This window comes from Rhodoluna sp. (assembly GCF_049276775.1).
In the GTDB taxonomy this organism is placed as follows: Bacteria; Actinomycetota; Actinomycetes; order Actinomycetales; family Microbacteriaceae; genus Rhodoluna.
In genome coordinates this window covers 1-87,154 of record NZ_JBASXC010000028.1, presented here as the reverse complement: position 1 = coordinate 87,154, position 87,154 = coordinate 1, and the positions used below count along the sequence as shown (strand labels likewise).

The 87,154-nt window shown below is 52.0% G+C and carries 81 protein-coding genes, 4 tRNA genes and 2 pseudogenes; 63 read left to right on the top strand and 24 right to left on the bottom strand.

Features of this window, described 5'->3' with window-relative positions; genetic code table 11:
* The 7 genes from WAO31_RS02695 to WAO31_RS02665 all read left to right on the top strand — a co-directional run.
* Window positions 1–285, top strand: a 285-nt coding sequence (locus WAO31_RS02695; protein WP_509589935.1) for a hypothetical protein, incomplete at its 5' end; no start/stop codon positions are given.
* An 87-nt stretch (window positions 286–372) separates the two neighbouring features.
* A complete protein-coding gene (locus tag WAO31_RS02690) occupies window positions 373–636 on the top strand; it encodes a helix-hairpin-helix domain-containing protein (RefSeq protein WP_509589932.1) in 264 nt (87 codons plus the stop codon).
* Between the two features lie 101 nt (window positions 637–737).
* Entirely contained in the window at window positions 738–1,766 is a 1,029-nt protein-coding gene (locus WAO31_RS02685) for a 3-isopropylmalate dehydrogenase (protein WP_509589929.1), read from the top strand.
* 9 nt (window positions 1,767–1,775) lie between these two features.
* Window positions 1,776–2,867: a branched-chain amino acid aminotransferase gene (locus tag WAO31_RS02680; protein WP_509589926.1), complete on the top strand. Its 1,092-nt coding sequence runs from the start codon at window positions 1,776–1,778 to the stop codon at window positions 2,865–2,867.
* Complete coding sequence (locus tag WAO31_RS02675) at window positions 2,864–3,619, top strand: fumarylacetoacetate hydrolase family protein (RefSeq protein WP_509589923.1); 756 nt, start codon at window positions 2,864–2,866, stop codon at window positions 3,617–3,619. The genes WAO31_RS02680 and WAO31_RS02675 overlap by 4 nt, the downstream gene beginning before the upstream one ends.
* Before the next feature lie 66 nt (window positions 3,620–3,685).
* Complete coding sequence (gene gltX, locus WAO31_RS02670) at window positions 3,686–5,191, top strand: glutamate--tRNA ligase (RefSeq protein ID WP_509589920.1); 1,506 nt, start codon at window positions 3,686–3,688, stop codon at window positions 5,189–5,191.
* Window positions 5,192–5,241: 50 nt separating this feature from the next.
* A tRNA-Gln gene (locus tag WAO31_RS02665) sits at window positions 5,242–5,313 on the top strand.
* A gap of 4 nt (window positions 5,314–5,317) precedes the next feature.
* Here the strand turns inward: WAO31_RS02665 and WAO31_RS02660 are convergent.
* Window positions 5,318–5,953 (bottom strand): MBL fold metallo-hydrolase, encoded by a 636-nt coding sequence (locus tag WAO31_RS02660; RefSeq protein ID WP_509589918.1) that lies wholly within the window; start codon window positions 5,951–5,953, stop codon window positions 5,318–5,320.
* Between the two features lie 133 nt (window positions 5,954–6,086).
* On the opposite strand from WAO31_RS02660, the gene WAO31_RS02655 reads away from it, so the two are divergent.
* Window positions 6,087–6,998: a diacylglycerol/lipid kinase family protein gene (locus tag WAO31_RS02655; RefSeq protein ID WP_509589915.1), complete on the top strand. Its 912-nt coding sequence runs from the start codon at window positions 6,087–6,089 to the stop codon at window positions 6,996–6,998.
* A 42-nt stretch (window positions 6,999–7,040) separates the two neighbouring features.
* A tRNA-Glu gene (locus WAO31_RS02650) sits at window positions 7,041–7,113 on the top strand.
* A gap of 51 nt (window positions 7,114–7,164) precedes the next feature.
* Here the strand turns inward: WAO31_RS02650 and WAO31_RS02645 are convergent.
* Window positions 7,165–8,442, bottom strand: a complete 1,278-nt coding sequence (locus WAO31_RS02645) for an MFS transporter (protein WP_509589913.1) — start codon at window positions 8,440–8,442, stop codon at window positions 7,165–7,167.
* Between the two features lie 65 nt (window positions 8,443–8,507).
* Here WAO31_RS02645 and leuC point away from each other — a divergent pair, with 65 nt between their 5' ends.
* Genes leuC through WAO31_RS02615 form a run of 6 tightly spaced genes read left to right on the top strand, consistent with a single transcriptional unit; the run spans window position 8,508 to window position 14,733 of the window.
* The gene (gene leuC / locus WAO31_RS02640; RefSeq protein WP_509589911.1) at window positions 8,508–9,935 is read left to right on the top strand and encodes a 3-isopropylmalate dehydratase large subunit; all 1,428 of its coding nucleotides are present in this window, start codon (window positions 8,508–8,510) and stop codon (window positions 9,933–9,935) included.
* Complete coding sequence (leuD, locus tag WAO31_RS02635; RefSeq protein ID WP_509589908.1) at window positions 9,936–10,538, top strand: 3-isopropylmalate dehydratase small subunit; 603 nt, start codon at window positions 9,936–9,938, stop codon at window positions 10,536–10,538.
* A gap of 1 nt (window position 10,539) precedes the next feature.
* Window positions 10,540–11,853, top strand: coding sequence for a UDP-N-acetylglucosamine 1-carboxyvinyltransferase (murA, locus tag WAO31_RS02630; RefSeq protein ID WP_509589906.1), 1,314 nt, complete (start codon window positions 10,540–10,542; stop codon window positions 11,851–11,853).
* A gap of 29 nt (window positions 11,854–11,882) precedes the next feature.
* On the top strand, window positions 11,883–12,656 hold the full coding sequence (locus tag WAO31_RS02625; protein ID WP_509589904.1) for a lysophospholipid acyltransferase family protein: 774 nt from the start codon (window positions 11,883–11,885) through the stop codon (window positions 12,654–12,656).
* Entirely contained in the window at window positions 12,653–13,651 is a 999-nt protein-coding gene (locus tag WAO31_RS02620) for an NAD(P)H-dependent glycerol-3-phosphate dehydrogenase (protein ID WP_509589901.1), read from the top strand. Before WAO31_RS02625 ends, WAO31_RS02620 begins: the two co-directional genes overlap by 4 nt.
* Entirely contained in the window at window positions 13,651–14,733 is a 1,083-nt protein-coding gene (locus WAO31_RS02615; protein WP_509589899.1) for a D-alanine--D-alanine ligase family protein, read from the top strand. Before WAO31_RS02620 ends, WAO31_RS02615 begins: the two co-directional genes overlap by 1 nt.
* Here WAO31_RS02615 and WAO31_RS02610 read toward each other — a convergent pair.
* Entirely contained in the window at window positions 14,730–15,188 is a 459-nt protein-coding gene (locus WAO31_RS02610) for a DUF3515 family protein (protein WP_509589896.1), read from the bottom strand. The two genes, WAO31_RS02615 and WAO31_RS02610, sit on opposite strands and share 4 nt — an antisense overlap.
* Window positions 15,189–15,212: 24 nt before the next feature.
* Between WAO31_RS02610 and WAO31_RS02605 the strand changes: the two genes are divergently transcribed.
* On the top strand, window positions 15,213–16,187 hold the full coding sequence (locus WAO31_RS02605; RefSeq protein WP_509589894.1) for a thiamine-phosphate kinase: 975 nt from the start codon (window positions 15,213–15,215) through the stop codon (window positions 16,185–16,187).
* Between the two features lie 7 nt (window positions 16,188–16,194).
* Here WAO31_RS02605 and dapD read toward each other — a convergent pair whose 3' ends face one another.
* Entirely contained in the window at window positions 16,195–17,136 is a 942-nt protein-coding gene (gene dapD / locus WAO31_RS02600) for a 2,3,4,5-tetrahydropyridine-2,6-dicarboxylate N-succinyltransferase (protein ID WP_509589891.1), read from the bottom strand.
* 40 nt (window positions 17,137–17,176) lie between these two features.
* Between dapD and dapE the strand changes: the two genes are divergently transcribed.
* Both dapE and WAO31_RS02590 read left to right on the top strand, forming a co-directional pair.
* The gene (gene dapE / locus WAO31_RS02595) at window positions 17,177–18,253 is read left to right on the top strand and encodes a succinyl-diaminopimelate desuccinylase (RefSeq protein ID WP_509589888.1); all 1,077 of its coding nucleotides are present in this window, start codon (window positions 17,177–17,179) and stop codon (window positions 18,251–18,253) included.
* Between the two features lie 44 nt (window positions 18,254–18,297).
* Window positions 18,298–18,477 (top strand): DUF3117 domain-containing protein, encoded by a 180-nt coding sequence (locus tag WAO31_RS02590; protein WP_509589885.1) that lies wholly within the window; start codon window positions 18,298–18,300, stop codon window positions 18,475–18,477.
* Here the strand turns inward: WAO31_RS02590 and WAO31_RS02585 are convergent.
* The gene (locus WAO31_RS02585) at window positions 18,461–19,102 is read right to left on the bottom strand and encodes an O-methyltransferase (RefSeq protein ID WP_509589883.1); all 642 of its coding nucleotides are present in this window, start codon (window positions 19,100–19,102) and stop codon (window positions 18,461–18,463) included. The genes WAO31_RS02590 and WAO31_RS02585 overlap by 17 nt on opposite strands.
* A gap of 78 nt (window positions 19,103–19,180) precedes the next feature.
* Here WAO31_RS02585 and WAO31_RS02580 point away from each other — a divergent pair, with 78 nt between their 5' ends.
* Window positions 19,181–19,525 (top strand): twin-arginine translocase TatA/TatE family subunit, encoded by a 345-nt coding sequence (locus tag WAO31_RS02580; RefSeq protein WP_509589880.1) that lies wholly within the window; start codon window positions 19,181–19,183, stop codon window positions 19,523–19,525.
* A gap of 16 nt (window positions 19,526–19,541) precedes the next feature.
* On the opposite strand, the gene WAO31_RS02575 is transcribed toward WAO31_RS02580, so the two are convergent.
* Together WAO31_RS02575 and WAO31_RS02570 are read right to left on the bottom strand one after the other, a co-directional pair.
* Complete coding sequence (locus tag WAO31_RS02575; protein WP_509589878.1) at window positions 19,542–21,056, bottom strand: succinic semialdehyde dehydrogenase; 1,515 nt, start codon at window positions 21,054–21,056, stop codon at window positions 19,542–19,544.
* Window positions 21,057–21,080: 24 nt separating this feature from the next.
* Entirely contained in the window at window positions 21,081–22,190 is a 1,110-nt protein-coding gene (locus WAO31_RS02570; RefSeq protein WP_509589875.1) for a P-loop NTPase, read from the bottom strand.
* Between the two features lie 44 nt (window positions 22,191–22,234).
* Here WAO31_RS02570 and WAO31_RS02565 point away from each other — a divergent pair, with 44 nt between their 5' ends.
* Window positions 22,235–22,741, top strand: a complete 507-nt coding sequence (locus tag WAO31_RS02565; protein WP_509589872.1) for a YflT domain-containing protein — start codon at window positions 22,235–22,237, stop codon at window positions 22,739–22,741.
* On the opposite strand, the gene WAO31_RS02560 is transcribed toward WAO31_RS02565, so the two are convergent.
* Window positions 22,738–24,117, bottom strand: a complete 1,380-nt coding sequence (locus WAO31_RS02560; protein ID WP_509589869.1) for an aminopeptidase P family protein — start codon at window positions 24,115–24,117, stop codon at window positions 22,738–22,740. The two genes, WAO31_RS02565 and WAO31_RS02560, sit on opposite strands and share 4 nt — an antisense overlap.
* A 75-nt stretch (window positions 24,118–24,192) precedes the next feature.
* Here WAO31_RS02560 and WAO31_RS02555 point away from each other — a divergent pair, with 75 nt between their 5' ends.
* Window positions 24,193–25,077, top strand: coding sequence for a PHP domain-containing protein (locus tag WAO31_RS02555; protein ID WP_509589866.1), 885 nt, complete (start codon window positions 24,193–24,195; stop codon window positions 25,075–25,077).
* On the opposite strand, the gene WAO31_RS02550 is transcribed toward WAO31_RS02555, so the two are convergent.
* Entirely contained in the window at window positions 25,074–26,462 is a 1,389-nt protein-coding gene (locus tag WAO31_RS02550; RefSeq protein ID WP_509589863.1) for a DEAD/DEAH box helicase, read from the bottom strand. The genes WAO31_RS02555 and WAO31_RS02550 overlap by 4 nt on opposite strands.
* Before the next feature lie 64 nt (window positions 26,463–26,526).
* On the opposite strand from WAO31_RS02550, the gene WAO31_RS02545 reads away from it, so the two are divergent.
* On the top strand, window positions 26,527–27,300 hold the full coding sequence (locus WAO31_RS02545) for a ferritin-like fold-containing protein (RefSeq protein ID WP_509589860.1): 774 nt from the start codon (window positions 26,527–26,529) through the stop codon (window positions 27,298–27,300).
* Here the strand turns inward: WAO31_RS02545 and WAO31_RS02540 are convergent.
* On the bottom strand, window positions 27,290–27,574 hold the full coding sequence (locus tag WAO31_RS02540) for a hypothetical protein (RefSeq protein WP_509589857.1): 285 nt from the start codon (window positions 27,572–27,574) through the stop codon (window positions 27,290–27,292). The genes WAO31_RS02545 and WAO31_RS02540 overlap by 11 nt on opposite strands.
* Window positions 27,574–27,798, bottom strand: coding sequence for a DUF3107 domain-containing protein (locus tag WAO31_RS02535; RefSeq protein WP_509589854.1), 225 nt, complete (start codon window positions 27,796–27,798; stop codon window positions 27,574–27,576). Before WAO31_RS02535 ends, WAO31_RS02540 begins: the two co-directional genes overlap by 1 nt.
* Before the next feature lie 82 nt (window positions 27,799–27,880).
* Between WAO31_RS02535 and WAO31_RS02530 the strand changes: the two genes are divergently transcribed.
* Window positions 27,881–31,000 carry a PD-(D/E)XK nuclease family protein gene (locus tag WAO31_RS02530; RefSeq protein ID WP_509589851.1) on the top strand — a complete coding sequence of 1,040 codons (3,120 nt, stop codon included), beginning with the start codon at window positions 27,881–27,883 and terminating at the stop codon, window positions 30,998–31,000.
* Window positions 30,990–34,124, top strand: coding sequence for an ATP-dependent helicase (locus WAO31_RS02525; protein WP_509589848.1), 3,135 nt, complete (start codon window positions 30,990–30,992; stop codon window positions 34,122–34,124). Before WAO31_RS02530 ends, WAO31_RS02525 begins: the two co-directional genes overlap by 11 nt.
* Here WAO31_RS02525 and WAO31_RS02520 read toward each other — a convergent pair.
* Window positions 34,121–35,137: a phosphotransferase gene (locus WAO31_RS02520; protein ID WP_509589846.1), complete on the bottom strand. Its 1,017-nt coding sequence runs from the start codon at window positions 35,135–35,137 to the stop codon at window positions 34,121–34,123. The genes WAO31_RS02525 and WAO31_RS02520 overlap by 4 nt on opposite strands.
* Window positions 35,138–35,194: 57 nt before the next feature.
* Between WAO31_RS02520 and nudC the strand changes: the two genes are divergently transcribed.
* Both nudC and WAO31_RS02510 read left to right on the top strand, forming a co-directional pair.
* Window positions 35,195–36,148, top strand: coding sequence for an NAD(+) diphosphatase (nudC, locus tag WAO31_RS02515; RefSeq protein WP_509589844.1), 954 nt, complete (start codon window positions 35,195–35,197; stop codon window positions 36,146–36,148).
* Window positions 36,138–37,826, top strand: a complete 1,689-nt coding sequence (locus WAO31_RS02510; RefSeq protein WP_509589843.1) for an ATP-dependent helicase — start codon at window positions 36,138–36,140, stop codon at window positions 37,824–37,826. Before nudC ends, WAO31_RS02510 begins: the two co-directional genes overlap by 11 nt.
* On the opposite strand, the gene WAO31_RS02505 is transcribed toward WAO31_RS02510, so the two are convergent.
* A complete protein-coding gene (locus tag WAO31_RS02505; RefSeq protein ID WP_509589840.1) occupies window positions 37,815–39,107 on the bottom strand; it encodes a zinc-dependent metalloprotease in 1,293 nt (430 codons plus the stop codon). The two genes, WAO31_RS02510 and WAO31_RS02505, sit on opposite strands and share 12 nt — an antisense overlap.
* A 169-nt stretch (window positions 39,108–39,276) precedes the next feature.
* Here WAO31_RS02505 and WAO31_RS02500 point away from each other — a divergent pair, with 169 nt between their 5' ends.
* The 6 genes from WAO31_RS02500 to WAO31_RS02475 all read left to right on the top strand — a co-directional run bounded on the left by WAO31_RS02500 (window position 39,277) and on the right by WAO31_RS02475 (window position 46,078).
* Window positions 39,277–40,368, top strand: a complete 1,092-nt coding sequence (locus WAO31_RS02500; protein ID WP_509589837.1) for a YlbL family protein — start codon at window positions 39,277–39,279, stop codon at window positions 40,366–40,368.
* 14 nt (window positions 40,369–40,382) lie between these two features.
* On the top strand, window positions 40,383–43,262 hold the full coding sequence (locus tag WAO31_RS02495; protein WP_509589834.1) for a UPF0182 family membrane protein: 2,880 nt from the start codon (window positions 40,383–40,385) through the stop codon (window positions 43,260–43,262).
* 45 nt (window positions 43,263–43,307) lie between these two features.
* A tRNA-Met gene (locus WAO31_RS02490) sits at window positions 43,308–43,384 on the top strand.
* Between the two features lie 88 nt (window positions 43,385–43,472).
* Entirely contained in the window at window positions 43,473–44,459 is a 987-nt protein-coding gene (locus WAO31_RS02485; RefSeq protein WP_509589831.1) for a hypothetical protein, read from the top strand.
* Window positions 44,460–44,558: 99 nt separating this feature from the next.
* Window positions 44,559–45,797 carry a S1C family serine protease gene (locus tag WAO31_RS02480; protein WP_509589828.1) on the top strand — a complete coding sequence of 413 codons (1,239 nt, stop codon included), beginning with the start codon at window positions 44,559–44,561 and terminating at the stop codon, window positions 45,795–45,797.
* Between the two features lie 14 nt (window positions 45,798–45,811).
* Window positions 45,812–46,078, top strand: coding sequence for a DUF3039 domain-containing protein (locus tag WAO31_RS02475; RefSeq protein ID WP_509589826.1), 267 nt, complete (start codon window positions 45,812–45,814; stop codon window positions 46,076–46,078).
* Here WAO31_RS02475 and WAO31_RS02470 read toward each other — a convergent pair.
* A complete protein-coding gene (locus WAO31_RS02470) occupies window positions 46,075–47,376 on the bottom strand; it encodes a nicotinate phosphoribosyltransferase (RefSeq protein WP_509589823.1) in 1,302 nt (433 codons plus the stop codon). The genes WAO31_RS02475 and WAO31_RS02470 overlap by 4 nt on opposite strands.
* Before the next feature lie 41 nt (window positions 47,377–47,417).
* Here WAO31_RS02470 and murI point away from each other — a divergent pair, with 41 nt between their 5' ends.
* From murI to rdgB, 3 genes are read left to right on the top strand one after another with little or no spacing between them, the layout of a single operon-like run.
* Complete coding sequence (gene murI, locus WAO31_RS02465; protein ID WP_509589820.1) at window positions 47,418–48,230, top strand: glutamate racemase; 813 nt, start codon at window positions 47,418–47,420, stop codon at window positions 48,228–48,230.
* 18 nt (window positions 48,231–48,248) lie between these two features.
* A complete protein-coding gene (rph, locus tag WAO31_RS02460; RefSeq protein WP_509589818.1) occupies window positions 48,249–48,983 on the top strand; it encodes a ribonuclease PH in 735 nt (244 codons plus the stop codon).
* 1 nt (window position 48,984) lies between these two features.
* Entirely contained in the window at window positions 48,985–49,560 is a 576-nt protein-coding gene (gene rdgB / locus WAO31_RS02455; protein WP_509589815.1) for an RdgB/HAM1 family non-canonical purine NTP pyrophosphatase, read from the top strand.
* Here the strand turns inward: rdgB and WAO31_RS02450 are convergent.
* Window positions 49,549–49,620, bottom strand: a tRNA-Arg gene (locus WAO31_RS02450). The genes rdgB and WAO31_RS02450 overlap by 12 nt on opposite strands.
* 141 nt (window positions 49,621–49,761) lie before the next feature.
* Between WAO31_RS02450 and argS the strand changes: the two genes are divergently transcribed.
* From argS to WAO31_RS02350, 20 genes and pseudogenes are all read left to right on the top strand, one after another.
* Window positions 49,762–51,420, top strand: a complete 1,659-nt coding sequence (gene argS, locus WAO31_RS02445) for an arginine--tRNA ligase (RefSeq protein WP_509589944.1) — start codon at window positions 49,762–49,764, stop codon at window positions 51,418–51,420.
* 2 nt (window positions 51,421–51,422) lie between these two features.
* Window positions 51,423–52,829, top strand: a complete 1,407-nt coding sequence (lysA, locus tag WAO31_RS02440; protein WP_509589812.1) for a diaminopimelate decarboxylase — start codon at window positions 51,423–51,425, stop codon at window positions 52,827–52,829.
* Between the two features lie 34 nt (window positions 52,830–52,863).
* Window positions 52,864–54,171: a homoserine dehydrogenase gene (locus tag WAO31_RS02435; RefSeq protein WP_509589941.1), complete on the top strand. Its 1,308-nt coding sequence runs from the start codon at window positions 52,864–52,866 to the stop codon at window positions 54,169–54,171.
* A 51-nt stretch (window positions 54,172–54,222) separates the two neighbouring features.
* Complete coding sequence (thrC, locus tag WAO31_RS02430; RefSeq protein WP_509589809.1) at window positions 54,223–55,314, top strand: threonine synthase; 1,092 nt, start codon at window positions 54,223–54,225, stop codon at window positions 55,312–55,314.
* A gap of 3 nt (window positions 55,315–55,317) precedes the next feature.
* The gene (gene thrB, locus WAO31_RS02425) at window positions 55,318–56,253 is read left to right on the top strand and encodes a homoserine kinase (RefSeq protein ID WP_509589807.1); all 936 of its coding nucleotides are present in this window, start codon (window positions 55,318–55,320) and stop codon (window positions 56,251–56,253) included.
* A 409-nt stretch (window positions 56,254–56,662) separates the two neighbouring features.
* Window positions 56,663–57,907: pseudogene (rho, locus tag WAO31_RS02420) on the top strand (transcription termination factor Rho); the annotation flags it as partial.
* Window positions 57,907–58,983, top strand: coding sequence for a peptide chain release factor 1 (prfA, locus tag WAO31_RS02415; protein ID WP_509589804.1), 1,077 nt, complete (start codon window positions 57,907–57,909; stop codon window positions 58,981–58,983). The pseudogene rho and the gene prfA, both read left to right, overlap by 1 nt.
* A 1-nt stretch (window position 58,984) precedes the next feature.
* Window positions 58,985–59,836: a peptide chain release factor N(5)-glutamine methyltransferase gene (gene prmC / locus WAO31_RS02410; protein WP_509589801.1), complete on the top strand. Its 852-nt coding sequence runs from the start codon at window positions 58,985–58,987 to the stop codon at window positions 59,834–59,836.
* A 28-nt stretch (window positions 59,837–59,864) separates the two neighbouring features.
* On the top strand, window positions 59,865–60,551 hold the full coding sequence (locus tag WAO31_RS02405) for an L-threonylcarbamoyladenylate synthase (RefSeq protein ID WP_509589798.1): 687 nt from the start codon (window positions 59,865–59,867) through the stop codon (window positions 60,549–60,551).
* Window positions 60,552–60,554: 3 nt separating this feature from the next.
* On the top strand, window positions 60,555–61,664 hold the full coding sequence (locus tag WAO31_RS02400; RefSeq protein ID WP_509589796.1) for a glycosyltransferase family 4 protein: 1,110 nt from the start codon (window positions 60,555–60,557) through the stop codon (window positions 61,662–61,664).
* A complete protein-coding gene (locus tag WAO31_RS02395; protein ID WP_509589793.1) occupies window positions 61,661–62,071 on the top strand; it encodes a Cg1360 family ATP-synthase-associated protein in 411 nt (136 codons plus the stop codon). The genes WAO31_RS02400 and WAO31_RS02395 overlap by 4 nt, the downstream gene beginning before the upstream one ends.
* A 108-nt stretch (window positions 62,072–62,179) precedes the next feature.
* Window positions 62,180–63,004: a F0F1 ATP synthase subunit A gene (gene atpB, locus WAO31_RS02390; protein ID WP_509589791.1), complete on the top strand. Its 825-nt coding sequence runs from the start codon at window positions 62,180–62,182 to the stop codon at window positions 63,002–63,004.
* Between the two features lie 47 nt (window positions 63,005–63,051).
* On the top strand, window positions 63,052–63,282 hold the full coding sequence (gene atpE / locus WAO31_RS02385) for an ATP synthase F0 subunit C (protein ID WP_509589788.1): 231 nt from the start codon (window positions 63,052–63,054) through the stop codon (window positions 63,280–63,282).
* 19 nt (window positions 63,283–63,301) lie between these two features.
* Entirely contained in the window at window positions 63,302–63,850 is a 549-nt protein-coding gene (locus tag WAO31_RS02380) for a F0F1 ATP synthase subunit B (RefSeq protein WP_509589786.1), read from the top strand.
* 5 nt (window positions 63,851–63,855) lie between these two features.
* The gene (locus tag WAO31_RS02375) at window positions 63,856–64,659 is read left to right on the top strand and encodes a F0F1 ATP synthase subunit delta (protein WP_509589783.1); all 804 of its coding nucleotides are present in this window, start codon (window positions 63,856–63,858) and stop codon (window positions 64,657–64,659) included.
* 44 nt (window positions 64,660–64,703) lie between these two features.
* The gene (atpA, locus tag WAO31_RS02370; protein ID WP_509589780.1) at window positions 64,704–66,341 is read left to right on the top strand and encodes a F0F1 ATP synthase subunit alpha; all 1,638 of its coding nucleotides are present in this window, start codon (window positions 64,704–64,706) and stop codon (window positions 66,339–66,341) included.
* Window positions 66,342–66,383: 42 nt separating this feature from the next.
* Window positions 66,384–67,292, top strand: a complete 909-nt coding sequence (locus tag WAO31_RS02365) for a F0F1 ATP synthase subunit gamma (RefSeq protein ID WP_509589777.1) — start codon at window positions 66,384–66,386, stop codon at window positions 67,290–67,292.
* 15 nt (window positions 67,293–67,307) lie between these two features.
* Window positions 67,308–68,756, top strand: coding sequence for a F0F1 ATP synthase subunit beta (gene atpD, locus WAO31_RS02360; protein WP_509589774.1), 1,449 nt, complete (start codon window positions 67,308–67,310; stop codon window positions 68,754–68,756).
* Window positions 68,757–68,758: 2 nt separating this feature from the next.
* A complete protein-coding gene (locus WAO31_RS02355; RefSeq protein ID WP_509589772.1) occupies window positions 68,759–69,025 on the top strand; it encodes a F0F1 ATP synthase subunit epsilon in 267 nt (88 codons plus the stop codon).
* A gap of 36 nt (window positions 69,026–69,061) precedes the next feature.
* The gene (locus WAO31_RS02350) at window positions 69,062–69,799 is read left to right on the top strand and encodes a YaaA family protein (protein WP_509589769.1); all 738 of its coding nucleotides are present in this window, start codon (window positions 69,062–69,064) and stop codon (window positions 69,797–69,799) included.
* Here WAO31_RS02350 and WAO31_RS02345 read toward each other — a convergent pair.
* The 6 genes from WAO31_RS02345 to WAO31_RS02320 form a co-directional block, all read right to left on the bottom strand.
* A complete protein-coding gene (locus WAO31_RS02345) occupies window positions 69,782–71,143 on the bottom strand; it encodes a hypothetical protein (protein ID WP_509589767.1) in 1,362 nt (453 codons plus the stop codon). The two genes, WAO31_RS02350 and WAO31_RS02345, sit on opposite strands and share 18 nt — an antisense overlap.
* 33 nt (window positions 71,144–71,176) lie before the next feature.
* A complete protein-coding gene (locus tag WAO31_RS02340; RefSeq protein WP_509589765.1) occupies window positions 71,177–71,656 on the bottom strand; it encodes an RNA polymerase sigma factor in 480 nt (159 codons plus the stop codon).
* 10 nt (window positions 71,657–71,666) lie between these two features.
* The gene (locus tag WAO31_RS02335) at window positions 71,667–72,254 is read right to left on the bottom strand and encodes a DNA-3-methyladenine glycosylase I (protein ID WP_509589762.1); all 588 of its coding nucleotides are present in this window, start codon (window positions 72,252–72,254) and stop codon (window positions 71,667–71,669) included.
* Window positions 72,251–72,730 (bottom strand): methylated-DNA--[protein]-cysteine S-methyltransferase, encoded by a 480-nt coding sequence (locus WAO31_RS02330; RefSeq protein ID WP_509589759.1) that lies wholly within the window; start codon window positions 72,728–72,730, stop codon window positions 72,251–72,253. The genes WAO31_RS02335 and WAO31_RS02330 overlap by 4 nt, the downstream gene beginning before the upstream one ends.
* Before the next feature lie 102 nt (window positions 72,731–72,832).
* Entirely contained in the window at window positions 72,833–74,185 is a 1,353-nt protein-coding gene (locus WAO31_RS02325; RefSeq protein WP_509589938.1) for an aspartate aminotransferase family protein, read from the bottom strand.
* A gap of 178 nt (window positions 74,186–74,363) precedes the next feature.
* Window positions 74,364–74,837 (bottom strand): Lrp/AsnC family transcriptional regulator, encoded by a 474-nt coding sequence (locus tag WAO31_RS02320; protein ID WP_509589756.1) that lies wholly within the window; start codon window positions 74,835–74,837, stop codon window positions 74,364–74,366.
* Window positions 74,838–75,012: 175 nt separating this feature from the next.
* On the opposite strand from WAO31_RS02320, the gene WAO31_RS02315 reads away from it, so the two are divergent.
* Entirely contained in the window at window positions 75,013–76,449 is a 1,437-nt protein-coding gene (locus WAO31_RS02315) for a gamma-aminobutyraldehyde dehydrogenase (RefSeq protein ID WP_509589754.1), read from the top strand.
* A gap of 58 nt (window positions 76,450–76,507) precedes the next feature.
* Window positions 76,508–77,362, top strand: a pseudogene (locus tag WAO31_RS02310) (FtsK/SpoIIIE domain-containing protein); the annotation flags it as partial.
* A gap of 175 nt (window positions 77,363–77,537) precedes the next feature.
* On the opposite strand, the gene ald reads toward WAO31_RS02310, so the two are convergent.
* Window positions 77,538–78,653 carry an alanine dehydrogenase gene (ald, locus tag WAO31_RS02305; RefSeq protein WP_509589751.1) on the bottom strand — a complete coding sequence of 372 codons (1,116 nt, stop codon included), beginning with the start codon at window positions 78,651–78,653 and terminating at the stop codon, window positions 77,538–77,540.
* Window positions 78,654–78,899: 246 nt separating this feature from the next.
* Between ald and WAO31_RS02300 the strand changes: the two genes are divergently transcribed.
* Genes WAO31_RS02300 through WAO31_RS02285 form a run of 4 tightly spaced genes read left to right on the top strand, consistent with a single transcriptional unit; the run spans window position 78,900 to window position 82,999 of the window.
* A complete protein-coding gene (locus WAO31_RS02300) occupies window positions 78,900–80,156 on the top strand; it encodes an ABC transporter substrate-binding protein (RefSeq protein ID WP_509589749.1) in 1,257 nt (418 codons plus the stop codon).
* Window positions 80,157–81,287 (top strand): ABC transporter ATP-binding protein, encoded by a 1,131-nt coding sequence (locus WAO31_RS02295; RefSeq protein ID WP_509589747.1) that lies wholly within the window; start codon window positions 80,157–80,159, stop codon window positions 81,285–81,287.
* Window positions 81,288–81,290: 3 nt separating this feature from the next.
* A complete protein-coding gene (locus WAO31_RS02290; RefSeq protein ID WP_509589744.1) occupies window positions 81,291–82,199 on the top strand; it encodes an ABC transporter permease in 909 nt (302 codons plus the stop codon).
* On the top strand, window positions 82,196–82,999 hold the full coding sequence (locus tag WAO31_RS02285) for an ABC transporter permease (RefSeq protein ID WP_509589741.1): 804 nt from the start codon (window positions 82,196–82,198) through the stop codon (window positions 82,997–82,999). Before WAO31_RS02290 ends, WAO31_RS02285 begins: the two co-directional genes overlap by 4 nt.
* Here WAO31_RS02285 and WAO31_RS02280 read toward each other — a convergent pair.
* Window positions 82,996–84,354 carry a transaminase gene (locus WAO31_RS02280; protein WP_509589738.1) on the bottom strand — a complete coding sequence of 453 codons (1,359 nt, stop codon included), beginning with the start codon at window positions 84,352–84,354 and terminating at the stop codon, window positions 82,996–82,998. The two genes, WAO31_RS02285 and WAO31_RS02280, sit on opposite strands and share 4 nt — an antisense overlap.
* An 18-nt stretch (window positions 84,355–84,372) precedes the next feature.
* Window positions 84,373–85,707: a 4-aminobutyrate--2-oxoglutarate transaminase gene (gabT, locus tag WAO31_RS02275; protein WP_509589736.1), complete on the bottom strand. Its 1,335-nt coding sequence runs from the start codon at window positions 85,705–85,707 to the stop codon at window positions 84,373–84,375.
* Between the two features lie 55 nt (window positions 85,708–85,762).
* Between gabT and dxr the strand changes: the two genes are divergently transcribed.
* A complete protein-coding gene (gene dxr / locus WAO31_RS02270; protein ID WP_509589733.1) occupies window positions 85,763–86,854 on the top strand; it encodes a 1-deoxy-D-xylulose-5-phosphate reductoisomerase in 1,092 nt (363 codons plus the stop codon).
* Window positions 86,855–86,915: 61 nt separating this feature from the next.
* Window positions 86,916–87,154, top strand: a 239-nt coding sequence (locus WAO31_RS02265) for a site-2 protease family protein (protein WP_509589730.1), incomplete at its 3' end; no start/stop codon positions are given.

The window sequence follows — 87,154 nt, the reverse complement described above, 5'->3', positions numbered from 1 at the left end:
TCTTTTCAGGGACCTATTCGCAATTTATGTATACTGGGCCGCATGAGCGAATGGAACTACACGAAATGCAGTAAGCCTTTCGAATCGGAAGCGGATGCGGTTGATTACATGAAATCAAAAGACTTGGCTGGCCTCGTATTAAAAAGAGACATCGGCTATTCGGCGGTATGCCCAACCTATCCTGATGGTTTCTACCCGGATGCCATTTTGATTTCAGAAATTGAGAATTCAAAGGCAGAGCTCGACAAATCCCGTAAGTCACTGCCTGCGACCAACTGTTGCTGACTAACCTTTAGAACTAATCTCCAAGTCCACCAAAAGGTAACAGTGGTTTGCAAAGTCCTCCGCTAATGGCTCCATAGACTTACTGGTATGGCAAAGCCTTCTAAGAACCCGAAGCCACTTGCCCCGAGCCCCGAAGACCCCGCTAGCTACGACGCCTTCGACACTCACTGGCGAGCCATTGGACTTTCGGCGCCGGCTAGGAGAGCCTTAGTTGATGCCAAGCTCTATAAGGTCTCGGACCTTAGAAAACTGACCGAGTCAGAGCTCTCAACTCTCGGGGGATTGAGTAAGTCAGCGGTTGCCCGGCTCAAAGTGATTATGCACGGCAAGAGAATCTCTTTTAGGCCCTGATTCTTTGGGGCCCAGTACAAGCCAGTAAAGTTGAGGTTCTGCCTCTTTATAGGGTGTATTGGTAGCTGTATAAGAGGTATCAAGAGTTTTTGGAGAAGTAATTGGCTAAGACCGTGAAGCTGGGGGTAATCCCAGGAGATGGCATCGGACCTGAGGTCACGATTCACGCCGTTCGCGCCCTGGAGCTTGCAGCTCCAGATGTTACCTTCATAAAGACCGAGTATGACTTTGGCGCTAAGCGCTATAACGCAACCGGTGAGGCACTAACCGAGGCTGATCTAGAGGACCTAGCTAAAGAAGATGTTCTTTTGCTTGGGGCTATTGGAGACCCAAGCGTTCCATCTGGGATTTTGGAGCGAGGATTCTTGCTGAAGCTACGCTTTGGCTTTGATCACTTCGTGAACCTGCGTCCAACAAAGCTCCTTCCGGGTGTTATGTCTCCTTTGGCTAACCCCGGAGAAATCGACTTTGTTGTGGTTCGTGAGGGCACCGAAGGTCTATACCTTGGTCAAGGCGAGGTCACCAACAAAGGAACTGCTGAAGAAACTGCAACCGAGTACTCGATCAACACAGCCTCAGGCGTTGAGCGGATTATTCGCTACGCCTTTGAGTTAGCTTCCACCCGCGCTCGCAAGAAGCTGACCCTGGTTCACAAACACAACGTTTTGGTTAGGGCCGGAAGCCTGTATCAGGACACCGTGAACCGGGTTGCCAAGGAATACCCCGGGGTTTCCCACGATTACCTGCATATTGACGCAGCGACCATATTTATGGTCACCGACCCTGCTCGCTTTGATGTGATTGTGACCGATAATCTATTTGGAGACATCATTACTGACCTGGCCGCCGCCATAAGCGGCGGCATCGGGTTAGCTGCAAGTGGAAACATAAACCCAACGGGGAAGTTCCCATCGATGTTTGAGCCGGTACACGGATCCGCTCCCGATATTGCAGGCCAAAACAAGGCCAACCCAACCGCAGCCATTCAATCGGCTGCAATGCTTGCCCGTCACATCGGGGAAGTCGAAGCTGCTGACCGGCTAGAAGCCGCAATAGCAACTGCACTGGCCAATGGTCAGTCGGGTAAATCAACCACTGAGATTGCTGACGCAATCTTCGAGAATCTTTAGAGGAAAATCATGAGCTTGAGCTTTAAGGTCACCAGGAATCAGAATCCGCTTCCTGATGCCGAGCGCGAGGCGATTATCGCCAACCCGACTTTTGGAACACACTTCACCGACCACCAGGTGGTTGTGGTGTGGGAAAAAGACAAGGGCTGGCACTCGGCTGAAGTGATTCCTTACGGCCCCATTCTGATGGACCCGTCCAACGCCGTGCTGCACTACGGACAGGAAATCTTTGAGGGAATCAAGGGCTACCGCCACGACGACGGATCAATCTGGACCTTTAGACCAAAGATGAACGCCGAGCGCATTCGAAGAAGCGCTAAGCGCATGGCCCTGCCTGAGCTTCCTGAGGAAATCTTCATTGAATCCCTGAAGCAGCTAATTGCGGTTGACGGTGCTTGGGTTCCAAAGCCAGAAAACGAAAAGACTTTGTACTTTAGACCTTTTGAGATAGCTTCCGAGAACTTCCTAGGTGTTCGCGCGGCTCACCGCGCGGAGTACCGGGTTATTGCATCTCCAGTTGGACCCTATTTCACCGGCGGAGTAAAGCCGGTATCGATCTGGATTGCTTTGGACTCAGCTCGCGCCGGTAAGCACGGCACCGGTGAAGCCAAGACCGGTGGCAACTACGCAGCTTCTTTGCTGGCTCAAGACGAGGGCTACTCCAACGGCTGCTCGCAGGTTATGTTCTTGGATGCTGAGAGTGCAACATACATTGAAGAGCTTGGCGGCATGAACCTGTTTTTTGTCTATAAAGACGGTCACGTTGTGACACCGGAACTGGATGGAACAATCCTTCGCGGTATCACTAGGGATTCGATCATTACTTTGTTGACCGATCGGGGCCACGAGGTTCAGCAAAGAAAAGTAACCCTCGATGAGATCCGCAAGGGATTCTCCTCGGGGGAAATCACCGAGATCTTTGCTTGTGGAACTGCTGCAGTTATAACACCGGTTGGATTACTAAAATCTCGCGAAGAAGAAATCGGCTCTGCAGATACTGAGCCTGGGCGACTGACTGTTTCGCTTCGTGAGGAGCTAACCGGCATTCAGTATGGCCGGCTAGAAGATAAGCACGGCTGGATGCACAGGCTCTCCGCGTGAAGGTAGCAAGATTCTCAAATGGTGCTGAACCCAGGTACGGAATAGTCGATGGGCCTGAACTTGTCGTTCTAAAAGGTCACCCGCTGGCGGTTGGCTTTGACACCACAGGGGAGCGTATTCCGCTAAAGGAAGTAAAGCTTTTGGCTCCGACGATTCCATCAAAGGTAATCTGCATCGGTAAAAACTTTGCTGAGCACGCTGCCGAAATTGGGGAAGACATAACTATTGAACCGCTGATCTTCTTCAAGCCCTCGAGCTCGATAATTGGTCACGGAGACGCAATTGTTTTGCCGCCGCAGTCTAGCCAGGTTGAGCTGGAGGCTGAGCTAACCGTGGTGATTGGAAAACTTGCCAAGAATGTTTCTGAGAAAGACGCCCTGGACTATGTCTTTGGATACACCATCGCTAATGATGTGACTGCAAGAGATCTTCAGTTCACAGATGGCCAGTGGGCCAGGTCCAAAGCGTTTGATACCTTTTGCCCACTGGGCCCCTGGATTGAAACCGAGTTTCTACCCGAAGAACAAGTGGTTGAATCGCGCATCAATGGAGAGGTAAAGCAGCACTCCTCGATAACAAAGATGACTCACAACATTCGAACGATCGTTTCTCACACTTCAAAGAACATGACTCTACTGCCCGGGGACATCATCCTGACCGGCTCTCCGGCTGGAATCAGCGTGATTAGCTCGGGAGATTTGGTTGAGTGCGAAGTTGAGGGCATTGGCACTCTTGCAAACACCGTGGCCTAGGTATTTTTTTGGCCTGTGCACAAAGATCGCTTCAGTGTCTCAATCGCCTTCTAGACTTATCTCATAATGACAAGCCAAATCACAGCTCCTTTCTCAACCGCGACCGGTAAAGATGTTCGGGTGCGCTTTTGCCCGAGCCCAACTGGAACTCCGCACGTTGGTTTGGTTCGAACAGCACTTTTTAACTGGGCCTACGCCCGTCACACCGGTGGAACCTTTATCTTCCGTATCGAAGATACCGACCAGGAAAGAGACTCCGAGGAAAGCTACCAGCAGATCATCGAGGCTCTGAATTGGCTGGGGCTGGACTGGGACGAAGGTATTGACGTTGGTGGACCTAACGAACCGTATCGCCAGTCGCAGCGGATGGAAATTTACAAAGAGGCAATAGACAAGCTCAAAGCCGCAGGACACCTATATGAAAGCTTCCTAACCGGAGAAGAAATCGATGCCAGGAACGAAGCTGCTGGGCGAGCTAAACAGATTGGATACGACAATTCAGAGCGTGATTTAGATCAAGCCCAGAAAGATAAGTACTTGGCTGAAGGAAGAACGCCAGCACTTAGGCTTCGGGTGCCGGATTCCGAGATTAGCTTTACCGACCTAGTTCGAGGAGAGATTACCTTTCCGGCCGCTTCTTTTCCAGACTTTGTTGTGGTTCGCCCAAACGGTCAGCCGCTCTACACACTTGTAAACCCAGTCGATGATGCCCTGATGGGAGTAACCCACGTGCTTCGGGGCGAAGACTTACTTTCTTCAACCCCGCGCCAAATCGCGCTCTATAACGCGATGGTTCAAGCTGGAATTACAACCTTTATTCCACAGTTCGGTCACCTGCCTTACGTGATGGGAGAGGGCAATAAGAAGCTTTCAAAGCGTGACCCGGAGAGCAATCTATTTCACCACCGCGACCGCGGCTTTATCCCTGAGGGACTCCTGAACTATCTAGCCCTTCTGGGCTGGGGACTAAGCGCAGATCAGGACATCTTCTCGCTTGAGGAGATGGCCAAGGCGTTTGATGTCAAGGATGTGAACCCAAACCCCGCAAGGTTTGATCTGAAAAAAGCGGACTCGATCAACGCAAGCCACATCAGGACGCTTTCCCTTGAAGATTTCACGAAGCGGCTAATTCCATACCTGCAAAAAGATGCAGTTTTGTCCTCTCCAGTAAAACCTGAGGAGCTTGAGATTCTTACCAAGGCAGCGCCCCTCATTCAAGAACGAATCACCGTGCTCGGGGAAGCAACCGGCATGCTGAGCTTTTTGTTTGTTGATTCTTCCAAGATTGAAATCCAAGACGATGCCAAGAAGGGTCTTCCTGAAAACGCCAAGGAAATCGCAAGGGCATCAATTGCCGCACTGACCGCAGTGGATGATTTCTCTACAGAGACAATTCAAACTTTGCTCAACAAGGTTCTAATTGAAGAGATGGGCGAAAAGCCAAAGAATGCATTCGGACCGCTTCGCACAGCGATCTCGGGCCGGCGAGTTTCACCGCCGCTATTTGAGTCGATGGAAATTCTGGGTAAAGCGCAAACGCTGGCTCGACTAGAGCTGTTTGCCGGTAGCTAGCCGAAGAAGCTAAGATTGGAGGCTGGACCAAGGTCCAGCAAAAAATACCTTGGGGTATGGTGTAATTGGCAACACGGATGATTCTGGTTCATTTGTTCTTGGTTCGAGTCCAGGTACCCCAGCAAGTTAGATTTCTAGGCTGTCGCCATCCAATAGATATGTAAAGCTCCCACCGTTTTCCTCCGTGACCTGTTTCACGCGGGCATTATTTAGATCGTGGCCCCGCTCAGAGAGTAGGGAATTGTGGGTTGCGAAGCTTTTTTCTGGTCTAACCGCTGCAATGAAATCCATTACGTCGCCGATTTTGAGCCAGGGTGCGCTGGTTGGGCAAGCTAAGACCTTGACCTTTTTTTCCGGAGTTGTGTAGCTATCTCCTGGGTAATAAAGAGTGTCGTTGACCATGACCGCGGTGTTTTGAATCAGGGGGATGGATTTGTGAATTATCTGGTGCATATCCCCAAAGAATTCAAAGCTAAAGCCCTCAACTTCGTAGAAATCACCGTGATACACAGTTGTGACCGGAAGTGAGGAAAGTTTGCCTGCCACCTCGCTAGTCCCAAAAATCTTCATGCCTGGGTTATGTGCCAGCAGGCCGGCAGCTTGTGTCTCGAAGCAGTGATCGTCGTGGGCGTGGGTTATTACCAGGGCCACTACATCTTTGGTCGCTGAGACGTCTTCGGTAAAAAAGCCGGGGTCGATGAAAGCCTTTTTACCTAGATGTTCAAGTTCTAGGCAGGCGTGAGAGTGTTTTGTTAGCTTCATGGCTTAAAGTCTAGCTAGTGGTAAAAACCAAGACTTCGACACCGTCTTTCACAACAAGACCGAGCCGATAACTCGGTGCTATTGTTCCAAGAAATGAGCGAGGGGCAAAATTGCCCCAAGGAGAAGTAAGGTTTTGTCTTTGAGACTCGGGGTTGCAGTGAATCCTGTTGCCGGTGGCGGCAGGGGGAACGGTGTTGGCGAAGAGGTCCTAAAACTTCTGGAAGCGACTGGCCACCAGGTCATCAACCTTTCTGCTGAGAGCATGATTTCAGCACGGGATCGAATTGAAAACGCAATTTATCGCGGAGCGATAGATGCCGTCGTTCTTGTTGGTGGCGACGGTATGGCACACCTCGGGGCTAATGTTTGTGCCGGGAAGAACATTCCGATGGCCCTGATTCCCGCCGGAACCGGAAACGATGCGGCCGCAGTATTTGGAATGCCAATAGCTGACACCGGAGCCTGTGTTGAGTTGATCTTAGAAAACCTGTCAACCCATAAGTCAATTGACGCCATAAAGATCACTCACGGAATCAAATCCACCTGGGCCATAGGCTCAGCGTCAGCTGGTTTTGATGCCCTGGCTGCTGCCAGGGCTAATTCAATCAGTTGGCCTAAGGGTCCGATGCGTTATTACGTGGCTATGTTGCTTGAACTTGCCAAGTTCAAGCCAATCAAATATCAGAGCGTAATTGATGGCAATTCACGGGATTTTGAAGCAATGCTGTGCGTGGTTAGTAACACCGGAGTCTTCGGTGGAGGAATGCTAATTGTTCCAGATGCTTCATTAACGGATGGATTGCTAGATGTGATTTTAGTGAAGAAAATGAGCCGGCTGAAGTTTGTTGCCATCTTCCCCAAGGTCTATAAAGGAACCCACGTGACCGATAAAGATGTTGAGATTCTAAGAGCAACAAACATTTCAATTACCGCAAGTGGTATGCCTATCTACTCAGACGGTGAATACGTTGGTCAAGCGCCGTTTTATGCAGAGGTTGTGCCCGGAGCGTTGAAGGTAATTGCCCCCGCCATCAAAGGGGTCTAGTTAGTCATTGGTAGGTGTGGCATAATGGCAAGGTTGCTATACGGCCCCATCGTTTAGCGGCCTAGGACACTGCCCTCTCACGGCAGCGGCGCGGGTTCGAATCCCGCTGGGGTCACAAAATTCGCTCTCGATGACAAAATCTCGGGAGCGAATTTCTCTTTAAGGTTTATTCGTGGACTGGAAGATTTTCGATACTTACGGTCTTTGCTAGCTGTGCTCGGTAGTTTGCCACCAGCATCGAAGAAATCACGATAACAGTCACCGGCACCAAGGCAATCAGGTTCAAGCCGGTAAATAGGAATAGCGCAACAAAGGTTCCAGCGATTGCTCCACCGATTGCTCCCGATAGGTTCATCAGGGAATCGCTGAGGCCCTGAACATTTGTCTTTTGATCAACCGGAACGCTAACTGCTAAGAGTGCCGATCCAGAAACTGTTGCGGCTGACCAGCCGAGCCCGAGAAGAAACAGGCCAAAGGTGACCAAGTGCTGCTCCTCGGAGCCCAGGCCTGCGATAAGCAGTGCTGCTACAAAAATAAGCTGGCCGGTCAATACGGTTTTGACCGGGCCTATTTTGTCGCTCAGGATTCCAAACAGCGGGGCAAAGGCATACATGCCCAAGATGTGTAGCGAGATAACAAAGCCCACCACTGTCAAAGAGCCTCCGTGGCTTGTGACGTGAACCGGAGTCATACTCATGACAGAAACCATGACCATGTGGGATAGAGAGATGGTGATCATCGCGTAGGCGGCAACCGGGTACTTTTTGAGGGTCGAAAAAGCGCTTGCCAGCGAGACTTTGGGCTTGGTCTGAAGGCTATCGGCTGCAATTTGCTTGGCAACCAATAATGGGTCGGGCCTTAGGCCAAACCAAAACACTGTCGTTGCCATCACCTGGGCTGCGATTGTGAAAACGAAAGGCCCGGTAAGTTCTGGGAGACCAAGGAATCTTCCGACTATTTCACCCGGGCCAAAAAGATTCGGTCCGGTGACTGCTCCGATTGTGGTCGCCCAAACAACAAGAGACAGATCCTTGCCAACTTTTTTACCGGTTGGAATATCGGTTGCCGCAAACCGAGCCTGCAGTCCGGCTGCTGAACCGGCACCCAGGAGAAAAAGAGAAACAAGAAGCAGTGGAAAAAATCTAATTTCGGCAGCAACTATCACAAGGGTTGCACCCGAGATGGCAAGCGATGCTCCGAGAGCAAGAGCTATTCTTCTGCCTCTTGCGAATGCGAGCCTAGCAAGCGGTATAGCCCATACTGCTGCTCCGAGAGTGGAAAATGTGGCAGCAGCACCGGACCACGCAACGGTTCCAGACAGGTCTGCTGCTAAGAGTGCTCCAATAGAGAGTGTTGATCCGAGGCCGAAGCCTCCAAGTATTTGGCCCAGGGCTAGGGTTCTAACCGTTCTTTTCTGCAGGAATTCAAGGCCTAAATCATTCACCTGCCCAATCTACTCCTTGATTGGTAAACTATAGATTCAGCAAATTTGAGGTGTCAAAAAAGCTAATGTCGACAAAATCTAAGCCACTAACACTGGCTGAAAAACTCTGGGCCAGCCACTTGGTAGCCGAGGGTAAAGACGGCGCACCCGACCTTTTGTACATTGATCTTCACCTAGTTCACGAGGTAACCAGCCCTCAGGCCTTCGATGGTCTTCGCCTCGCTGGTCGTAAAGTTCGTCGGCCGGATCTAACTATCGCTACCGAAGATCACAACACTCCGACCATCAACATCGATAAGCCAATTGCTGACCTAACCTCAAGAACCCAGATCGAGGCACTGCGTAAAAACGCTGCCGAGTTTGGTATTCGACTTCATTCACTGGGAGACAAAAACCAGGGCATTGTTCACGTGGTTGGTCCACAGCTTGGTCTCACCATGCCTGGCATCACTGTGGTGTGTGGCGATTCACACACCTCGACCCACGGAGCCTTCGGGGCCCTGGCAATGGGCATTGGAACCAGTGAAGTTGAGCACGTGCTTGCAACCCAGACCCTGCCGCTGAAATCTTTCAAGACCATGGCCATAAACGTTGAGGGAACGCTGCGCCCGGGGGTCACCGCCAAGGACATCATCTTGGCCGTAATCGCCAAGATCTCAACCGGCGGAGGCCAGGGCTATGTTTTGGAATACCGCGGAAGCGCTATTCGCTCGCTTTCTATGGAAGGCCGTATGACGATTTGCAACATGTCGATTGAGGCAGGAGCTCGGGCCGGAATGGTTGCACCGGATGAGATCACCTTCGCTTACCTGAAGGATCGTCCGCACGCCCCTCAGGGCGAGGACTGGGATAAGGCCCTCGAGTACTGGAAGACACTTCCAACCGATGAGGGAGCGGTGTTTGACGCCGAGGTATTTTTAGACGCCGACCAGCTTGACCCGTTTGTCACCTGGGGTACTAACCCCGGTCAAGGTGTTTCACTTCTGGACTCTGTTCCAGACCCGGCGGATATAGAGGATCCAAACGAGCGAGCTGCTGCCGAGCGAGCTTTGGAATATATGGATCTCAAAGCCGGAACTCCGATGAAGGAAATTGCAGTACAAACCGTTTTCCTAGGTTCTTGCACCAATTCCCGTATCGAAGATCTCCGTGCGGCGGCTGCGATCATCAAGGGCCAGAAAAAAGCCGAGGGTGTTCGCATGATGGTCGTTCCTGGTTCTCAGAAGGTTCGCCTGCAGGCAGAGCAAGAGGGTATCGACAAGATATTCAAGGAGTTCGGTGCCGAGTGGAGATTTGCAGGATGTTCGATGTGTTTGGGTATGAACCCAGATCAGCTGGCCGTTGGCGAGCGGGCCGCATCGACTTCAAACAGAAACTTTGAAGGACGCCAGGGTAAGGGTGCAAGAACCCACCTTGTGTCACCTCTGGTTGCAGCCGCTACCGCAATTCGTGGAACGCTGTCTTCTCCAGCCGATCTGGAGGTTTTGGTCTAAGTGGAAAAAGTAGAGAAGTTTTCTGGAGTTGCCGTTCCACTCAAGCGCTCCAACGTAGACACCGATCAGATCATTCCAGCCGTTTATCTAAAGCGAATTACCAAGACCGGTTTCGAAGATGCGCTATTTGCATCTTGGAAGCAGGACCCGGAATTTGTTTTGAACCAGCCGGTTTTCGCAAACGGCGAGGTGCTAATTGCGGGACCTGATTTTGGAACTGGCTCATCGAGAGAGCACGCCGTCTGGGCACTCAAAGACTGGGGCTTCAAGGCTGTCTTCTCGGCCAAGTTTGCGGATATCTTTCGCGGCAACTCAGGAAAGCAGGGATTCATAACCGGAGTTATCACCGAGGAAGAAACAAAAGCCTTTTGGGATTTGATTGATTCCAATCCTGGAGTGTCGGCAACGGTGGATTTACCAAACCAGACCGTTTCTATTGGCGAGCTAACGGCCAGTTTTGAAATTGACCCGTACACGAAGTGGCGATTGATGGAGGGCCTAGACGACATCGGTCTTACTCTCCGTGATGAACCAGCCATCACCGCCTTTGAATCAAGCCGTGAGTCCTGGAGACCTAAGACCCTTCCAGCCAAGGGGATCTAGTTTGAGTCAGATTGTAGTAAACGGCGGAAAGCCGCTAGTTGGTCGCGTGGACCTCAAGGGTGCAAAAAACCTTGTCACTAAGGCGATGGTTGCAGCCCTTCTGGCGGATAGCCCCTCTATCTTGAAGGACGTCCCAAAGATCAGTGACGTCGAGGTTGTATCGAGACTTCTCGAACTGCATGGCGTAACAATTGATTTTGATGACTCTGGTGTCATGCAGTTGGACCCCAGGGGAGTTAAGCAAGCCCGAATGGTAGACATCGACGCCCACGCAGGATCTTCCAGAATTCCAATTTTGTTTTGTGGACCGCTGCTTCATCAGCTCGGGGAAGCCTTTATCCCGGACCTGGGCGGCTGTCACATCGGAGACCGTCCGGTTGATTTTCACCTCGATGTTCTTCGAAACTTCGGGGCAATCATTGAAAAAAGCCCGAACGGCACCAGGCTAAGCGCCCCGAACGGCCTGCACGGAGCCAAGGTTACACTTCCCTATCCGAGCGTTGGAGCCACCGAGCAGGTGCTACTCACCTCGGTTAGAGCTCGCGGAATCACCGAGCTATCGGGTGCGGCAATTGAACCAGAGATCATGGACCTCATCGCCATCTTACAAAAAATGGGCGCAATCATCTCGGTTGACACCGATCGAGTTATTCGCATTGAGGGAGTTGAATCTCTAAAGGGCTATACCCACCGAGCCTTATTTGATCGCAACGAAGCAGCCTCTTGGGCCGCGGCAGCGCTAACCACCAAGGGAAACATTTTTGTTGGCGGCGCCAAGCAACTTGAAATGACAACTTTTCTAAACGTCTTTAGAAAAGTTGGCGGAGCCTTTGACATAGAAGATGACGGCATACGCTTTTACCAACAAGGTGAAGATCTTCACCCGGTGGTAATTGAGACCGATGTCCACCCTGGATTTATGACCGACTGGCAGCAGCCCTTAGTCGTTGCACTTACCCAGGCCAAGGGTCTATCAATTGTGCACGAGACTGTTTATGAAAACCGTTTTGGTTTCACCGATGCTCTTGTGAAGATGGGCGCACAGATTCAGATTTACCGTGAGTGCTTGGGCGGGAACCCTTGCCGCTTCGGTCAGAGAAACTTCTATCACTCGGCGGTTATCTCGGGAGCTACCCCTTTGACCGGTGCTGACATCGAGGTTCCGGATCTGCGCGGTGGCTTTAGCCACATGGTGGCAGCTCTTGCCGCCAAGGGTGTGTCGAACGTGGGGAATGTCCAGTTGATTTCCAGGGGCTACGAGCACTTCCTGGACAAGCTAGGTAATCTCGGGGCCGACTTTAGCTATTCTGAGTAGTCATGGCTAGCCAACCAAAAGCAATTCCGATGCCAAAAATCACCTCCAGGGAGATGACCTTGGCGGTTCGGATAGTTGCTGGAATTCTCGCTCCGCTTGTGCGTTTGCTATTCAAGGTTGAAGTCCAGGGTCTAGAAAAACTTCCAAAGTCTGGCGCTTACATTCTTGCCCCGAATCATGCCACGAACATCGATGCCCTAGCAGTTGCCTACTTTATTTACATCAAGACCAAAAGAGCCCCGCACTTTTTGACCAAGGAAAGATTGTTCCGTATTCCCCTTGTTGGACCAATACTTTTGGCCGCAGGTCAGATACCGGTTTTTAGAACCGGTGGTCAAAGAAACGATGACTCGCTTCGAGTGGCTCACGCCTATCTTCAGGCTGGGCACTCGGTCTGTGTGTTTCCGGAAGGAACCCTAACTCGCGATCCAGATTCTTGGCCGATGCGCGGTAAGACTGGAGCGGTGAGACTCGCGTTGGATAGCGGTGTCCCGGTTTACCCGGTCGGACAGTGGGGAAGCGAGAAGATCATGGCTCGGTACTCCAGTAAGTTTCGCCCAGGCTTCTGGAAGAAAGTTTCGTTTCTAGTCGGAGATGAGATTGACTTGAATCAGTTCCGGAAACCAAACCCACAGCCATCGGAAGTTTTAGAGGCAACCGAAGTTGTAATGAACGCCATCACCAAATTAGTTGAGCAGCTAAGGGGAGAAAAGGCGCCAGCGCTTCGCTGGGATCCGGTAGCAGCAGGCCAGGCAACAACTGGAAACTTCATAAAAAAAGCCAAGAAGGGCGAAATCAATTGAGCAAGGTTGCGGTAATCGGGGCGGGAAGCTGGGGAACAACCTTCGCCAAAGTTCTAGCCGATGGCGGATCAGAGGTTTCGCTTTGGGCAAGAAGAGCCGAGCTCGCAGATGAAATCAATCTGTCCCACCGAAATGGTGACTACTTACCGGGTGTGAACCTACCAGTAGGAATAACTGCCTCAGCCGACATCACTGAAGTCTTACAAGGCGCAACTCAGGTTTATCTCTCTGTTCCATCGCAGTCACTTCGGGCAAACCTTGCAGATTGGGGTCACCTCATCCCTAAGGATGCAATGGTTGTTTCTCTGATGAAGGGTGTCGAAAAAGATACTGGCCTTCGCATGAGCCAGGTAATTGCTGAAGCCGGAATCGACCCAGAAAAAATCGTTGTGGTGTCGGGTCCAAACCTGGCCCTCGAGATTGCCGATGAGCAGCCCGCGGCATCGGTTGCCGCCTCCAGTTCACTTGAATCCGCAAAGCTGGTCGCAGCTGCCTCGAGCAACTCATACTTCACGACTTTTACTAACACCGATGTGATTGGCACCGAGTTCGGCGGAATCTTAAAGAACTTGATTGCCGTTGCAATCGGTATTGTCAACGGTGTTGGCTACGGTCAAAACACCAAGGCCTCAATCATGACCCGTGGGGTCTCTGAGATTTCCAGATTTGCGGTGGCCTTCGGGGCAAAGCCAAAGACAATGGTCGGTCTTGCTGGTCTCGGTGACCTGATTGCCACCAGTGAGTCACCGCTTTCTAGAAACCATAAGGCCGGAGAAATGCTCGGCAAGGGCTACTCGAAACGTGAAGTCCTAGCAAGGCTTTCCCAGACTGCCGAGGGTCTGGCATCGGTTTCCACAATCCTCGAGCTTGCTCGCGACAAGGGCATCAGCATGCCAATTGTTGAGCAGGTGGAGCTTGTGATTGAGGGCAAGATGAGTCCCAAGGACATCGCTCCTCACCTAACCCACGAGACCGAAGAGCCCCAGGGCGAGTAATGAGCAAGAAAATACGTGTCGCAGTTTTGCTGGGTGGAAAATCCAACGAGCACTCGATTTCTGTAGCTTCCGCCGGCGGAGTGATGGGCGCGCTTGACACTACAAAGTTTGAATTGCTTCCAATTGGAATCACGAAAAAGGGCGAGTTTGTTCCATTCGATGAGGACCCAAAGAAGCTTGGCTTATCCGAGGGCCTTCAAGAAGTAAATTTCACCGGCGAGACAATCAGCTTTAGCCAAGATGGCTCCAGGGAGATTTTTCTAACCGATGCCAAGGGCGACAAATCAAGCCTTGGAAAAGTTGATGTTGTGTTTCCGGTGCTTCACGGACCCTTTGGTGAAGATGGGACTATTCAGGGATTTTTAGAGCTCGCCGGAATTCCTTACGTCGGGAACGGTGTCTTGGCTTCAGCTGTTGCCATGGATAAGCAGTTCAGCAAAACCCTGTTTATTGCCGCCGGTCTCAAAACTCCGGATTTTAGAGTCGTGACTGCAAAGCAGATGGTGAACGACCCAGAGTCCTCCCTTGAGGCATTGAAAGAGCTAAAGCTCCCGGTGTTTGTAAAGCCCGCCAGAGCCGGTTCGTCAGTTGGAATCACCAAGATTAAAAACTTTGATGATCTCGCCGGAGCCGTCGCCGATGCCCTTGATCACGACGACAAGGTGATTGTTGAAGTTGGGGTTTCCGGCAGAGAGATAGAGTGCGGAGTTCTAGAGGGGCGAACCGATGAGCTAGAGAGAGTCTCAATCGCCGGTGAAATCACAGTGACCGGTCGAGAGTTTTACGACTTCGAGGCAAAGTACTTAGATTCTGACTCCGCCAAGCTGACCTGTCCGGCGGAACTATCCGAGCAAGAGCTTGCCGAGATGCAAAGCCTTGCGGTTAGAGCCTTTAGGGCCTTGGGCTGCGCGGGGCTTGCCAGAGTCGACATGTTCTTGACCAAGGATGGCTTTTTGCTGAACGAGATCAACACCATGCCGGGCTTCACTTCGATTTCGATGTTCCCGCGCTGCTGGGCGGAGTCCGGAATGGACTTTCGAGAACTGGTTTCTGAACTTATTGAGCTGGCGTTAGAAAACTAATTCGTTATTTCGGTGCAGCGCTTTGTTGGCTCTAGCACACCAACTGCTCCAGCGAGTTGTTCAAGAACCGTGACTCCCGCAACCTTGTTTGAATCAACGATTACTTCGGTGGCTGGAAAACGGGCGTAGCTTATAAACCTAAAGGTCGGGGCACTTGAGTTATCGATTAGCCAATCGATGTCCGATGCGCTGACGCAGGGAAGCGGTGAGACCTCAACGGGCTCTAAACCGCAGCGCAAGATAACCGCTACCGGTTCTCCCCAAGCGGCGGTGGACTGAGCGTTCACGGTTCTCTTTGGCTGATCGGCGAGGGTGTCTGGGAGCCTGACAATGACTTCTGCACACTCCGGATTGTTAGCATCGGCCGCAGGGTCCAGCACTACGGTTGGAGCACAGCCAGTCAAAAAGGCGAGGCTAAGAGCCGCCGAGGTAAGCAGGAAGTGTTTTTTTCTCATCAAAAATAAGGCTACCTTTGATTTGTGGATGATAAGACCCTGGCAGAGCTTGGCGAAATAGAGAGCCTGAAGCGAACCGTCGCAAGGCTAAAGTCTGCAGAGGCAGCACTGGTTGGATCGGGCGATGACGCTGCGGTGGTTAGCGCCACGGACTCTTTCCTGGTTTCCACCGACACCCTGGTTGAAAATCATGATTTCAAACTCGAGTGGTCGACCGGTTTTGATTTGGGTTTCAAATCGGTCGCGTCTAATTTGGCTGACATAGCTGCCATGGGTGCAAAGCCAACGGTTTTGGTGGTTGCGCTGGTGGTTCCAAAAACCACCAAGATTTCTTGGTTGGAGGACTTTGCCGACGGCCTTCAAGCCGCCTGCGATGCTTTGTCACCAGGAGCGGCCGTTGTCGGGGGAGATCTAGCTTCCGGCGAGCAACTGGTGGTCTCGGTCACCGTACACGGAAGTCTCGAGGGAATGCAACCGGTGCTTCGCTCCGGTGCAAAAGCCGGTGACCTGGTTGCGGTATGTGGGCCGCTTGGAAAAGCCGCCTGCGGACTTGCCCTGCTGCAATTTGGCAAAGAGGATCTGATTCGCTCCTACGATGAATGGGTAAATGCTCAGCTTCGGCCCGAGCCTCCGATTAGTCAGGGACTAGTTGCCAACCAAGCCGGAGCTACCAGCATGCTGGATGTCTCTGACGGTTTGGGAAAAGACCTTTTTAGGATTGCTGTTTCATCGGCTGTTGCTATCGAGATAAATGGCAAGGACTTACTCGGTTTTGAAGCAATGCTAGAACTTCCCGCTCAGTCGCTGGATGTTAGTCCGAGGCAGTGGGTTCTATCTGGCGGTGAGGATCACTCGCTGCTTGCAACATTTCCAGCCTCGGCGGAAATCCCAAGATCTTTCAAGGTGATAGGAAAAGTTTTAGAGTCAGGTCAGCCAGCGGTTTTGCTGGATGGTCAACCGGCTGATTTGTCCGGTTGGGATTCTGTTCTAGGAAGCTAGAGGTTTCTTAGCGGTGCAGGTCGGAATTTAGCACCACACCGGCACCGGAACGAGAGAGCGCCTCAACTCTTCCGGTCATTGAGTTTCTTCTAAACAATAAGTTGGCAACCCCTGAAAGCTCTAGAGCCTTGAGATTTTTTTCGCCTTCGTCAGTAATGAGGGTGAGTTTGGTTCCGGCGGTCACATAAAGGCCAGCCTCAACCACGGTGTCGTCGCCGATTGAGATTCCAATGCCGGAATTTGCGCCAAGCAGCGCACGCTTTCCAATAAAGACTTTTTCTTTACCGCCGCCGGAGAGGGTTCCCATGATGGAGGCTCCGCCTCCGATGTCTGCGCCATCGTCGACGATAACTCCTTGCGAAATTCTTCCCTCGACCATGGAGGCTCCAAGTGTTCCGGCATTGAAGTTCACAAAACCCTCGTGCATCACTGTGGTTCCAGGAGACAGGTGAGCGCCCAACCTTACTCTCGAGGCATCGGCGATGCGCACCTTTTTGGGAGTGACGTAGTCAAGCAATCTTGGGAACTTATCCACCGAGTGGATTGAAACCCCTGCTCTGGTTAGTAGTGGCCTTAGTTGATCTAGATCTTCGAGGGCAATTGAGCCAATTGAGCTAAAGGCAACAATTGGCAAAGCCGGGATTAGGCCCTCTAGGTTAATTGAATTCGGCTTGACTAAAAGGTGTGACAGTAGGTGAAGTCTTAGGTAAGCATCTTCCACTGAAGATACCGGCTGAGTAAGGTCTGACTCGGTTCTAACCACTCCGGTTGTGACAAGCCTTCTCGGGTCTTCACCAACTAGTGCATCCAGCTCTTTCGGAACTACCCACAGCTCGTCGGTCACGGGGGCCGGTCCTAGCTTTGGATCTCTGAACCAAACGTCTAGAACGTTGCCTCTCTGGTCGTAGGTGGCAAGTCCGTGTCCCCAGGCGGATGAAATCTCAGTCATCCCTCAAGATTACAAGCTAGGCTCTTGAACTGTGGCGAGTATGAAACTAAATCTGTCGGGGGACGTAGCTGAGCTAACCCGCGAGCTAGTTGACATCGAGTCCGTATCGGGCAATGAAGCCCAAATCGCCGACGCCATCGAGCAAGCTCTGGCTTCTAGCCCACACCTTTCAATTACCCGCGATGGCAACGCCATCGTGGCTAAAACAAACCTGGGTTTGCCTCAGCAGGTTGTTATTGCGGGTCACATCGACACCGTGCCGGTGGCAGAAAATCTTCCCTCCAAGCTGATGTCCTTTGAACGCGAGCAGGTGATCTGGGGTCGTGGCACTGTGGATATGAAAGCCGGTTTGGCAGTGATGTTGAAGCTGGCCGACGAAATCAAAGAACCGGCCATGGACGTGGTTTGGGTGTTTTACGACCAGGAGGAGATAGAGGCCACCAAAAACGGGCTCGGTCGACTGGTTCGAAATCACCCTGAGCTAATCAAGGGCAACTTCGCTATTTTGTGTGAGCCAACCGCAGCCACCATAGAGGGTGGCTGCAATGGCACCATGAGAATCGAGCTAAGCCTTACAGGAATTAAGGCTCACTCCGCCAGACCCTGGATGGGCTCGAACGCTATTCACAAGCTCGGCGGAGCACTTCAGATCCTAAATGCCTACATGCCCGAGGAAATTGAGGTAGATGGCCTTATTTTCAGGGAAAGTCTGAACGCGGTCATGGTCCAGGGAGGTGTTGCAACAAACGTTATTCCGGATCAAGCCACTCTGACACTGAATTATCGTTTCGCACCTTCAAGAAGTGTTGAAGATGCAACGGGATACTTGAAGAAAATGTTTGCTGATTTTGATTTCAAAGTCGTTGATAGTGCGTCAGGAGCAAGACCGGGTATGAATTCACCGGAAGCTAAGGCTTTTGTTGATGCTGTGCAAGCTCCAGTCAACCCAAAATATGGATGGACAGATGTTGCAAGATTCAGTGAAATGGGCATTCCTGCAGTTAACTACGGTCCAGGAGACCCAAATAAAGCGCATGCTGACGACGAAAACGTGCCAGCTAGCCAGATATACGCCTGTGAAGCGGGATTACGAAAATTTCTTGCTCCAAATCTTTGATAAACTTGAGACCAGAAAAGCTTAAATAATCAAGGAGTCTAGTTATGGCAGCAATGAAGCCACGCACCGGTGATGGCCCCATGGAAGCAGAACGAGAACCACGTGGATTAATCATTCTTCGCGTTCCCCTTGAAGGCGGCGGCCGTTTGGTTGTCTCAGTAAACGAGGACGAAGCTAAGAATCTGCATCAAGTCCTAGAGGGCGTAGTTAAAAAGAAGAAGTAATTTTCTTGCTCGCCATCAGCAAGCCGTCTCCAACCGGAGATAGGGCAGATACAAAATCTTGCTGCCCAGAGAAAAATCTCAAAACATCTCGGTAAATCACCGTCGCGTCATCTCGCATCGCGGGGTCCGGGACCCGATCTCTCCAGAGTGCGTGAGCAATCACCAAAACTCCACCGGGTCTAAGCAGCCTTGAAGCTTGGCTTAGCTGCTCCTCCAGATCGTTCCGGTCGGCATCCAGCAAAACCAGGTCGTAGGCCGCATCGGCCATGTTCGACATAACCTCAACCGCCTTACCTGAAATAACCCGAGTTCTGGTCGGGGCTATTTTGGCCTCCTTAAATGCAAGCCTGGCAGCCACCTGAAATTCAGGCTGGGAGTCTATGGTTGCAAGGACCGAGTCCTCCGATGCACTTAGCATCCAAAGAGCCGAGACGCCGGCACCGGTGCCAGCCTCGACGATGGCCTTGGCACCGAGAGCTGAAGCCAGCAGGGCAAGGTGCGCTCCGGCCGAAGCCGTGATGCACTCAATCCCGAGCTCCTCGGCTCTGGCCCTTGCCTCAATAATCGCTGGGCTCTCCGTGGCAAAGTCTTCCGTGAACTTCCAGCTTGAAATCTTGTCAACCATTTATGTGTCTCTCCTAGTCATAAAAGCCTATTGTCCAGTGGGCAAAATACCCCGCAGCTAAAGAGGTAACCTGAAAGGGTGTTTGGGCTCTCTGGCGAAAAGCTATTAATCCTCGGGTTGATAGCGATTTTTGTGCTGGGCCCGGACAAGCTCCCACACTACGCCAAGCAGCTGGCAAGGCTTGTGAAGTCTCTAAAGCGCATGGCCGAAGGAGCCAAAGGGCAGCTCCAGAACGAACTTGGAGAAAGCGTGGACTGGAAACAGCTCGACCCTCGTCAATATGACCCCAGAAGAATCATCCGCGAGGCGTTAGCAGAGGGTGAACCGGTCAATCCGGTTGCTTCTCTAAATCGCCCGGTTCAACAAACGCAGCCCAAACTCCAAAAAGGTGAGGTTGCCCCTTTTGATTCGGAAGGAACCTAAGCTAAAGCCTTCCCTCTTACTTCATCAGTTTGGCAAGCAGATTCATCATCGGTGCCATCTTGTTGTATTGCCTTGCACGCGACGGGAACTTCAGTAATCCGGTTGAAACTCCAACGGTTCTTGCCTCGGTGAAGCGAAGCAGTCCATACTGGCCGTTTCTTCTTCCAACACCGGACTGCTTCATGCCTCCCATCGGCGAATCAAGGGAAGCCATCGAGGCGCGGTAGCCCTCGTTCACATTCACCGATCCAGCCATGATTTTTGAAGCCACCTGCTTGGCCAACTTGGTTGGGCCAACCACCGAAGCGTTTAGTCCGTACTCGGTGTCGTTAGCCAATACAACGGCTTCATCGATAGTGTCGTAGCCAACCACCGCAATCAGAGGTCCGAAGACCTCCTCGCGGGCTAGCCGCATGTCTTCTTTTATGTTGGTCAAAACTGTGGGCGCGTAAAAGTATGGACCGAGCTCGGGAAGTGCTTTCGCACCTGCCAAGACCTTGGCTCCCTTACCAACTGCGTCAGAGACGAAATCTTGAACTCTAGTTAGCTGGTTGATTCCGGTTAGGGTTCCCATATCCATCGCGAAGTCGTTGCTCTTGCCAACCGTCATCGACGTCACGCGCTCCGCTAGCTCGCGCTCAAATTCCTTCTTGAGGTTATTTGGAACGTAGACGCGCTCGATCGAAACACAAAGTTGCCCTGAGTTTCCAAAAGCTCCGGCGATGGCTTTTTCAGCGGCATCGCCAAGTTTTGCCCCGGGCAAAACAATTAGGGGATTCTTGCCACCGAGTTCTAGTGAATAACCAATGAGTCTCTTGGCAGCTCTCTCGGCTACCAATCTTCCGGTTGCGGTTGAACCGGTGAAGGCAACAAAGTCAACAGAGTCGGTGATGGCGTTGCCAACGGTTGCGCCATCGCCAACCACAATGGTCCAAGCGGATTCTGGAATGCCGGCTTGAACCGCTAGCGATCTTGCGTATAGAGAAACCAGAGCGGTTTGGTTATCGGCTTTTTGGATCACTGCATTTCCTGCGGCCAGTGCTGGAAGCACATCGAGCATCTGAAGGGCAAGTGGGTAATTCCAGGGTGTGATTACACCAACTACACCCACCGGTGAGTACATCACGTAGGACTGGGTCAGGAGTGGAACACCCGCGACAGTTCTCTGGGTCTTTAGAGTCTTGGGAGCCATCTTGGCAAAGTACCTTGCCGAGCCAAGCGATCCTGCGATTTCTTCGAAGGCATGAGCTCTGGATTTACCGGTTTCTAGCTGGAGTAAATCCATCAGGTTGTTCTGGTTTTGAAGCAGCAGGTCATGAAGCCTAGAAAGGGTCTTGGCCCGTTCCTTTACGGGAACATTTGCCCAAGTCGGTGCTGCAAGCCTCGCGTCTGCTACCGCCTTGGCAATTTGGCCAACGCTTAGCTGGGGTAAGTCGTAGATTTTTTTACCCGTTGAGGGGTTCACAATCGTGACCGCCTCGGGGGATGGAGGTAGGTGGGCCAGAAGGGTATCGATGCTTGTTTCGCTCATGTGCCAATTCTACGAAGCAAATACTTACCTGGTACTAAGGGGTAGTCTTCGCCCCGCTAGGTCTCGACCAACACCGGCAATTTTTTGGGCAATCTCCTCGATTGCCGCCGCAGCTAGATCGCTAGATTCATGGCCGAGCAGGGGATTACCGGTATCGGAGCCTTCTCGCAGAGGAATAGAAATAGGTATCTGACCAAGCAGTGGAACTTCCGTCTTGGATAGCTTAGAGAGAGATTTTGCAACTAGCTCGCCACCACCGGAACCAAAAAGCTCAACTCTTTGATTTCCCTGCTGGAGATAGCTCATGTTTTCAATCACTCCAAATATGCCCTGACCGGTTTGAAGGCCAACCGCTCCGCTTCGCTCGGCAACCTCGCTGGCTGAGATCTGAGGGGTTGTGACAACGATTGTTTTGGCGGTTGGAAGCAGCTGACCCAAGGTGATTGCTATGTCTCCCGTGCCGGGGGGCAAGTCAACCAAAAGAATGTCCAGATCACCCCAAAAGACGTCGGATAGAAACTGCTCGATGGCGCGGTGAAGCATGGGGCCTCGCCAAGCAACTGGAGTATTTCCCTCGATGAACATGCCAATCGAGATTACCTTCACACCAAATGCCACGGGGGGAAGAATCAGTTCATCAACCCTGGTTGGTTTCTCGGTTATGCCTAGCTGGCCCGGAATAGAAAAGCCGTAGATGTCGGCATCGATGAGCCCGACCCTTTTACCCGTTGCCGCAAGTGCAACGGCAAGGTTGGCGGTCAGGGTGGATTTACCAACTCCGCCCTTGCCGGAGCCGATGAGGAAGATGTTGGTCAGGGTTTCCCTGTCGAAAGGATTGTGCTTCATTGGTTTGCCGCCACGAAGTTTGATTTTTAGGGCATCTCGCTCGTCCGGCGTCATAACCGAGAGGGTTATGTTGGCGGATTTGATACCTTCAACTTTCTCAACTGCCTGTTTTGATTCACTCTCGATTCTTCGAGAGGCCGGGCAACCGGTGATGGTGAGCTTAATCTCAACCTCGGCAACACCTTCAGGGCTCACCGAAATTTCCCCGACCATGTCAAGGTCTGTGAGTGGAATGCGAAGTTCTGGGTCTATGACCTTCGAAAGGGCTTCGAATATGGACTCTTTCACCCTTCAACTCTAAGGGTTTCAACTTTCGTGCGAGAATGGAGAACATGAGCCCAAAGCAAAACGATTCCTTGGCCCAAGACGCAGCCTCGCTTGCCAGCTTTACTGACTACCAGCAGGCAGTTTCCTACGTTGAGAAACTGATTGAAAATGACTTTCCGGCTAAGTTCGTGTCAATTATCGGGACCGACCTAAAAACAGTCGAGACGATAAAGGGCAAGCTGGGTTACGGTCGGGTCTCGATGTCAGGCGCATTGACAGGCTCGTGGCTTGGAATGTTCTTCGGTCTTATCTTTGGGGTGACCGGAGCCGGAACCGAGCAGGTGCTAATCAATAACGTGCTGGCTGGAATCGTTATCGGTGCCGGTATCGGAATGCTTATCAACATTGTTCGTTTTAGCGTCACCAAAAACCGTAGGGGGTTTGTTTCGGCTCAAACAGTGCTCGCCAAAAAGTATGAGGTTGTTGTTCCCAACGCTCAGGCGAAACTTGCGAAGGAGGCAGCCTCGGCTGCAGGTAGCAAGAGCGTAAAGCCCGCCAAAAAATCTAGTTAGAGGCTTGCCATCCAGGCTTCGATTTCATCCGGGGTTCTGGGAAGGGCTCGAGAAAGATTCTCTACTCCGTCTTTGGTGACCAGGACATCGTCTTCAATGCGAATGCCAATTCCTCTAAATTCTTTGGGGGCAAGTAAATCATCCTCGTGGAAGTAAAGTCCTGGCTCGATGGTGAAGATCATCCCCTCTTGTAGCTCGGCGTCTAGGTACATTTCCTTCCTGGCCTGAGCGCAGTCGTGAACATCGATTCCCAGGTGGTGACTGGTGCCGTGCACCATCCACCTGCGGTGAAATTGTTTTGATGAATCTAGCGATTCCTCTGCAGGCACCGGAAGGATTCCCCACTCGGCACACTTTCTTGCAATAACCTCCATAGCGGCGGCGTGCACCTCACGGAATCTAACTCCCGGCTTGGCAACCCCGAAGGCGGCATCGGCAGCTTCGAGAACTGCAAGGTAGATTTCCTTCTGAGTCTTTGAATACTTCCCCGAGACGGGCAGAGTTCTAGTGATATCCGCTGTGTATAGCGAGTCCATCTCAACGCCTGCGTCAACTAGAACAAGTTCGTCCGGCTTGACTTCGCCGTCGTTCGAAATCCAGTGCAACACGCAGGCATTTCTCCCAGCTGCTGCAATGGTGTCGTAGCCCAAATCATTTCCTTCGAGCCTTGCCCTGGCAAAAAAAGCGGTCTCAATTACTCGCTCACCCTTGGCGATGCCAACGGAGTTAGGGAGCGCTCGGGCAATATCCTCAAAGCCTCGAATGGTTGATGAAACGGCCTGTCTCATCTGGTCAATCTCGTAAGAGTCCTTGACAAGCCTCAGCTCAGAGACGAATTGGGCTAACTGGGTATCTGTCAGATCAATTGTTTCTGCGCCTTCTAAAAACCCCTCAAGTTCGTCGAGGTTTCGAGTCTCAATATCTAGCAGCTCGGATATCTCCTCCAGGGTTGGGCGTTTGCCAACCCAGAATTCACCGATTGCGGAGTTAGCAAAAAACTCATCTGAATCTTTGCCGGCTGTTGGCCGCAGAAATAAGATCTCTTTTGTCGGACTCCTCGAATCAATTACCAAAACAGAGTCGGCAACTGTTCTGGATCCCCAGCCGGTCAGGTGAGAAAACGCCGCGTGCGGGCGATACCGATACTCGGTGTCGTTGGATCTGGTTTTTGGGGCTCCCGCTTCAATAACTAACACCTTGCCCGGAAACTCAGTTGCCAGCGCAAGCCTTCTTCGCTTGGCAAAGGGAGAAACTTTATCGGGCTGAGATTTTGGCGAAGAGTTGGTTGCCCAGCCACTGGAGATGAAATCCAAAAACTCTTGGCTGTGCGGGGTGCGGGATCTTGTTTCTCCCTGGCCCTGATCGCTTGCTGTCATTGAACTATTGTGTCACTGTCAAGCATTGAATTACATGTTGCGTAGTGTTAGGTACAACAGATAAGGGTTTTTCCTATGGTCAAAATCGACCTCCACACTCATTCCACCAGATCAGATGGGCTTGATAGCCCGACCCAGCTAATTCAAAACGCTGCAGCCGCAGATATCTCCGTGATCGCACTTACCGATCACGACACCGTCTCGGGCTGGGATGAAGCAAGGACTGAAGCCAAGAAGCACGGCATCGGATTTGTGCCAGGCATTGAAGTTACTTCCGTTTCGGAGGTTAAAAGAAACGACAAGATCTACCGTCTAAGTGTTCATCTGCTGGCCTACCTGCCAGACCCCGCACACAAAGCCCTCGAGGTAGTTTTGGGAGACACTGTTGAAACTCGCGAGGCAAGGGGTCGTGCAATTGTCGAGAAGCTAGCCGAAAAGATTCCAATCACCTGGGAGATGGTTTTAGATCATTTGGATAAAGGTGCGACCATCGGTCGCCCCGCCATCGCCGACACCCTAGTGACCATGGGGCTAGTACCCGACCGAAGCGCCGCCTTTGACTACTACCTCTCTACCGATGGGCCGTTCTACGTTTCACACTCCGCGGTGTCAACAATCCAAGCCATTGGTCTAATTCGTCAAGCCGGGGGAGTTCCGGTTATCGCGCATCCGCTGAAGGGCATCGGGGAAAAAGCCGATCCCGAAGATCTGCCCACCGCACACTTCGAGGAAATGATTGCTGCCGGTATGCAGGGTGTTGAGGTTTATCATCGGGACGTTCCTGAAGCCGCGAGAAAATGGCTTTTGGAACTTGCTGGCAAGCACAACCTTGTTGTCACCGGCTCCAGTGACTACCACGGTCTAGAAGGTAAGCCCAATCGGTTAGGCGAGAACACAACCTCTCAAGAGATGCTTGATCGAATTATTGAACTGGGAACCGGAACTGAGCCCTCGCTCTAGCTAGGTGCCTGACCGCTTCGGGTGCGGTTTCTGGTTCTGTTTCTAGGCGGCTGCTTGTGCTCTGATTTTCCCTCGTGCGGAACCCTCGGCTTATGAGGTTCGGATTCTTTTTTGTGGTGCTTTGGTCGCTCCGAAGTTCTCGGCTTTGAGCCGGCAGATCTGGAATTCGAGGAGGTCGAGGGCTTGGTGGCAACTTTTGTAGAGGCGCGAATTCTTCCCTTGGTTCCGGCTGGGATGTTTAGGTCCGTGAAAAGGTGCTCGGAGCTCGAGTAGGTTTCCATCGGTTCGGGCTGTCCGAAGGAGAGCTCTCTGTCGATATGGGTCCAACGAGATAAATCATCCCAGTCCACAAAAGTCACGGCAATACCGAGTCTTCCGGCGCGGCCGGTTCTTCCAACCCTGTGCAGGTAGGCCTTCTCGTCTTCGGGAACCGAGTAATTGATGACGTGAGTCACGTCGTCTACGTCAATGCCTCGAGCTGCAACTTCGGTTGCCACCAGAATGTCTTTTTTGCCGGTGCGAAAAGCCGTCATCGATCTCTCTCTGGCTTCCTGGGTCATGTCGCCGTGTAGGGCGCTTGCGTTGAAGCCACGATCGATTAGTTCTTCCGAAAGCTTGCCGGCCTGGCGCTTAGTGCGGCAGAAGATTATTGTCTTGCCTCTTGTTTCGGCTTGCAGAATTCTTCCAACCACTTCATCTTTATCCAGTGAGTGAGCGCGGTAAACAAACTGCTTGATATCGGCCTTGGTGAGTCCCTCGTCCGGATCGTTGACTCGGATGTGAACCGGTTTGTTTTGGTACTTTCTTGCCAATGACACTATGGCTCCGGGCATGGTTGCCGAGAACAGCATGGTCTGACGGTGAGAGGGAGTGTAGGCAAAAAGTTTCTCAACGTCGGGTAAGAACCCCAGGTCCAGCATCTCGTCGGCTTCGTCGAGCACCATGAATTGGATATTTCCAAGGTCCAGTTTTTTCTGCTTCGATAAATCGATTAGTCGACCCGGTGTTCCAACAATGATCTGCGCTCCGGCGTCGATTTCAGCTACCTGGCCCTCGTAGGCCTTGCCACCATAAATGGCGGCAACGGTGGTGGATCGATTGCTTGTGGCTAGCTTTAGATCTTGTGCGACCTGAATTGCTAGCTCTCTGGTTGGAACTACAACCAGGGCTTTTGCACCGTGAGCGGGGTCCAGACCGAGAGACTGGATAAGGGGTAGCCCAAAACCTAGGGTCTTTCCGGTTCCAGTTTTGGCCTGCCCGATGATGTCTTGGCCGGTGAGGGCAAGCGGGATGGATTGTTCCTGGATTGGGAATGGGCTGGTAATTCCTTTGGCCTCTAGGGCCTGCACGATATCGCTGTCGATACCTAGATCTTTGAATGTCAATATGCTCCTATTTATACCTTTCCTACTCTACTTGGGCATCGAATAAGCCGTATATGCTGGAGGGATGTTCGAGTGGCTAAAAGCGTTTCGCAAAAAGGTTGGAAAGTTAGCCCTTCCCGACCGTCAGGAGCGAACTGGAAGAAACCAGGGCAAGGTGGATCTCAAGCCCTACACTCCAGAGCCCAAGATATACCTGGGACAGTTGGCTTACCTTTTGCTTTCAAACTTTGAAATCTTAACCAATGAGTTGAAGTACGCGCCGACCACCGCCTATAAAGCGGAGCTTTCCGAAGCTGCCGCAAAGAGCTTTGAAAAGTACCGAGCGATATCCAAAAAACTATCCGGCCTGGGCTTTGATGTGACGGACTCGATGGATCCATTCGTCGAGCGAATCGATACCTTTCACTCCCGCACCGCCGGTATCGACTGGTATGAGTCGGTAATCAAGATATACCTGGTGTCTGGGCTTCTTGATGATTTCTACCGCAGGCTAGCTTTTGGTTTACCCAAGGAGCTTCGCGAGGATGTCGAAAAGGCACTGTCGGATAAGACCTTTGAGAAATTCGCCAAGCGGGTGCTAGTTGAGGGAATGTCTGGCAACGAAAGCCTCGAGTCAAGACTTGCCCTTTGGGGAAGGAGACTCATGGGAGACGTCTTGCTGGAAGTTCGAGCAGCTTTTGACAATAAGAAGCTGTCCGGTTCGGATAAGAAGTCCACACTCACCCTTGAGCAGGAACGAAAGATAAACCTTGAGTCTTACTCAAAGATTGAGCCGCTGGTCACCGAGATGATCGCCGCTCACTCACTTCGAATGGATGCGGTAGGACTTACCGCGTAGCGGCCAAAGCCTGATTGTCTTCCTTCTCGCGCTTATCGGCAAGCGCCTTTGAGCCAAAGAACATAGCTATCGGCATCGACAGCATCACGATGGTCCAAATCCAACCGTCGACGTAGCTAAAGCCCAACCAGGTAAGAAGTATCCAAATAACGGATCCGGTTGCCAAGCCAATGGCCGGCGGCACCAGAGACCCGTAGCGGTCGGAGGTTATCTTGACGTATGGGGCTACCAGTGCAAGCACCGCGGTATAGAAAACAATGAATAGAAATTCCATTAGGAGATGAAACCAACCCTTCTAGCTTCCTCGGCACCAATCTCTAAGTAGGAAATTCCCTCGGTTGGGACCAAAAAGACGTTACCCTTCGAGTCCGTTAGGTTTAGAAGCTTTGCTCCGGATTCGATGCTTGCCGAAACCTTTGCTTCCAGCTCTTTGGCTGTCTCCGTGATTTCGAAGCTGAGCTCGCGGGCAGAGTGTTTGATACCGATTTTGATTTCCATGACCAACCTTTCTGATACTAGATTACGGCCTTTGGGCAACGCCTAAGACCTAGCTGTCAGTGGCCTTTAGTATCTTTGGAAAATGACCGATCCGCGATTTATCCTCAAGCCGCAATCTGCATCGGTCAAAAGCTTTGAGCTTTCACCCTCCCAGCTAAGTGCGAGCGCCCTGCCCGCCGCCTCGGTCGGAACCATTTTTGGATCACCCGGGTCGGGAAAGACATGTGCCCTGGTTGCCAGGTTTTTACACCTGGTATCTAATGGCATTTCACCGGCTGAAATTATTGTCATTGCCGCCACTCGCGAAAGCGCCAACACATTGCGCGATCAGTTGGCCCTTGAGTATCAAGGTGCCAGCGAGGGACCGCTGGCTAAGACTCTGACCAGCTTGGCGTTTTCAATTTTGGCAAGCGATGCAAAACAAAGAGGTGAGCTTGCGCCGGTCCTGGTAAGCGGTAGCGAGCAGGACCAGATGCTAAAAGAGGTACTGGAAGAAACCGATGGATCTTTGTGGCCTAAAAACTTAGATTCTGGAGTTCGATCACTCACCGGATTTCGCACCGAGCTTCGAGATTTGGTTGCAGCAAGCCTCGAGCACGGCCTAACCCCCTCGAAGCTAGGCGAGCTCGGCAAAGTCCAAAACCTACCCCAGTGGGTAGCAGCCGCCGAGGTATTTGAAAGCTACCTTGCAAAACTTCACATAGAGGGAAGAGCACGTTTTGACTCGGCGTCTTTACTGCGTGAAGCAGCCAATGCCCTTGCTCTGCTCGATGCTCTTCCGCAGTCACTTCTGGGACTCAAGACAATTTTGGTTGACGATGCTCAGGAGCTCACTCCGGCGGCTGCCGAGCTACTGTTTGCCCTAACTAGATTTGGGGCGGGTGTGACCCTGTTTGGTGATCCCGATAGCGCAACACTTGGATTTAGGGTTGCTAACCCGAAGGCCATGAGCGAGCTGAGTGAAAAAATTGCAGCTCGAGCCAAGGTTTCTGTCGAAAGAATATTTCTAGAGCCAACCCATGCTGTTCGCCGCCCCGCAATATCCGCCGCGCTTGCCAAGGTAAGCGCCCAAATACAAGTTGCCAGAGCGGGAAGGCAGCGCAAGGGCCTCACGCCACCAGCTGCACTCTCGCCCGATGGCGAAGGCCTGGTGGTGAAAGTTTTTCGCTCGGAATCCGAAGAATTAAGTTTTGTTGCAGGCCTACTCCGAAAAAGGCACCTATTCGATCAAGTTCCCTGGTCAAAGATGGCGGTAGTTGCAAGAAGTCGTCCGGAACTTGAAAAATTAGCCCTTGGGCTAAGTGGCGAATCGGTCCCGGTTCGAATTGTGGGATCAGCCGCGTCCCTAAAAGACGAGCATGCTTCGGGACAGCTACTTCGCCTGGCTCGGATTTGCCTAGGCGATGAGCCGGTCAGTGCAGAGTTGGCCGTTGAGATACTTACCTCGGAACTGGCCGGATTGGATCAGCTTGGTATCCTGCGACTTCGTCGCTCACTTCGAAAACAATCCGAGGATTTTGAAACCACATCCGATCAACTACTCGAGGAGGCTTTTCAAAACCCGAATTCGCTTTCTCTAATTCGATCCAACGAGGCAAGCGCTGCCGAAAAAATAGTTCGTCTGTTGGCTAGCGTTCGAGAGCTTGGGTTGGAACCTGGAACAACTGCTGAGGCGGTGCTATGGCAGCTGGTAGCTGAAACCAAAATCCTAAAGCGGTGGAGTGAGCTTTCCAGGGGAGTGTCTGAAGTATCCCTTCAGGCCGGTAGAAACCTAGATTCGATACTTAGGCTTTTTGCAGCGGCCGTGAGATACGAAGAACGTAATCCAGGCTCTAGGGCGATTGATTTTATTCAAGATCAGTTAGATCGCGAGATCCCGGAGGATTCGCTTGCCCTAAATAACCGCCAGCAAAATCAGGTCCTGCTTCTTACCCCATCGGGTCTTATCGGACGCCGCTTTGACACCGTTTTGTTGCCCGGTCTTTCTGAAGGAGTGTGGCCAAACCTAAAGCCCAGATCTTCGCTTCTTGGGGCCAATGCTCTGGATGCGCTAATTGCCGGAGAGGTGTCGCTAGCTAGTGAGCTAAAGCAATCCGAACTCACCGGAGAGCTTCGCATGTTCAATAAAGCTTGCGGAGCTGCCTCGGAGCGTTTGGTGTTAACGGCAACTGAAAGCCAGGAGGAGCAGCTCTCTCAATTCTTGCCGCTAGTTTTCGGAACTTATCCTGAAACAGAAACAGCTGTCTATAAAACCCACACCCTGCGGTCACTGGTGGGAAACCTTAGGAGAGAACTTGCAACCGGTAAAGCACAGAACAGTGGTGAGGCAGCTCTTGGGTTGGCAAGGCTTGCAGCAGCTGGAGTTCCGGGGGCGAGTCCTGCGAGCTGGTATGGCTTACTTCCTATTTCGACGACGGAGCCGCTAACCGACTTAGCAACTGAGAGTCTGCAAATAAGACCCTCGCAACTTGAAAACTATTTGAAGTGTCCACTGCACTGGTTTATTGAAACCCACGGCGGATCCTCCGGCTCTTTCTCGGCATCCCTTGGTTCCTTGATTCACGAGGTGCTGGAAGTTTCTGAGAGTTCTGATTTAGCAGAGCTTGAGAAACTAAAGCTCTCTCGATGGAATTCACTTGAGTTTGAAGCGGACTGGCTGGAGGAGCTTGGAAAGCGCCAGGCTGCCCGCATGCTTACAAACCTCGCCAGCTATCTGGGGAAGTTTGAGAAGGCCGGCGGCAAGGTGTTGGGGCGGGAGCAAAACTTTAGTTTCGATGTTGGCAACATCCAGGTTCGAGGTCAGGTGGACCGTATCGAACAGCTTGCTGACGGGAACGTAGTAATTGTTGATCTAAAAACTGGAAAACTTGCCGCTACCGCTGAGGAGACGAAAACCAATCCCCAGCTTGCCCTTTATCAAATGGCGGTACTAGAAGGAGGCTTTGAAAAAGTTGAAGGTCTAAAGCCGGAGGCCTTAGCTGGAGCGAAACTTCTAATTGTTGGTGGAGCCAACTACACAGAGCGCAGTCAAGACCCAATGGATGAAACAAAATCGGCTCGGTTCAAAAAACTCTTGCTGGATTCTTCCGAGGGTATGTCGAGGCAGGTATTTATAGCCCAGCTATCTCAGCACTGCGAGCAAGAGCGAGAATACGGGTCATGCTCCCTTCACCTTACTCCGGCGGTGAGCTATGTCGGATAGACAGGTGTTCAAGTATTCCGCAAGTGAGATATTCAAGGTCATCAAGGACTTTGAATTGGCACCGGAGAAGATTCATGCCATTGAGAACGCTCCGCTTGATTCACCATCCCTGGTTGTCGCCGGAGCTGGTAGCGGTAAGACTGAACTACTCGCGGTTAGAGTGCTTTGGCTAGTTGCCAATGGCTTTGCAAGGCCCGAGCAAATCCTGGGGCTTACCTTCACCAAAAAAGCTGCCACCGAATTATCGAAGCGAATATTTGAGGCCCTGATTAGGCTTCGCGAAAGCTCCTACTGGCCGGAAGATCTTGAATTTGAATTTGTTACACCGACTATTTCCACCTACAACGCCTTTTCGAATCAGATCTTCCGCGATAACTCACTAGCGCTTGGCTACGAGAGTGAGTCGACGCTGCTAAGTGAGGCTTCGGCCTTTCAGTTGGCTAGGGAAGTTTGCGTTAGGTACGGATCCAGTGTTTCTGGAAGCTTAAGTGACCTAGAGCTGAATCTAGATAACCTCGTGCAAAAAGTTCTTGAGCTATCCCAGGCCATGAGTGATAACGGGGCAAGTGCCGAATCCATCCGCGAGCTGGTTGAGCAAACTGCTAACCAAATCGGGTCACTTCCCAAAAAAGCCGGTCAAGAAGTTGACTCGAGATTTGGATACATCGGGGATATGGTGGAGGCACTAAAGCCAACACCGCTGATTGCAGAACTTGCCGAGTTGTTCCAGAACGAGAAAAAGAAGCGCTCGGTGGTTGACTATTCAGATCAGGTAGCCCTCGCCTTTAGGGCCGTGACAGAGATAGATCAGGCTGCTGGTCAAATCAGGGAAAACTTTACCCAGGTACTTCTTGATGAGTATCAAGACACCTCGGTGCTACAAACCAAGCTGCTTTCGACACTGTTTTCAAACGCTTCTGTTTTTGGGGTTGGAGATCCCAACCAGTCGATCTATGGCTGGCGGGGAGCAAGTTCTTCAAACCTTGACCAGTTCGCTCTTGATTTTGGAAGTGCGAAGCACTTTTCACTTCAAACAAGCTGGCGAAACCCAACCAGCGTGCTCGTATTGGCTAACAAGATCTCCGAGCCTCTGGGAACCTTAGCAAGTTATGAAAGACGGCAGGAATTTTCTGAGCGGGTGCTGCCGGTAAAGCTGGTGGCCAAACAGGATGCGATTTCAGGAACTACTGACTTTGTGTTTGAGCAAGACATAGAGCGAGAGGCGGAAAAAGTCGCCAGCTGGCTAAAGCCAGCTGCAGCTTCAGGAAGAAGTTGTGCGGTGCTTATGCGCAAGAGATCTTCGATGGCGCTGTTTGTTGAGAAGTTGCAGCAGCAGGGGATTGAAGTGGAAGTTGTTGGGCTCGGGGGCCTTTTGGAACTTCCCGAAATTGTTGACCTGGTCTCAGCTTTGAAGGTGGTTCAGCGCGCCGATGCAGGAAGTGAACTCATCAGGCTCCTTACGGGAGCCAGGTGGCGCATAGGAATCAAAGATATTGACCGGCTTTTTGTGATTGCCAAAAAGCTCTCAGGACCAAAGCAAGAGGGAGTATTTCGCGAGGAGATCACGATAGTTGAAGCACTGGATGCGGTTCTGAACGAAAAGCTTGAGCTACTTAAGCAGTTCTCCGATGCTTCTTTGGCACGCCTTCGGGAAGCGGCCAGGCTATTTCAGAATCTTCGATCAGCTACCGCTTTGCCACTGACGGACTTTGTAAGGGTTTGTTGCGAAGAGCTTTGGCTCGACATCGAGCTTCGCGCCAACCCGAAGCTTCAAAACCCGATGGCCCAGCTTCAGTCCTTCTATGAAATCGTTGCTGGTTTCGGTACTGGCTCGGCAGCTTCACTACTCGGTCAGTTTCTGAATTGGTTGGACTACGCCGCCAAGAAAGAAAGATTTGAGATCCCTAAGGTGACTCCAGGTGCCGGGGTTGTACAGGTCCTAACTGTGCACGCCGCTAAAGGTCTCGAGTGGGATTACGTTGCGATTCCAAATCTCGTCGAGGATGATTTTCCCTCAAAGCCCAGGTCGACCTCGGGTTGGCTTTCGGGAGCCGAGCTACCGTTTCCGCTTCGCGGGGACGCCAACTCACTTCCGGTTTTTTCTCTCGAGGGTTGTCAAGCCCAGGCCGATGCCAAGGCGGCCGCTGAAAAGTTTAAGTCCGATAACAAGGAGCACCAGCTCCGAGAAGAGTTCAGACTTATTTATGTTGCAATCACGAGGGCCAAGCAAGCTCTGCTTTGCTCCGGTTCTTATTGGAAACCGGCTAACTCGGGAGCTAGAAAACCTTCAAGGTTTTTCACTGAGCTTGCCGATGGCCAATTTGATTTTCCTGAGAAGGAATCTGATGAAAACCCATTGGATCTAACTCCCAGAGCTCAAGCTTGGCCACTTGAGCCAATCGGTGATTCTCACCGTTCTTTAGTTGATCAGGCAGCGGCCTCGGTAGAAGAGGCGGCAGACAAATTTTTAAAAATTTCCGAAGCCGACTTTGCGGGGTCTAGGCTTCACGAAGAAATTGACATACTGCTTCGCGAACAAGACGATCGAATCAGAGCACTGTCCGAGATTGCACTCCCGGTTAGAATCCCAGCTTCTAGGTTCAAAGATTTTGTTGCGGACACAACTGCGCAAGCCGCCAACTACCTGAGGCCGGTTCCTTCGGAGCCATACCGCGCGACTAAGACTGGCACCGCCTTTCACACCTGGGTCGAGGATTTCCTCATCTCTGAGGTTGATAACCAAACCGGTGACATCGAAGATCTCGCCGAGGTGTTCAAAAATTCCAGGTTTAGGGATCTGCCCCGCGAGGACGTTGAGGTTGAAATTAATCTGACCCGAGGGCTAAACACGTTCGTTTGCAAATTGGATGCCGTGTTCAAAGTCGGTGACCGTTTTGAGATAGTCGACTGGAAAACCGGTGCGGCTCCCAAGACCAAGGCGGAGCAGGAGAGCATGGCCCTGCAGCTGGCCCTCTATCGCTTTGCTTACTCGGAGCTTCGATCAATTCCAATCGAAGCGATTGACGTTAGTTTTTATTTCGTTGCCGACGATTTGGAATTGATTCCAGATACTGTCTTGAGCCCGAAAGAGCTAATTGAGTTATGGGACAGGCTGTTTAGTTAAAACAGTTCGTCGTTTTTTGTTTCCGGTGTGCCCGACTGCTCGCCAAGTTTTTGCTGGGCGATGGTGCTTGCAAGAGGAGCCGCGTGCAAGCGCTCGGCTTTGCCCGATTCCACTTCTTCGGTGAGAACTAGCAACATTCCAACGGCATCTTCGATGATTTCTTGGTTGCCGGTTGAATATCCGTGGAGTAGCCACCTGGTTAGCTCAAGCTCGCTATATAGGAGAGCGCGAGGCCAGATGTTGCTGTCGGCTCCGGGTCTTGCTTCGTAGTATCTAGCCATAAGGTTTCTTGAAAGTTCAGGTGCTGCACCTCCAAGGATCCAGGCGAGGTCCTCGGCTGGGTCTGCGATTCGAAGTCCGGACCAGTGCAAGACACCGGAGACTTTTCCATCTAGCTCTAGCATGCTGTGTCCGTTTAGGCTGCCGTGAATAACGGTTGGCTGGTATCTGAACAAGCTGATGTCTTCGAGTGCTGATTCCCAGCGCTGGAGCAGTACCGGAGGGACCTTACCGGTTTGGGCAGCTCGATCCAGTTCTGAAACTCGATACTTGAGGTTTGAAGACGGATCAAGCTCTGGGAAACCGGCGGCTTGAACTAGCTCGGCTGGAAGTTTGTGAATTGTCGCAATCGCGGTTGCGATACTCAGGGTCAGATCAGAGATTGCTTCGACTTGGGATATCTCGATTGAGTTTCCATAGACAAAGTTGAAAACCATCGCGCGCGCTCCGTTGGAGTCTTGGGTGTCGCCGACTAGCTGACTGACCTCAAAAGGCAAGTTCATTCGAATTACAGGAGTAAAAGTCCTGATGGCACGAATTTCAGCCTCTAGCTCTGTTCCCGCACTCGCACTGTTGGCCATGCGAACCACGAAGTGCTCACCGCTCTTTGCGGTTAGTAAGGCGGCATCAAATGCGCCCGAAGTTCCGCCATCTAAGTGCTTAACCTGGGCGAAGTCGAACTGGGGAACGGCGTCTTTCGCTAGTGCCGCTAAAATCAAGGGAGATCTAGCCATGGATTTAGGTTAGACAACATTGCCCAATCTATTCAGTATCGCCACGCGAGGGATAAAGTGACCCGGAATCAGCTACCACCTCTAGCTCGCCAGGCACTAGATCGTGACTACTTATCCCGCGACATCCCAGACCTGTTTACTGAGCTTAGAAAAACCCCCAATTCGCTTGCCCTGCTGATGTGTGAAGGCAAGGTGTTACTTGGCCCCGAGGCGGGGGTAGCCCTTGATCTTCGGCCCCTTGCTAGTGCTCCGGATGGTGCACTACTTATCTATCTTGGAAAAGCTGATCGGGAAGAAAAAACGGCGTCCAAAGGCAGTGCAATTTGTCTAGCGGTTATCTCAAAGCAGCAGGCTGACCAAATAGAGCCAGAGCCAAAGCGCTGGGTGAGTCTTCGAGCCTCCGGTGGGGCCCTGTCGGATTTGGATGCCGGTATCTTTACTCAGGGTCTTGCACTAAGCAACTGGCACCAGAGCCATGCTCACTGCCCGAACTGCGGAAGCGAAACCAAAATAGAAAAGGCTGGCTGGGTCCGGCGCTGTGAGAAAGACAACCTCGAGTTATTTCCAAGAACTGATCCGGCCATAATCGTTTCAATAGTTGACGAAAGTGATCGTCTTTTGCTGGGCTCACAGGGGGTTTGGGAAGAAAATCGCTGGTCAGTTCTTGCTGGTTTTGTTGAACCCGGTGAATCGCTCGAAGCAGCTGTAGTGAGAGAGATGAAGGAAGAGTGTGGTCTGGACGTCACAGAACCTGAGTACATCTTCTCTCAGGGCTGGCCATATCCTTTATCGCTAATGCTGGGCTTTAGCGCAAAGGCCAAATCCTCTCAGCAATTACTACCCGACGGCGAAGAGATTGTTCGACTGCGCTGGTTTTCTAGAGCTGAGCTGCAGGCGGAAGCGAGTGAGCTTTTACTTCCGGGTAAGGCAACCATCTCTCGAGCCATGATTGAGCTTTGGTTCGGCAAAGAAATTTCTTCAGCTAGCGAAACTTTGAGCAATGGTCACTAGTAGCGCCGCAGAGATTCTTGAGGGGCTTGATCCAAAGCAGCAAGTTGCTGCGCAAGCTCTGGTTGGCCCAACCTGTATTTTGGCGGGAGCGGGAACTGGAAAGACCAGAACCGTGACCCACCGGATCGCTTATGGAATTGCGACAGGTCATTTTGCGGCAAATCGAGTTTTGGCACTTACTTACACAAACCGCGCGGCCGGAGAGCTCAGGTCAAGGCTTCGAGCACTCGGAGTCGGAGCGGTCTCGGTTAGGACTTTTCACGCCGCGGCATTGGCACAGCTGGAGTACTTTTGGCCACAGCATGTTGGAGTTCCGGCACCTTCGATTTTAGATTCTAAGGCCAAGATGATTGGGCTAGCCGCCAAGTCGCTCTCAATCAACTTAGATAATGCAGCCCTTCGAGATATGGCAAGCGAAATTGAATGGAGAAAGTATTCGATGCTTTCAATGGAGCAGTACGCCGAGCTTTCGGATTCCAGGCCTAAAGTTGCGGGCCTAAGTTTCCAAAAAAATCTTGAGATTCAAAAAATCTACGAACAGGAAAAAATCCGGGCCCAAAAACTAGATTGGGAGGATGTCCTGGTACTAACCTTGGGACTTCTTCGGGCCGAACCGCGAGCTTTGGCCCATGTCCAAAGCCAGTACCGATTTTTCACGGTTGATGAGTATCAGGATATCTCGCCGCTGCAGCACGCACTTTTGGATCAGTGGCTCGGAGAGCACGCTGAACTTTGTGTGGTGGGAGATCCGAACCAGACCATTTACTCTTTCACCGGAGCAAGCAGTGAATTTCTCCGAGGCTTTGCCGACCGCTTTCCGGGGGCAAGCATTGTTGATCTAACTACCAACTACCGCTCCACTCGGCAGATAGTTTCCTTCGCTAATCGCCTAACTAGCGATGTTCAACTTGGGGGTTCCCTGGAAGCCGCGGGCCCACCTGGTGTGGCACCGCAAATCACAAAGTATGAATCCGCCCAAGTAGAAGCTAAGGCAGTGGCAACTGTAATCTCGGAAGCTATCTCGTCAGGAATTCCAAAAAGTGAGATTGCGGTTTTGTACCGGATAAATAACCAGTCCGAGGCTTTAGAGCGTGCCCTTGATTCACTGGGTATTAGCTATCAGCTTCGCGGTGGGGAGCGTTTTTTCTCTAGGCCTGAAATTAAAAGTGCGGTGCAACTTATTAGAGCTGAGGCACTTAGCCCATCGGGCAAACCTCTTCATCAGGCGGTTAGCGATATAGTTCGATCTTTGGGATGGCAAGCATCTAAACCAACCGAGGTTGGTGTGGTCGCGGGTAAGTGGGAAGCGCTGAATTCATTGCTATTGATGTTAGATGAACTTCCCGAGGGTTCCGAGATTAAAGATTTCGCTCTAGAGCTTGCCGATCGGGCACACTCTCAGCACGAACCGACCACCGAGGCGGTCACCCTTTCAACCATCCACGCGGCCAAAGGGCTTGAGTGGCCGATGGTGTTTATCGTTGGAGTCAACGAGGGCTACCTGCCGATCAGCTATGCCAAGACTCCCGGCGCAATTCAAGAAGAAAAAAGACTTCTTTATGTCGGCATAACAAGGGCCATGCGCGAGCTGAGGATTTCCTACGCGAGTTTCGATGCTCTCAGGGAAAGATCCCCCTCGAGGTTTATTACCTTGCTACAGGCAGGCTCAGCTCAGTAGGTCCCGAAGGGCGGCGTCCATTGCGTCGTCGGTTCCCTGGCTTCTAAGTTTTTGAATAAGTGGTTTTGGGTTTTCGATGTCTTCGTTGGTTGGCATTAGATCCGGGTGCGACCAGATAGAGTCTCGCTTTTTGGCTCCCACCTCATCGGTGATGGCATTCCAAAGCGCGGACGCTTCGCGAAGTTTTCTTGGTCTAAGCTCTAATCCAATCAGCGTGAGAAAGGTTTTTTCTGCAGGTCCTCCCGCGGAGCGGTTTCTTCGGACAATTTCGGCAATCGCGGCAGCCCTGGGTAGGCGAGTTGTGGCTCGCTGCGTGACGCAGTCAACCCAACCTTCGATCAGTGCCAAAACAGTCTCGATTCTTTCAAGCGCCTGGGTCTGGGAAGGGGTTCTTGGAGAAATGAGAGCTCCGGTTTCTAGAGCTTTTTGGATATTTCCGATATCGGCCGGGTCAAAGTTTTCAGACATTTCAACCATTCGTGAGTTGTCTATCGTTATTTCTTTTGCGTAAGAGGTGATCAAGTTAACGGTGTATTCCCGAAGCCACTTGCTGTGCTTGAACAACCTGGCATGAGCCAGCTCCCGAATCACCAGGTAAAAATAAATCTGGTCTGATTCTTCGTCAAGCTCTTCAACTGTCTGGGCGAGGTTTTGCGCAACAAAGGCAGCCCTTGGTTCCTTGAAGATAGGTAGCCCAATGTCGCCTCCACTCAGTACCTCTTCGGCGAGCTTTCCAAGTGCCTGACCCAACTGCATCGCAAACATAACCGACCCGGCTGATTTCATAAGACCGCTGGCTTGAGAAATGAAGCCAGAAAACTCCTCGGGTAGGTTCTCTTGGAAGTTTTCGGTTAGGGCATCCGCCATCCGATTTGCCACCGGTGTTGCAAGGTCCTTGAATAGGCCAAGAGAGTCGGTAATCCATAGCTCTCTTGAAAGAAGCTTCGGCTCAGATGAGAGTGACGCTATCTCGGTTGCCTCGTCGAGCCACAATCTTCCGGTGGCTGACGCATTAGTTATCGCTTGGCCGACGGATTCGGGAACTGGCTTTTTTCTTTGATTTGCTATTTGCCTTGCCTGAGTCTCGACAAGTTGCCAATTCACTCCATCGACTTGCTCACCCGGAACAATTGCGCTTGTGAGGTTTGAAAGCAAGTCTTGGATTGACTGGGGATCAATTGGAAGGCCGGCCGCTTTGGCGATTTCCTCTGGCTCAAGTCTTTCACCAGCTAGGAACCTGCGAAGGAGTGCTTCGAAATCCTCTGGCCTTGGCTCTTCCACTTCTTTTATCTCCTGATTCGCTCTGATTCAAGGCTACTTGTTGAACTGGGAAATATGGGAGTCAGTAGCTAGCAGCTTGCTGGGTGTTCGCCGAGAGCGTTCATAAATCGGGCAAATAGAATAGGGGGCTCGCCTAGGCTTTAGAACAACACAACATCTCAGGGCGGTAATGACTTTTTTCCAAAAGCGACAGTTCAAATCAAACGCTCTGGTGCGGGCAAAGCGGGGTGTGGGTTTTTTCACCGCCTTAACATTTATCGCCGGATTTGCTACCCTCTTGATTCTCCCGACGCCTTATTTGATCGAGCGGCCAGGTCCAACCTTTGACGTCTTGGGTGAGATTTCCGGTGAGCCGGTTATCAAGATAAACAACGAACCAAGCTACGACTCCGAGGGCAGACTCGATGTATTGACCGTGAGCATCGTTGGAAGGCCCGAGCGGACCCCGAACTGGGTTGAAATTGGGCTGGCCTGGATTGATTCAACTCAGAAGGTGGTTCCGGTGGAGGCGCTATACCCACCGAATCGAACCAGCGAAGAGGTTCGGGCTGAGTCCAGCGCGATGATGGAAGTTTCACAACAGGATGCTATTGCCGCAGCGCTCGGGTTTTTGGGCTACGAAACCCCCAGAGAAATCTACATTTCCGAAGTAACCGCCAACTCGGCATCGAGCGGCAAGTTGGTGGCGGCTGACTTTGTGATTTCAGTGAACGGTGAAAGGCTTCTAAACAGCGAACAGCTGAGAGAAATAATAGGAGCATGGGATGAGATTTCCCCGGTAGATGTCACTGTGAACCGCTCCGGGACCCTAGTGACCCAACAGATCACACCTAAAAAAGATGCTGAGGGTAATTTCAGGCTCGGCATTTTGGTTGGTTACAGATACGATTTTCCGGTCGAAATCGAACTTCAGTTAGGCGATGTTGGAGGACCATCCGGCGGAATGATGTTTGCACTTGGAATAATTGACCGTTTAACGCCGGAGGGAATAACCGGTGGTTTGCACATTGCCGGAACCGGAACTATTCAACAATCGGGGATTGTTGGCCCAATTGGCGGGGTAGTTCAGAAGCTGCACGGTGCGAAAGCTGCCGGAGCGACAGTTTTTCTTGCTCCAGCTGGGAATTGCCGTGAAATTGCTGGGAATGAACCCAGTGGGCTCAGGGTGGTTAAAATAGAACAACTGAGAGATGCCGTTTCGGCCCTTGAAAAGCTTTCAAAGAACCAAGACTTGGCAAGCCTGCCTAGCTGTACCAACTAGAAATCAGGAGAACGATGACTCAAGCAACAGCCGCACCAATTGGAAGACCTAGGGTCTCGCCAGCCACAATCGCTTTGATTGTCTTGGTGGTTATCGGAGCCATTTTGCTGAGCCTCGCGGACTTGTATACCGACGTCATGTGGTTTGACCAGCTCGGCTACTTGAGCGTTTTGGCAACCCAGATCCTGTCTCAAATTGGGCTCTTCTTCGCTTCCGCGGTTATCTTTGGCCTGATAACAGGACTGAGCCTTGGTTTGGCCTATCGATTCAGACCCGTATACATCAGATTCCCTGATGAGAGCTCGCCGTTTGAGCAGTACCGTCAACTACTTGAGCAGCTAAGAAAAGTAGTCATGATTGGTGTCCCAATTATTTTGGGTGTTTTGGCAGGGCTAGCAGTTGCCCCGTCTTGGGGAATCGTTCAGACCTTTATAAACCGCACCCCGTTTGGTCAAACTGACCCTCAATTTGGTTTAGATATTTCTTTCTACCTCTTCGAGCTACCTTTTTACACTGGCCTAGTGGGCTTTTTGTCCGGAGCCCTACTTCTTGGGCTACTGCTGACCGCAGCAGTTCACATAATTTACGGCAGCATTAAGTTCAACGGCCGCGAAACCTTTGTTTCGAAAGCCGCAAGGGTTCAGATCGGCGTTTTGGCGTTCTTGTACCTACTGGCGCAGGGAGCATCGCTTTGGTTGGATCAGTACCTAACCCTCACTAGCTCTAGTGGCCTGTTTACCGGAGCCACTTTCTCTGATGTAAACGCGACCATTCCAGGACTTCAGATTTTGTCCCTGATTTCTGTTGTTGTGGCTTTGCTGTTTTTGTTGGCAGCTTTTGTTGGAAGGTGGCGCCTACCGGTGACGGCAACCGGTTTGATGGTAGTTAGCTCGCTCGTCCTCGGTGGATTATTCCCTTGGGCAGTTCAGACTTTCCAGGTAGTGCCAAACGAAAGAACACTTGAGTCGCCATTTATTGATCTGAACATCAAAGCAACCCGCGATGCCTACGGCATCGATGTGGTTGAAAAGGTTGATTACAACGCCAGAACAGACGCGACTCCTGGAGCGCTTCGCGCTGATGCCGAGACCACAGCCTCGATCCGAATTATTGACCCGGCCCTGGTGAGTGCATCATTCAGGCAGCTCGAGCAGTTCCGTCAGTACTACAACTTCCCAAACCTTTTGGATGTTGACCGCTACGAGATCGATGGAGTAGTTCAGGACACTGTGATTGCGGTTCGTGAGCTAAACCAGGGCGGTCTTGGAGACTCTCAGTCCTGGTACAACAACACAATTGTTTACACCCACGGCTACGGTGTGGTTGCTGCCTTTGGAAACCAGAGAACCGTGGATGGACAGCCGGTCTTTATGCAGTCTGGAATTCCAACAATTGGAGAACTTGGTGAATTTGAGCCCCGAGTTTATTTCGGTGAGAACTCTCCGCCCTACTCAATCGTTGGGGCACCAGAGGGCGCTCCGCCACTAGAGCTTGACTTCCCAGCCGGTGAGGGCGAAGACAACCAGACCTATAACACCTTCTCGGGTAGCGGTGGTCCAATGATTTCTGGAATCATTCCTAGGCTTGCCTACGCCTTGAAGTTTCAGAGCGAGCAGATTCTGCTCTCGGATGCAATCAACTCCGAGTCACAGATTCTCTATGACAGAAACCCCAGAGACCGGGTCTCGGCTGTAGCGCCTTACCTAGAGCTGGATTCAGATGTCTACCCTGCAATTGTTGACGGCCGCCTTGTTTGGATTGTCGATGGCTACACAACTTCGAACAACTACCCGTACTCTCGCTCCGAGAGCCTTGCACCGATGATTGCAGACAGCACATCCGCGAACATCCTGTTGCGAGGAAACGTCAACTACATCAGAAACTCGGTCAAGGCAACCGTTGACGCGTACGACGGCAAGGTGACTCTCTACCAGTGGGATGATGAAGATCCAGTTCTAAAAACCTGGATGAAGGTTTTCCCTGACACCGTATTGCCCATGTCTGAGATGTCAGGAGATCTAATGGCACACGTTAGATATCCATCTGATCTATTCAAGATTCAAAGGGCGCTCCTGGGTGCTTACCACGTCACAGACGCAGGATCTTTTTACTCTCAGCAGGACGCTTGGATGACACCAAATGATCCAGTTAACGGAGCAGGACTCGGAACTTTGCAGCCCCCGTATTACCTAACAATGCAGGTTCCTGGAACTGACAGTCCAAACTTCTCCATCTATTCAACGTTTATTCCTCGCTCGACCGGGGAGTCGGCTAGAAACGTTCTAACTGGATACCTGGTAGCGAACGCCGATGCCGGAAAAGTTGCCGGAGAAATCTCTCCAGATTACGGACGCCTAACGCTGCTCACCCTTCCAAGAAGCACGATTGTTCCAGGACCTGGACAGGTGCAGAACAACTTCAACGCCGATTCGCAAGTTTCAAGCCTCTTGAATATCTTGAGGCAGGGTGAAACCCGAGTTCTGAACGGAAACCTGCTTACCCTTCCAGTCGGTGGCGGTTTGCTTTACGTTCAGCCGGTTTACATCCAGTCCACCGGTGAAACCAGCTTCCCGTTGCTACAGAAGATTCTTGTTGCCTTCGGTGACCAGATTGCGTTCGAAGACACTCTCGATCAGGCTCTGACCGAGCTGTTTGGTTCCTCAGAGGGCGCACCTGCTCCAGCGCCAACAGATCCAGACGCAGAGCCCGCCGACCCATCAGTTCCGAGCGAGCCAGCCGCACCTTCGGTGAACCTGCAGTTGGCTCTTCAGCAGGCTCTCGAAGCAATTCGCGAAAAGGAAGCTGCGATGGCTGCAGGTGACTGGACGGCGTTTGGACAAGCCGAACGCAAGCTCGAAAGAGCAATCCAAGCCGCTCTTGATGCAAGCCGTTAGGAAGTTGCAGGCCCAAGGTTGAAAAGTGGTACATTAGAGATTCGCCGCGGGGTGGAGCAGTTCGGTAGCTCGCCGGGCTCATAACCCGGAGGTCGTAGGTTCAAATCCTGCCCCCGCAACCACTTGCGTAAAAACCCCATCCACTGGATGGGGTTTTTCGTTTGTGTAAAACTTCTGAAAAAAATACTCATGCAACTTACATTTTTTCTTATGAGAAAAAATCTAGTTGCAAGTCTTAGTTTTGCCAGTGTTTTAGTTGCTACAGCAATAGTTGGCTTTGATGCTCAACTCGCCATGGCTTGTTCAGCTAGCGGTTCGGGTTCTGGGCTATCCCACGGTTCGAGCCTTGGTTCTGGATCGGTGACTGTCTGCGTTGGATCAAGCACCGGAAGCTCGGGCTCTTCTTGGACTCAGACGACAACCAAGACGGTGATTGTAAAAGTAGCAAAAAAGAAAAAGTCGACATCAAAAAAGACCAGCAATGTAGCCGCAAAGCCAGTTGCCAAGCCCACTCCCAAAATCAAGCCGGTTAGTTGCCCAAGCGCGGCCCAGCTTTCCAGCATGCCTCGGTCAGCCGATGCGGCCGAACGGTGGGTGGTAGGAGTTTGTTCGCCTACGGCCAAAGTTTCGGTAGCCCCAAAGCCCGTCGTAAAAATTTCCTCAAAACCAAAGGAGCGTTTTGAAACTCGGACGATAACCGAGACAATCACTTTTGAGAGTCCGGGGTATTCCTACTCCTCGAGGGACGAGGCTGAGTTTTACCCAAACCCCCTGAAGGCCTCTATGGCTCCAGGGAACGTTTTAGGAATTGGGCAGTTGGTTAGTTTCTCATCGAATCCCTCATCGCACTACGGGGTATCTCAAATTTTGGGTAAACAAGCTCAGGTTCACTTCCTGCCTGTTGAGAGCGGGTGGTCCTTTAGTGACGGGCCGACAAGCGTCGGAGCCGACATCAATAGGTCTTTTCAAGCAGCCGGTAAGTACAAGGCCCAGGCCTGGGTCAGTTATCAGCTCAGATATCGCCTATTGGGGGAGTCCAGTTGGCAGGAGGTGGCGGGGCAACTGACAGTTGATAGCAACACCCTGGAGGTATTGGTTGGGGCGATGTATCTCAAGGGTGATCAGGCCAGTCAGGGCGCACTTCTTGTGGGGGAAGACTGCACCGGTCGAGCAAAAGCCTTCGGCTGCGTTCTCTAGTCAATTAGAGGGAATCTATCGGGCTCAATTGAGGTTCCTTTCAGTATCTGCTCAGATTCGTTTGACATGATGTAAGCAGATGAAAGGCCAATTAAGAACATGACTACTCCAGATAATGATCCGAGCGGACTAAGTCGAGCTAACAGCTATAACAAGCAGTTCTTGTTTGACCCGCCAGCACCGCTTCCGCCTGCCAAGGCCAAGAAAAAGCGCAATCGAGAAAAGCGCCTAACATTTTTCACAGCAACCTCGGTAGCTGTTTTGGGCGCAATTATTGGTGCTTCGGTTGGTGCCGGCGCGGGAGTTGTAGCTCACAATTACTTAACTCGTCCGGCCGCCATAGTTGTGAACAACTTGGAAAACGTCAACTGGGCAACTGCCGCTTCCGCCACAGCAGCTCCTTCTGTTGTGACCATCAGAGTTTCTGGAGGGTCATCCGGTGGTAATGGTTCCGGTGTTGTACTGACGGCAGATGGCTACATCCTTACTAATGCACACGTGGTGAGCGTTAATGGCTCAACTTCAAATGTTCGACTCTCGGTTCGAACTAATGACGGGGGAGTATATTCGGCCACTTTGGTCGGTGCGGATCCAACTAATGATTTGGCCGTTGTAAAAATTGAGCCAACTAAGCCGCTCACTCCAATCCAGTTTGCCAACTCAGGGCTAATCAACGTTGGGGATCAAGTTGTAGCAATTGGAGCGCCGCTTGGACTTGAAGCAACGGTCACCAAGGGCATCGTGTCTGCCCTAAATAGAACAATCCAGGTTGCGTCCTCAGAATCTCCTGACCAGTCAAGTCTTGAGTTCTGGTCAGGAAATACCGGACGGCCAATCAATCTGAATGTGATTCAAACCGATGCGGCAATCAACCCGGGCAACTCCGGGGGTGCGCTTGTGAACGACCGCGGCGAACTAGTTGGCATCAATGTCGCAATTGCGACGGCTGGAACTTTCTCTCAGTCGGGGAACATCGGGGTTGGCTTTGCAATTCCGGCCAATGTCGCCAAACGAATCTCGGAAGAAATAATTGTGGAGGGAGTTGCAAGTCACGGCCTTCTGGGCGCCCTGGTTTCCGATGCGATGTCTTCGCAAGATGGAGCTGGCTTTCCAATTGGGGTTCAGGTTGTTGAAGTGACTCCGGGCGGAGCCGCGGAGCTTGCTGGCATTAGGGCGGGGGATGTCATAACAAAAATAGATGGGAAGCCACTAACCACAGCCAGCGAACTTACTGCAGCCGTTAGGCAGGAGCCAGCGGGTGCGATGGTTAGGATTGAACTCACTCGCGGCGACACGAGACTAGTTCTTGATGTTGTTTTACAAAGTGCTGAAGATTAGACAGGAAACTCCAAGTGAACCAACCAGCTCCGCTTCAGACTGAACAGCTTGGTACTGACACAAGCACTGAGCCAAAGCTCATCGAACCAGGTGACCACGAGCGTTTTTCCCACTACGTAAAAAAAGACAAAATTGTCGAGTCGGCGGTTATGGGAACACCAGTTATTGCTCTTTGTGGCAAGGTGTGGGTTCCCGGAAGAGACCCGAAGAATTTTCCAGTCTGTCCCGCGTGTAAGGAAATTCATTCCAAGCTGAAACCTGGCGACGAGGAAAAAAACTAAACGAAGTTCGTTGGTATCGCCGGCTCACCTTTTGTGAGTCTTAGAGCACTAGCCGGTAAAGCCCGCTTGGCTTTTTCATGGTGAAGCCTTGCCGACTCCACTCCAGATTTACCAGTCAGGCCCTCTTTGAGATCTCCGTTTTGAACTAGCGGGATAAGCAGTTCTCGATCGGTTGGGTTTGGTTCGCTCGGGGTGGCGGAGTTAATTCTTTCGGAAACGGCGATTCCATTCTCATCATGTCGCCGAACCGCGTACTTTCTTCCGCCCAGATTGGTTTTGCTGGCCGACTGCTTAGACACGGCGTGCCAGTCACCCTCGTCATTTTCATAGGCGACCATCTTGTAGACGAAACCGGCAGCGGGAACCCCTGAACCGGTGACCACCGAGGTGCCAACTCCATATGCATCAACCGGGGCAGCCGCAAGAGCGGCAATGGCGAATTCATTCAAGTCATTTGTGACTGTGATTTTTGTTGCCTTAGCTCCCAGTTTGTCTAACAGTGCACGGGCCTTTGCAACCTCAATTGGTAGATCCCCCGAGTCAATCCTTACCCCGGCAAGGTTTGTTCCGGCAACGCTGATGGCATTTTCAATGCCGGTCTCAATGTTGTAGGTGTCTACTAAGAATGTGGTGTTTTGTCCAAAGGCTTCGAGCTGAGCCTCGAAGGCCTGCTGCTCGGTTTCGTGCAGCAGGGTAAAGGCGTGCGAGGCCGTTCCCATGGTTGGGATGCCGAAGCTTCGCCCTGCTTCAAGATTTGAGGTTGCGCTAAAGCCCGCTATGTAGGCCGCCCTTGCCGCGGCAACTGCCGATGATTCTCCGGTACGCCGAGAGCCCATTTCGGAAACACTTCTTTTACCCGCTGCAGTGACCATGCGGCTGGCTGCACTTGCAACCGCGCTGTCGTAGTTGAGCACCGAGAGAATAAGCGTTTCAAGAATTACCGCTTCCGCAAAAGTTGCCTCAACAATGAGCACGGGGGAGTAAGGGAAGTAAACCTCTCCCTCCGCATAGCCAAATATGTTTCCGGAGAATTTATAGGTTGAGAGCCAGCTCGCAGTTTCTTGGTTTACTATTTTTTCCTCAAGGAGCCAGGAAATTTCCTGATCCGTGAATTGAAAATCCCGAATCAACTCGAGCAGTCTTCCGGAACCTGCAAATACACCGTAGCGGCGGCCACCGGCGAGAGTTCTTGAAAAGACTTCAAAGACCGCTTTGCGGTGAGCTTTTCCAGACTGAAGGGCCGCCTGGAGCATTGTCAGCTCGTAGCGATCCGTTAGTAGAGCACTGGTCGAAAGCACAATCAAAGCCTAGCCCGAGGAGCCGGCAATAGAATTGGGGCGTGAGTCAACCGCGAAGCAGTGCGCCAATTGGAGTCTTTGACTCCGGTGTTGGCGGGCTCACGGTAGCTCGGGCCATCATCGATCAGCTTCCAAACGAATCCATTATTTATGTCGGGGATACCGCAAACACTCCCTACGGGCCCAAGCCGCTATCAGAAGTTCGTGAATTAGCTCTGGCCGTAATGGACAAATTGGTTGACGAAGGTGTGAAGGTCCTGGTAATCGCCTGCAACTCGGCCTCGGCTGCAGTTCTTCGAGACGCCCGGGAGCGATATACCGAAGGACGAGGAATCCCCGTAGTTGAAGTTATTCAACCGGCGGTGAGAAGAGCGGTTGCCTCGACCTCCAAGGGGAAAGTTGGAGTGATCGGAACTTTGGCAACCGTGAATTCGAGGGCTTATGACGACGCCTTCGCTGCCGCCGTTGAAGTTGAACTGTTTAGAGCTGCTTGTCCGAGTTTTGTTGACTTCGTCGAGCGCGGCATAACTTCGGGCCCAGAAATAATGGAATCAGCCAAGAAGTACCTGACACCACTCAAAGAAGCCGGTGTTGACACCCTGGTTCTTGGTTGCACTCACTATCCACTTCTAACCGGCGCCATTTCTCTAGTTATGGGAGATCAGGTCACTCTGGTTTCTTCTGCGGAAGAAACGGCCAAAGATCTATACAAGGTGTTGGTGGATAATGATTTGCTTCGAATTGAATCAAGTGCTCCAACTTTGGTCTTTCGTGCCACCGGCGATGCGTCCGATTTTGAGAAACTGGCAAAAAGATTTTTGGGGCCAGAAGTTTCCACCGTGGAAAAGCTTTAACAATAGGGAGTAAGTGACTTGGACAGAATAGACGGACGTAAGGTAGATCAGTTGCGCGAAGTAACTGTGGAGCGCGGGTGGTCCGCTCACGCGGAGGGCTCAGCACTGATTAGCTTTGGAGCTACCAAGGTTTTGTGCACCGCTTCTTTCACGAACGGCGTTCCACGTTGGAAAGTTGGAAAGGGTGAGGGTTGGGTTACCGCAGAGTACTCGATGTTGCCAAGGGCTACCCACACCAGATCTGACCGCGAAGCGGTCAAGGGTAAACTCGGCGGTCGAACTCACGAAATTTCTAGACTGATTGGACGCGCACTTCGTTCGATAGTTGATTTCAAGGCCCTGGGCGAAAACACCATCGTGATTGACTGCGATGTATTGCAGGCTGACGGTGGAACCAGAACCGCAGCAATCACGGGAGCGTACATAGCGCTGGTGGATGCGATCGATTGGGGGAAAGCCAATAATTTCATCTCTGAAAAAAAGCAGCCGCTGTCTGATTCAATTGCGGCTATTTCGGTTGGCATCATCGACCAAGTTCCGATGTTGGATTTGTCATACACCGAGGATGTTCGGGCGGATACCGATATGAACGTTGTTGTGACGGGTTCCGGAAAGTTTGTCGAGGTCCAGGGGACCGCTGAGGCCGCGCCTTTTGATAGAGAAGAGCTCGACGCTCTGCTGGATCTTGCCCTCAAGGGAACCAAAGAGCTAACGGCTATCCAGCAAGCAATTCTTCAGGACCCGAGGGGCTAACTTGCGTTTGGTTCTGGCAACTCATAACGCCCACAAGGTGAAAGAAGTAGCAGCAATACTTGAGCCGATTCTTGAGGGGCTAACCGTCGACGGCTATGACGGACCCGAGCCGTTAGAAGACGGGACATCGTTTTTGGAAAATGCCTTGATCAAGGCAAGGGTTGCTTTTCGGCACACCGGACAAACTTCAATCGCTGATGATTCTGGAATCTCAGTTGAGATACTCGGTGGGTCACCGGGTATTTTTTCAGCCGGTTGGTCGGGCTCTAGAGACGATGCTAAGAATCGGCAACTGCTGCTGGCTCAGTTGGCTGACATTCCAGAGCAAAGTCGGCAGGCAAGCTTTATTTGCACCATTGCGATGGTTGGCCAGGATGGTGAACAAAGCTTTACCGGGGTGTGGCCGGGGAGGATTGGGTATGCCGATTCCGGCTCAAACGGATTTGGCTACGACCCAATTTTTATTCCGGAGGGTTTCGAGGTCTCCGCTGCTGAGCTTGAGCCGATGGTCAAAAACTCGATTAGCCATAGAGCGATGGCACTCTCGCAACTGGCTAGCTATTTGCGCCCCCAGTAGGATTCGAACCTACGCTCCCGCCTCCGGAGGGCGGTGCTCTATCCCCTGAGCTATGGGGGCAATGCGCTCCAAGCCTAACAGCGTGGCTTGAAATGGGCCTTTCTCGGTATGATTTAAGCGAATTCCCTTTACTTTCCTAAGGTGTTTCTCACCGCCGAGATCTTTGAATTCTTTATTTAGCTCCTAATTGTGAGGCCAATCTTGACTCCAGCAGAGTTAGCTGTAGCCATTCGTCGCATCTTGGTCGAGATGCAAGCCGATGGCTCGCTTTCTGCGGCCGAACTGCCGTCTGAGATTGTTGTGGAGCGGCCAAAAAACCGTGATCATGGAGATTGGGCCACCAACGCAGCGATGCAGCTCGCCGGCAAATTCGACCTCGCACCCAGAGCATTTGCAGATCTTTTGGCTCCGCGAATCGAAGCTCTCGAAGAAGTGTCAAAGGTTGACATCGCAGGGCCCGGATTCATAAACATCACTTTGAACCTGGCAAGTGCCGGCATGCTCGCCAAAACAATCGTTGATGCAGGTTCCAGCTACGGTAGGGGCGAATCGCTCAAGGGACTGAAGATGAACCTAGAGTTTGTTTCTGCAAACCCCACCGGTCCAATCCACATGGGGGGAACCCGCTGGGCCGCTGTTGGAGATTCCTTGGCTAGAGTCCTTGCTTCGCAGGGTGCGGAAGTCACCAGGGAGTACTACTTCAACGACCACGGTGAGCAAATTGACCGCTTTGCCAGATCTTTGCTAGCTCGCGCCAAGGGACTTCCGGCTCCCGAGGATGGCTACGGCGGTCAGTACATCGAGCAAATAGCTAATGCGGTTCTAACATCTGCGACCGAAGACATTCTTTCTCTCAGCGAGGAGGATGCCCAGGAGGCATTTAGAGCCGCCGGTGTTGAGCTGATGTTTCTAGAAATCCGCGAGTCCCTGCAGGAATTCGGAGTGGAGTTCGATGTTTATTTCCATGAGAACTCACTCCACGACTCCAAGGCAGTAGAAAGAGCCATCGCGAAACTTCGCGATCTAGGTCACGTTTTTGACGAAGATGGCGCCGTTTGGCTTCGCTCGACAGAGTTCGGCGATGACCGCGACCGCGTGATTGTTAAGTCTGACGGAAAGCCCGCCTACATCGCCGGCGATTTGGCTTACTACTTGGATAAGAGAGAGCGTGGCTTTGATCGGTGCCTCATCATGCTCGGTGCCGATCACCACGGTTACGTTCAACGAATGATGGCGATGTGTGCGGCCTTTGGCGATGAGCCGGGAGTGAATCTAGAAATCTTGATTGGCCAGATGGTAAATCTACTCCGTGACGGTGAGCCGGTTCGAATGTCAAAGCGCGCGGGCACGGTAGTCACCATGGAGGATTTAGTTGAGGCAGTTGGTGTTGATGCGGCCAGGTATGCGCTCGCAAGATCATCATCGAACTCACAGCTGGATATCGATCTTGCTCAGCTTTCCAAAAAGACCAACGACAATCCTGTTTTCTACGTGCAGTATGCACACGCTAGAACCCAGCAGGTGGCGGTGAACGCCAAGAGCATGAGCGTTGATCATTCCATGTTTGATCCTTCTCTGCTAAACCACCCAACCGAGACCGACCTGTTGGCTAAATTGGGAGAACTTCCAAGACTTGCCCAGCAGTCGGCCGAGTTTAGGGAGCCACACCGAATTGCAAGGTACATTGAAGAAGTCGCCGGTAGTTATCACCGCTGGTACGACAACTGTCGAGTTATCCCACTGTCGGGAAAGCCCGTGGAAGCCATTCACTCCACCCGACTCTGGCTGAATGACGCAGCCGGTGTGGTTTTGAGAAATGGACTGGGCCTATTGGGCGTATCAGCTCCGGAGCGGATGTAATCATGAGTTCTAATCAGTCAAAATTTGCACCCGACTGGCTAACAGAGCCAAAAGATCAGAACCTGATTGATGGTGGAATCTGGCCAAGCGGTATGGCCCGAAGCGCAGCAGGCGATGTCACAATCGCCGGAGTTTCTGTCGGACAGTTGGCTACGCAGTTCGGTACACCAATTATGGTTATCGACCAGAATGATTTTTTTGCAAGGGGAGCAAAGGTAAAGGCAGCTTTCGATGATGCGGCCGCCCGAATTGGCACCAGCTCAAAAACCTATTACGCGAGCAAGTCACTTGTCACTACGGAGATTGTGAAGTGGATTGACAAGCTGGGCTTGAACCTGGATGTGTCCACCGGTGGCGAGTTGGCGATTGCCCTCGCGGGCGGTATCAGCCCGGACCGAATTGGGCTCCACGGCAGCAACAAGTCACTATTTGAAATTGGCCGTGCCGTAACCGCAAATGTTGGAACCATTGTCATCGATTCCGATATCGAAATCGAGCGGATTGCCTCGATTGCCGGAGCTCAGGACAAGGTGCAGGCGGTTCGCATCCGAGTTAATTCCGGAATTCACGCCAACACCCACGAGTACCTGGCAACCGCGAGAGAAGACCAAAAGTTTGGTATCGCAATATCCGATGTTCCCGCCCTGGTTGAGAAGATTCGTTCGCATTCCCACCTTCGCTTTTTAGGGCTGCACTCTCACATCGGTTCACAGATTTTCTCAATGGATGGCTTTATTGAGTCTGTCCGTAGGCTTCTTCCTCTGCACAAGGAACTACTTGCCGGGGGAGAGGTTCCAGAGCTAAACGTGGGCGGGGGATTTGGGATCAACTACACCTCGGCCGATAAAGCCCCAGATATAACCGAGTTTGCCGATCGCATCACCGAAGAAGTTGCCAAGATTTGTGGCGAGCTTGAGATCAGTGTCCCGGTTTTATGTTTCGAGCCAGGTCGAGTTATCTCCGGCCCCGCCGGAATCACGCTTTATAACGTCGGAACTATCAAGGACGTTCAGCTCAACGAAGACGGCGTATCGGGAGTTAGAAAATATGTCAGCATCGACGGGGGCATGAGCGATAACGCACGGCCGAGTCTTTACAGCGCTGATTACTTTCCGATATTGGCATCGAGAGTGTCAAGTGCCCCTGCCGCCCTGTCTCGAGTGGTGGGAAAACACTGCGAGAGCGGCGACATCGTGGTTAGAAACTGCTACCTACCGGAGGACATCAATCCAAATGATCTATTGGCGGTGGCGGCAACCGGCGCCTACTGTCATTCGCTGGCTAGCAACTACAACTACGTAACCAGGCCTGCCATCGTTGCAATCAAAGATGGAGAAGTTCAGGTAATTCTTAGGGCTGAGACCGAAGCGGACATGTTTGCCCGCGACCCTGGGTTCTCAGAAGAATAAGACAAGGTAGTTTGTAATGAGTATGGAGTCCAACGTGAGTGAATATCGCCCAATCCGGGTTGCCCTGCTTGGCGCCGGTTCAGTTGGTGCGGAAGTCGCAAGGCTCCTTCTAACCCAGAAAGCCGAATTGGCCGCCCGAGTTGGCGCCGAGCTTGAGCTTGTGGGTATTGCTGTTCGCGACCTAAAGACAAAGCGAAGCGGTTTCCCCAAGGAGCTCCTTACGACCGATGCCGAGAGTCTGATTCTTGGCGCAGATATAGTTATCGAGGTCATGGGTGGGCTGCAGCCAGCCAAGGACTATATTCTGCTAGCTCTAAATTCTGGTTCGGATGTAATAACCGCCAATAAATCCTTGCTAGCAACTCACGGCTCTGAATTGTTTAGCGCCGCTGATCAAGTTGGAGCGCAGCTTTACTTCGAGGCCTCGGTGGCTGGAGCTATTCCAATCATCCGTCCCTTGAGAGAGTCTCTAGCGGGTGACCGGGTCAAGCGCATCATGGGAATCGTGAACGGTTCCACCAACTACATTCTTGACCGGATGGATAAAAGTGGAGCAACTCTAGAAGTTGCCATGAAGGAAGCTACGGAGCTTGGCTATCTAGAAGCAGATCCCTCATTAGATGTTGACGGCTATGACGCCGCGCAAAAAGCCGCAATTCTGGCATCTCTTGCTTTCCATACCGAAGTCCCGCTCGAAAAGGTATACCGCGAGGGCATCACTGCTATCTCGGCTGATCAAATTGCCGCTGCCAAGCGTGACGGCTACGTCATAAAGCTTTTGGCAATTTGTGAATTTATTGAAGCCGATGAGGCCGGGGGCGAGGGAATATCAGTTCGGGTTTACCCAGCTTTGGTTCCAAGATCACACCCGTTGGGTTCGGTGGACGGTGCCTACAACGCAGTATTTGTTGAAGCAGAAGCCGCCGGCCGACTGATGTTTTACGGATCCGGTGCCGGTGGCACTCAAACCGCCTCGGCAATTTTAGGAGATGTGGTCTCCGCTGCTAAGCGCCACGTTGCCGGAGGTCCAGGACTTGCCGACTCAATTCACGCCAACTTTGAGATTTTGGACATGGGTCGAGTAAAGACTCGCTATGTGATTCAGCTAGAGGTCAAGGACCAGCCAGGAGTTTTGGCCAAGATTGCAACACTGTTTTCGACCCACAAGGTCTCCATAGAGACTGTCGAGCAGGCAGTTTTGGAGCGGGAGAGCACGACTGCCAGCTTGGAGATTGGAACCCACCTCGCGAGTGACCAGGCACTGACCGCAGTGGTGGAGGCTTTGAAATCCAACGAGGCCGTGGAATCGGTTATGTCTGTTATTCGAGTTGAGGGCATCTAGTGAAAATGAGCTCTAGAGTTTTGGGAAGTTCCTTTGAAAGGAGTGTTTACCGTGTTTGGTAAACCAAAGAAAGCGCACCAGTGGCGCGGAGTGATAAACGAGTATTACTCGCGACTGGATGTAAACAGGAAAACCCCTGTGATCACCCTAGGTGAGGGTGGAACTCCTCTAGTTTCAGCGCCTGCGCTAGCCAAACTTGTTGGAGCCGATCGGGTTTATCTAAAATTCGAAGGCATGAACCCAACCGGTTCATTCAAAGACCGCGGTATGACCATGGCGGTATCTAAAGCGGTTGGCGAAGGTGCTAAGGCTGTAATTTGTGCCTCGACTGGAAATACTTCAGCATCGGCTGCTGCTTACGCTGCGGCCGCCGGAATTCAATCTGTAGTTTTGGTTCCAGAGGGCAAAATCACTCTTGGAAAACTAAGTCAAGCTGTTGCACATAAAGCTCAGATTCTTCAGGTCCAGGGAAACTTTGATGATTGTCTAACTCTCGCAAGAGACCTCTCGGATAACTACGCAGTCCACTTGGTGAACTCGGTAAACCCGGACCGGATCGAGGGACAAAAAACGGCTGCGTTTGAAGTGGTCGATGCTTTGGGTCAGGCACCTGATTTCCACGTACTACCGGTTGGAAACGCAGGAAACTACTCGGCCTACTACAAGGGCTACCAAGAAGATTTCAAGGTTCGAAGAATCAAGAAGCTTCCAAAGATGTATGGCTACCAGGCCGAGGGCTCGGCCCCATTTGTATTGGGTGCGCCGGTCAAAAATCCGGACACTATTGCAACCGCAATTCGAATTGGAAACCCGGCGTCCTGGGATCTGGCACAAACTGCGAGGGAAAAGACTCAAGGTAAATTCGGGGCCGTTTCGGATAAAGAAATTTTGTGGATGCACCGCTTCCTGTCTCAGGAAGCCGGAGTCTTCGTTGAGCCAAGTTCCGCAACCGGAGCGGCGGGTCTTTACAAGGCCTCGCAGACCGGTGAGAGTTTTGCTGGCGCGTTGATAGTTATCACTGTGACCGGCCACGGCCTAAAAGATCCGATGTGGGCCCTCAAGGACGAAGCCGGAAACGAAATCACCCCTCACGCAGTTCCTAATAATGCTGCCGAGGTTGCAGAACGGTTGGGATTGGCATAAAAAATGGCTGTGGCTGAAGGCACCGTTGTAAAGGTAAGGGTTCCCGCAACATCTGCGAACCTGGGACCGGGCTTTGACACGCTCGGCATCGCCCTGGCCTACTACGACGACCTAGAGGTCACCGCAAAAAAGCAAGGGAAAATCTCAGTTTCTGTAAGCGGTGAGGGAGAGGGTCAGGTCCCATTGGATGAGAACCACCTAGTGGTTCGGGCAATTCTTGAAACTTTCAAGCGCGTGAAGCAGCAAGCCCCAGGTCTTTCGCTTTCCGCCGTTAACCGAATTCCTCACGGACGCGGTTTGGGTTCTTCCGGAGCCGCGGTGGTTTCGGGAATTATGGCCGCAAAGGGATTACTTCGGGGAGTCGTTGAGATAAGCGATAAGTTGATGCTAGATCTGGCAACTGAGTTTGAGAATCATCCCGATAACGTTGCTCCGGCCTTATTCGGAGGATTGAGTATTGCCTGGGAAGACGATCAGGGCCCGCACACCAAGAAGCTTTCAGTGCACCGAGGGGTATCACCCTTGGTACTTGTCCCCAGTACCAAAATGTCTACCGAGCTTGCCAGATCCATGCAGCCGGAGTCTGTTCCTCACGCCGACGCAGTCTTTAACGTTTCAAGGTCGGCGCTATTGGTGGCGGCAATGGTTTCATCTCCTGAGCTACTGCTAGCTGCCACCGAGGATAAACTCCACCAGAACTACCGAGCCTCAGCTATGCCGGAGACCGATAAGTTGATTCAGTTACTTCGGTCAAATGGCCACGCAGCCGTGGTTTCCGGTGCCGGGCCCTCGGTTCTGGTGCTAGCAAGTGACCCAGCCCAGCGCCTTCTGGCCAAGGAATTAGTGGAAAAGAAGTATCCACAGTGGCAACCGCTACTGTTGGCTGTTGACAACAAAGGTGCTACGCTAGAGGTACACCAAAAACAAGACGGTAAGTAAGCGTCAAATCTAGGTGCAATCCCCGCAGAAAATAACTGCGATACCACGCGATTCAAATCGTGTTGGCGGTAATCAGATTTTTCAAATCGATTATCTAATCACTCAAGAAAGAGCAATCACATAAATGGATGAAGTCCAAGAAACTAAGCCGGTACGCAAATCCCGCAGAGCAGGTGCCGACACAGCGGCTCCAGCAGAGGTAGCGGAATCCGCAACCAAGAAGACTCGAACCAGAAGCGCTAAACCCGCTGAGGAGAAATCTGAATCAAGCGAAGCTAAGGCTCCTAGGGAATCCGCTCCTTCGAGCGAAGCACCCTCGGACTCGGGCTCAGGCTCAGAATCGGGAGAGCGCCGCAGAAGCCGCGACTTCGATGAAGATCGCCGCGGCGGAGGTCGAAACTCAAGAAACCGCAACAGATACCGTGACCGTGATCGTGATCGGAGACGCGGCGGTGGCGGAGGTAACGATCGCGAGGAAGCCGAACCAGAGATTTCCCCAGATGACGTACTAATCAGCGTTGCTGGAATCCTTGACGTACTTGATAACTACGCTTTTGTTCGGACTAGCGGCTATTTGCCTGGACCAAACGACGTCTACGTTTCCCTCGGTCAGGTCAAGAAGTATGGACTTCGAAAGGGTGACGCCGTAGTTGGCGCTATCCGTCAGCCTCGTGAAGGCGAAGGACAGGGACGCCAGAAGTTCAACGCTCTAGTTCGCGTAGATTCGGTGAACGGTCTAGACCAGGACGCCTCGACTGAGCGAGTGGACTTTAATAAGTTGACCCCGCTTTACCCTCAGACCAGACTGCGTTTAGAGACCGAGCCCGGCAAGCTTTCAACTCGAATCATCGACTTAGTTGCTCCAATCGGTAAGGGCCAGCGAGGTCTTATCGTCGCGCCTCCAAAGGCAGGTAAGACTTTGATCCTCCAGGCAATTGCAAACTCAATAGCCGTAAATAACCCTGAGGTTCACTTGATGGTTGTTCTTGTTGACGAGCGCCCTGAAGAAGTAACCGACATGCAGCGAACCGTAAAGGGTGAGGTCATCGCCTCCACCTTTGACCGTCCAGCTGAAGACCACACCACCGTTGCTGAGCTTGCCATTGAGCGCGCAAAGCGTTTGGTTGAGCTAGGCCACGACGTCGTAGTTTTGCTTGACTCGATTACTCGTCTTGGACGCGCTTACAACTTGAGCTCTCCGGCATCGGGTCGCGTTCTTTCCGGTGGTGTTGATGCTTCGGCACTTTATCCGCCAAAGAGATTCTTTGGAGCGGCTCGAAACATTGAGGACGGTGGATCTCTAACAATTTTGGCTACCGCTCTAGTTGAAACCGGTTCCAAGATGGACGAGGTTATCTTCGAAGAGTTCAAGGGAACCGGAAACATGGAGCTTCGCTTATCCAGGTCACTAGCAGACAAGAGAATCTTCCCAGCCGTTGACCTAAACGCATCTGGAACCAGACGCGAAGAGATGCTGATGAACCCGGACGAGACCAAGATCATTTGGAAGCTTCGCCGTGCTCTTGCAGGTCTAGAGCAGCAGCAGGCTCTAGAGCTTGTTCTGAACAGACTCAAGGAAACCTCGAGCAACGTCGAATTCCTGATGCAGGTTCAAAAGTCCATGCCTGTTCCTTCCGGGTCCGACGGGGAATAATGCTTGATTCAGTCCAGCCCCTGCTGGCTGAGCATGCCTCGCTTCAGGAGCAACTATCTGATGCAGCAGTGCATCAGAATCCAGCCCTAGCCAAGAAGCTGAACCGACGCTACGCGGAGGTGAGTGCGATTGTTTCGGCATACCACCAGCTGGTTGAGCTAAATGACGATCTCGCCGCAACCAAAGAACTGGCCAAGGAAGACGAGGCTTTTGCTTCGGAACTTCCCGCCGTTGAAATCAAAGTCACCGAGGCACAAGAAAAGCTTCGTCGTCTCTTGATTCCAAGAGACCCTGATGACGGTCGCGACATCATTATGGAAATCAAAGCTGGTGAAGGTGGTGCGGAGTCGGCACTCTTTGCAGCCGATCTTCTTCGGATGTATATCCAGTACTCCAACTCCAAGGGTTGGAAGACTGAAATCCTGGACAAGAACGAGTCCGATCTCGGTGGATACAAAGATGTCCAGCTTGCAATCAAAGGCAATTCCAATGACCCAGCCGAAGGAGTTTGGGCTCACCTGAAGTATGAGGGTGGAGTGCACCGAGTTCAGAGGGTCCCAGTCACCGAAACTCAAGGTCGAATTCACACCTCGGCGGCTGGAGTATTAGTGTTTCCAGAGGTTGACGAGCCCGAAGAAGTTGAGATTAGCCCCAACGAGATCCGAGTGGACGTGTTCCGCTCTTCAGGTCCAGGTGGGCAGTCCGTTAACACCACCGACTCTGCAGTTCGAATCACACACCTTGCTACCGGAATCGTTGTCTCGATGCAGAACGAGAAGTCTCAGCTGCAAAACAGGGAAGCTGCTATGCGCGTGCTTCGGGCAAGATTGCTTGCGGCTAAGCAGGAGGCGATTGACGCTGAGCAGTCGGCTGCGAGAAAATCGCAGGTTCGCAGCGTGGACCGATCCGAGCGAATTCGAACCTACAACTTTCCCGAGAACCGAATTGCAGATCACCGTACTGGATACAAGTCTTATAACTTGGACCAGGTCATGGATGGGGCCTTGGAGCCAGTTATCCAGAGCGCGATTCAGACCGACGAAGAGGCCAGACTGGCAGCGCTAGGGGATAAGTAATTTGCTTATCTCGGAAGCTCTGAAAAGTGCAACCGAAAAACTGGTTTCAGCTGGTGTCACATCTCCCAGTGTTGACGCCGAGCTACTGGGTTGTTTTATCCTTGGGGTTCAAAGATCCGAGCTAACGATGCTTTTAATTGGCGATGAAACATTTCCGGAAGACAAAATTGGCAAATTTGAGGCTGCGCTTTCAAGGCGAGTAAAGCGCGAACCGCTACAGCACATAACGGGCCTGGCTCCCTTTAGGCACTTGGAGCTTTACGTTGGACCCGGAGTTTTTACTCCTCGACCCGAAACCGAGCAACTAGTTGAGCTGGCGATAGAAAAGATCAAGGAAAACACAAATCCAGTAGTCGTAGATCTTTGCTCAGGTAGCGGTGCAATCGCGATATCCCTTGCCACCGAGCTAGTAGCGGCTGAGGTTTACTCGGTTGAGCTTTCTGAGCAAGCTTTTGGTTTTCTAGAGCGCAACTATCAAAAATATGGTCTGGATTCAAAAAGTGCCAGGAATGAAGATCTTGCTGACGCTTTTGATGAATTAGAGGCAAAAGTAGATTTGGTAATTTCCAATCCGCCCTACATTCCGGATTCGGCGGTTCCGGTTGACCTCGAAGTTCAGCTGCACGAACCCAGCCTGGCTCTGTACGGCGGGAAAGACGGCCTGGATGTTATTCGAAAGATTTCATCCAGAGCCCTGTATTTACTAAAGCCCTCTGGCCTCCTACTGCTAGAACATGCCGACTCTCAGGCCCGTGCAATCGGTGAACTACTATTAAGCCAAGGCTGGTTGGAAGTGACTTCGAGTCAAGACCTGGCCGGCAAAGACCGGATGATCTCAGCACTAAAGCCCTAGCGGCGTAAGAAAAAAAGGCGGTGTTTAGGTGGAGCGTATTTACGACTGTTCCCTTGACACCGATTTACTAACCGGCATGAGACTGGCCAAAGTTTCACTCGGTCGCAAGGAACTAGCAGTTTTTCCAACTGACACCGTTTACGGTTTGGCTGCTGACGCTTTCTCGCACGAGGGAGTCAAGAAGCTTCTTGAAGCCAAGGGCCGCGACAGGCAATCGCCACCGCCTGTGCTAATTGGAAACACGTCCGCTCTAGAGGGCTTGGCTCAGGACGTGCCGCAGTTAGCTCATAAGCTCGCAGAAACCTTTTGGCCAGGTGCCCTTACGATTATTTTGAAGGCTCAGCCTTCGCTGACTTGGGACTTAGGAGAAACCAAAGGAACCGTTGCTCTTCGAATGCCCGATCACAAGATTGCTCTTGCTCTGTTGCAAGAAACTGGACCTCTTGCTGTTTCAAGTGCAAACCTGACCGGTGAGCCTGCTGCAACAACTTGCCAGCAAGCGGAGAAATATCTTGGCAGCAAAGTTAAGGTTTATCTGGATGGTGGGGCCAGCCCAAAGGGAGAGGCCTCAACGATTATTGACATGACGGATCTGATGGACACACTCTCTGACGAGGGAGAGATGGTTACAACCGGCAAGGCAAAAATAGTTAGGCGCGGAGCACTAAGCGAGAAAAAGCTTGCTACGGTGCTGGGCGATTTTCTAGAGGCTTAAGTCGTGAGAGCTTATCTGTTGATCATGGCGGTTGCCGCCGTTGTGACTTTTACCGCGACCTATCTGACTCTTCGGCTTAGCCGTAAGCATTCGATAATGCCTGAGATAAGAGAGAGGGATGTTCATACCGATCCGACTCCGAGAATCGGTGGGTTGGCCATGCTGGTGGGCTTTTTGGTCTCACTCGCTGTGGCGGCGTCTTTGGGTTGGTTCCGTTCGGTATTTGATGACCCAATCCACATCCTGGCCATCGCGGCTGCTGCAACCCTGATTGCCGTAATCGGAGTTTTGGACGACATTCTGGATTTGGACTGGACTATCAAGTTGGCAGGTCAATTCATGGCTGCTGGGATTTTGGCCTGGCAGGGAGTCCAGATTGTTTCCCTACCCATTGGTGGCTTGGTGATTGGTAGTTATGGGGTCTCTATTGTGGTCACAATCTTCATCACCGTACTGGTTATGAATGCAGTGAACTTCATCGATGGTCTTGACGGTCTGGTTGCAGGCGTAGTCCTAATTGGAACCGGCGTGTTCTTCCTCTACACATACCTATTGGTTCAGCAGACCTCTCCGACAAACTACTTCAATTTAGCTTCACTGATTTCCGCAATTGTGATAGGTGTCACAGCGGGATTCTTGCCGCTGAACTGGCACAAAGCCAAAATCTTTATGGGTGATAGCGGAGCGATGTTGCTGGGGCTGCTAATGGCAACTTCAGCACTGGCAGTTACCGGCCAGGTTGACCCTGCGGCGGTTTCTAGCGAATTACTGGCGCCGGCTCTATTGCCGCTCGTATTGCCACTTGCCATTTTGCTCTTGCCTCTTCTTGACCTTACTCTGGCGGTACTTCGAAGAATCAGAGCTGGAAAGTCGCCTTTCGCCGCAGACCGAAAGCACATTCATCACAAGCTTCAGGATTTTGGACACAGTCATATCGGTTCGGTTATGGTTTTTTATCTTTGGACAACGGTCATCTCTTTGAGTGCGCTGGCGCTGTTGTTCCTATCAGAAGGCACAGTGTTTGCCCTCGCCGCCCTCGTGGCAATCCCGGTTTTGGTCTACACGGTTTGGCCAGTTATTGAACGGCGAAGAAAGAGAGCAAACTCAAAATGAAACCATCCACCAATGTCGATCAGCTTTTCAAGAAAGTCTTGGCTCAGACATTTCTCCTCACTGGCCTGATAGCAACCCTCGGTTCTCTTGGTGGTTATTTCGTTGAAGGTGCTAATGGAGTGGTGAGTGCGCTGATAGGTTCTGCTTTGGCGTTCGCTTTCGGGGCCCTCACGGTTATCAGCATGCTGGTGGGTAGAAAGCTCTCGCTGTCTGGCTTTTTTGCCGTTGTGATGGGGGGCTGGCTTGTAAAGCTAATCGGATTTGCCCTACTGGCAAGAGCGCTTCAGGGGGCCGATTTTGTAAATGGTCCGGTGCTGTTCTTGACCCTGGTGGCGGCAATATTAGGGTCTCTGGTTGTGGACAGTATTGCTGTACTTTCGGCCAGGATCCCCGTGGTCGAGGGCTAGTTTTTTGTTGATAAGCTTTTCAAGATGCCGCAACGTATGGGGCATTGACACTGTAAATCGCCGCGATAAAACGCCCCGAAACAGGAGCCAGCCCTGCTAGATAACGCTATGAGCCTTCTAATCAAGGCTGCAGTAACCGACGAATCGGGCAACTATAAGGGCCCCTCCATCATGGAGTTTTACCCTGAAATCATCGCTTTTGAAGGCACCCCTTTTGCCTTGAACCGCATAATGCTGATTCGTCTTCTGGTGGTTTCACTGCTGCTGATTCTTTTCTACCTTTGGACACGTTCGTTCCAAAAGGCCACTCGCAATCAGAGTTTTGTCCCTACCAAGTTCCAGCTCATGGGTGAGATTTCTCTCAATTTCGTTCGCACCGGTATCGCTCACGGCCAGCTAGGAAAGGTGGATGGCGACCGCTTCCTTCCGCTTCTGACCACAATTTTCTTCACCGTGCTTGGCATGAACATCACCGGAATCATCCCGGGATTGAACATCGCAGCATCTTCGGTAATCGGGCTACCAATAGTTTTGGCCGCCGCAGCCTACGTGACCTTTATCTACGCAGGTATGAAAAAGCACGGTTTCGGCTTTTTCAAGAACTCGTTGTTCCCATCCGGGGTTCCACCAGCTCTATACGTCATGGTGACCCCGATTGAGTTCCTGTCTACCTTCATCCTGAGGCCGGTCACCCTGGCTCTTCGTCTAACCATGAACATGGTCGCAGGACACCTTCTGTTGGTTCTGTGCTTCGGAGCAACCCAGTTCTTCTTCTTTTACGCCGATGGCTTCTTCAAGCTCTTCGGGATCGGAACATTTATATTTGGATTCGCCTTTACGCTCTTTGAGATACTGGTGTCATTCCTACAGGCTTATGTGTTCACCTTGCTAACAACTGTTTACATTCAGTTGGCATTGGCAGATGAGCACTAAAGAAAACTGACAACCGTCAGGGAAAAACCACGGAAGGGAAATATCAATTGGACATCACTAACGTCGCCGAACTAACCGGCAACATCGCTGTAGTTGGTTACGGTCTAGCTGCAATCGGTCCTGGTATCGGTGTAGGTCTGGTCGTTTCAAAGACCATCGAATCCATCGCTCGCCAGCCAGAACTAGCTTCGAAGCTTCAGGTCACCATGTGGCTTGGTATTGCATTCACCGAAGCGCTAGCTCTAATCGGCCTAGCAACACCATTTATCTTCGCCTAAATCAAGTCAGGACTAAAAAATGATTACAAGGATCATCGTCGCTGCAGCAGAGACAGAGGCTAAAAACCCTCTCCTGCCAGCCGACTACGACATCCTTTGGTCGTCGGTCGTTTTCGCGATTTTGCTCACGTTCTTTTGGTTCAAGGTTCTTCCTAGTTTTAGAAAGACCCTGGATGATCGGACCGAAGCTATCGAGGGACGTCTAGCTGCTGCCGAAAAGGCTCAGGCTGAGGCAGCCGCTAAGACAGATGAGATTTCAAAGGCTCAAGAAAATAACCGCGCCGAGGCAAGCGCAATTCGTGAAGAGGCACGCGCCGAAGGCGCAGCAATTCTTGCCGAATTGAAAGAGCAAGCTCAGGCCGAGGCCGCTCGCATCACCCAAACTGCGAAAGTGCAGATTGAGGCTGAAAGGCAGGCAGCACTTATTTCCTTGCGCGCCGAAGTCGGTTCTATGGCAATCGATCTAGCCTCCAAGGTGGTTAGCGAGAGCTTGAAGGACAGCGCAACAGCCGCCAAGGTTGTTGACGACTTCTTGAAAGATATCGAGTCTTCGAAGGCAGGCAACTAAAGATCATGTCCAGCTCAACTAGACAAGCGGTAGCAGAGGCTAAGCAAATCATCACGCCACTGCTACAAGACGCCGAACTAAAGTTTGCGGAGGAACTATTCGCAATCGGTTCGGCAGTGTCTGACTCTAAGCAATTGCGCAACATTCTCTCGGACCCTTCCGCCGAGATTGCTAGAAAAAAGGCCGCCTTGGCAGCCGTTTTTGGTAAGAGCGTATCTTCAAAGAGTGTCGACTTTGTCGCAAAGCTAGTTGATCTTCGCTGGTCTAGTGGCCAGGATCTAGTTCGTGCCCTTGAGCAGCTAGCGGTTCACTCGGTTGCAGCAATCGCAGCGAAGTCGAACAAGCTTGAGGCTCTTGAAGCTGAGCTATTTAGTTTCCGACAGGTAGTTGATTCAGACCAGGAGTTGCAGATTGCTCTTGCCTCGAGGCAGGCATCGAGCGACCAGAAGTTAGTTCTTGTGAACAATCTTCTGGGCAGCAAGTTCGGACCTGAAGCAGGGTTATTGATTCGGTTCGCGGTGGTTGGTTCGACCAAGCGCCGCCTAGCGGTTGTTCTGGAGCAGTTTGGCAAACTACTCGCGGCCTACGCAGAGCGGTTGGTTGCCAATGTAACGGTTGCTACTGCGCTGAGCGATACTCAAAGAGCCGATTTGGAATCTGCACTAACCAAAACTCACGGGCACGCACTAAGAATGAACATCGAGGTAGACCCAGCAATCCTCGGTGGCATGAAGGTACAGATCGCTGGAGAGATTATTGACGGTAGCGTTGCTAACCGTCTCAAGCAGGCAAGGATGATGCTGGCTTAGGCCAACATCTAATACGGGGTTCGCCCCAGAAGTAGAGGAAGCACATGGCAGATCTGAAAATCAGCCCAGACGAGATTCGCGACGCCCTGAAGGGATTCGTGAACTCTTATGAGTCAGACAAGTCCTCGCGAAATGAGGTGGGCCACGTAATCGACGCCGGTGACGGTATTGCGCACGTTGAAGGTCTTCCGAGCGCGATGGCCAACGAGCTACTGAAGTTCGCTGACGGAACGCTTGGTCTTGCTCTAAACCTTGACGAGCGTGAGATTGGTACCGTTGTTCTAGGAAACTTCGAGGGCATCGAAGAGGGTATGGAAGTGCAGCGCACCGGCGAGGTACTGTCTGTTCCGGTTGGGGATAATTTCCTAGGCCGCGTTGTCGACCCTCTGGGAAACCCAATCGATGGCCAGGGTGAGATCAAGGCCGAAGCTCGTCGAGCACTTGAACTTCAGGCTCCCGGCGTAATGGCCAGAAAGTCAGTTCATGAGCCACTTCAGACCGGCATCAAGGCAATTGACGCCATGATTCCAGTTGGTCGCGGACAGCGTCAGCTGATCATTGGTGACCGCCAGACCGGTAAGACCGCAATTGCGATTGACACGATTATTAACCAGAAGGCCAACTGGGCAACCGGAGACGCCAACAAGCAGGTCCGCTGCGTCTATGTTGCTATTGGACAAAAGGGTTCAACCATTGCCGGTGTGAAGGCCGCCTTGGAAGAGGCCGGCGCGATGGAGTACACGACCATCGTGGCTTCCCCAGCATCAGACCCAGCGGGATTTAAGTACCTAGCTCCTTACACCGGTAGCGCAATCGGGCAGCACTGGATGTACGGTGGCAAGCACGTTCTGATCATCTTTGATGACCTTTCCAAGCAGGCTGAGGCATACCGTGCGGTATCCCTTCTTCTTCGTCGCCCACCGGGCCGCGAGGCATATCCTGGAGATGTTTTCTACCTACACTCCCGTTTGCTTGAGCGTTGCGCGAAGCTAAACGACGAGCTCGGTGCCGGTTCTATGACTGGACTACCAATCATCGAAACCAAGGCGAACGACGTTTCTGCATACATTCCAACCAACGTGATCTCGATCACCGACGGACAGATCTTCTTGCAGTCTGACCTCTTCAACGCCAACCAGCGACCAGCTATTGACGTTGGAATCTCGGTTTCTCGAGTTGGAGGTGCAGCTCAGGTGAAGGGAATCAAGAAGGTTTCTGGAACTCTGAAGCTGGAGCTGGCGCAGTACCGCTCACTAGAGGCATTTGCGATGTTCGCATCTGACCTTGATGCCGCGTCTCGACAGCAGCTGGCTCGTGGAGCGAGACTGATGGAGCTTCTGAAGCAGCCCCAGTACTCTCCGTACCCGGTTGAAGACCAGACCGTTTCGATCTGGGCAGGTACCTCTGGCAAGCTTGATGAGGTTCCAGTTGAAGATGTTCTTCGCTTCGAGTCTGAGTTCTTGGACTACCTAAAGCGCAACAGTAAGGCTCTAGAGACTATCCGCGAAACCGGAACCCTTGAGGACGACACCGTTCGCGAGCTAGAAGGCGCAATCGATAAGTTCAAGAAGAGCTTCCAGACCGGCCAGGGTGTTCCTCTGGCATCGGTTGGCAACGAAGCCGTTCCTGCGATGGGCGAAGAAGAAGTAAACCAGGAAAAAATCGTAAAGCAGAAGCGCTAAGCGCGTCAGCTTTTGGTAAAGGGAAGAAGGAAGGAGTAGGACATGGGAGCACAGCTAAGGGTCTACCGTCAAAAGATTAAGTCGGCACAGACCACGAAGAAAATCACACGCGCCATGGAGTTGATTTCAGCATCCCGTATCTACAAGGCGCAGCAGCGCGTTGCAGCCTCTACTCCTTACTCAAGAGCCGTCACCCGCGCAGTGTCAGCTGTTGCTACTTACTCAAACATCGATCACCCGCTAACCACCGAGCCAGAGACCATCGATCGCGCAGCGATCGTTATCTTCACCTCAGACCGCGGTCTGGCAGGAGCATTTTCCTCGAACGTCCTAAAGGAAGTTGAACAGCTCACCACTTTGCTGAAATCCCAGGGCAAGGACGTTGTTTACTACCTGGTTGGTCGTAAGGCAGTTGGCTACTTCAACTTCCGTCGTCGCACAGCTCGCGAGCAGTGGATTGGTGGGACCGACCTTCCTGAGTTTGATACCGCTAAGGCAATCGCAGATGCCGTCTTGGCTGATTTCAACACCGACTCAAAAGAAGGCGGCGTGGACGAGATCCACATGGTTTACAACCGCTTTGTCTCGATGATTTCTCAGGTTCCAGAGGTTGTTCGACTACTTCCACTAGAGGTGGTCGAGGGAGTTGAGCCACCTTCGAAGTCCGAGGTCTTCCCGCTTTACGAGTTTGAGCCGGATGTCAACAAGGTGCTTGACGCACTGCTTCCGGTCTACATCGAAAGCCGAATTTTTAATGCCATGCTTCAGTCCGCGGCCTCCGAGCATGCAGCTCGCCAGAAGGCCATGAAGAGCGCAACCGATAACGCTCAGAAGCTGATCTTGAACTACACCCAGTTGAGCAACCAGGCACGTCAGTCCGAAATTACCCAGCAGATTTCCGAAATCGTCGGTGGAGCAGATGCCCTGTCCACCTCAGGCGACGAGGACTAAGAGAAAGATAAGAACATGGCCGAGACAAAGACCACTCCAAAGGCAGGAACCGGGCGCATTGCGCGAGTTAACGGTCCAGTTGTTGACATCGAGTTCCCACACGATGCCATCCCTGAGATCTACAACGCTCTAACCACCGAGATTGAGCTTTTGGGGGAGAGCACAACTCTTACCCTCGAGGTTGCCCAGCACCTAGGTGATGACCTGGTCCGCGCAATCGCCCTAAAGCCAACCGATGGTTTGGTTCGTGGCGGTAGCGTGTCAGACACCGGAGCTCCTATCTCAGTTCCGGTTGGTGACGTGACCAAGGGTCGCGTTTTCAACGTGACTGGTGAAGTCCTAAACGGCAAGCCTGGTGAGAAAATCGAAATCACGGAGCGCTGGCCGATCCACCGCAACCCGCCAGCTTTCGACCAGCTTGAGTCCAAGACTCAGATGTTCGAAACCGGCATTAAGGTCATCGACTTGCTAACCCCATACGTACTGGGTGGAAAGATTGGTCTTTTCGGTGGTGCCGGTGTTGGTAAGACCGTTCTTATCCAAGAAATGATTTACCGCGTGGCCGAAGACCACGACGGTGTTTCGGTGTTCGCAGGTGTTGGTGAGCGTACCCGTGAAGGAAACGACCTAATCGACGAAATGACCGAGTCGGGCGTCATCGATAAGACCGCGCTCGTGTTCGGTCAGATGGATGAGCCACCGGGCACCCGTCTTCGCGTTGCACTTTCAGCCCTAACCATGGCGGAGTACTTCCGCGATGTTCAGAAGCAGGACGTGCTCTTGTTCATCGACAACATCTTCCGTTTCACGCAGGCCGGTTCTGAGGTTTCGACCCTGCTAGGTCGTATGCCATCAGCCGTGGGCTACCAGCCAAACCTGGCCGATGAGATGGGTCTTTTGCAGGAGAGAATTACCTCTACCCGCGGTCACTCGATTACTTCTCTTCAGGCCATCTACGTTCCTGCCGATGACTACACCGACCCGGCTCCTGCAACCACATTTGCTCACCTCGATGCCACAACTGAGCTAAGCCGAGAGATTGCATCAAAGGGTCTATACCCAGCTGTGGACCCGCTAGCTTCTACATCCAGAATCTTGGACCCTCGCTACATCGCTAAGGAACACTACGAGACTGCGGTACGCGTGAAGCAGATCTTGCAGAAGAACAAGGAACTTCAGGAAATCATCGCCATCTTGGGTGTTGAGGAGCTCTCTGAGGAGGACAAGGTCACCGTATCAAGAGCCCGTCGTATTCAGCAGTTCCTATCCCAGAACACCTACATGGCTACCAAGTTCACCGGAGTTCCGGGATCAACCGTTCCACTCAAGGAGACTATCGAAGGCTTCTCGAAGATTGCTTCCGGTGAGTTCGATAACGTCGCCGAGCAGGCCTTCTTCAACGTCGGTGGACTTGAGGACGTTCAGCGTCAGTGGGAAAAGATTCAGAAGGAATCTGGTAACTAATTTTGTCCGAAAAAACCCTAAAAGTAGAGCTAGTCTCCGCCGCCTCGTCGGTTTGGTCAGGTACCGCCAAAATGGTAGTTGCCAAAACTGTCGAGGGCGAGATTGGTCTATTGCCAGGCCACGAGCCAATGCTGGCCATTTTGGCAAGCGGCGAAGTTCGCGTCACATTGCCCGAGGGTGAAGTGAAGAAGTTCAGTGCCGAGGATGGCTTTTTGAGCGTTGAGCACGACGTCGTCACGGTCGTTGCCCGCAACGCCGAAGTGGTCTAGGGGTCTAGCCAGGGCAATTTTGCCGGGGAGAAAAAGATGATCTTTTTACTTCCGCCATCTGAGTCAAAACAAACCGGTGGTACCAAATCAAAAATTGATCTGAGTTTTCCTGCTCTTGATAAAACCAGAAGTTCAATTCGAAAAGCCCTAATTGAGCTTTCAAAACATCCCAAAGCCGCTACAGCGGCACTAAAGCTTGGACCCAAGCAATTGGGTGAGCTTCAAGTGAACCTTGATCTAGCAAAACCTATAACCATGCCGGCCATTCACCGATATACGGGAGTTCTTTACGACGCCTTGAAACTTGATGGCCTCTCGGCCGAGCAACAACGAAATGCAAAGCGCATCGTCTTTGTACAGTCCTCGCTCTTTGGGCTAATCGGTGCTCTCGATGAAATTCCAAATTACCGACTCTCGGCTGGATCCAAATTACCGGGAATAAACTTGCGTTCTGAATGGAACAAAGCTCACGAGGTTATCTGGGCGAACTTAGCCGACGAAACTATAATTGATCTTCGCTCGAAGGCTTACGCCCAGCTTGCTCCGATACCCCAGGGGATTAGTGCGTTCGAGGTTGCGGTTGTCTCGGAGGATGCCAAGGGTGTTCGAAAAGCTCTGAATCATTTCAACAAGCAGGCGAAGGGCAGTTTTGTGAGGGCGGCGCTTTCGGTCAATACCAAGTTAGAAAAACCCGGTGACCTAAACTTGGTCGCCAAATTGGCCGGGCTCAAACTGGAGCAGCAGGGTGAGACCCTGCTACTTATTGCTAACTGAGTCATCAGCCGGGAGCGGCATTATGTTGAAATCGGTTTCTTCAGGCAGCGCAATGACTCCCTCGATGACCGAAATAACCGCACCAAACCAACCCTGGTCGTTGATTAGGATCCATCCGGGCACCAACCACACTTCACCGTTCGCATCCCAGACACTCAGCAGAGCGCTTTCCGATTCGAGGATTGTGAGAACCAGAGTCTCTGGCACTGGCATCGGTTCCGGCATCGGCTCAATGGCGATAGATGAGTCACCCTCTAAGCCCTCGTCGAATGGTTCTTCAGTTCCAAGAAACGGTGCGGGCTCCGAAATTTGCCTTGGCTGGAATCGCTGGTAGAAAATCCCAGATGGAGATCCACTCCAGCGCCAGTCAGCCAAGCGTTCAACCGCAGCCAAAGCCGAGATGGTGTCAAAGTTTCCCATGGACTCGGCAACTACCGAATGGCCGCCTGCGTAGCTAATTTGACCAGTTGACGACCAACCCAAGTACCACTCGAGGTTTGTCGGTTGACCCCCAACAGACATTGAAGCCGATGCATTCACGCCCCATTCAGAAATCTCGATTCGAATGTCGGAAGCTGAAACGGGCAATCCCGTGGCGTTGAAAACCTCCAACGCTTTCGCTCGGGCCTCAGCCTGAGTTGGAAGAAGCTCAGGGGTCGGCTGGAACTCTCGGTAGGTGACACAGTTTCCGGCGTTGTCAGTTTCCTCACAAACCGAGTCTGGGAAGGCGACCGGATTTGAGTAGTTCCAAGAGGCCGTTCCGAGCCACCACAGTGAGATGACCGGATTTTCTGCGTCATAACCCCAGGGGTCATCAGACTGACCAAAGAAGTATCCAGGGTTTCCTTCAGCAAAGTCAGGGTATCTCTTGATCGACCCCGCTACGCCAAAGACCTCAGCCACGTTTTTGAGAACCTCTTCCGGAGTTGAAGTTCGCGCGAGTTTATACACCTCGCCAGATGCTGTCTCGTTTGAAAGATTGGGACCCGCTAAAAATTCGAAATAGTTGAAGGGCATCGAAGTTCTTTCCAAACCAATGTCCATTTGTACCGCAGCTGATTCGCTGTTCCTCGCACCCTGCATCCCAGAAAGCTGAATCAGTGGCTGCGGGGTTGAGGTAATCACTAGCGCAACTGCAACCACGGCTGCCGAGCCAGCGACGCCGAGGCCAAGGGCCATTCTTCTAACGTTCTGGCCAAGCAGTTCAAAACGGCCCCGGAGGCTTAGCTTGGAATCTCTTGCAATGGCGCTGGCAATTAGGCCGTCGGTTAGGGTCGGCGCGGTGCGCTTTTTGGCAGGATCGGCTTTGGTGATTCTGCTATCTAGTTCGTCTTTTTGGCTCATATATTGTTTATGTCTCAAAGCCTAAAAATGTGTCTAATTGGGTACAGAAAGATTTGCCTTGAGTTTTTTCCGGGCCTTGGCAACCCGCTGGGTGAAGGCGTTGGGGCTAATCTCAAGCACCCGAGCGGCATCTTGGTGGCTCAGGCCCTCAAATGCGGTGAGAGAAATGGCCTCACGCTCGAAACTACTGAGCTTCTTCCAGGCTTTTGACAGGTCGAGGTCGGAAAGTGCTATGTCTTCCGCAGCGGGGGCAAAATCGTTAGACCTGAAGCGCAGAAGAAAGTTTTTCTCGCTCTGGACTGCCCTCCTATGATTTGAAACCACGAATCCAGCGATTCGATACAACCAGGCCAACTCGAAACCTTCTGGAGATTGGCTTCTTTTGCGCCACGCTATTTCAAAGACTTGGGAAGCGAGTTCCTCGACCTCGGAGGTCTCGACGCGCCTTGCTAGGTAGCTCGAAATCTGGGGTAGGAAGCCACGATACAGGCTCGTGAATTGTTCTGGGGACACGGGCTTTAGTCTAATCCTGCAGCTGTTTGCGCCTGAAACAACCCGGCGCATGATCGTTGACCATACCGATTGATTGCATGAGGGCATACATGGTCGTCGGCCCAACAAAAGAAAACCCAAGTTTCCTAAGCTCTTTACTTAGACTTTCCGACTCTTGATTTGAGGCAACAACCTCAAAGCTTTGTGGGGAGGCTCGCTTGGTTTTGTTAGCGGGGGCGTGGGCCCAGATAATTTCAGAAAGCGATCTTTCAAGAGCCAGGCAGATCTTTGCGTTGGATATAGTAGAGATTATTTTCGCCCGGTTTCGAATAATGCCCTCATCTAGCATGAGGCGCTCGACGTCATCTTCGGTCAGCTTTGCGACCTTCTTGATTTCAAAACCCCGAAATGCTTTTCTAAAGCCCTCCCGTCGTTTGAGGATAGTTATCCAGGAAAGCCCAGCCTGAAAACCCTCGAGAGATACTCGTTCGAAAAGCGCATCATCATCAAGCACCTGGACACCCCACTCGGTGTCGTGGTACTGGATATAAACACTGTCGTTTTTTGGCCAAGAGCAACGAGTGAGACCATCTTCATATTTGGAGATCAGTGCGCTCAAGCTCGAAACTCGATGTTCTCGTGGTTCAGAAGCCAGGCCTTGGTTTTGATTCCGTCCCCGCCTGTGAAACCGGTGATTTTGCCGCTTGAACCAAGTATTCGATGGCATCCAACTACAATCGGCGTGGGATTCGCGCCTACGGCCGCACCCACCGCCCGCGAGGCCAGGGGGTTGCCTAGCTTGGCCGCAATTTCTCCATAGCTCAGGGTTTTGCCGGCCGGCAGCTTGGCAATTTCCCTCCAAACTGCCTTTTGAAACTCAGTACCCGGAACTTCTAGGGGTAAAGAAAATCTAGAAAGCTTGCCCGAGAAGTAGTCCTCGAACTGTTTCTTAGCGTCATCTAAAACCTTCGCGGAGCCTGCAGTCTTGGCCTTTTTCCCAAGTTCAACGTGTACTAGCTTCTCGCCTTGGGCAATAAGCGTGATTGGACCAATAGGTGAAGTCAGGGTTATGACTGCTTTAGGACTTACCTTCATGAAGCCATTTTCCCCCATCTTTTTTGCATGCGGTATCCAAAGGGTAAAAATGTGGAAAACCCCCAAGCCAAAAATGCTTGGGGGTTTTTGCCAAAATTGCTACTAGAACTTCTTCATAGCTGGAGTAAGGACTCGCCTGAGCATCTGCTCGAGCTCGTCGAATTCCTTGGGGCCAATGGTTAGTGGCGGAGCCAGCTGAATCACCGGGTTGCCGCGGTCATCGGCGCGGGCGTATAGTCCTTCTTTTAGCATCGCGCTTCCCAGGTAGCCGCGAAGTAGCTTCTCGGCCTCAGGTGGACTAAAGGTCTGCTTGGTGGCCTTATCCTTGACCAGCTCGATTGCGAAGAAGTAACCGTCGCCACGAATGTTTCCAACGATGGGAAGATCGTAGAGTTTTTCGAGGGTCTTTTTGAACTTGGCTGAGTTTCTTGCCACGTTTCCAACTAGATCTTCTTCGTCAAACACGTCCAAGTTCTCGAGCGCCACAGCACAAGCCACCGGGTGAGCGGCAAAAGTGTAACCGTGGGAGAGAATATTGGTTCCAGTCTTGAAGGGCTCAAAAAGTCGCTCGGTAATTAGCAGTGCACCGAGTGGCTGGTAGGAAGAAGTTATTCCCTTAGCGCAGACCATCATGTCTGGAACGATGCCGTATTTCTCGCAAGCGAACATAGTTCCGGCGCGTCCAAAGCCGGTGATGGTTTCATCAGCTACTAAGAGCACGTCGTACTTGTCACAAATCTCGCGGAGTCTTTTCCAGTAGATCGGGGGAGCGGTGAAGCAACCACCCGAGTTTTGAATTGGCTCCGCGTATAGCGCGGCAACGGTGTCCGGGTCTTCGAACAAAATCATTTCCTCGGCGCGGTTAGCGGCCCAAAGGGCAAACTCTTCCTCGGTCTTGAATTGGCCGGGGGCGCGATACCAGTTAGTGTTCGGAATTCTAAAAGTTGAAGGAACCAGCGGCTCGAACATCTTTTTCATTGCTGGGATACCGGTGATTGAAAGTGCTCCCTGGCTGGTGCCGTGGTAGGCAACGTGCCTGGAAATCACCTTGTGCTTGGTTGGCTTTCCAGTCATCTTGAAATACTGCTTGGCTATCTTCCAGGCGCTTTCGACTGCTTCACCACCTCCGGTGGTGAAGAAAACTCGATTTAGGTTATCTGGCGCATAGGAAAGTAGGCGCTCAGCTAGCTCGATTGCCCTGGGGTGACCGAATGACCAGAGTGGGAAAAAGTCCAGTTCCTGCATTTGCTTGGACGCGGCCTCAGCGTAGCGGACGCGGCCATGACCGGCGTTTACCGAAAACAGACCGGAAAGACCATCGAAGTACTTCTTGCCGTTGACGTCATAGACGTGGTGACCTTCAGCTCTTTGGATGATTGGCATTTCTTTGCTGTCAAAGGTGCTGTGACGGGTGAAGTGCATCCAGAGGTGGGCCTTGGCAGATTTTTGCAACATGGCGGGAGTGATCTTGGTGCCGGCTTTTCTTGCTTCAACCAGGGGAAGTTTCGCTCTGGAGGCGGGTCTTACTTTCTTGGCTGTGGATTTGATTAGAGACTTGATTCCCGAAACCAGTTTCTTTGCCCTACCTTGCGCTGTTGCCATTTTTATCTTCCCTTTATGAATGTCAGGAGCACTACCTTGTACCCCAGTTGTAGAACTGCTTTTGAAGTTTGAGATAAACAAACGTTTCAGTCATTGTGACACCTTCAAGCTTACGAATCTTGTTGTTTAGTAAATTTATGAGTGAGTCGTCATTTTCGCAGACCACTTCGGCCAAGATGTCGAAGCTACCGGCGGTAATCACCACGTAATCCACCTCGGGCATGGCCGCTAAGGCATCCGCCAAGCTCGTGGTGTCCCCGCTGCAGCGAATGCCAATCATGGCCTGGGTATAAAAGCCCAGTTGCATGGGGTCGGTGACCGCGACTATCTGCATGACCCCCTTATCGGTCAGCTTCTGGACACGCTGGCGAACAGCCGCCTCGCTCAGGCCCACAGCTTTGCCGATCTCCGCGTAGGACCTTCGGCCATCCTGCTGGAGCTGCTCAATGATCTTCTTGGAGAGCTCGTCAAGTCCCGAGGCCATGGTCCGTTCGGTTCTTGACATACAAGGATATTGCCAGCGGTCTCCGCATTTAGCAAACGAATCCGAAGCCAAAGCCTAAATTGGCAACCGATTACCTTCCAAAGACAGGCCATTTCGTGCGAATTTTGGGGGTTAGAATCTTCACTAGTGACAACCAACAAAGCTGTTGGGAAAAAAGACCAGAGGGAGTAATCAAATGGCGGTAAAAGAACTAAAAAACTTCATCAACGGTGAATACGTTGCTTCCAAGGGCGCTGAGCGCTCGGATGTTATCAACCCTGCTACCGGCCAAACCTACGCAACCGCCGCAGTTTCTTCCGATGCAGATGTCGATGCAGCATATAAGGCGGCCGAGAAAGCCTTTGATGTTTGGTCAAACTTCACTCCCTCCGAGCGCCAGCTCGCGCTATTTAGAATTGCCGACTCACTCGCCGCCCGCGCCGAGGAAGCAGCTGACGTTGAGTCAGAAAACACCGGCAAGCCACGACCCACTTTGGTCGAATATGAAATGGACCCGAGCGTTGACCAGATTAGGTTCTTTGCGGGTGCCGCAAGAAACCTAGAGGGTCGCGCTACCGCCGAATACGCAAAAGATCACACCTCCTCTATACGTCGCGAACCAATCGGTGTAATCGGCCAGGTGACACCCTGGAACTACCCTCTGAATATGGCGGTTTGGAAATTCGCTCCAGCGTTAGCCGCTGGAAACACAATCGTTCTAAAGCCCTCCGACACAACTCCGGCTTCAACACTGCTGCTAGCTGAAATTGCAGCTGAGCACCTACCGCCTGGAGTTTTCAACGTCGTCACCGGAAACCGCGACACCGGTCGTGCTCTAATTGAGCACGAGATTCCTCAGATGGTTTCGATTACCGGCTCAGTTCGTGCCGGTATGGAGGTTGCCAAGGCTGCATCGGCTGATGTTAAGAAGGTTCACCTTGAACTTGGTGGAAAGGCACCGGTAATTGTTTTTGCAGATGCCGACCTTCAGAAAGCGGCTGCGCAGATTGTGGTTGCGGGATACTTCAACGCTGGCCAAGACTGCACCGCTGCAACCAGAATCCTGGTTCAGGAAAGTGTGCACGATGAGTTCCTGAAGATTTTGGTGGCCGAGGTAAAGGCCAATGCCATCACCGGAAACCCAAGCCGCGATGACATCCTCTTTGGCCCCGTGAACAACGCTAACCAGCTCGAGCGAGTAAAGGGCTTTATTGACCGCCTGCCGGGCCACGCCAACCTAGAAACCGGTGGTGTTCAGGTTGGTACTGAGGGCTACTTTATGGAGGCAACTGTTTTGTCGGGACTCAAGCAACAGGATGAGCACATCCAGTCCGAGATATTTGGTCCGGTCATCACGGTTCAGAAGTTCAAGGATGCCGACGAGGCCATGAGAAACGCCAACGATGTGAAGTACGGTCTGGCATCGAGCGTCTGGACCAAGGATCACACCACCGCGATGCGCTTTAGCAAGGGATTGAACTTTGGTTGCGTATGGATCAACACTCACATCCCGCTAGCCGCCGAGATGCCACACGGTGGTTTCCGTCACTCCGGATACGGCAAGGACCTATCGATGTACGGGTTCGAGGACTACACACGCATCAAGCACGTGATGAGCTACATCGGGGACTAATCCACAGCTTGCAAATTGCTTTACTAAACCTGCCTGGTAATCAGGCAGGTTTAGATTTATGCAGCTTATTTGGTACCTACCCTCTCTAATCATTGGGCTGACCGTGGGGTTCTCCAGTGGCTACTGGCAACTGGCGCTGGTGAGTGTCCTCATGGTTTCTTTGATGCTCGGCACGCAGCTTTATCGAAATCGATACCCGGTATTTGAAATAGGTGCCCAAGTTCATGTTTCAGCAGGCCTGGTTGCAATCAGTAATCGGGTGCTTCCGAGGTACGAATTATTTTGGAAAAAGCAATGGAGAGAACTTCTCCTTGAGTATGTCCAAAGCCGCTCCGCCCCAGATATACTTGCTGGGTTACTGGCGAGAAAATCCGAAGCTGGATTTAAGGATTTACCAAGCTCTGAGCTGGAATTATGGCTGGGCTCAACTGGGTCTAATGAGCAAAGTATTGACCTGGAAGTTGATGGACCGCACCTGATAATTGTTGGCCCAACCGGATCTGGAAAATCTGAGCTACTGAAACTAATTGTTGGTTCGCTGACGGAAAACCAAAAAGTGCAACTTGTCTTTTTTGACTACAAGGGCGGAGCCACGCTGGAGCAGTTTTCCGAACAGGCGTTGGGTATGGGAACCGACCTGGATCCTCAAAGCTCTGAAAAGCTCTGGGACTTTGTCTTGTCGGAGCTAGCAAACAGGGAAGAGCTGTTTGCAAAAAGCGGAGTGTCTGATCTTAGGCAATTCAATGCAGCCGGTGAGTCTCTGAAACCGATTGTTTTAGTAATCGACGAGTTCGCGGCGGTTTTGGCAAGTGGCCAAAAAGCTAGCTCCGCGATCGAGGATGTTTGTGCCAGGGGTCGATCTTTGGGCGTTCACTTGATAGCGGCTACCCAAAGCCTTACCGGTATTCCTCGGTCGCTTTTGACAAACCTTCGGGGTCGAATTGCGATGAGTGCTTCAGACCCGATTGATTTTGTCCAGCTTGGCATAAATCCGAATAAGGTAAGCGGGCCTCAAGTCTCTGGTTGGGCGCAAGCTGCATTACTAACGGCCAGAAAGCCGCCGGAGGGGTTTTATTTTCCGATTGGTTTTACGCCAGCGCCGAAGCAAGAGGCTTTGACGGAAGCGAGTGAGCCACCGCGACCGGCTCGTTCACAATGGCTCCGTCAAATGTATTTAGACCCAGAGCTAGAGACGCTTCCGCCTGCAGAGCAGCCTTCCAGCCCAGATTCGCTATTGCTTTCACGTATGGAAGGGTTGCGTTGGTCAGAGCGTAGGTAGAGGTGTGAGGCACAGCCCCCGGCATGTTGGCCACGCAGTAGAAGACCGTGTCGTGGACCGGAAAGGTGGGCTCTGCGTGGGTGGTAGGTCTGGAGTCTTCGAAGCAGCCTCCCTGGTCGATTGCGATGTCAACCAGGACGGCACCGGGCTTCATCTTTTTGACCAATGCGTTGGTGACAAGCTTTGGAGCCTTGGCTCCTGGAATTAGCACTGAGCCGATAACTAGATCGGAAGACACAACAGCTCGCTCTATTTCAAAGCTATTGCTGGCAATGGTGCGAAGTCTTCCAGCATAGAGAGCATCTAGCTCGCGGAGCCTGTTCAAGTTAGTGTCCAAGACCGTAACTTCTGCCCCCATACCAACCGCAACCGCGATGGAGTTCGTTCCCGCTACTCCGCCACCCAAGACGGTGACTCTTGCGGGTCTGGTTCCTGGCACGCCACCGAGCAACATGCCGTTGCCGCCATTTTGGCGAAGCAGGGTGTTCGCGCCGACCAGCGGAGCAAGCCGACCGGCGACTTCAGACATCGGGGCAAGCAGCGGAAGCTGCCTCGAGGGTAGCTGGACGGTTTCGTATGCGATTGCGGTGACCTTCTTGGCAACCAACTCGTTGGTGAGTGGAAGATCAGCTGCCAGGTGGAGGAATGTAAAAAGTGTTAGTCCTTCGCGCATGTGCGGGTACTCGGAGGCAATGGGTTCTTTAACCTTGAGGACTAGATCCCCAGCTGCCCAGGTGGCGGCGGCGTCGGGGGTGATGCTAGCTCCGGCGTCTTGGTATTCCTGGTCTGAAATAGCCGAGCCAAGCCCTGCGCCTTTTTCTACCGAAACCTCGTGGCCTGAAACTACTAGCTCGTGAACTCCGGCTGGGGTTATGGCTACGCGGTATTCGTTGTTCTTGACCTCTTTAGGAATTGAGATCTTCATGGGGTACTCCTGCTTTGCTGCTTCTTTTGGACCAACTGGCCACCTCACCACAATACTCGCTCTAGGTGGGGCAGTTAGTATCGGGAGTTTCCCCGTCAATTCTCAGGAATCTGGCGTGGCACGCCGACTCAGAATCCCGGGATTTTGGACTTTGGGGAACTTTATTTATGGCAAGATATGGGACTAAGAGCCCAAGCATTTGGGTCTCCTACCTTGTTTACCTTGAATGAAAATAGGAGTAGCCCAATGAGAGACCCAAACTCACTTCCACAAGACCCAATGATGGCCGAACTTGTGAAGATGTCCAGACGTCAGCAGCTAACCAGAAGAACTGCTTTGGCAGGTGCAGCAGGTCTTGGAACTGCGATCGGACTTGCTGCTTGTGCGCCAGCCAGTGAGCCGACAGCAACCGAGGCGCCGGTCGCTGCCCAGGATCTTTCTGACACAGAAAAGATTGTGGTTTGGGATAACTGGACTGAGTACATGGACTTGTCAGAAGATGAGACATCGCGCCCTACCCTAGAAAGATTTGAAGCTCAGACCGGAATCAAGGTTGAGTACCTAGAGACCTACCTCGACAATGACGAGTACTACGCCATCGTGAAGGATCAGCTTGCACTCGGTCAGGACATCGGTGTCGACCTTGTTTGCCCAACCGAATGGATGGCTGCTAGGTGGGTTGGTAATGGCTACTCGCAGAGACTAGACGCAGCAAACATTCCGAACAAGGCAAATCTTGCCCCTGCTTACCTTGGCGCTTCTTATGACCCAAACCGCGACTTCACAATTCCGTACCAGGGAATCTTGGGTGGTATTGCTTACAACAAGGAGCTGTACCGAGAGCTAACCGGCAAGGAAGCCCCTCAGACCGTTGATGACCTATGGGCTGATGAGTTAAACGGTCGAGTAGTTGTTTTGTCTGAGATGCGCGACACCGTCGGACTTATGGCTCTAGCTGAAGGAATCGACATCGCAAGCGAATCCTCATTCACCGAAGATGCCTACATGAACATCATTGACAAGGTCCAGGGACTGTATGCCGATGGCAAGATCCGCAATATCGAGGGCAACGAGTACACCAAGGGCTTCAGAAATGGTGACTACGTAGCGGGAATTGTTTGGTCCGGAGACGTTGTTCAGATGAACTTCTCAAAGAAAACTCGAGACATGTTTGGATTCTTCCTTCCTGAGTCCGGTGGAACAATTTCTTCTGACGTATTCACAGTTCCAATTGGAGCTACCCACAAGAAGAACGCAGAAGCGCTTATCAACTACTACTACGACCCTGTAAACGCAGCAGAGCTTGCTGCTTGGGTGAACTACATCACACCGGTTGCCGGAGCGTATGACGAGGCCATCAAGTTAGACCCAGAGCTAGCCGAAAACAACTTGATCTTCCCTAGTGAAGAGTTTTTGTCATTCACTCACGCATTCCGTGCCCTAAACCCAGAGGAAGAGCAGACATTCGCCACCGCGTGGCAGCGTGTTCTTTTGGGCGCCTAGTTGGCAGCGGAGTTTGTCGCTCGGGGTGCTGACTTAGAGTTAGTCGGCATAAGGAAAGAGTTCCCGGGCTTTCTAGCAATAGACGATCTTGACCTAAAGATCCCAGCGGGCGAGTTTTTCGCCCTGCTGGGACCTTCGGGTTGTGGAAAGACGACGACTCTCCGATTGGTAGCCGGTCTTGATACGCCCACCAAGGGCAAGGTCATGATCGGAAGCAAAGATGTGACGGCAGACAAACCACATGAGCGTCCTGTCAACACAGTGTTTCAGAACTACGCTCTTTTCCCTCACATGTCCGTTTTGGAAAACGTTGCTTTTGGTTTGAAGCAGAGAAAAGTTTCTGATCCGATGCCGAAGGCGTTAGACGCCCTAAAGCTGGTTGAGCTTGAGCACCTGGCTCAGCGCCGACCAACGCAACTTTCTGGTGGTCAGGCTCAGCGCGTTGCCTTAGCCAGAGCTCTGGTAAATCGCCCCTCACTTTTGCTACTGGACGAACCACTTGGTGCACTGGATCTAAAACTTAGACGTCAGATGCAGGTGGAGCTCAAGGCAATCCAGATGGAGGTTGGCCTCACATTCTTACACGTCACTCACGACCAGGAGGAGGCCATGGATATGGCCGACACTGTCGCGGTTATGAACAAAGGTCGGATCGAGCAGATGGGTGCACCAGAGGCTCTCTACGAAAGACCCAAAACGGTTTTTGTTTCCAAGTTCCTTGGTCAATCCAATTTATTTGTTGGAGATGTTGCCGAGACGAATGCGGACTCTGTGAGCATTAATGTTGCGGGAAATAAGATCACCGTTCCAGCCAAGCGAGCCGAGAAGACAACGGGAAAAATTGCGATTGGAGTTCGCCCGGAAAAGGCAACTTTCCACGAGGACCAAGCTCCGCAGGCGACTTCGGGATTAAACATCATTGGACCCGGAAAGATTATCGACATCCGCTTCACCGGAGTTAGCAACCAGTACCTAATCGAGATTCCAGAAATTGGACAGATAACAGTATTTGCTCAGAACGTCGGGAAATCTCCCGTCACCGAATTAGGTGCCAAGGTTTGGGTGAGCTGGAAGGTAGAGCACAGCTTTGGACTTTCTGACCTTCCAGTCGACAACGGTGAGGGTAAGTAAGTAATGGCAACGCTGGCTCTAAAGCCTAAAAATCTTGCTAATGCTCAACCCAAAAAATCTCGCATTGTTTTGCTGCTCTTGTTGCCGGGACTTATTTATCTCGGTTTATTCTTTGTCACCCCCTTTGCGGCTCTGATTACCACTTCTCTTCAGGAACCGGTCCCAGGGGGCGGTATCGGAAGGTACCAGCCGGGTTTGGAATTTGGAAACTATGCGTACGTGCTGGAGCAGTACTTTCCTCAGATTCTTCGTTCATTTATTTACGCAACTGTAGCCACTTTGCTGGCGTTGGCCTTTAGTTACCCAATCGCTTACTTCATTGGCGTCAAGGCTCGAAACTATCCGATTCTGCAGGGTCTGATGCTGACTCTTGTTATCGCACCTTTCTTCATCAGCTTCCTACTCAGGACATTTGCTTGGAAAGAAATCTTTGGTCAAGACTCCTGGGTTTCAAACCTCCTTCGAGATTCAGGGCTGATGGCGCAAAATGAATTCTTATTGGGAACTCCGCTGGTAGTTATTTTCGGGCTCACCTACAACTTCATTCCGTTTATGACGCTACCGCTCTACACAAACCTCGAGCGTCTGGATACCGCGCTGCTCGAGGCAGGGAGCGATCTTTACGCCAAGCCATCCAGCACTTTCTGGAAAGTTACATTCCCACTCTCCATCCCGGGTATCACCTCAGGCACCCTTTTGACCTTTATTCCAATTGCCGGAGACTACGTCACGGCCAGCAGGTCTTTCTTGGGGTCTCCGAATACTGCGATGCTCGGCAATGTAATTGAATCTAACTTTTTGAGGATCCAGGACTATCCGAGCGCCTCCGCGCTCTCGGTAATGCTGATGGCGGCGATTGTGGTGCTGGTATCGATTTACATCCGCCGTACCGGAACGGAGGATCTACTTTGAGCAGATTCAGCCTGGGCAAGTATTTGCTTCCGACCTACACAATCTTGGCATTTGTGTTTCTAATGATCCCGATTGCCTACACATTCGTATTTTCTTTCAACGACCCATTTAAGAACACCACCGGTTGGCAGGGCTTCACCTTTGACAACTGGACGGGGGTTTGCAACAACATAGACGTTTGCGTGGCCTTTGGAAATTCGATTTTGATAGCAACAGTTGCAACAACTATTTCCACAATTCTGGGAACCATGCTGGCGATTGCCGTCACCAGATACGAATTTAAATTCCGCTCCTCGACAAACCTTCTATTGTTCTTGCCGCTTGCAACTCCGGAGGTTGTAATGGGTGCGGGTCTTGCCGCACAGTTCCTAAACGCCGGAATTCCTAAGGGATTGGGAACGGTTATCTTGGCTCACATCCTTTTCACCTTGAGCTTTGTGGTCGTGACCGTAAAGGCAAGAATTGCCACTCTCGATCCCAAGCTTGAGGAGGCCGGTCGGGATCTTTATGCCGGTCCGGTTCAGGTATTTACGAAAATTACGTTGCCACTTCTTCTTCCTGGAATTATGGCCGCCGCTCTCTTGGCCTTCGCGCTGAGCTTTGATGACTACATCATCACTGCCTTTAACTCGGGCACCGAAGTGACCTTCCCGAAGTTTGTATTTGCGGCGGCCGTTCGAGGAATTCCACCCGAGGCCAACGTGATTGGTTCCGCCGTCTTTTTCTTCGCTATCGCCCTAGTGCTGGTATTTCAGATCGGTGGAAAAATGCGTGCCAAGGCTCTTGCCAGAAAGGGCTAGCCGAATAAAGCGTTAGCTGCATCTCTGAAATGCGCGGTGTGTCGCTTCACATCTTCCAATGTTGTGGCCGGGGAGATAAGTGCCATGTTGTGAAATGGCGTCATTAAGATTCCACGGTTTAGCGCGTGCAGGTGGAGATACTGCTGCAATTCAAAGTCATCGGCGTCGGCTGCTTCCTTGCCGGTTCTGGGTGCTGTGGCCCGAAAGCTGTATTCGGCACGAGAGCCAAGCTGCGACACCTGCCAGGGAATCTGATGCTCGTCAATGATTGCTTGAACATCTTGAGTCCAAACGGTGCAGAGCTTCTCCATGCGTTCAAAGGCTTCCTCGGTCAGAACTTCGGTCAGGGTTGCTCGAACCGCAGCCATCGAAAGGGCGTTGCCGGCTAGGGTTCCGCCGATTCCTCCAACGTCAATATGCTCAAGCTGCATGCTTGCAGTAATCCGCTCAGCGAGTTCTTTGGTCATACCAAATGCTCCGGCTGGGATTCCGGCCCCGATGGTTTTTCCGAGTACTACGGCATCCGGTCTGACATTTCGCCTTTTCGTCATTCCTCCGACACCTTCAGAAAGGGTGTGGGTTTCGTCGTGAATCAAAATCACGCCGTACCTAGTTGCAAGCTCGCGCATGCCCTCTAGGTAGCCAGGCTCCGGTAGTACGATTCCAATATTGGTCATCGCAGGCTCAATAAGAGCCGCAGCAATCTCGCCAGAGGCGAAGGCTTGTTCGGCGGCCGGCAGATCATTGAAAGGTACAACCCAGGTCGTTTCGGTTAGCTCAACTGGTGCGCCAATGTTGTTGACACGGCTTACGGTGTTGCCTGCTTCGTCCAGATTCGCAAAGGTCTCGTCCACGGTGCCGTGGTAGCAGTAGTCGTGGATAAGAATCTTTTTGCGGCCAGTGATATGTCTCGCGTAGCGGATCATGTGTCGGTTCGCATCGGTAGCGGTCAAGGTGAATTGCCACTTCTCAACACCGAAGCGATCTGCCAAGGTTTGGGCTGCAATTGCTGCATCTTCGGTTGGAAGCATAAGGGTGATGCCTTTTTCTAGCTGGTTTTTTATTGCAGCAATCGAAGCATCGGGGGAGTGACCGACCATCGCACCGGTATCGCCGAGACAAAAGTCAACGTAGTCGTTTCCATCGACGTCGGAAAAGTGCGCCCCCTTGGCGGTTTTCACATAGACCGGGTAGGGCCCCGGCCACTTCACCATCCAGGACATCGGAACACCATTCATCATGGGTCCGGCGGATTTCTCGTGAAGTTTTTTGGACTCTGGATTGCGGATAATAAAGAGGCTGACCTCTTCATCAAATAGCTTTTTTAGGCGCTCTGGATTTGAGAAAGAAGTCATAAAAAGTAGGTTCCTCGCTTAGAGGGCTGCGATTCCTGCCTCGATGACGTCGAGTGCTTCGTTTAGCAGCTCGTCGGTTATTGCAAGCGGTGGTAGGAAGCGAATTACGTTTCCGTAGGTTCCAGCAGAAAGCACAACTACTCCGTTTGAGTGAGCGTGCTTGGAAACTAACTCCACTGCCTTCGGGTTTGGGTTCATGGTGCCGGGCTCGACAAACTCGATGGCCTGCATGGCGCCACGGCCTCGAACATCTCCCATGACTGGGTATTTAGCTTTCATGACCTCTAGGCGAGGACGCAAAATTCTTTCGATTCGCTCAGCTTGTTCGAGAACTCCGCCAGCTTCAAGCTGACCTAGAACTGCAACTGCAGCTGCTGCTGCAACGGGGTTTCCACCGTAAGTTCCACCGAGTCCACCGGGGTGAGAAGCGTCCATGATGTCGGCACGTCCCGTGACGGCTGAGATTGGCATACCGCCTGCGATTCCCTTGGCGATGATTACTAGATCTGGCTCAAAGCCTTCTTCCCATTCGCTGGCGAACCACTTACCGGTTCTTGCGATACCGGACTGAACCTCGTCAGACACCATGACGATACCGTTTTTCTTAGCCCATTCGGCAAGGGTTCTTAAGAATCCAGGAGCTGGAACGATGAATCCACCCTCACCCTGAACCGGCTCAATGACTACGGCAGCCAGTGACTCGGCTCCAACGCGCTTTTCCATGTATGTGATGGCGCGTCTTGCCGCTTCTTCACCCGTCATACCCTCGGGGTCGCGGTATGGATAAGACATCGGAACGTGTGTGACGCCCGGTGCGAAAGGTCCAAAGCCTGTGTTGTATGGGTGGGCCTTGAAGTTCATGGCCATGGTCAAGTTGGTGCGACCGTGGTAGGCGTGGTCGAATACTGCGATCTCTCCGCGTCCGGTGTGCTTGCGGGCAATCTTTACGGCGTTCTCAACAGCTTCGGCACCCGAGTTAAACAGTGCGGAGCGCTTTTCAAAGTTTCCCGGAGTGTGGCGATTTAGGATTTCGCAAACCTGGATGTAGGGAACATACGGAGTTACTGTAAAAAGGCTGTGGGTGAGCTTTTGAACCTGCTCGATTACCGCATCGACCACCTGCTGGTTAGTGTGACCGATGGTCACAACACCGATTCCACTTCCAAGGTCAATCAGCTGGTTTCCATCTACGTCAATCAAAATGGCACCGTGGGCGCGCTCAATGTATACCGGGAGCAGGGTGCCAACGCCGTGGCTGACTTCCTGAAGCTTTCTTTTGTGCAGTTCCTGGGACTTAGGTCCTGGGATTGCGGTCACTAATTTACGCTCTTGGGCGATTTCTAGAGTGGTCATGGTTAGATTCTACGCCTGTCTTTTTATAGGTTGTGGTACATGGCAAGATGGGTAAATGCGCCGAGTCATAATCTTGGGATCCACCGGATCCATTGGTACCCAGGCTATTGAGGTCATCGACAAGAACCCTGACAAATTTCAGGTGGTTGGTCTTGCCGCGGGTACAAATAAGGAAGCCCTGGAATCCCAGCGGGCTCACTTTTCATTGGATAAATCTAAGGCCGTTTTAGGCTCTGAGGCCGCGACTTTGTTGGTGGAGGAAACTGACGCCGATGTTGTATTAAACGGCATAACCGGGTCGATTGGGCTAGCCCCAACCCTCGCAGCCCTAAAATCCGGCAAGACCCTGGCGCTCGCCAACAAAGAATCGCTGATTGTTGGGGGTCAGCTGGTCACGGGGTTGGCAAGCCCGGGACAAATTGTTCCAGTTGATTCGGAGCACTCCGCAATCGCCCAGTGTCTAAGGTCTGGTTCTAGTAAAGAGGTAAAAAAACTTATTCTGACCGCCTCCGGCGGACCCTTTCGTGGTTTTTCAAAAGAACAGCTCGCGATTGTGACCCCGGCTGAAGCCTTGGCTCACCCCACCTGGGTAATGGGTCAGGTTGTTACAACTAACTCCGCGTCACTGGTAAATAAAGGTCTCGAGCTTATTGAAGCTCACTTGCTGTTTGATGTTCCTTTTGAACAAATAGAAGTCACCGTTCATCCGCAGTCGGTAATTCACTCGATGGTGGAATTTGTTGACGGATCGGTTATCGCTCAAGCATCGCCGCCAGATATGAAGTTACCAATTGCACTCGGGTTATCCTGGCCCGATCGGCTGGGTGAAGTTTCGATACCGGTGGATTGGAGTAAGTCTCACTCGTGGCAGTTTGAGCCATTGGACGAAAAGGTGTTTTCTGCGGTAGCGCTAGCAAGGCAAGTTGGCAAAGCTGGCAAGAGTTACCCAGCTGTTTATAACGCGGCCAATGAGCAGGCCGTGTTGGCTTTTCATGCCGGTGCTATCAGTTTTGATCAAATCACCGATTTGATTGCGCGGGCGGTTGAGGCCCACGAGCCTGAAGGCGAGCTAACTTTAGAATCTGTTCTGGCAGCCGAGAGGTGGGCCAGGGATCGAACCGACGCCCAGATCGCCAAGGCCTGCTAGTTTCCCCAGAATTGATATCTCGTTCACAAAAGATTCCTGTGGTTGAAGTAGGTTTATTGGCGTGAGCGAAACCCTTTGGTATCTGGCTGGAATTTTATTTATCGTCCTGGGTATTGGCGTGTCAATTGGAATTCACGAAATCGGACATCTTGTGCCAGCCAAGCTTTTTGGCGTAAAGGTCACCAAGTACATGATTGGTTTTGGCCCAACTCTTTATTCGAAAACAGTGGGCGAGACCGAATACGGCCTAAAGGCGTTCCCGCTCGGTGGTTATATCGCCATGCTTGGGATGTATCCGCC

What these genes read in the sequence shown, in the direction of transcription:
- WAO31_RS02690 (WP_509589932.1), top strand. Translation starts at nt 373, where the DNA reads ATGGCAAAGCCTTCTAAGAACCCGAAGCCACTTGCCCCGAGCCCCGAA.
- WAO31_RS02680 (WP_509589926.1), top strand. Translation starts at nt 1,776, where the DNA reads ATGAGCTTGAGCTTTAAGGTCACCAGGAATCAGAATCCGCTTCCTGAT.
- gltX (WP_509589920.1), top strand. Translation starts at nt 3,686, where the DNA reads ATGACAAGCCAAATCACAGCTCCTTTCTCAACCGCGACCGGTAAAGAT.
- WAO31_RS02660 (WP_509589918.1), bottom strand. Translation starts at nt 5,953, where the DNA reads ATGAAGCTAACAAAACACTCTCACGCCTGCCTAGAACTTGAACATCTA.
- leuC (WP_509589911.1), top strand. Translation starts at nt 8,508, where the DNA reads ATGTCGACAAAATCTAAGCCACTAACACTGGCTGAAAAACTCTGGGCC.
- WAO31_RS02625 (WP_509589904.1), top strand. Translation starts at nt 11,883, where the DNA reads ATGCCAAAAATCACCTCCAGGGAGATGACCTTGGCGGTTCGGATAGTT.
- WAO31_RS02615 (WP_509589899.1), top strand. Translation starts at nt 13,651, where the DNA reads ATGAGCAAGAAAATACGTGTCGCAGTTTTGCTGGGTGGAAAATCCAAC.
- WAO31_RS02610 (WP_509589896.1), bottom strand. Translation starts at nt 15,188, where the DNA reads ATGAGAAAAAAACACTTCCTGCTTACCTCGGCGGCTCTTAGCCTCGCC.
- dapD (WP_509589891.1), bottom strand. Translation starts at nt 17,136, where the DNA reads ATGACTGAGATTTCATCCGCCTGGGGACACGGACTTGCCACCTACGAC.
- dapE (WP_509589888.1), top strand. Translation starts at nt 17,177, where the DNA reads ATGAAACTAAATCTGTCGGGGGACGTAGCTGAGCTAACCCGCGAGCTA.
- WAO31_RS02590 (WP_509589885.1), top strand. Translation starts at nt 18,298, where the DNA reads ATGGCAGCAATGAAGCCACGCACCGGTGATGGCCCCATGGAAGCAGAA.
- WAO31_RS02585 (WP_509589883.1), bottom strand. Translation starts at nt 19,102, where the DNA reads ATGGTTGACAAGATTTCAAGCTGGAAGTTCACGGAAGACTTTGCCACG.
- WAO31_RS02575 (WP_509589878.1), bottom strand. Translation starts at nt 21,056, where the DNA reads ATGAGCGAAACAAGCATCGATACCCTTCTGGCCCACCTACCTCCATCC.
- WAO31_RS02565 (WP_509589872.1), top strand. Translation starts at nt 22,235, where the DNA reads ATGAGCCCAAAGCAAAACGATTCCTTGGCCCAAGACGCAGCCTCGCTT.
- WAO31_RS02560 (WP_509589869.1), bottom strand. Translation starts at nt 24,117, where the DNA reads ATGACAGCAAGCGATCAGGGCCAGGGAGAAACAAGATCCCGCACCCCG.
- WAO31_RS02555 (WP_509589866.1), top strand. Translation starts at nt 24,193, where the DNA reads ATGGTCAAAATCGACCTCCACACTCATTCCACCAGATCAGATGGGCTT.
- WAO31_RS02545 (WP_509589860.1), top strand. Translation starts at nt 26,527, where the DNA reads ATGTTCGAGTGGCTAAAAGCGTTTCGCAAAAAGGTTGGAAAGTTAGCC.
- WAO31_RS02540 (WP_509589857.1), bottom strand. Translation starts at nt 27,574, where the DNA reads ATGGAATTTCTATTCATTGTTTTCTATACCGCGGTGCTTGCACTGGTA.
- WAO31_RS02535 (WP_509589854.1), bottom strand. Translation starts at nt 27,798, where the DNA reads ATGGAAATCAAAATCGGTATCAAACACTCTGCCCGCGAGCTCAGCTTC.
- WAO31_RS02530 (WP_509589851.1), top strand. Translation starts at nt 27,881, where the DNA reads ATGACCGATCCGCGATTTATCCTCAAGCCGCAATCTGCATCGGTCAAA.
- WAO31_RS02525 (WP_509589848.1), top strand. Translation starts at nt 30,990, where the DNA reads ATGTCGGATAGACAGGTGTTCAAGTATTCCGCAAGTGAGATATTCAAG.
- WAO31_RS02520 (WP_509589846.1), bottom strand. Translation starts at nt 35,137, where the DNA reads ATGGCTAGATCTCCCTTGATTTTAGCGGCACTAGCGAAAGACGCCGTT.
- WAO31_RS02510 (WP_509589843.1), top strand. Translation starts at nt 36,138, where the DNA reads ATGGTCACTAGTAGCGCCGCAGAGATTCTTGAGGGGCTTGATCCAAAG.
- WAO31_RS02500 (WP_509589837.1), top strand. Translation starts at nt 39,277, where the DNA reads ATGACTTTTTTCCAAAAGCGACAGTTCAAATCAAACGCTCTGGTGCGG.
- WAO31_RS02495 (WP_509589834.1), top strand. Translation starts at nt 40,383, where the DNA reads ATGACTCAAGCAACAGCCGCACCAATTGGAAGACCTAGGGTCTCGCCA.
- WAO31_RS02485 (WP_509589831.1), top strand. Translation starts at nt 43,473, where the DNA reads ATGAGAAAAAATCTAGTTGCAAGTCTTAGTTTTGCCAGTGTTTTAGTT.
- WAO31_RS02480 (WP_509589828.1), top strand. Translation starts at nt 44,559, where the DNA reads ATGACTACTCCAGATAATGATCCGAGCGGACTAAGTCGAGCTAACAGC.
- lysA (WP_509589812.1), top strand. Translation starts at nt 51,423, where the DNA reads ATGAGTTCTAATCAGTCAAAATTTGCACCCGACTGGCTAACAGAGCCA.
- thrB (WP_509589807.1), top strand. Translation starts at nt 55,318, where the DNA reads ATGGCTGTGGCTGAAGGCACCGTTGTAAAGGTAAGGGTTCCCGCAACA.
- prfA (WP_509589804.1), top strand. Translation starts at nt 57,907, where the DNA reads ATGCTTGATTCAGTCCAGCCCCTGCTGGCTGAGCATGCCTCGCTTCAG.
- WAO31_RS02395 (WP_509589793.1), top strand. Translation starts at nt 61,661, where the DNA reads ATGAAACCATCCACCAATGTCGATCAGCTTTTCAAGAAAGTCTTGGCT.
- atpB (WP_509589791.1), top strand. Translation starts at nt 62,180, where the DNA reads ATGAGCCTTCTAATCAAGGCTGCAGTAACCGACGAATCGGGCAACTAT.
- WAO31_RS02380 (WP_509589786.1), top strand. Translation starts at nt 63,302, where the DNA reads ATGATTACAAGGATCATCGTCGCTGCAGCAGAGACAGAGGCTAAAAAC.
- WAO31_RS02375 (WP_509589783.1), top strand. Translation starts at nt 63,856, where the DNA reads ATGTCCAGCTCAACTAGACAAGCGGTAGCAGAGGCTAAGCAAATCATC.
- atpA (WP_509589780.1), top strand. Translation starts at nt 64,704, where the DNA reads ATGGCAGATCTGAAAATCAGCCCAGACGAGATTCGCGACGCCCTGAAG.
- WAO31_RS02365 (WP_509589777.1), top strand. Translation starts at nt 66,384, where the DNA reads ATGGGAGCACAGCTAAGGGTCTACCGTCAAAAGATTAAGTCGGCACAG.
- atpD (WP_509589774.1), top strand. Translation starts at nt 67,308, where the DNA reads ATGGCCGAGACAAAGACCACTCCAAAGGCAGGAACCGGGCGCATTGCG.
- WAO31_RS02350 (WP_509589769.1), top strand. Translation starts at nt 69,062, where the DNA reads ATGATCTTTTTACTTCCGCCATCTGAGTCAAAACAAACCGGTGGTACC.
- WAO31_RS02345 (WP_509589767.1), bottom strand. Translation starts at nt 71,143, where the DNA reads ATGAGCCAAAAAGACGAACTAGATAGCAGAATCACCAAAGCCGATCCT.
- WAO31_RS02330 (WP_509589759.1), bottom strand. Translation starts at nt 72,730, where the DNA reads ATGAAGGTAAGTCCTAAAGCAGTCATAACCCTGACTTCACCTATTGGT.
- WAO31_RS02325 (WP_509589938.1), bottom strand. Translation starts at nt 74,185, where the DNA reads ATGTTGCAAAAATCTGCCAAGGCCCACCTCTGGATGCACTTCACCCGT.
- WAO31_RS02320 (WP_509589756.1), bottom strand. Translation starts at nt 74,837, where the DNA reads ATGTCAAGAACCGAACGGACCATGGCCTCGGGACTTGACGAGCTCTCC.
- WAO31_RS02315 (WP_509589754.1), top strand. Translation starts at nt 75,013, where the DNA reads ATGGCGGTAAAAGAACTAAAAAACTTCATCAACGGTGAATACGTTGCT.
- ald (WP_509589751.1), bottom strand. Translation starts at nt 78,653, where the DNA reads ATGAAGATCTCAATTCCTAAAGAGGTCAAGAACAACGAATACCGCGTA.
- WAO31_RS02300 (WP_509589749.1), top strand. Translation starts at nt 78,900, where the DNA reads ATGAGAGACCCAAACTCACTTCCACAAGACCCAATGATGGCCGAACTT.
- WAO31_RS02290 (WP_509589744.1), top strand. Translation starts at nt 81,291, where the DNA reads ATGGCAACGCTGGCTCTAAAGCCTAAAAATCTTGCTAATGCTCAACCC.
- WAO31_RS02280 (WP_509589738.1), bottom strand. Translation starts at nt 84,354, where the DNA reads ATGACTTCTTTCTCAAATCCAGAGCGCCTAAAAAAGCTATTTGATGAA.
- gabT (WP_509589736.1), bottom strand. Translation starts at nt 85,707, where the DNA reads ATGACCACTCTAGAAATCGCCCAAGAGCGTAAATTAGTGACCGCAATC.
- dxr (WP_509589733.1), top strand. Translation starts at nt 85,763, where the DNA reads ATGCGCCGAGTCATAATCTTGGGATCCACCGGATCCATTGGTACCCAG.